General features: G+C 58.0%; 106 protein-coding genes, 1 tRNA gene and 3 pseudogenes (2 of these 110 cut by a window edge). 58 read left to right on the top strand and 52 right to left on the bottom strand.

The genetic code is table 11. The features are described from left to right. Positions 1-70: the 3' portion of a polysaccharide pyruvyl transferase family protein gene (locus PH605_RS06700; protein ID WP_125144884.1), read on the top strand. Its footprint begins 878 nt before the window's first position; 70 of the gene's 948 nt are visible here — the last part of the coding sequence; the start codon falls outside the window, past its left edge; its stop codon occupies positions 68-70. 66 nt (positions 71-136) lie between these two features. Here the strand turns inward: PH605_RS06700 and PH605_RS06695 are convergent, their stop codons facing one another. The 3 genes from PH605_RS06695 to PH605_RS06685 all read right to left on the bottom strand — a co-directional run bounded on the left by PH605_RS06695 (position 137) and on the right by PH605_RS06685 (position 2,180). Beyond that, positions 137-928, bottom strand: a complete 792-nt coding sequence (locus tag PH605_RS06695) for a metallophosphoesterase family protein (RefSeq protein WP_142844750.1) — start codon at positions 926-928, stop codon at positions 137-139. A 195-nt stretch (positions 929-1,123) separates the two neighbouring features. Beyond that, positions 1,124-1,729 carry a transglutaminase-like cysteine peptidase gene (locus PH605_RS06690; RefSeq protein ID WP_003520892.1) on the bottom strand — a complete coding sequence of 202 codons (606 nt, stop codon included), beginning with the start codon at positions 1,727-1,729 and terminating at the stop codon, positions 1,124-1,126. A 151-nt stretch (positions 1,730-1,880) separates the two neighbouring features. Further along, positions 1,881-2,180, bottom strand: a complete 300-nt coding sequence (locus tag PH605_RS06685; RefSeq protein WP_162856828.1) for a hypothetical protein — start codon at positions 2,178-2,180, stop codon at positions 1,881-1,883. Between the two features lie 347 nt (positions 2,181-2,527). On the opposite strand from PH605_RS06685, the gene PH605_RS06680 reads away from it, so the two are divergent. Next, complete coding sequence (locus PH605_RS06680; RefSeq protein ID WP_003585610.1) at positions 2,528-3,085, top strand: HNH endonuclease; 558 nt, start codon at positions 2,528-2,530, stop codon at positions 3,083-3,085. A 30-nt stretch (positions 3,086-3,115) separates the two neighbouring features. On the opposite strand, the gene PH605_RS06675 is transcribed toward PH605_RS06680, so the two are convergent. The 4 genes from PH605_RS06675 to PH605_RS06660 all read right to left on the bottom strand — a co-directional run bounded on the left by PH605_RS06675 (position 3,116) and on the right by PH605_RS06660 (position 6,811). Then, positions 3,116-3,631: a disulfide bond formation protein B gene (locus PH605_RS06675; RefSeq protein WP_035264342.1), complete on the bottom strand. Its 516-nt coding sequence runs from the start codon at positions 3,629-3,631 to the stop codon at positions 3,116-3,118. 372 nt (positions 3,632-4,003) lie between these two features. Next, positions 4,004-5,014: a hypothetical protein gene (locus PH605_RS06670; RefSeq protein WP_142844748.1), complete on the bottom strand. Its 1,011-nt coding sequence runs from the start codon at positions 5,012-5,014 to the stop codon at positions 4,004-4,006. A gap of 353 nt (positions 5,015-5,367) precedes the next feature. Continuing rightward, positions 5,368-6,003 carry an SLATT domain-containing protein gene (locus tag PH605_RS06665; protein ID WP_142844747.1) on the bottom strand — a complete coding sequence of 212 codons (636 nt, stop codon included), beginning with the start codon at positions 6,001-6,003 and terminating at the stop codon, positions 5,368-5,370. Continuing rightward, positions 5,930-6,811 (bottom strand): SMODS domain-containing nucleotidyltransferase, encoded by an 882-nt coding sequence (locus PH605_RS06660; protein ID WP_142844746.1) that lies wholly within the window; start codon positions 6,809-6,811, stop codon positions 5,930-5,932. Before PH605_RS06660 ends, PH605_RS06665 begins: the two co-directional genes overlap by 74 nt. Before the next feature lie 205 nt (positions 6,812-7,016). Between PH605_RS06660 and PH605_RS06655 the strand changes: the two genes are divergently transcribed. Next, on the top strand, positions 7,017-8,186 hold the full coding sequence (locus PH605_RS06655; RefSeq protein WP_142844745.1) for a hypothetical protein: 1,170 nt from the start codon (positions 7,017-7,019) through the stop codon (positions 8,184-8,186). A 209-nt stretch (positions 8,187-8,395) separates the two neighbouring features. Here the strand turns inward: PH605_RS06655 and PH605_RS06650 are convergent, their stop codons facing one another. From PH605_RS06650 to PH605_RS06620, 7 genes are all read right to left on the bottom strand, one after another. Then, positions 8,396-10,207 (bottom strand): TniQ family protein, encoded by a 1,812-nt coding sequence (locus tag PH605_RS06650; protein WP_142844744.1) that lies wholly within the window; start codon positions 10,205-10,207, stop codon positions 8,396-8,398. Positions 10,208-10,224: 17 nt separating this feature from the next. Further along, a complete protein-coding gene (locus tag PH605_RS06645; protein WP_142844743.1) occupies positions 10,225-11,178 on the bottom strand; it encodes an ATP-binding protein in 954 nt (317 codons plus the stop codon). Then, positions 11,178-13,490: a Mu transposase C-terminal domain-containing protein gene (locus PH605_RS06640; RefSeq protein WP_161987821.1), complete on the bottom strand. Its 2,313-nt coding sequence runs from the start codon at positions 13,488-13,490 to the stop codon at positions 11,178-11,180. The genes PH605_RS06645 and PH605_RS06640 overlap by 1 nt, the downstream gene beginning before the upstream one ends. Before the next feature lie 85 nt (positions 13,491-13,575). Next, positions 13,576-14,259 (bottom strand): hypothetical protein, encoded by a 684-nt coding sequence (locus PH605_RS06635; protein ID WP_142844741.1) that lies wholly within the window; start codon positions 14,257-14,259, stop codon positions 13,576-13,578. A 705-nt stretch (positions 14,260-14,964) separates the two neighbouring features. Next, entirely contained in the window at positions 14,965-15,996 is a 1,032-nt protein-coding gene (locus tag PH605_RS06630) for a hypothetical protein (protein ID WP_142844740.1), read from the bottom strand. A gap of 188 nt (positions 15,997-16,184) precedes the next feature. After that, positions 16,185-16,616 carry a hypothetical protein gene (locus PH605_RS06625; protein ID WP_142844739.1) on the bottom strand — a complete coding sequence of 144 codons (432 nt, stop codon included), beginning with the start codon at positions 16,614-16,616 and terminating at the stop codon, positions 16,185-16,187. 343 nt (positions 16,617-16,959) lie between these two features. Next, positions 16,960-17,097 carry a hypothetical protein gene (locus tag PH605_RS06620; RefSeq protein ID WP_161987820.1) on the bottom strand — a complete coding sequence of 46 codons (138 nt, stop codon included), beginning with the start codon at positions 17,095-17,097 and terminating at the stop codon, positions 16,960-16,962. Between PH605_RS06620 and PH605_RS06615 the strand changes: the two genes are divergently transcribed. The 6 genes from PH605_RS06615 (at position 17,090) to PH605_RS06595 (ending at position 23,515) form a co-directional block, all read left to right on the top strand. After that, the gene (locus PH605_RS06615) at positions 17,090-17,719 is read left to right on the top strand and encodes a hypothetical protein (RefSeq protein WP_142844738.1); all 630 of its coding nucleotides are present in this window, start codon (positions 17,090-17,092) and stop codon (positions 17,717-17,719) included. The genes PH605_RS06620 and PH605_RS06615 overlap by 8 nt on opposite strands. A gap of 288 nt (positions 17,720-18,007) precedes the next feature. Next, positions 18,008-18,712, top strand: coding sequence for an SH3 domain-containing protein (locus PH605_RS25360; RefSeq protein ID WP_142844737.1), 705 nt, complete (start codon positions 18,008-18,010; stop codon positions 18,710-18,712). A 187-nt stretch (positions 18,713-18,899) separates the two neighbouring features. Next, positions 18,900-20,327 carry a hypothetical protein gene (locus tag PH605_RS06610; RefSeq protein ID WP_142844736.1) on the top strand — a complete coding sequence of 476 codons (1,428 nt, stop codon included), beginning with the start codon at positions 18,900-18,902 and terminating at the stop codon, positions 20,325-20,327. 1 nt (position 20,328) lies between these two features. Further along, positions 20,329-21,150, top strand: coding sequence for a hypothetical protein (locus PH605_RS06605; RefSeq protein WP_142844735.1), 822 nt, complete (start codon positions 20,329-20,331; stop codon positions 21,148-21,150). Then, positions 21,147-22,514, top strand: coding sequence for a hypothetical protein (locus PH605_RS06600; RefSeq protein ID WP_193559572.1), 1,368 nt, complete (start codon positions 21,147-21,149; stop codon positions 22,512-22,514). The genes PH605_RS06605 and PH605_RS06600 overlap by 4 nt, the downstream gene beginning before the upstream one ends. Beyond that, the gene (locus tag PH605_RS06595; RefSeq protein WP_142844734.1) at positions 22,505-23,515 is read left to right on the top strand and encodes an OmpA family protein; all 1,011 of its coding nucleotides are present in this window, start codon (positions 22,505-22,507) and stop codon (positions 23,513-23,515) included. The genes PH605_RS06600 and PH605_RS06595 overlap by 10 nt, the downstream gene beginning before the upstream one ends. A 79-nt stretch (positions 23,516-23,594) precedes the next feature. Here PH605_RS06595 and PH605_RS06590 read toward each other — a convergent pair. Then, positions 23,595-23,807: pseudogene (locus PH605_RS06590) on the bottom strand (sunset domain-containing protein); the annotation flags it as partial. 612 nt (positions 23,808-24,419) lie between these two features. On the opposite strand from PH605_RS06590, the gene PH605_RS06585 reads away from it, so the two are divergent. From PH605_RS06585 to PH605_RS06545, 9 genes and pseudogenes are all read left to right on the top strand, one after another. Continuing rightward, positions 24,420-24,983 (top strand): hypothetical protein, encoded by a 564-nt coding sequence (locus PH605_RS06585; protein WP_142844733.1) that lies wholly within the window; start codon positions 24,420-24,422, stop codon positions 24,981-24,983. A gap of 441 nt (positions 24,984-25,424) precedes the next feature. Continuing rightward, positions 25,425-25,979 (top strand): ankyrin repeat domain-containing protein, encoded by a 555-nt coding sequence (locus PH605_RS06580; protein ID WP_142844732.1) that lies wholly within the window; start codon positions 25,425-25,427, stop codon positions 25,977-25,979. A 458-nt stretch (positions 25,980-26,437) separates the two neighbouring features. After that, complete coding sequence (locus PH605_RS06575; RefSeq protein WP_142844731.1) at positions 26,438-27,178, top strand: carbon-nitrogen hydrolase family protein; 741 nt, start codon at positions 26,438-26,440, stop codon at positions 27,176-27,178. A gap of 34 nt (positions 27,179-27,212) precedes the next feature. After that, positions 27,213-27,640, top strand: a pseudogene (locus PH605_RS06570) (carbon-nitrogen hydrolase family protein); the annotation flags it as partial. 245 nt (positions 27,641-27,885) lie between these two features. Beyond that, complete coding sequence (locus PH605_RS06565; RefSeq protein WP_142844730.1) at positions 27,886-29,361, top strand: DUF4041 domain-containing protein; 1,476 nt, start codon at positions 27,886-27,888, stop codon at positions 29,359-29,361. Positions 29,362-29,915: 554 nt separating this feature from the next. After that, entirely contained in the window at positions 29,916-30,242 is a 327-nt protein-coding gene (locus PH605_RS06560; protein ID WP_142844729.1) for a hypothetical protein, read from the top strand. A 59-nt stretch (positions 30,243-30,301) separates the two neighbouring features. Then, positions 30,302-30,622, top strand: coding sequence for a hypothetical protein (locus PH605_RS06555; protein WP_142844728.1), 321 nt, complete (start codon positions 30,302-30,304; stop codon positions 30,620-30,622). A 162-nt stretch (positions 30,623-30,784) separates the two neighbouring features. After that, entirely contained in the window at positions 30,785-31,381 is a 597-nt protein-coding gene (locus PH605_RS06550; RefSeq protein ID WP_142844727.1) for a hypothetical protein, read from the top strand. Between the two features lie 37 nt (positions 31,382-31,418). Continuing rightward, positions 31,419-33,353, top strand: coding sequence for an AAA family ATPase (locus PH605_RS06545; protein ID WP_142844726.1), 1,935 nt, complete (start codon positions 31,419-31,421; stop codon positions 33,351-33,353). A 14-nt stretch (positions 33,354-33,367) separates the two neighbouring features. Here PH605_RS06545 and PH605_RS06540 read toward each other — a convergent pair whose 3' ends face one another. After that, positions 33,368-33,886, bottom strand: coding sequence for a PIN domain-containing protein (locus PH605_RS06540; RefSeq protein ID WP_161987819.1), 519 nt, complete (start codon positions 33,884-33,886; stop codon positions 33,368-33,370). Between the two features lie 112 nt (positions 33,887-33,998). Here PH605_RS06540 and PH605_RS06535 point away from each other — a divergent pair, with 112 nt between their 5' ends. The 5 genes from PH605_RS06535 (at position 33,999) to PH605_RS06515 (ending at position 40,823) form a co-directional block, all read left to right on the top strand. Next, a complete protein-coding gene (locus tag PH605_RS06535) occupies positions 33,999-34,235 on the top strand; it encodes a hypothetical protein (protein WP_142844724.1) in 237 nt (78 codons plus the stop codon). A 433-nt stretch (positions 34,236-34,668) separates the two neighbouring features. Continuing rightward, complete coding sequence (locus PH605_RS06530; RefSeq protein WP_237680912.1) at positions 34,669-36,105, top strand: reverse transcriptase domain-containing protein; 1,437 nt, start codon at positions 34,669-34,671, stop codon at positions 36,103-36,105. Positions 36,106-36,253: 148 nt separating this feature from the next. Next, entirely contained in the window at positions 36,254-37,105 is an 852-nt protein-coding gene (locus PH605_RS06525) for a HamA C-terminal domain-containing protein (RefSeq protein ID WP_137004905.1), read from the top strand. After that, entirely contained in the window at positions 37,102-39,189 is a 2,088-nt protein-coding gene (locus PH605_RS06520) for a DEAD/DEAH box helicase (protein ID WP_142844722.1), read from the top strand. Before PH605_RS06525 ends, PH605_RS06520 begins: the two co-directional genes overlap by 4 nt. Positions 39,190-39,893: 704 nt before the next feature. Then, positions 39,894-40,823 carry a hypothetical protein gene (locus PH605_RS06515; RefSeq protein ID WP_142844721.1) on the top strand — a complete coding sequence of 310 codons (930 nt, stop codon included), beginning with the start codon at positions 39,894-39,896 and terminating at the stop codon, positions 40,821-40,823. A 142-nt stretch (positions 40,824-40,965) separates the two neighbouring features. On the opposite strand, the gene PH605_RS06510 is transcribed toward PH605_RS06515, so the two are convergent. Next, positions 40,966-41,050: transfer RNA gene (locus PH605_RS06510), tRNA-Leu, on the bottom strand. A 296-nt stretch (positions 41,051-41,346) separates the two neighbouring features. Between PH605_RS06510 and uppQ the strand changes: the two genes are divergently transcribed. Then, complete coding sequence (uppQ, locus tag PH605_RS06505; protein WP_142844720.1) at positions 41,347-41,982, top strand: polysaccharide biosynthesis GNAT family N-acetyltransferase UppQ; 636 nt, start codon at positions 41,347-41,349, stop codon at positions 41,980-41,982. Positions 41,983-42,037: 55 nt separating this feature from the next. On the opposite strand, the gene PH605_RS06500 is transcribed toward uppQ, so the two are convergent. The 5 genes from PH605_RS06500 to secA all read right to left on the bottom strand — a co-directional run bounded on the left by PH605_RS06500 (position 42,038) and on the right by secA (position 49,821). Then, positions 42,038-43,309 carry a GNAT family N-acetyltransferase gene (locus tag PH605_RS06500; protein ID WP_065657099.1) on the bottom strand — a complete coding sequence of 424 codons (1,272 nt, stop codon included), beginning with the start codon at positions 43,307-43,309 and terminating at the stop codon, positions 42,038-42,040. 8 nt (positions 43,310-43,317) lie between these two features. Then, complete coding sequence (gene uppV / locus PH605_RS06495; RefSeq protein WP_142844719.1) at positions 43,318-44,733, bottom strand: Wzx-type polysaccharide biosynthesis protein UppV; 1,416 nt, start codon at positions 44,731-44,733, stop codon at positions 43,318-43,320. Positions 44,734-44,790: 57 nt separating this feature from the next. Further along, positions 44,791-45,993 carry a glucans biosynthesis protein MdoC gene (gene mdoC / locus PH605_RS06490; RefSeq protein WP_142844718.1) on the bottom strand — a complete coding sequence of 401 codons (1,203 nt, stop codon included), beginning with the start codon at positions 45,991-45,993 and terminating at the stop codon, positions 44,791-44,793. Positions 45,994-46,074: 81 nt separating this feature from the next. Continuing rightward, the gene (locus tag PH605_RS06485; RefSeq protein WP_142844717.1) at positions 46,075-46,968 is read right to left on the bottom strand and encodes a DMT family transporter; all 894 of its coding nucleotides are present in this window, start codon (positions 46,966-46,968) and stop codon (positions 46,075-46,077) included. Between the two features lie 135 nt (positions 46,969-47,103). Beyond that, positions 47,104-49,821, bottom strand: a complete 2,718-nt coding sequence (gene secA, locus PH605_RS06480; protein WP_142844716.1) for a preprotein translocase subunit SecA — start codon at positions 49,819-49,821, stop codon at positions 47,104-47,106. Between the two features lie 242 nt (positions 49,822-50,063). Here secA and PH605_RS06475 point away from each other — a divergent pair, with 242 nt between their 5' ends. From PH605_RS06475 to PH605_RS06450, 6 genes are all read left to right on the top strand, one after another. Further along, positions 50,064-50,927, top strand: a complete 864-nt coding sequence (locus PH605_RS06475) for a peptidylprolyl isomerase (RefSeq protein WP_142844715.1) — start codon at positions 50,064-50,066, stop codon at positions 50,925-50,927. A gap of 85 nt (positions 50,928-51,012) precedes the next feature. After that, complete coding sequence (argJ, locus tag PH605_RS06470) at positions 51,013-52,254, top strand: bifunctional glutamate N-acetyltransferase/amino-acid acetyltransferase ArgJ (RefSeq protein ID WP_065657289.1); 1,242 nt, start codon at positions 51,013-51,015, stop codon at positions 52,252-52,254. A gap of 18 nt (positions 52,255-52,272) precedes the next feature. Beyond that, positions 52,273-53,049: a GNAT family N-acetyltransferase gene (locus PH605_RS06465; RefSeq protein WP_065657103.1), complete on the top strand. Its 777-nt coding sequence runs from the start codon at positions 52,273-52,275 to the stop codon at positions 53,047-53,049. Then, positions 53,046-53,459, top strand: coding sequence for an 8-oxo-dGTP diphosphatase MutT (gene mutT / locus PH605_RS06460; RefSeq protein ID WP_003522547.1), 414 nt, complete (start codon positions 53,046-53,048; stop codon positions 53,457-53,459). The genes PH605_RS06465 and mutT overlap by 4 nt, the downstream gene beginning before the upstream one ends. A 171-nt stretch (positions 53,460-53,630) precedes the next feature. Continuing rightward, a complete protein-coding gene (locus tag PH605_RS06455; RefSeq protein ID WP_065657104.1) occupies positions 53,631-53,945 on the top strand; it encodes a hypothetical protein in 315 nt (104 codons plus the stop codon). Between the two features lie 70 nt (positions 53,946-54,015). Then, positions 54,016-54,228: a Flp family type IVb pilin gene (locus PH605_RS06450; RefSeq protein ID WP_078053424.1), complete on the top strand. Its 213-nt coding sequence runs from the start codon at positions 54,016-54,018 to the stop codon at positions 54,226-54,228. A gap of 18 nt (positions 54,229-54,246) precedes the next feature. Here the strand turns inward: PH605_RS06450 and PH605_RS06445 are convergent, their stop codons facing one another. After that, the gene (locus tag PH605_RS06445) at positions 54,247-55,128 is read right to left on the bottom strand and encodes a methyltransferase domain-containing protein (RefSeq protein ID WP_142844714.1); all 882 of its coding nucleotides are present in this window, start codon (positions 55,126-55,128) and stop codon (positions 54,247-54,249) included. Between the two features lie 143 nt (positions 55,129-55,271). Between PH605_RS06445 and PH605_RS06440 the strand changes: the two genes are divergently transcribed. From PH605_RS06440 to PH605_RS06425, 4 genes are read left to right on the top strand one after another with little or no spacing between them, the layout of a single operon-like run. Beyond that, positions 55,272-56,063 carry a ComF family protein gene (locus PH605_RS06440; protein WP_142844713.1) on the top strand — a complete coding sequence of 264 codons (792 nt, stop codon included), beginning with the start codon at positions 55,272-55,274 and terminating at the stop codon, positions 56,061-56,063. A gap of 60 nt (positions 56,064-56,123) precedes the next feature. Continuing rightward, positions 56,124-56,378 carry a glutaredoxin 3 gene (gene grxC, locus PH605_RS06435; RefSeq protein WP_003522552.1) on the top strand — a complete coding sequence of 85 codons (255 nt, stop codon included), beginning with the start codon at positions 56,124-56,126 and terminating at the stop codon, positions 56,376-56,378. Between the two features lie 32 nt (positions 56,379-56,410). Continuing rightward, the gene (locus PH605_RS06430; RefSeq protein ID WP_142844712.1) at positions 56,411-57,271 is read left to right on the top strand and encodes a carbon-nitrogen hydrolase family protein; all 861 of its coding nucleotides are present in this window, start codon (positions 56,411-56,413) and stop codon (positions 57,269-57,271) included. Continuing rightward, positions 57,268-57,696 (top strand): DUF1178 family protein, encoded by a 429-nt coding sequence (locus tag PH605_RS06425; RefSeq protein WP_003522554.1) that lies wholly within the window; start codon positions 57,268-57,270, stop codon positions 57,694-57,696. The genes PH605_RS06430 and PH605_RS06425 overlap by 4 nt, the downstream gene beginning before the upstream one ends. Before the next feature lie 38 nt (positions 57,697-57,734). Here the strand turns inward: PH605_RS06425 and ubiG are convergent, their stop codons facing one another. Next, on the bottom strand, positions 57,735-58,487 hold the full coding sequence (gene ubiG / locus PH605_RS06420) for a bifunctional 2-polyprenyl-6-hydroxyphenol methylase/3-demethylubiquinol 3-O-methyltransferase UbiG (protein WP_065657110.1): 753 nt from the start codon (positions 58,485-58,487) through the stop codon (positions 57,735-57,737). A gap of 257 nt (positions 58,488-58,744) precedes the next feature. On the opposite strand from ubiG, the gene PH605_RS06415 reads away from it, so the two are divergent. Then, on the top strand, positions 58,745-59,542 hold the full coding sequence (locus tag PH605_RS06415; protein WP_142844711.1) for an SH3 domain-containing protein: 798 nt from the start codon (positions 58,745-58,747) through the stop codon (positions 59,540-59,542). A 66-nt stretch (positions 59,543-59,608) separates the two neighbouring features. On the opposite strand, the gene PH605_RS06410 is transcribed toward PH605_RS06415, so the two are convergent. Then, complete coding sequence (locus PH605_RS06410; RefSeq protein WP_080857395.1) at positions 59,609-59,866, bottom strand: DUF2934 domain-containing protein; 258 nt, start codon at positions 59,864-59,866, stop codon at positions 59,609-59,611. A 284-nt stretch (positions 59,867-60,150) separates the two neighbouring features. On the opposite strand from PH605_RS06410, the gene PH605_RS06405 reads away from it, so the two are divergent. From PH605_RS06405 to PH605_RS06385, 5 genes are all read left to right on the top strand, one after another. Next, positions 60,151-61,221, top strand: coding sequence for an enoyl-CoA hydratase/isomerase family protein (locus PH605_RS06405; protein WP_142844710.1), 1,071 nt, complete (start codon positions 60,151-60,153; stop codon positions 61,219-61,221). Between the two features lie 169 nt (positions 61,222-61,390). Continuing rightward, entirely contained in the window at positions 61,391-62,377 is a 987-nt protein-coding gene (gene cysP, locus PH605_RS06400) for a thiosulfate ABC transporter substrate-binding protein CysP (RefSeq protein WP_142844709.1), read from the top strand. A gap of 57 nt (positions 62,378-62,434) precedes the next feature. Further along, on the top strand, positions 62,435-63,274 hold the full coding sequence (cysT, locus tag PH605_RS06395; protein ID WP_078053429.1) for a sulfate ABC transporter permease subunit CysT: 840 nt from the start codon (positions 62,435-62,437) through the stop codon (positions 63,272-63,274). Between the two features lie 3 nt (positions 63,275-63,277). Then, positions 63,278-64,165: a sulfate ABC transporter permease subunit CysW gene (gene cysW, locus PH605_RS06390; protein ID WP_059753564.1), complete on the top strand. Its 888-nt coding sequence runs from the start codon at positions 63,278-63,280 to the stop codon at positions 64,163-64,165. A gap of 5 nt (positions 64,166-64,170) precedes the next feature. After that, positions 64,171-65,196, top strand: coding sequence for a sulfate/molybdate ABC transporter ATP-binding protein (locus PH605_RS06385; RefSeq protein WP_003522562.1), 1,026 nt, complete (start codon positions 64,171-64,173; stop codon positions 65,194-65,196). A gap of 7 nt (positions 65,197-65,203) precedes the next feature. Here PH605_RS06385 and PH605_RS06380 read toward each other — a convergent pair whose 3' ends face one another. Together PH605_RS06380 and PH605_RS06375 are read right to left on the bottom strand one after the other, a co-directional pair. Then, entirely contained in the window at positions 65,204-66,301 is a 1,098-nt protein-coding gene (locus PH605_RS06380) for a DNA alkylation repair protein (RefSeq protein ID WP_121490432.1), read from the bottom strand. Between the two features lie 273 nt (positions 66,302-66,574). Continuing rightward, positions 66,575-68,011, bottom strand: a complete 1,437-nt coding sequence (locus PH605_RS06375) for an NAD-dependent succinate-semialdehyde dehydrogenase (RefSeq protein ID WP_080857391.1) — start codon at positions 68,009-68,011, stop codon at positions 66,575-66,577. 617 nt (positions 68,012-68,628) lie between these two features. On the opposite strand from PH605_RS06375, the gene PH605_RS06370 reads away from it, so the two are divergent. The 4 genes from PH605_RS06370 to PH605_RS06355 all read left to right on the top strand — a co-directional run bounded on the left by PH605_RS06370 (position 68,629) and on the right by PH605_RS06355 (position 73,021). Continuing rightward, positions 68,629-69,135, top strand: a complete 507-nt coding sequence (locus PH605_RS06370; RefSeq protein WP_003522565.1) for a molybdopterin-dependent oxidoreductase — start codon at positions 68,629-68,631, stop codon at positions 69,133-69,135. Between the two features lie 21 nt (positions 69,136-69,156). Then, complete coding sequence (locus PH605_RS06365; protein WP_237680911.1) at positions 69,157-71,079, top strand: putative bifunctional diguanylate cyclase/phosphodiesterase; 1,923 nt, start codon at positions 69,157-69,159, stop codon at positions 71,077-71,079. Between the two features lie 162 nt (positions 71,080-71,241). Beyond that, a complete protein-coding gene (locus PH605_RS06360; RefSeq protein ID WP_003522567.1) occupies positions 71,242-71,937 on the top strand; it encodes an FkbM family methyltransferase in 696 nt (231 codons plus the stop codon). Between the two features lie 247 nt (positions 71,938-72,184). Beyond that, positions 72,185-73,021 carry an alpha/beta fold hydrolase gene (locus PH605_RS06355; RefSeq protein WP_003522568.1) on the top strand — a complete coding sequence of 279 codons (837 nt, stop codon included), beginning with the start codon at positions 72,185-72,187 and terminating at the stop codon, positions 73,019-73,021. A 55-nt stretch (positions 73,022-73,076) separates the two neighbouring features. Here the strand turns inward: PH605_RS06355 and PH605_RS06350 are convergent, their stop codons facing one another. The 7 genes from PH605_RS06350 to PH605_RS06320 all read right to left on the bottom strand — a co-directional run bounded on the left by PH605_RS06350 (position 73,077) and on the right by PH605_RS06320 (position 80,452). Then, positions 73,077-74,459 carry an FGGY-family carbohydrate kinase gene (locus PH605_RS06350; RefSeq protein ID WP_142844708.1) on the bottom strand — a complete coding sequence of 461 codons (1,383 nt, stop codon included), beginning with the start codon at positions 74,457-74,459 and terminating at the stop codon, positions 73,077-73,079. After that, on the bottom strand, positions 74,456-74,779 hold the full coding sequence (gene rhaM / locus PH605_RS06345) for an L-rhamnose mutarotase (protein WP_142844707.1): 324 nt from the start codon (positions 74,777-74,779) through the stop codon (positions 74,456-74,458). The genes PH605_RS06350 and rhaM overlap by 4 nt, the downstream gene beginning before the upstream one ends. Positions 74,780-74,782: 3 nt before the next feature. Continuing rightward, positions 74,783-75,793 carry an ABC transporter permease gene (locus PH605_RS06340; RefSeq protein WP_142844706.1) on the bottom strand — a complete coding sequence of 337 codons (1,011 nt, stop codon included), beginning with the start codon at positions 75,791-75,793 and terminating at the stop codon, positions 74,783-74,785. Further along, complete coding sequence (locus PH605_RS06335; protein ID WP_142844705.1) at positions 75,790-76,791, bottom strand: ABC transporter permease; 1,002 nt, start codon at positions 76,789-76,791, stop codon at positions 75,790-75,792. The genes PH605_RS06340 and PH605_RS06335 overlap by 4 nt, the downstream gene beginning before the upstream one ends. 13 nt (positions 76,792-76,804) lie before the next feature. After that, positions 76,805-78,340, bottom strand: coding sequence for a sugar ABC transporter ATP-binding protein (locus tag PH605_RS06330; RefSeq protein ID WP_161987817.1), 1,536 nt, complete (start codon positions 78,338-78,340; stop codon positions 76,805-76,807). Between the two features lie 223 nt (positions 78,341-78,563). Continuing rightward, on the bottom strand, positions 78,564-79,574 hold the full coding sequence (gene rhaS / locus PH605_RS06325; protein WP_035262533.1) for a rhamnose ABC transporter substrate-binding protein: 1,011 nt from the start codon (positions 79,572-79,574) through the stop codon (positions 78,564-78,566). Between the two features lie 47 nt (positions 79,575-79,621). Next, a complete protein-coding gene (locus PH605_RS06320) occupies positions 79,622-80,452 on the bottom strand; it encodes a DeoR/GlpR family DNA-binding transcription regulator (RefSeq protein ID WP_142844704.1) in 831 nt (276 codons plus the stop codon). Positions 80,453-80,652: 200 nt separating this feature from the next. Here PH605_RS06320 and PH605_RS06315 point away from each other — a divergent pair, with 200 nt between their 5' ends. Together PH605_RS06315 and rhaI are read left to right on the top strand one after the other, a co-directional pair. Further along, positions 80,653-82,749, top strand: coding sequence for a bifunctional rhamnulose-1-phosphate aldolase/short-chain dehydrogenase (locus tag PH605_RS06315; protein WP_142844703.1), 2,097 nt, complete (start codon positions 80,653-80,655; stop codon positions 82,747-82,749). Between the two features lie 233 nt (positions 82,750-82,982). Next, positions 82,983-84,275 (top strand): L-rhamnose catabolism isomerase, encoded by a 1,293-nt coding sequence (gene rhaI / locus PH605_RS06310; RefSeq protein ID WP_142844702.1) that lies wholly within the window; start codon positions 82,983-82,985, stop codon positions 84,273-84,275. A gap of 153 nt (positions 84,276-84,428) precedes the next feature. On the opposite strand, the gene panB is transcribed toward rhaI, so the two are convergent. From panB to PH605_RS06270, 8 genes are all read right to left on the bottom strand, one after another. Next, entirely contained in the window at positions 84,429-85,268 is an 840-nt protein-coding gene (gene panB, locus PH605_RS06305; RefSeq protein ID WP_125145840.1) for a 3-methyl-2-oxobutanoate hydroxymethyltransferase, read from the bottom strand. Further along, positions 85,265-86,143, bottom strand: a complete 879-nt coding sequence (gene panC / locus PH605_RS06300) for a pantoate--beta-alanine ligase (protein WP_142844701.1) — start codon at positions 86,141-86,143, stop codon at positions 85,265-85,267. The genes panB and panC overlap by 4 nt, the downstream gene beginning before the upstream one ends. A gap of 148 nt (positions 86,144-86,291) precedes the next feature. Continuing rightward, positions 86,292-87,062, bottom strand: a complete 771-nt coding sequence (locus PH605_RS06295; protein ID WP_142844700.1) for an enoyl-CoA hydratase-related protein — start codon at positions 87,060-87,062, stop codon at positions 86,292-86,294. Next, complete coding sequence (locus tag PH605_RS06290; protein WP_142844699.1) at positions 87,052-87,978, bottom strand: hydroxymethylglutaryl-CoA lyase; 927 nt, start codon at positions 87,976-87,978, stop codon at positions 87,052-87,054. The genes PH605_RS06295 and PH605_RS06290 overlap by 11 nt, the downstream gene beginning before the upstream one ends. 1 nt (position 87,979) lies before the next feature. Continuing rightward, positions 87,980-89,971, bottom strand: coding sequence for an acetyl/propionyl/methylcrotonyl-CoA carboxylase subunit alpha (locus tag PH605_RS06285; RefSeq protein WP_142844698.1), 1,992 nt, complete (start codon positions 89,969-89,971; stop codon positions 87,980-87,982). Positions 89,972-89,978: 7 nt separating this feature from the next. Then, positions 89,979-91,580, bottom strand: coding sequence for a carboxyl transferase domain-containing protein (locus PH605_RS06280; RefSeq protein ID WP_142844697.1), 1,602 nt, complete (start codon positions 91,578-91,580; stop codon positions 89,979-89,981). A 7-nt stretch (positions 91,581-91,587) separates the two neighbouring features. Continuing rightward, positions 91,588-92,760, bottom strand: coding sequence for an isovaleryl-CoA dehydrogenase (locus tag PH605_RS06275; RefSeq protein ID WP_142844696.1), 1,173 nt, complete (start codon positions 92,758-92,760; stop codon positions 91,588-91,590). An 80-nt stretch (positions 92,761-92,840) separates the two neighbouring features. Beyond that, on the bottom strand, positions 92,841-93,314 hold the full coding sequence (locus tag PH605_RS06270; RefSeq protein ID WP_035221263.1) for an Lrp/AsnC family transcriptional regulator: 474 nt from the start codon (positions 93,312-93,314) through the stop codon (positions 92,841-92,843). Positions 93,315-93,545: 231 nt separating this feature from the next. Here PH605_RS06270 and PH605_RS06265 point away from each other — a divergent pair, with 231 nt between their 5' ends. The 6 genes from PH605_RS06265 to gpmI all read left to right on the top strand — a co-directional run bounded on the left by PH605_RS06265 (position 93,546) and on the right by gpmI (position 101,240). Beyond that, a complete protein-coding gene (locus PH605_RS06265; RefSeq protein ID WP_236781177.1) occupies positions 93,546-94,661 on the top strand; it encodes an acetyl-CoA C-acyltransferase in 1,116 nt (371 codons plus the stop codon). A gap of 12 nt (positions 94,662-94,673) precedes the next feature. Beyond that, a complete protein-coding gene (locus PH605_RS06260) occupies positions 94,674-95,801 on the top strand; it encodes an acyl-CoA dehydrogenase family protein (RefSeq protein WP_142844694.1) in 1,128 nt (375 codons plus the stop codon). 44 nt (positions 95,802-95,845) lie between these two features. Beyond that, positions 95,846-97,084, top strand: coding sequence for a 3-methyl-2-oxobutanoate dehydrogenase (2-methylpropanoyl-transferring) subunit alpha (locus tag PH605_RS06255; RefSeq protein WP_142844693.1), 1,239 nt, complete (start codon positions 95,846-95,848; stop codon positions 97,082-97,084). A 3-nt stretch (positions 97,085-97,087) separates the two neighbouring features. Next, a complete protein-coding gene (locus PH605_RS06250; RefSeq protein WP_142844692.1) occupies positions 97,088-98,101 on the top strand; it encodes an alpha-ketoacid dehydrogenase subunit beta in 1,014 nt (337 codons plus the stop codon). A 2-nt stretch (positions 98,102-98,103) separates the two neighbouring features. Beyond that, positions 98,104-99,375: a dihydrolipoamide acetyltransferase family protein gene (locus tag PH605_RS06245; RefSeq protein WP_142844691.1), complete on the top strand. Its 1,272-nt coding sequence runs from the start codon at positions 98,104-98,106 to the stop codon at positions 99,373-99,375. Between the two features lie 347 nt (positions 99,376-99,722). Then, a complete protein-coding gene (gpmI, locus tag PH605_RS06240) occupies positions 99,723-101,240 on the top strand; it encodes a 2,3-bisphosphoglycerate-independent phosphoglycerate mutase (protein WP_080857374.1) in 1,518 nt (505 codons plus the stop codon). 74 nt (positions 101,241-101,314) lie between these two features. On the opposite strand, the gene PH605_RS06235 is transcribed toward gpmI, so the two are convergent. The 7 genes from PH605_RS06235 to PH605_RS06205 form a co-directional block, all read right to left on the bottom strand. Then, the gene (locus tag PH605_RS06235) at positions 101,315-101,752 is read right to left on the bottom strand and encodes a YeeE/YedE family protein (protein WP_078053452.1); all 438 of its coding nucleotides are present in this window, start codon (positions 101,750-101,752) and stop codon (positions 101,315-101,317) included. Continuing rightward, the gene (locus tag PH605_RS06230; RefSeq protein ID WP_142844690.1) at positions 101,749-102,156 is read right to left on the bottom strand and encodes a YeeE/YedE family protein; all 408 of its coding nucleotides are present in this window, start codon (positions 102,154-102,156) and stop codon (positions 101,749-101,751) included. Before PH605_RS06230 ends, PH605_RS06235 begins: the two co-directional genes overlap by 4 nt. Then, a complete protein-coding gene (bigR, locus tag PH605_RS06225; protein WP_078053453.1) occupies positions 102,153-102,509 on the bottom strand; it encodes a sulfite-sensing transcriptional repressor BigR in 357 nt (118 codons plus the stop codon). The genes PH605_RS06230 and bigR overlap by 4 nt, the downstream gene beginning before the upstream one ends. Beyond that, a complete protein-coding gene (gene blh, locus PH605_RS06220) occupies positions 102,503-103,798 on the bottom strand; it encodes a bifunctional sulfur transferase/dioxygenase Blh (RefSeq protein WP_142844689.1) in 1,296 nt (431 codons plus the stop codon). The genes bigR and blh overlap by 7 nt, the downstream gene beginning before the upstream one ends. A 265-nt stretch (positions 103,799-104,063) precedes the next feature. After that, positions 104,064-104,549: a hypothetical protein gene (locus PH605_RS06215; RefSeq protein ID WP_003524730.1), complete on the bottom strand. Its 486-nt coding sequence runs from the start codon at positions 104,547-104,549 to the stop codon at positions 104,064-104,066. Between the two features lie 13 nt (positions 104,550-104,562). Then, a complete protein-coding gene (locus PH605_RS06210) occupies positions 104,563-105,354 on the bottom strand; it encodes an SDR family NAD(P)-dependent oxidoreductase (RefSeq protein ID WP_142844688.1) in 792 nt (263 codons plus the stop codon). A 26-nt stretch (positions 105,355-105,380) separates the two neighbouring features. Next, on the bottom strand, positions 105,381-106,208 hold the full coding sequence (locus tag PH605_RS06205; RefSeq protein ID WP_065657145.1) for an alpha/beta fold hydrolase: 828 nt from the start codon (positions 106,206-106,208) through the stop codon (positions 105,381-105,383). A 130-nt stretch (positions 106,209-106,338) separates the two neighbouring features. On the opposite strand from PH605_RS06205, the gene PH605_RS06200 reads away from it, so the two are divergent. Continuing rightward, positions 106,339-107,325 (top strand): GlxA family transcriptional regulator, encoded by a 987-nt coding sequence (locus PH605_RS06200; protein WP_142844788.1) that lies wholly within the window; start codon positions 106,339-106,341, stop codon positions 107,323-107,325. Between the two features lie 96 nt (positions 107,326-107,421). Beyond that, positions 107,422-108,153: a FadR/GntR family transcriptional regulator gene (locus tag PH605_RS06195; protein ID WP_035261197.1), complete on the top strand. Its 732-nt coding sequence runs from the start codon at positions 107,422-107,424 to the stop codon at positions 108,151-108,153. Positions 108,154-108,203: 50 nt separating this feature from the next. Here the strand turns inward: PH605_RS06195 and PH605_RS06190 are convergent. Continuing rightward, positions 108,204-108,388, bottom strand: a pseudogene (locus PH605_RS06190) (LysE family translocator); the annotation flags it as partial. A 309-nt stretch (positions 108,389-108,697) separates the two neighbouring features. On the opposite strand from PH605_RS06190, the gene PH605_RS06185 reads away from it, so the two are divergent. Genes PH605_RS06185 through PH605_RS06170 form a run of 4 tightly spaced genes read left to right on the top strand, consistent with a single transcriptional unit; the run spans position 108,698 to position 112,206 of the window. Continuing rightward, positions 108,698-109,720, top strand: a complete 1,023-nt coding sequence (locus tag PH605_RS06185) for an ABC transporter permease (RefSeq protein ID WP_142844687.1) — start codon at positions 108,698-108,700, stop codon at positions 109,718-109,720. Next, a complete protein-coding gene (locus tag PH605_RS06180) occupies positions 109,720-110,607 on the top strand; it encodes an ABC transporter permease (protein ID WP_142844686.1) in 888 nt (295 codons plus the stop codon). The genes PH605_RS06185 and PH605_RS06180 overlap by 1 nt, the downstream gene beginning before the upstream one ends. A 4-nt stretch (positions 110,608-110,611) precedes the next feature. Then, a complete protein-coding gene (locus PH605_RS06175) occupies positions 110,612-111,448 on the top strand; it encodes an ABC transporter ATP-binding protein (protein WP_065657147.1) in 837 nt (278 codons plus the stop codon). Further along, complete coding sequence (locus tag PH605_RS06170; protein ID WP_065657148.1) at positions 111,448-112,206, top strand: ABC transporter ATP-binding protein; 759 nt, start codon at positions 111,448-111,450, stop codon at positions 112,204-112,206. The genes PH605_RS06175 and PH605_RS06170 overlap by 1 nt, the downstream gene beginning before the upstream one ends. A 386-nt stretch (positions 112,207-112,592) precedes the next feature. Here PH605_RS06170 and PH605_RS06165 read toward each other — a convergent pair whose 3' ends face one another. Then, the gene (locus PH605_RS06165; RefSeq protein ID WP_142844685.1) at positions 112,593-114,191 is read right to left on the bottom strand and encodes an ABC transporter substrate-binding protein; all 1,599 of its coding nucleotides are present in this window, start codon (positions 114,189-114,191) and stop codon (positions 112,593-112,595) included. A gap of 81 nt (positions 114,192-114,272) precedes the next feature. Next, positions 114,273-114,799: the 3' portion of an SGNH/GDSL hydrolase family protein gene (locus tag PH605_RS06160; RefSeq protein ID WP_142844684.1), read on the bottom strand. 103 nt of this gene lie beyond the right edge of the window; only the last 527 of its 630 coding nucleotides appear in the window; its start codon lies off the right edge, out of view; the stop codon is at positions 114,273-114,275.

Genomic DNA, 114,799 nt, shown 5'->3' with positions numbered 1-114,799 from the left:
CGGGGTGCCGCCGATAAAGTTGCCGGTGGAGGCAATCGAAAGCTGGAAACAGCAGTTCAGGAGAGCGTGAAAACTCCGCAATCCGTCGCGCGCGCGCATCAGGGTCGTCTTTCTGGAAATGAGCCGATTGTTCATCTCAACCGATCAGGTGCAAGCCCGCATCCGAAAGCCTGAGAACGGTAAGCCTGCCCGTGGTGAATGCACCCGTGTCGATGCCGATCCGTTGCGGGCCGGTTTCCGGTTCGGTTACCGGCGTGTGGCCGTGGATGACGACGAGGTCCAGCCCGGCCCCCTGCGACAGGAAAGGTTCCCGGATCCAGAGCATGTCCTCATCCGTCTGCGCCTCCAGCGGCAATCCCGGTCTTAAGCCGGCATGCACGAAAATATAGGGTCCTATCCGGGCGTAGATCGGCAGGCTGGATAAAAGCTGGCGGTGGGGTTGCGGAATTGCGCCGAGCAGGGCGTCCCTGAATGGCTGCAGTCTCAGGCGGCCCTTTTGCAGGAAATAGTCGATATCGACGCCGTAGGATAAAAGCGTCTGGCGGCCACCGAAGTGCAGCCAGTGCATATTCTGCTGCGGATTTTCGAGAAAGTCATGGAAGAGCTGCTCATGGTTGCCGCAAAGCGCAATGCGGCGCAGCGGCGCGGGTGGCGGCTGCAATAAATGTTCGAGAACGCCACGGGAATCGCGCCCGCGATCGACATAGTCACCGAGGAGAACGACCAGCGCGGGAGAAGGGTCGGGCCCCAGATCGGCAAGGATTTTCCGCTCCGCCTGCAATAGCAGGTCGAGGCTGCCATGCACGTCGCCAATGGCATAGATCGGGAAGGAGGCCGGCTTATCGCCAAGGTCAATTCTGCGCCGCCTCCGGTCGTCGCGGGAGGCTGGTTGTTTACGACCGCGAATCCAGTTGAGCACCTTGGGCATAGCTGCCGATACTGTCTCTCCCGCACAAGGTCAAGAGCGTTGAAGGCGGCTGTCGCATCGCCCGCCAAAGCTGCGTTGACGCGCCGATTCTGTGGGGAAAGAATACCCGCTTTGATGGTCGAAAGATACGTTGCCTTAAACCGTCAACCGAAATGCCTGCCGTCCGAAAGGGCGGCTTCGGCCTGAAACCGTGTTCTAGAGTTTCAGCCAGACACGCGGGTCCTCGTGCGACTGGATCTTGATCCATTTCAGATCCACCGCTTTCCATGGCTTGACGACATTGGTGCGGTTATCCAGCACCAGATCGCCCTGGCTGGTGCTGACGACCAGAACGGCATGTCCTATGCCATCCGTCGTGCGGGCTGTTGCGATGCGCAGGGCGCCTGAAGGCCAGCCGGCGCGCAGGAGGCGTTGCCGCTTGGTCACCGCGAAATCTTCGCAGTCGCCGCTTGCCGGGTTCAGTTTCCAGTCGTCTTCGCCGTCCTGTTCGCTGGCATAGATTATCGAGGTGTTGATCTCGGCGTTGATGCGCTGGAGTTCCGTGCGCTTCTGCTTGCTCAGTTCCACTGTATCGCGGTCGCCAATCCGGAGGCACTGGTCGGCGGCGCTTTCACAGAATTTCGCAAAGGCAATGGGTGCGATGGTCGGACGGCTCGTGGTCATGAACTGGCCGGGCCGCGAGGCGCCGGGCTTCTGGGCAAGGCCACCGAGCTGGACGGCGGACGCCGTTGTCGCAACACTTGCCGCCACGCCGGCAGCGACGGCAAAAATCTTTGCCAGACGGATTGTTCTCTTCGCCATGTCCTTGCCCCTGCACAATTGTTTTGTCTTGTCTTGTGCCTGGCACCATAGCGACCCATTCTTGCGGGCCGTTTAAGTCGATAGATTGCATTTTAACGAAATCTAATTTTGTTACAGCGCGCTGAAAACAGCCGGAAAGCCGGGTTCGCGCTCACCTGCAGCGGGTCCTGCCCTCGGTGTCGACAATACAGGTCTGCTGCGGGACAGCCCGCCTGAGTTCACGCCGGGTCTCGGGGGAGGCGCGGCTTGCCGGCGGCCGGTCGTAATTTCGGTAAACTTCGAAATTGCGCCCGCCGATCGTTCCCTGCGCTCCGCCGCGGCCATCCGGCGTCACTTCGAAATTCTGATATTGCTGGGCATGGGCGCCCACGGAGAGGAAGATCATGGCGGTCAGGACGCCGGCCGCCAGACCGCCCCGCAATGCTGCTGCTTGCTGCCTGCCCAACCTCATGACCGTTCCTCCATCGAAGAAATGATGAATGCCGCCGCCGCACATTTGCCATGCCCGGCGCGCATTGATTTTCCAGTCGTCCGTTGGGGGTAATCATATCACCGATAGTGCATCCGGTGTGAGAAGGATTTGTGTCTGGCAAAGGCCCGAATCGCCCTCCTGCCGCATCGGCCAGCGGTGTCACAACGCCAGGAGGTGTCCCGTGCCGTTCGATCGTCAGGAATGCGAAAAAGGCCATTCTGCGGCTCAAAAATTAAGCTCTTCGCCGCTGCATTTATAGGCTTCACAATCCTGTAACAACGGACCTAATATACAAGTGCAGATGCCGAATCGCTCAGGAGAAGCCCTTGACGATTGCAGTTTCACCACAGGCCCTGCCGGCGCTCGTTCTGAACGCAGACTACAGGCCACTGAGTTATTATCCCTTGTCGTTATGGTCCTGGCAGGACGCGATCAAGGCCGTCTTTCTAGACCGTGTGAACATCATTGCAGAATATGATCACGCGGTGTCGTCCCCCAGCTTTTCCATGCGGCTGCCGAGCGTCGTCAGCCTCAAGACCTATGTGCAGCCCACCCGCAACCCCGCCTTCACCCGCTTCAACGTTTTCCTTCGGGACAAGTTCGAATGCCAGTATTGCGGCACGCGGGACGAATTGACCTTCGACCATGTGATTCCCCGCGCGCATGGCGGTGAAACCACCTGGCACAATGTCGTTGCGGCGTGCTCTCCCTGCAACCTTAAAAAAGGCAGCAAGCTTCCCAAGCAGGCGGGCATGTTCCCGGCGCAGAAGCCCTTCCAGCCGACGGTTCAGGATCTGCACAATAACGGGCGGCTGTTCCCGCCCAATTATCTGCACGAAAGCTGGATGGACTATCTTTACTGGGATACCGAGCTGCAGCCCTGATCTTTCGAGGACTGCAACGCGGTTTTCCGCTTACCGGCTTTTACGGCTCGCGCCAAAAAAGGCGACTGCCGCAAGTGCAACGCTTGCGATGACATTCCAGCCCGCGAAGGAAAGGCCGAGCACCCGCAAGGCCGCGTCGTTGCAGGAGGGGGCCTTGATGGCGTTCAGATTGCCCAAGAGATCGCCGGCATTGGTGGTGATGGAAGGCGCCCCGGTGGCGCAGGTGATCGGCCCTTCCCAGAACCCCCACTCCACACCGGCGTGATAAACGCCGAGCCCGGCGCCGATCAGCATCGCCACGCCGATAAGGGCAAGCAGCAGCCGGGTGATCTGGACCGGCAATTTGAAGATGCTGGTCGCAATGGCCAATATGCCCAGCGGAATCGCGTAATAATAGGGATCGCGCTGCAGCAGGCACAGCGCGCAGGGCGTATAACCGCCAATATGCTGGAAACCGAGGGCGGAGCCGACGGTGAAGATCATTCCCGCCGTGACGCCGAGAGCGGCGAGCGTGCGGCTATTGTCGGCGGTGGTCGCATTGGCCATGTTGTTTTCCTCAAACTTCGCGAAGAAGCAGATATCCCGGACGGGCTTTCAAAAAGGCGGGCGTGATGGCGAAATTAAGTCGCCGGTCTTCACGGGGTGTAACGGGATTCGTCTAATCGAGTCCGCCGCATCTGGCAAATGAAAGCCCGGTAATACTCGGAGGCGCGGAAGCAAAGTTTCGTGAGCTTTTCGGCGGCGTGAGACCGTCGAAGAGTTCACTGACGCATGCTGGTGGTGCGGCCCTTAACGATTTTCCCTAGCGTAGCCGCTTTGTTGAAATCACTAGCTTATTCGAAATTGATGCTCCAAGTGATATCGAGCCGAAATCGTTAACAGCTGTTCCGACGTTCTCATTCCTCTCTTCAGCGGCAATCACTCAAAATAGGAGGAGTAGTCGTATAGCAACTCAAGGCAGCCTCCATCGTATGGTTCGATATAAACATCAGCAGCAGGATGGAGGTACGAGGTGAGACGGTTTTGAATATTTACCTGATTAGGAGAGCTGATACCCATCATTCCCGCAATAGCCATCTTGCGTGGTCCTGGCGTGGAATTCTGCAAAAATTCCCAGTTCGATGAACCGAACGAAAAGCCAGAGAAAACCACAATTTCTGCTTCTGCGAGTTTGGCCTCAATTCGTAGCTGGGTATCGTCCTCTTCGACTCGTTCAGTAAATGTCCGGATTCCCTGACTAACCACGAGCAGTTGTTCGGGAGCGGGCTTTTTCCCAAAAGGGATGTCTGGCTCTGGCCCCGATTGCCATGGCAACTTCCCGACCTTTCCATAAACGTGGATAATATTCAGGGAGCTGACAATGTCTTGGGCAGCTCTCTCGCTGATGCCTAGGTAGGATTCAATATGCCCTACGATATATTGCTCGATGCATCGGTCATAATTAAACGTAACAATCGTCACGTTGTTGAACGCCGTGTGGGCATCGCTAGCGACGAGCCCTGTAAATGCCATTGTGCAAAACCGTGATAACCAATTTTCGGTTTCGCTCCTGAACGAGAAAATATAGGCATCAGTTTCCCTCGGCACGACAGGCATCATGTTACTGTAGCGCTCAGCATCAAGAATGCAGGCAGCGATGGCTACCTTGCCGACGGTCACCAAAGTTGGGTTTTCTGAGTGCGTGTGTAGGAAATTGTCAATGGACTCCGCTTTGTCCATGTTGGAAGCAATGAGCTGCTTTATTTCCCGATACGAATGAGCGTTTTCGTGGCTCGCAAGGCCCAAAGGGTTTACGAGGGTGGGCCACAGCTCGTCTGGGTCCGCTTTGAGCTTAGATGCGATTGAGTCTTTGAGACCTTTACCGAGCGGCATATTGTAATCATGTCCCGCGCCAGCGCCTAAGAAAAAAACTGTCTTCTTTGAGAACATGATACCTCCTCGATCATCAATAAGGTATAGTTTATTCACACCGCAAATACGCCGAAATTGCTCTATTTGACAACCTGAACAGCCTCACCACGAGTGCTAGGTTAGTCCGAGTTGCTCAAGATGGAATTATTCCTTCACGCTCAAGGAAATCTCCGACTAGCTCGAAGACGCAGATAGCCCACCGGGAGATTCAGAAAAGTGTATCGGCGTCGGATGGCGCGCACTTTACACGTATTGTTTTGGCAGAGGGGTATTTCGCTGTCCTAGCAGCGTGTTGTTATCATTCAATTTCTTGTGTTCTAATGTCTAAGGGATCGTGCGAAGGGTACACGATAACTTTCCTCCCAAACTCGCTACGTACCGGTCTTTTTAAGATTAGGTGGCAGAAATTTATCGATTTCGCCGTCATTGAATGTGTAATCTTCAAGCTTCTGAAGTGCTTCCTGTGCTTTTAGGTAACCCTTGGGAGTCGTATGCGGGGCAGACTTGTAAATTGCTGCAAGAGCCGATTGCAGTTGATCGCGCCTCTCTGTCGCCTGGGTCAAAGGGGTTGCACCTGAAGCCATGTCAGTAAGCAAGGAGAGATAACTTTCGCGTATGATCCAAAGGTCTGCTGCGGTGTCGCGGTGTTTTTGAGCCGCCGCACCTGGGTCAAATCCCTTCATATATCCTGTTATGAAGAGTCCTAATAAAGAGACGAGGGCGGTGCCCAGTTTAATCCAAAGTTCGTCCGCCAGAAGGACCGCCAAAGTACCTGACGCGGTGATCGACGACACGATAATCTGAAGCAGTTTAAGCCTGCGAAGTGTATGTGCACAAAGATCGCCGTCCTTTTCATGTGTCTTGTGCGCATAAACTACGCGGCCAAAGCACTCCCGTATCTGACTTTCCAACGCTCCCGGATTATCCGCGATGCTAGCCTGGATAGGTGCTGCCGAAGATTGATTGCCAAGCTTGGGTTCTTGCCCAGAACTGATTGTCGGTTTCATTCTGAATAGCCTTAAGTGCGTTCTGGTATGCTGTGAAGGCGTGCTTTTGGAAATTACCGTTGCGATAGACGCGAGAGCCACTACCGGGAGCAGACCAGTATTCCTGATTTACATCGCGTGTCGACATATAATGCAAGAAGTCTCTCGCAAGAAAATCATGATAAAGGTATGATTTGTCTCGATATTGCCAAGAGCCAATGAAGTTGTAGGCGAGCGTGTCGATCAGCATGCCGCTTATGGGGACAGCATTATGACGTTTCCAGATTCGCATCATTCTGCCAACAGCTTTCAGATTACCATTTGTTTCCCGATTGCGCGCGAGAAATACCTGCATCTCTGAACGTGGGTCACAAGCCCGCCAGCTTCCCCCACCGTTAGAATCCGCAAAAGTAAAGGTATTTGAGGTGTTAACGAATACAGGAAGGATTTCGAACGTGATGCCGTCATCAAATTTGATAACGCAAACCTGCCCGTCACCACCCACATCCGTCGAGCGGTAAGTTTTCATGATGGATTGGCGCACCGCCTGTAGAAGCGCAGACTGCCCGTTACCCTTGTAACCGTTGTATGAATGATACATGTGGTTCGGCAGGGTAAATGAGACGTCGAGGTCACTAACGCCCTTCGCGGCGGTATCTCTTCCATAAGAGCCGACATATAAGCTGTGTGCTGCTTCGGATTCCGTGTCCCAGAAATCCTTGTTCAACTGCCTCGTAATACGTTTGTATCGATAAGAAATCGAGCTGACGGTATCTTTTGGAATTAGGTATTTATCTCGGAATGCGCGAAAGTTCTCGGCGACACCCATGCTGAAGCTTGCTCCCTACCATGTCTGCGTCACCAAACTGAAATAAAACGGTCTATAAGAAAAGCTTGTTCATGGTTCGATCCACAGGCAAAAGTAGAAATTCAAAAGCAATTGCGGGGAATTTGTTGTAGCAGTTGCATCGAAATTTTAATCGGCCGAATTACCCCTATTAATGTGCCGAATCTTCAAGTGAGCGAAAGCGTTGATGCCCGTGATAAAACCCTCTTTTATTTCACTTGATACATCTCACTTAACCCATTGGATCAGAGAAGCGCTATCGACAAAAGAAAGCGAGCGGAACAGAGCCAAAAAATTTTCAGACTGGCTTATGCACAGCGGCACGTTGATTCTGATATCGATGCATCACATCGAGGAACTCTGTGTCCACAATGACGAGAATACGGTTTTATGGCGGCTCCGATTTCTCCACTCACTGCCTTTTGTGGCGTGGATATCCGATGGAACGGTGACACCGGGCCCATCGAGCATAACTTCTATCATGCGTGCCGAGGCCTTGGCCGCCTTTTCCGAGCCCAAGGCGAGCATCGGTAGGGTTCGCGATCTGGCTTCGCGTACTCTCGTTCGGGTGGGGACTGGTGAGGAACTTCTTGGTCCTTCTCCAGATGATTGGCTGCTACTCAGAGAAGAATTTATCAGACGATCCGAGCACTCTCGGAACCTGGTGGCTGTCGCCCACAGTAATGTCGTTGATCTTTCCTCAAAACCACTTAGTGAACTCCTGAACGGCAGAGTGCGTAGCCAGGAAGACCTCGAACGTCAGCTTAAAGTGATAGAAGGCAGCTTTGCGTTCGATATCGCGAAGCATGGCGATAAACGCATCAGAAATCCTGGAGCCGTTGCCAGAGATTTCGTTGGGAAGATCATTGAAACTAGGCAAAGACTACCCGACAATGCCGCCGATTTGGTTATGCAAAGCTTGGCCGCGATGGGCGTTGAAAAAAGTGACATCGCGACGGATATGACAGTAGGCCAAGCTCTTGATCTAGGTCTTTTTTTACAGCAAATGAAGATCGTAACCGCCACTGCGGATGTCTCGTTTACCGACCTAAAGCGTTTGGTGTCCCAAGAGAGAGTTCCCTCGTGGGTGATCTCATCGTCGCTCAGACAATACGCCCCGCCACTGCCTGAGCGAAAAGGTAGCGATTTGATTGACATACATCTTGCCTGTCTTTCCGCGTATGCCGACGTAACCCTTGTAGACAAACGAACATTGGAAGCTTTCCGGCGAGCGCAACGCGCCAATCCTGTTCTCAGCAGCGTTTGTAAAGCAATCAAGCGTGCTGCCCGTTATAGCGATATTCCGGATTTGGTGGGGACATTGTCGGACAGAGAAAGCATCTCCGACACGTGTTGAGACGATTGAGTTTTCGTGCACAGCAATAGCTGCCATTTTTGGCGCTACCAGAACTCTTAACGCCCTACATTTTAGGAATTGGAAGTTAGACTCAATTTGCATGAGGGCCTCTCCGAACAGGTGACCCGTTGCGAAATGCTTACTGCGATCTCGGGCGCTCCCGGTAAGGAGTGCCCCGGAGGGTGATAACATGCAGCGGAAGCGGCGTTTCAAAGTCCTGCACGCTCGATGTCACTTCGACGGTAGATTTTACTTGCCTTTGGACTTCCTTCATACGCGGGATAAATGCCCAATTTCTCAAGTTTCTTCCGCAAAGAGACCGCCGCTTCACCGCGTGCTCGCGCAAGCACATCGAGCAAAACGTGCTCTCGCGAGAAAACCTCCAAGTCGTCGGAACGCACCACAACAATGTGGCTCCTGATCTTTCTGTGCGGAACCGCAGTCGTTGGTACAATGCCCAAATCGAAGAGATCATTGATGGTTTCGCGACGGGTTCCCAACGCAGCTGCGGCGCTTGCGCGATCAAGGAATTCTGCTCCGCACCGTGAAGCGGCAAGCTCGTCAATCTCAACCGGGTCGACCATGATCTTATCGAGTCGAAAAACTGGTCCCGACATTCTAACACAGGACAGCTTGCCATCCAGAATGAGCGCGACGATTTCAACGAACGTTCGATGGCAAATTTTGGTAGTGACCAGTATGGGGACGAGATCGCCTTCTGTTGGGGTGGGCGAAATACGAGCCTCGATGCAGTCACGAAATCTCTGAATCTCGTCAACCGATACCCATCGGTATACTCGCCCCGTTCCCTCGCCATTCGTTGAGAATTGTAAATGTCCCCCGTGCAATAACGCTTCCATTTGCGTCATCGCGCATCCCAAACGTTCGGCGGCTTGCGTTGTTGTCAGCTGTGAAGCGGCAGCAATCAGCAACGAGTGGGTCTCGTCTTTGCGGAAAACGACGCTCCGGCTTCCGAACGTCGCGATGACAGCTTTTTCACCGCCCTGGTTGATAACGACATCACGAACCCGATCTTCAGGTAATCCGTATTCCTTTGCTGCAGAATACACGGTGTGAACCCGTCTGCGGCTGGTCACGGTCAAGAACGTCTCGCCCTTATCAAGTGGAAGATGTTTCTCGGCGTGATCCTGAAACAGTTCCCTGATCGGGCCGTAATCACCGTCGGGAGCTTCGTCTCGCAGCCATCGCAATGGCAGCGAATAGACCATCGAATATTTCGAAGCTTTACCAACCATCTTCACGACGTACGACGTCAGGAAATCCCAGACGGCCTCTCGCCCGTCAGCAGCGATTGCATATCCAGACGCCAGACACTCGGGGTTCGCCATGCCTCCCGGCACGCGATCAGAAATCTTTCCTTCGGCCGCGAAGTGATGAAGCCCTCCGAGAACCGCGCAAAGTTCAGCGGCAACGTAGAGTGGCAGCGTGTCGAGATAAGAAGTGGCAGGTGGTTCTAACAGTCGCTCTGAAAAGTACCGATCATGCGGCGATGCGCCAGATGCCACTGCATCCTTCACGTTGATATCTGTAAGGGCTTTCAGATCAAGAGTGTCAAAATCTTCGGGAAGATCGACAAGCGGAACTCCGTGTCGCGAGCACCTAGAGATCACGCTTAAACGCCAAGTTGCCCGCATGTAAATGCGGGTTCTAGGATGACCTGTCCCGTTTCGAATGTCGTCCGAAAAGCAGTGCGGACAGTACCTGCGGTGGGTTGCCCTCAACTGTGTACGCTTCACTTGCGCAGAACCAAAAGCAACGATGCCATCTCGCCTGATGGCAAACGCCTGCAGGCGTGCTTCCGACACGCCGCTCCACCGAGTTATCGCAGCGAGTTCATCGCGATCCATTGCAATGATTCCGGCCTGGCGGGTACCGGTAAAGTCGCAAAACTCTCCCAGAGAATGAAAGCCATTCGCCCACACCAACCGCGCTACAAAGCTCTCCGCCGTCTCGTCGTCAAAGGGCAACACGACATATGGAAGTCGACCAGAATTGCTCATTTTTAGTCTCCTTCCGCCTAATCCATATCAGACAGGGAGTGCGAAGGATTGATGCTCCTCCAATCGCTAGTCGTGAATGGGTTGTCAGCTGCGAGGTTCCCGCGACGGGATTTGTAGGCGGCGGCAAAGTCCCCAACGGTCACGTTTGTCCCGGCGCTATCCAGGACGCGAAAACACGCTTTCTGGGTAATCTTGATCATGGTCCCAAATGCACCCTTAGACGCCACGATCAGCCGGGCAATCAGCTCGTCTTCCTCAGTCCACCCAATCTGTAGCCCTGCGTCGTCTTCCACGATTTGGCGCACGACCTTGCCGATAGCTTCCGCGTTTTTCTTTGTGGATTTCACGAGATGGAAGCGTTGGACCTTCGCTCGATTGGCAACCTCATCGCTCTCCATAAAGCGTTTCATCTTGGGCGTACCGGAAAGGATCAAGTGAAGCGGCCAATCGTCGATCTCCGTTAAGCCCTTCACAAAATCTTGCACCTGCAGTATCGCGCCTTCAGTCCCACCTGTATTCACGTGTTGCATTTCATCGAAGTGCAGATACCTGATCCCTCTAAACTGCAGTTGCCGGGCAATCATAGCCCACCGCGAAACCGCATTCTGGTTGGCTTTAGCGTACAGATTCCATTTGTTCAAAACGGTGTCGGCCAAGCTTTTGGGTGAGCAGTCGGGCGGACACCTTATACTCAGCAACGGAACCACGCGCTTTCCGAACTCATCCTCGTATGGCTGAAACGCTTCCATTCGTTTGAACAGGCGTGCGAGGGCGGTACTTTTGCCAGTGTCAGAGTGCCCGATTACGAAGAGAATACGATCTTTCGATCCGCCTCCCCTCTCGCAGCGCTTCGCGTTATTGACGAGATCGGTTACCATGTCCTCAAGCTCCCTGTCTTTGAGCTGAAGATAGTATTGCAGCTCCATATGGAGCTTGCGGTCCTCAATGGACATGTCGCTGAAATTGCTCATTACTTGTAATCTCCGAGCTGGGAATCTTCGTCGTCCTCATCAATGTCGGCAACAGCCTCATCTACCTCAGGGATGATGGGGACCTCGGGCTCGACAGCCTTCTTTTTCGGGGTCTTCGTGGCCAGGATTTCAGCAGGAAGCTCTTCAACACGCCCCTGAAGCAAAGGAGTCGCCTGAGGAGCAGGCGTTGCCAGAAGTGCCAGTTCACCAGCTTCTGCCTTCGTGATGGCGCGGCCTTCGAAGAGCCTCGCAGTGGCGCGAGACATGTCTTCGGGACTGCGCATATGGGGGGAAATACCGCTACGTACAGCAGCAGCATCTACGACGCTGTGTACCCAGTTGATGCCGTCATACATGGTGGGCGCGGAGCGCGCTGATCGCTCTTCATTTAGCCGCTCAAGTTCCTTTTTGGCCAAGTACCATTCTTCAAGGCAAATATAGAGAGGTACTCCAATGCAATTTCCGACGGTCAACCATCCGTCCTCAGTGTGGACGGAAATCGATTCCAGGTCGCGAGGATGGTAGCGGACTGGGAAGAGCTTCTTCGAACCGTGCTTACGGCGGTACGACTGGAGTTCATCGGAGTTGTATGGAATGCCGTGAAGGACGATGCCTCCGCTGCCGATGGTCTTGTCCATCTTCACTCCGAAGATGTGACGTTTTTCGTGTCGACCAGGAACTGGTCGCATCGGATAGGTGCGCTTCTTCAATTCCCACGCCTCATAGGGCGTCAATCCGTTCAGGCGGGCGCTGGGCGTGTTTACGAACACATCGCAAAGCCAGCGATAAACGATCACCATGAACTCGTCGACGATGAGGGTTGCATTGGCGACGGAATCGTAGTCGCGTCGTTCGACAACGTTGGAAAACGTGCGACCATCGAAATACGACATCAAGTCTTTCGCAAATGTCTTGAACAGCGATTCGATGAATGGTCGTTTCCATGCTTGCCCCGCTGGTGGTCGGGTCAGACATACGCTGCTCATGAGGAAGGCATCGCGTGTGATGTCAGCGATGTAAGGCGTCCCGTTGTCGGTGAATACGTTCTCCGGTCGCACTTTTGCGGCCCAAGGCGTCTTTGCACCCACCAGGTTCGAAATGTGCGTCTTGTCCGACATCACCATTTCGAGGGCCTCAACTACGGCGGAAGCACAAGGCTTTCGGGTTGCCTTCAGCGCCAAAGGCATGCCGGTCGCGGCGTCAATTGCGCCCACGAACCAAATGCGCTGGGGTTTGTCTGCTGCGGCTTTTTCCAGGACGGTCTGAAATTTGGCAGGAAGACGCAACCAGACGCCGGTTTCCTTCATCAGGGTAATGCAATCGACATTCCAGTCGTCGAATTCGACCCGCTCACCAGGGCGCACTACGTCATAAGAATCCACTTTCGGCTTGTAGACTGCATGAGCGTAAGGCTCGCCTTCGTGAGCAGCGAGAATGTCGAAGGCCCTCAGCTGTTTAATCATATTCTCAAAGCGCTTACGCTCGACAAAGATCAGTTTGGATTGGTCTTCAGTTCGCGCCTTGTTGGCTTCGTGGATGCGGGCGTTCGCGATTTTCCGCGCCTTGGACATAGGTACTTTGCGTTTCGAAGCAAATTCGGCAGCAGCCTGCCGCCAGATCGCATAGCTTTCGGCGCATTCGACCTGCAGGTGACGGCGTTTCGGCCCCTTCTGCTGGGGAATGAGTGCACGCACATCGTCTCCACAGCTTTCATATTTGCTAACGTAAGAGTTGAAGCTGCGAACTGTTGGCACTTCAAAGCCGTTGGTCTTCTTACCGGCACGTTTCTTTCGTACTTTCCCGGTCTCTTCGTTTTCTTCCTTCTGAAGCAGCTGATATTCGACGGTCCACTTCAGCAACAGCTCTTCCAATGAACGCCCGCCAGGCATTTCCGCTGCTGGTTTCAGACTGCGGGGCACATACTCCCCTACCTCGGCGCACCAGGCACGGTGCTCCAAGATGAGGAATTCGTGGTAGCGAGCAATAGCGACAGCGTCAGGTTTGAAGTCATCGACGCTTTTGTTCCCGAAACGCTCGTAAGCCTTCGAACCCACCTTGGTATGAAACCCAGGGTAAAACTGCGCACGACCCTCATCGATTGCGAGTTCGATTTCGGTATGTTTGATGCGCCTGTACGTCATCGGATCGTTCTCGTGAAAGAACAATGTATCCGTCGCGCGGTACGAAATCGCAATGAGGGATGTGCCCTCATAAACGAAACGGTCGCTCGGCGTCATGAGGGGGATTGAAGGTGTGCTTTCCGGAACGGGACGCAGTTCAAGCTTGCCGTTGGCGTCAGAGTTGTCAGTCATGTTGTCCTCCTTGGACATAGCTTCGCCGTGCTCCGAAAGCGGCTCGAAGTGGCTGGGATGGAATGGGTTGTTGGCTAAGGGGCGATTAGATTTCGACCGTGAACCAGGTCAGCTCGTTGATGAGACCCGGGTCGGGCTTTAGGTACCCGAGATCGATCAGCCGCCATATCGCTGCGGTGCGAGACGGGCGGTCCATGCCAGGCGTGTACATCTGGTAGAAGCACACCTTGGTCTTGGCTCGCTGCTGAAGCTCATCCAGCAGGGTTTGAACGTGATGGTCGTCGTGCAACTCTCGATAAAACAGGATGCTATCGGCGTTGCGCACGACCCACCAAGGAACATCCTGCTCGGTCATGATCGTCAGTTTATGAAAACGATCACGATACTCGGGCAGCATACCCTTGAAGACGGCCTCGACTTCTGCCCTCTTCTTCTCCTGTTTGACGGCAACGGCCTCCCAACGGCCGCTTGTATCACGGACGCAATAGTCGATGGTGTGTTTGTGAAGCACACCGTCTTGGTCGCGATACTCGACAGTCTTCCACTGCGAGCGCACCTCGACGACGCCAGGCCGTGCCTTAAGGACCGAAGCGACCTTTTTTTCGGTGCCGCTTTCGTGCTGCACCTCGCGATTATTGAAAACGCTCGAACCGTTGGTGTTCAACAGGTGCTTAGGAGTAACGTTACGCACACCCTCGTGGCGCAGCGGCTCAACCCACAGCATCGGTTCGCCGTCAATCAGAGTGGGGGAATGGGGATTGCTTACCATCGCGACGTACGCATCCCGACGATTGCCTGCTTATCCGCGTCCGATCCGGTGTCCTGGAACACCTCAAATCGGGAGCGAATGTCCTCTCCGGCACCGGAGCGCAATTCGTTCAGAATGGCACGACGCACCAACACATGGTGCAACACATTTTTTGATGGGCGCATAGATACCTCCTGGGCGCACATGGGTGGCAGCCCATCCGGAGGTAAAGGACGCGATGTCTTTACGTCAGATGGAGCTGAGGAAGGTCTTTCCTAGAATGACGATGCGTATCATCGTGGGGCTCCGTGTTTGAAACTGGGACAGAAGATAGCCAGGGGTGGTACCGCGAGTCTAGCGGGGGAAGTTTGCGCGTTGGAAATATGGTTAATAAAAACTGTCTGATCAGTTCGAGCCTAACGCCGCTGACATGAGTCAAACCTTCGTTGCGTGCTTGTTTCATTCTCATCAGACGCGCGGACAGACAAACAACTTGACCAAAATTCCGCTCAACGACATTGCAAGTGTTCACCAAATGTCCCGGTCATGAAAAACACCGCTTGCACCATATAAATGACGATGATCCAAACCTCGGATTTACTCCAAATTTGGTAGAGTCCGTCGTCTCAATGAGACGACGGAACGAAATGTGAAAGATTAGCGGGCCAGCACCTCATCGGAGTGCCGAAGCAGCAGGAGCGCGCAACAAGACTCACCTACAGCGTCCTATCGCTCACTGTCGAAAAGCTCTTTGTGAGCAGCCAAAAAGCGACGCGCGCATTCACGATTGGTCTCGTTGATATCGATTTCGATATATCGCTCATGCAGTAATTGCACGAACTGCCGTAGATGCTGGAAAAGCTCGTTTCGCGCGGTCTTGATCGCCCCGTACGCCTCGGTCTCCTCCTCACTATCCCGGAAATCATGCGGCCGCCTGCCAAACGCTTGTCGCCGCCAGCTCGCTGTTTCCCTGTAGAATTGATCAAAAGCGAGAGTCCGGGAGAGGCTCTCTTGGATTCCACGCATCGCAAGTTCGATATCCGCGTCGTAAAGCCTGAAATCCGAGCTTCTCGTGATTGGTGTTAGTCCGTCTGCCACCCAGATGGCCTCAGCATCCAATATGTCAGGCATATTCTCTATATGGGAGTCAAGGTATGCTGAGTTCATGTTGTTCAGGAACCAGCGGATATTCTCCAAATCCCGCGCCCGCTTCGTTTCCCCTTCCGACATCCCTTCGAGTTCTCGCGGGGTCTTAGGGTCGCTATCGATGATGAGCGTGATGGCATCGACCAGTAGCCCGCGAAGGTCGGCAATATCTGCGCTCTTGTTTGCATCGGATCGAACGAGAAATGGAGATATACGGTGCCTGTCAAAGTCGAAAGGCAGCTCTTTCAAATCAGACAACGCAGTGTTGAGCAGCATGACTACGCGGCCCCAGCCTAGCAGGCTAGCGGCGGTGCCAAGCTCGAACGTCACGTTTGGGTTCGGGCATTTTTTCCCACTGTCCATCACGCTGACGGGCGTGATGTCGCCGATAAAGATGTCGGCCGATTTGATTTTGTCTGTGATCTCGTAGGGAATATAAGGCGAGCCTGGGGAATTGCTCGTCGCCTCTACGACTTCTATTGTCAGGTCCCGGCTTTCTTCGATCACTGACGCTGCGTCGCGCAATGCGCGGCGAATTGCCTTGGTGGTGATTGTTTGATCCAAGTCTTTCTGCCACGAAAAGAAGATTCTCGCGGTGATGTTATCAGTCATCGGTTCGCCTTCACATGAATTGATACTTTGGGTCGCGCTCGCTGCTGTTTGAGCAACTCATAGCTGTATTTCGCTTCCGCTTATGGGCACACTCAGGTGCCCGATAGCGACACCTAGTGAACGAGCCATACATCTACAATGGCTACGGTTGATCCTTCAGGACAAAAAACAAATACCGCACTCCGGTGTCAGGAAACTAAAGTGGCGGCGCGAACCCAAAGTGCATTAGCATCTTCTACAAAGAAGTTTACATCAAACAATCCACCACCGGCACCGTGAGAGAATTCCCATCTCGTGATATTAGGCGACATGCCGAATACTGCGCCCGCGTCAACTTCAGGATGCACCTCACTGTCAGGACCTTCTATCCCATAGCGATGTGATAATGCGGGATGAGACTGTGCATCTTCGATCCCAGTTATCGGCAGTACCGAAACGAGCAACGTGTGCGACCCGTTGCATTCCGAGTGGCGGCACGGAAAAGTCACTCGGAAATCCGGTGACCAGTTGAAGACTGGGACATGGTTAACTTTCCAATCCCAGCCCGCGAGATCGAAGAACGCAGCCCAGCGAGCTTCGAGGGGTGTCTTAAACTGGATTCCATCATAAACAGCGGGCATCGTCGTTTTCCTGTTGCCTCTCTCTTAGCCATACTAGGCGTGGCTGGGTGCTCCAAGTCTGAAATCTCATAATTCACATTGACATGCCGGAGCCACTAACGTTGCCTCTTGTATCGGCGACTTTCTCTGCAATCTTGGAATCTTCTTCTGCTGTTTTGGACAATGAAGCCGCAATTTGTGATCCCATAATTCACCGGTATGTCCGGCTTGACCTAAATTCCCAGAGTCGCGCATCACTCATCCTCTAACGTCAATTATTCCCTTTTGGTTGAGACCCGCGACATTGACACCATAGCGGGTGCCTATTCACAATTTCAGGTTAAGTGATAGTGTTCCACAAATCTTACGACAGGAGAGAAGTTTGGCAGATCGGGATCAGGAACGCCGTGAGCAGCAGGAGCGGGAACAACGGCAGAGGGAAGAACGTCGCGAGCGTGAAGAACGGCAGCGGCAGATAAATGAGGAAAACGGTCGTGTCCAAAAGACGACCAACTGGGATAAGCCGCCTCGCCCGAAGAAGGACTGACGCACTGGATACCTGGCAGGACGGTGAATACTACGACGTCGACTTTCAAATTCATAAGTCGGGTCGGTATCACGAAAAATTCAGGGCATTTTATGATTGGATGCACAACACGGCAGTCCTCGCCACGGCAGTGTCTGCAACGAGCGCATTTTTTCTGTTGCTTGCTTCTCAGCCTTTCATCGCCACATTTTTGACCGCACTTGTCGGCGTAGCAAGCATTCTCGACCTTCTATTCAGCTTCGAGAAAAAGGCCAGAGAGCACAATGACTTGCGTAAACGATACACGAATCTTGCTGCCGAGGTCGTACTACGTGATGCCAACAATGCGAATTTGCGATGGGCGCGCTCAGAACTTCTGAAAATCGAAGGCGACGAGCCCGGCATCCGGCGGCTAGTAGACCTACAAGCCCGCAACGAGGAGGCGAGAGCCCGGGGATGCAGTGAAGAAGATTTGGTACCGCTTACGCGGCCCCAACGATATCTCGGCTATTTCGCAACATTCGACATTAAACGGATCGAGCACTGGAAAGCCACTCGCGAAATTTCACAACAGTGTGACGTGCTAGATATCCGTTGACGGGGTTTCAACACCAGCTCGAATGCTACCGCATGGTCAGCAGAGCGGCACCACCTACAAGCACCAGTACCAGAGCAATAAACCGTAGGGTCTGAATCCTCGTCGGACCGACGCTGGCATAATCGTTGTCCGGTCCTGGTGACTTGTCCCATCCACTTACCATTGTGGCTCCTTCTGTAGACTGGAGGCAATCGACCCAATTCGACATGAACGTGATGTGTCTTCTATTTGCACGTTAAGCTTGTCGGAAATTATCTTCTACGTCAAAGTCTTTTCGGGGGCTGAGATATGCGGAAGCGGTATTGGATCATAGGGGCGTTTGTTCTGTTTGCCTTGGGCCGAATGCTGGGTAACGACCCGGGTGGGAACGAAGGCGGCGGGGCAAATGTGTCGCCTATCGCTGAGCAGCGAAAACAGTCCCAGACGATCAGTACCGAAACTTCAAACTTGGCTCCTACGACGACAGCGTCCGAACCCAACCCTGCGGATGGACAGAAAATCGAGAAACTGGAGCCAGCTCAAAACTATCCGGCACGATTTGTTGCGGCTAACCGTGTCGCGTTTCGCTCGGGTCCTTCCACCGGCGACGCAATCATTGATCGATTCGACAATGGGCGACAGGTTCTATTGATCAAAGAGTCCGGCGAATGGTCCCACATCAAAGACCAACTCACCCAACGGGACGGTTGGATAGCTTCTCGGTTTCTCGCTAACAGACCAAAGCCGGGTGATGAAAAACCCTCGAAAAAGGAAGCGCAGGAAACGGCGCGAGAGAAGCCAGTACCCTCTGTGCCCGATTCCACAATCATCCAGCGCATCATCGCTGAATCTCTTGCGAACTATCCCAGCTCGTGCGCCTGCCCGTATAATACTGACCGTGGGGGGCGACGATGTGGGAAAAGGAGTGCCTATTCCAAGCCGGGTGGGTACGCACCAATATGCTATCCACAGGACGTGTCCAAGGCAATGATCGATGCGTTTCGCCGACAATAGAAGTTATCTGGATACCTAGGCAGTTCCAGGCGCGTCACCCGAGGAAGCCCCGAGGTTTCTCGGGTGAGTAACTCGCCTTGGAATAATCGTGCCGATTACATACGTTTAAGCGCATTTTTATCTGGTGGCTGATCCCAGCGTCCATTACTAGTTGCAAATTGTAATTCTGGGGGCGTAGGGCATTGCAATGGCAGCACGTTTTGAGGCGTTGAATCGGCTGTGGGGATCGGTTCGAGCGTCGAACCATGATTTTCGGGCTTCGACGAATATATTCCCCGTTTTCGATATTCGGAAGGTGAGCGATAGCCTTGACCTTGCCGGGAACGGCCAGGCGAACGGGGCTCAAAACCGGCCCGCAAAATCGGCTCGTGCGCTCGATGAGATCGAGCAGCGGATCGTCGCGAAAGTGGAAGAAGAGAAGAAGGCATCTTATCAGGTGCTGGAAGATCAATTCCACACCTTTGCGGACCGTCTGCGCAACTTGGATTTTGAGGGGCAGTTCGGCCTAATTCGGCAGGCGAACATCACAAGCCTTTCCGATTTCAAGGCGGAAGTCACGATGGGGGAGGATGAACTCCATGGACTTCGCCGCGATTTGAAGACGGCAGAAGATGAGTTGGCCCACTTTAAAGAGGTACACGGCCTCAAGCGCGCGGCCAAGGAGACCGCGTCATCTTACATGTTCCTCAAAGTGAGCTTTCTGATCTTCATCCTCCTGTTCGAAACCATCGTGAATGGGGTTTTCCTCGCGAAGGGCAGCCAACAGGGACTGGTGGGAGGCATTGTGGAAGCTTTTGCCTTCGCTTTCCTGAACGTTGGCATCGCAGTATTGCTTGCGATTTTTGTGGTTCGGAACATAGTCAAGCGGTCGTGGCCTCCCAAACTTGCAGGGCTTGTTGGCGTAGGTGTCTATGTCGTGGGAGCTGTCGCCATCAATCTGGCTTTGGCTCATTACCGAGAGTTGTCGGAAGTTGCATTTTCGGATGTCGGTCGAGAGGTCATAACCCGCCTTAAAACCCAGCCGTTCGGTCTCGAAGACGTGAAATCCTGGACGCTGTTCGGCGTGGGACTACTGTTTTCGGTCGGAGCATTGGCGGACGGTTACTATATGACAGACCCCTATCCCGGTTTTTCGTCAACGCAGAAGAGGGTTCGCCTAGCCCGCCAGCACTATATCGAGCGGAAGCAAGAGTTGATCGACGGCCTGAAGGATGTGCGGGATGAATACAATGAGAAGGTCGATCTGATAATTCGTGATCTCAGTCAGCGCCGGGCAGAACATCAGGCGATCATCGCGCATCGGGCTCGCAATGCAGACTTGTTTCGTGAGCATCAAAACCAGCTTGAGCGTTCAGCAAACACCCTTCTGACGATCTATCGAGACGCCAACCGGGCCACGCGATCAGAACCGGAGCCGAAATATTTTTCAACGTCTTACAAAATGGACCGGTTGAAGCCAACCGAGGTTGTGGCGGAGTGGAACGACAAGGACCTAGCAGAGCGCATTGCGCAGGCTCAAGAAGAACTTACCAAGCAGATGGAGAAGATTGGCGAGGAGTTCTCTACTGCTGCAAATCGTTATCGTCAGCTCGATAGCCTTTTCCCGGAGGCGTGACATGGCTCGACGCAAACGACGCAAGACTAACGGGTCTATCGGTGCCATCCTGCTTGGCACCCTGCTATTGCTGCTGACGGCAGCAATAGCAGGTGGTTTCGGATTTCTTTATTTCAAAGCCAGCAACCAAGTCGCGCTCGATGAAACGACACTTTGCCCGATAACGAGCCCAACGTCGATCACAGCCGTGCTCATTGATGTTAGCGACCCCATTTCGCCGGTCACTGAGAAAGACCTGCGAAATCGGTTTGGAGAGTTGAAGGACAGCATACCTGTCGGCGGGCAGATCGTCATTTATGAGCTTACGGATGAGGCCGGAAAACTGAACCAGGTATTTATCCGATGCAATCCGGGCAGCGGGGACGAGGCCGACGAATTGATAAGCAATCCCCGTTTCGTCCAGAAACGGTGGGAAGATGGCTTTGACGCTCCTCTAAAAAAGATTTCTGAAGGCATCGGTACCGGGAACTCTAGCGATCAGTCTCCGATCCTTGCGGGAATCCAGACTATTAACCTGGAAGCCTTCGGAAATCATGACTATGCCAAGCTGCCAAAACGCCTGATCGTTGCGTCCGATATAATCGAGCATACGTCGATCTTCTCGATGTATCGAACTGGCATCGCGTATGACAAGTTCGAAGCCACGTCTGCGCCTCAAACGTTCCGGACACCACTCGACAACGTCGCTGTGGAAGTCTGGGAGTTCGTCCGGCCTGGGGTCTCGTTCTCAGCAACCGATCTCTCCGAATTCTGGGCAAAGTGGCTGAAAGCCAATGGCGCAAGTTCTACACGCTTCATACAGCTGCAAGGGGTCGAACAATGAAGAAGGCAGAAAAGACTTCAGTGTGGCTGGCGCAGCATGGCCCAATGGCTTTGTTCAGCGTGCTGACTATCACGGGCATCTTATTCATATGGTCTGCAAAGCTGCTGGATTGGAATGTCTATGTGGTTACTGCGGTGCCAATGACCATAATGGTGATCTACCTAGCAATCTCGCTGGTATTCAACGGCATGCGGCTTCACAACGAGCAAGCCGGTGACAATCTCTATTATATGGGATTCCTATTCACACTCTCCAGCTTGGGAGTGTCCCTATTCCGTTTCTCAGGTACTTCTTCTATCGATGAAATCGTACGTAACTTCGGCATCGCCGTCTCGTCTACGATCTGTGGCATTGCTTTCCGTATCCTGTTCAACCAGATGCGCCGCGACCCTGTCGATATCGAGCGATCCGTTCGGCATGAACTGGCCGAAATGACCCGTCGGGTTCGTTCAGAACTCGATTCATCTGCCCGTGAATTTTCCAGCTATCGTCGCACAAGCAGCCAGATGCTGCTTGAGGGTTTCGAAGAGATTGCGACCCAGGCGGAAAAGACCGGTGCCGCGATCCAATCAGCCATCGAGACCCTATCACGGGATTCGGTGAAACCAATTGAAGAAGCATCGGCTAAACTGGCGGAGATCAGCCAGCAGAACCTGAAGGTATTTGAAGACCGATCTGCGGCACTTAACGCCTCAGCCGACAGAGCGGCTAACGATCTGTTGGAAACATCGAAGCGCATCGCGGGCCTGGTCGATGGTTTCGAATCATCTATCAAGGCCATGGCCGAAAACATGAGCAAGATCACGCCTCCGGACGAAGTGTTGAAGGTGGAGCTGAAGCCTGCTGTAGAGGCTTTGCAGGAAATGGGTGCGCAACAAAAACAAGCTTACGAAGCCAGTGCCACTCGTGGTGATGAGCAAGCCAAGCAGATCGCTGACGTCGTGAAGGCTCTCGAAGGTCTCCCCCAACTCTTCACAACAGCCCTTGAGCCTGTGAAGCGGCTTCCTGAACAACTTTCGCAGAGCCTGACGCCGATCCAGGAGGCAGCAAGGGACATCAAGGGATCGATTGAGGCCCTAAACAAGAAAATCGCGGACCTCGCCAAACCACCTGCAACGCAGCCGGAGCGGCAGCTTCCGGCCTATTCGCAACCTGCAAATCCGCAGCTTTCGCTTGGCCTCAATGCGGAGCCAGCTGCTGCCATATACAACGGCAGCGCTGCTTTGGTCGATGTCGAGGCGCACACGGCGTCTGGCGACGGTGCAGCACCATTCCCGTCCTCAACCGCGACCACGGCATCCGTTTCAGATAAAGCGTCTACAGATGAGCCCTCCGGGATCAGGCGACTCCTACGATGGCAGTGATGAACGAACCCGCCGCCAAGTCGGAACAAAAAGGATATAATCGGGGTCTCATTCTGGGGCTGACCATGGCCGAGTCCATGTTGCTCCTAGTATTTTGCCTTCTCTTGGTCACCGCAGCCATCATCTCCGCTGAACGCCAAAAGACAGCCGATGCGCTTCGAAAACTGGAAATCATCCAAGCTGAACTGAAAACTGTGAAAGACGACCTATCGTCTGAGCGCCTAGAAAAGTCCGATCTCGAAAAGAAGGTCGAAGCGATGCTGGCTCGGATTGCCGCACTGACCGGCTCTGCTTCACAAGCGGCCGAGATTGAGCAGGAGTGGCGTGAACTGGTAGATGCCCGCGATGCCCTCGGACGATATAAGGAACAGGGACTGAGCCCTAATCAGATCGCAGATTTAAAGCGGATCATCGAGGTCTTGGAGAATGCTGACTTGCCCTCGAAAGACGCTCCCGCGCTCCAGCAGCGGCTTGATGAGCTTCTGGCTGCTGAAGGGTTTCAGGAGACCTCCAAACCTCATGAATGGCCCCCGATTATTAATCTGAGCGAAGCCGGTGGTTATTTCTTTCGCTCTGGCAGCGCTGAGCTTGCCCCTGAGTTCGAGGCGAAGTTAAGTGGTTCAATTGCTGATCAGATTGCCGAAAGTCTGGAGCGGTATCAGGTCAACATCATCGAGGTTATAGGACACACCGATGAGCAACCGATTTCACGAACCGGTTCCAACTTCGACCAGTCCGTCATCGACGTTGTCGATGGCAGGAAGCCGGTTACAGCGATTGTACCGGCTGACAATGCAGGCCTCGGCATGGCACGTGCCATCGCTGTCGCGAATGTTTTAAAGCGCGATCCAAAACTCGCTGGGGCTTCCGTCCTTCCAATGTCTGGTGCTCAACTTGTATTGCCTGGCGATACCATGACAACCGGCCAGGCTGGTGACGTGGAAAGCAGACGAAGGATCGAAATCCGTATCCGTCGAAAGGAGGTCCCTGCAACACCGTAGCAGTTAATCGTTGTCCCGAGACCCTCATCGGTCGCGGAAAGCTATCGTACGAGTTCGGAATTTAGATAGGCTGCCGGAACTACTTTCCCCAATAAGGTGCTCGCCATCCAGCTTCGATGGCTTCTGCCTCGGTACAAAACCACCGCTCACCCTTTTTCACATTGACCTTGGTGCGATTGTACCAGGGTGACCATGGAGTATGGTAGATGTGTCCATTGTCCGAGATATTGCCCTTGATGGGGCACCCTTTTGTTGGGGAAACCTGCTCGGCAACGTTCCATCGTTCCGCACGCTCGCTTCAACATCCGCCGGGCGTCAAATCGAGAGAATGTTTGCTAACGCTTCCTCTTCGTTCTGATTAAGAACTTCCAATTTGCCTACCGCCTGTGGGTAATTGTGTAAAATTGATATTGAAGCCGACGGCGACGCGACTCATCATAACGCATTATTAATACGCTAAAGGCGCTAGTGAACCAAATGTGCTTGATTGTTGACGTCTCGAACGAACCATTGCTCGTCCGACATATCCACGTCTCGATTTCCAGAATATTTTTAGCTGCCACAGGCGGCACATTGAGCGACGCTGATGAGTCCGCAAAGTCATTGTTTGCATCGCTGCCCCAAAAGTTGGTTGCCGATCAGGAGGAATGGCGAAATTTCTTGGAATGCCTGCCTGCTCAACCAAGCAAAAATTTTGCTTTGATGTCATCTGTTCTAGGGAGGCTGGAGTTCAGTCTCGTCGACTTATTTCTGTGCATGGGACCTCCATTAGCTGCCGACACAAGTATTTGGTTAGCAGTGAACCGAGTCATTCATACTAACTTTATTCTGTTGGCGCTTCGGTTCCCCGAGGTGTTAAAAAGTTAATATATATCTGAAATGGCTAGGGGGAAGGAGAACCCCTATGCCGAATGATGTAAGTGAAGACGAAAAGTGGGAGCGCGCACGCGTTAGATATCAGGAATTCAGGGAAAACCGTGACGGAGGGTATTTACTGCAAATCGTTCTCTCGCAATTCGAAAGAGAGCGTAGGGTTACTCAGCTGTTTGGAAAACTTGCAAACATCATCATGGCTAAGCAAAATGAAGGACAGGATATTTCTGGCCTAGTCGGGCTCAAAGACTTCATTGACGAGCCCTATGATGCCGAACCCCACGATTTTTATGAAGCTGCGTTGATGTATTGGGATTTTGAATGCCTTGCCCATGATTATCAGAAGGACATGAGGTTACCGATCTATCCGGATGCGATCTTGATTCAGAACCCAGAGCATGAGGAATACGTCCACACACCCAATGGCATTGTAAGCTACAGAAACGATCATGCCGACGATCCGCTCGGTGCAGTTTTGAAGTTTCTCGCGCAAAAATTTCGAAACCACCCTCATATGGTCGAACTGTTCACGCAGTTTCGAAAGGATGGCAGAATAGGCTTCAGCGTCAACGACGATCCGGAGCTTTATGCCTGAGGGCTGATGAACGCCTGGATTTGCTATCGGTCAGTTCCTGCGGAAGTAATACGTACTATATTCCTAAGGCAGAAAACCTGTGTCTAATCATCTTTCCGAGTTGCAAATAAAGTTGAGGTCGTTCCTAATATTGAGTTCTCCCTCGGAGAGCTGTACCCCACTCGACCGCTAATTAATTATGCAATTGATGATCATAGATTCTTCGATTGGGAAATGCCGACGCTGACAGGTGTGACCGCCGAAAAGTTTAGGTTCGTTGCCGATAAATTGCCGTGTGAATAGCTGGTGGCCATAAAAATCTGGCTTGCTTCCATCTCCGGCCCTCGCCGAATGGATACGTGACGACTACGGTCTCGGGCGTTCCACCTGAGAACTGGCGGTTCGGATTCCCCGGAGGTCAAATTCCCGCGTGCAATTAAGAGAATATCCAAGGAGGTAACTGTGTTTCGCTGGGCTCATCGACTTCTGACATTTCTGGGAGTTGGCATCGGTTCAGCTATCGCGGCGGATGGCGACGCGGTGCGAGTTTTCCACGATGCCGTTCATATGGGCAAAGTGGAAACGGTTCGAACGATGCTCACGGCCAATCCTGGACTTGCCGTTTCCAGGGACCAATATGGTTTCCAGCCCGTACACCTCCTCGACATGTATCTGGATAAGGAAGTGCTCGATCTCCTGTTTGCAAATGGAGCAAACATCAATGCTGTGAACGATGAGGGCGTCACCATTCTGCACATTGTCACCGATCCGGATGCCGTTCCGCTCCTTGTGGGACGAGGCGCAAATGTCGAAGCTCGCGACAAAAGAGGATGGACCCCTCTGATCATGCAGGCAAACAACCAGCAGAATGGTCCGGATGTCGTCGCCGCTCTTCTTGCGCACGGCGCTGACCCGAATGCAGAAGGGCACGATGGCGAAACCGCTCTTTCCTTCGCAAAGGAAACGGGTGATGGATCGTTTATCGAGGTCCTCACCGCTAACGGTGCAACGAAGTGACGACCGCAAGCCTCAGAATTCGTCATAGCGCGCAGCGCTCATAGAAGACATGAATCCAAATCTTTAACGAAGGTCGCTTTCGATGCCTTCGTTGATGGTCCGCTCAGATCGTCAATTTCCGAAAGCATGCTGTCCGAAGCCTTCCTTCGGGTCAGGCCAGGCACATCTGTCGTATTTCGAACCTCCGTTCTCCAGCAGAGAAGGGGTCGTAGGAGTTGGGCCTCAGGATGGGGATTCGCTTCTGGAGCATGTTCAGGCTTCCGGTCGATACGCAGGACACAGGCGGACCTTCCGTCGCAAGGGACGGAAGCAGAAGGTCAGCGCTCTATTCGTATCGATCTAAACATGCTGGACCATTACCAGGAGAGCGTGAAGGAGTCGACTCTGATACTGGTTGAACATCGCTCTTTTTGAGCTGATCATCAGTGGTGCTAGAGTTAAGATCAGAAAGCATTGACATGAGAGCCGTCCGGATCGCAGCCGCTCAGACTGCCGAGTACAGAGACGATGTTGAGGGCGCTCTGTCCTCTGCCGTCGAGCTTTCACAACAGGCGAAAGCCGAAGGTGCAAGTCTACTTTGTTTTCCAGAGGGATACCTCCAAGGGTATCTGACCGACGAAGCTTCCGCACGACGAGTTGCGCTGGATGTCTCCTCCAGCCACTTCAACGACCTGATGAAACGCTTCTCCAAAGTCGGACCTACGATTGTCATGGGCTTCATCGAGGTGTCGATGGGCAAGTTGTTCAACAGCGCTGTGGTCATAGAAGGTGCGACCACGGTCGGTTGCTACCGAAAACGGCATCTTCTGCCGGGCGAAAGCGCCTTCTCCGCAGGTGCGGACACACCAGTCTTCAACGCAGGCGGTCTGAAGTTCGGAATAAACATCTGTTATGACACCAACTTCCCTGCAGCGGCGCAGCGTGTTGCTGATTGTGGCGCAACGCTTATCGTCTGTCCCGCAAACAACATGATGCGAAGAGATAGGGCAGAAATCTTCAGAGATGCCCACAACTCTGTACGTGGTGACCGATGTCGAGAGACTGGCCTTTGGCTTGTATCGGCAGATGTCTCTGGCGAACGCGACGGTCGCGTATCACTGGGACCGACCGCTGTTCTAAATCCAGAAGGAGACGTCGTAAAGCAGCTACCGCTTGGGAAACCGGGGCTGCTGTTGGTGGATATCCCAGTCAGGGCTTAACAAGAGGTCAAAATGCAAACCATAAGCACTATAGTTGACCTTTGACGTTGACGGCGTCCGCTTCGGCTGCGCGCTCGGAATGGAAACGCATTATCCGGAGATATTCACCGAGTATGAGCGGCTTGAAGTAGATTGCGTCCTGTTCTCAACCACTGGCGACACGCCTTCCGCTGCACCAGGTTTTGCCGCCGAGGTGTTGGGGCATTCGGCCAGCAACGCGTACTGGATCGGCTATGCTGCCCATGCGCCGCAGAGCATCGTGCCCCTTCAGGAATCGCTGCACCGAACGGTCAATGGAAAGCACTGTGCAAGGCAGACGGTGCAGTCGCGATCACCGTTGCGGATATTGCAATTGACCCGGATAATCCGGCCCGACCGTGGCGACGAAAAGCGCGTGCTGAGCTTTACCGCCCTTATCAGGTGATAGCCGACCCGAGGAGCGACACTCGCAACCTGTTCTAAGCCTATTACGGTCAGCGGCATAGACGACCGCTGACCGTACCGCAGTTTGAATCGCCGCCCGGTCGGCGCGCGCGTCAGCGACTCGCAGTCTCCTTTGGTATCTCTTTAATATTACCGTTTGGTCGTTTCAGCTCCAATTTAGCTGAGCCAGATATCGGGGCACTTTTATCCACCGTCTGATTGTACTCTCTAGAATTTTTCAACGAGAACGGTAATCTGCAGTCTTTAAGGGCTGGGGAGCATCAATGAGTCCGGAATATGCAGTCGCAATAGGCGTTACTTTCGTCCTGGTCATTCCGGTGGCAATGTTGGTTTTCTTGGTGCTGTGGTGGAAGCAGCGTCGAAAAGCGAGGAAGGCCACAACTGAAGCCACCCAACTCAGCGGTGAACTGACCGACACGAACGCGAAACTCTTGAAAGCCATGGAACTGGGACGTAAAACTCACGAGGAAAAGGTCGTTTTAGCCGAGCGCGTGACGGGGTTGGAAGATCGGTTTAAGAGCATCCTCGATGTCGATGCAGAGGTGTCCAAGCTTCAGGCACAGGTGAAGGTTGAGACGGCGAAGATAGATGATCTACGCAACTCCTATATAGAGAAGCGGGCCACCTATGATCGCCTGATAAAGGAAGTTGCCGTCTTCGACGAGAAGCTGGCGTTTGCGGAGATGGGCGTTTACGAGCCGCATTTCGAATTTAACGATAGCGAAGAGTATAAGCGCAATATTGAAATCGTGAGGGCTTCGCAGAAGGCGATGGTGACGGCCAAAACAGCTGCCGTGTGCCCCACCGCGTGGACGGTCGAAGGAAGTACCTCAAAAGGCCAAACGATGACCAATCGGAACATCAAGTTGACGCTCCGAGCCTTCAATAACGAGTGCGAGGCCGCAATAGCGAATTGTCGATGGAGCAACGTCAACGCGATGGAAAAACGCATCGCGACTGCCTTCACCCAGATCAACAAGTTGAACGAGTCCAACCATGTTTCGATTACCGAACTGTATTTGAAACTAAAGTTCCAGGAGTTGTTCCTGACACACGAGTACCGGGAGAAACTCAAGGCCGAACGAGAAGAACGGGCGGAATTGGCTAGGGCAGCCAAGGAAGAGCAGAAACTCATCCGCGACATGGAGCGTGCCGAAGAGGAGGAGGCTCGTTATCAGCGTCTTCTCAACAAGGCTAAGGCCGAAGCCGAGAGCGCGGTCGGTCCGAAACTTGAAGCATTCAATACCCAGATTGAGATGCTGGAACGCGACTTAGCGGAGGCGCATGCAAAGTTTGAACGTGCACAGGCGATGGCTGAGAAGACCCGTTCGGGGTATGTTTATATCATTTCAAACGTCGGTTCGTTCGGCAGTGACGTCGTGAAGATCGGTCTGACGCGCCGTCTCGATCCGGCAGACCGCATCCGCGAGCTTGGGGACGCCAGCGTTCCATTTGTTTTCGATACTCATGCCATCATCTACAGCGACAACGCTCCGGGACTGGAGCGTGCTCTGCATGCCGAATTTGAGCCCGTGCGAGTGAATGCCCAGAATTACCGGAAGGAATTCTTCAAGGCGACGCTGGACGAGGTCGAGACGGCCGTTAAGCGCTTGGCTCCAGATGCCCCGTTCTTTAAGGACGTCGAGGCGCAGGACTATCGCGAGACACTCGCAAAGCGGCGGTCTACTCTTCTTGCTCAGGAAATGGCAACCGAAGCATTGCTACCCGAGGCGATCTGAGAAAGGATGGGCCCCATGCCGCCCGACAGGAAACCAGCCTTTACTTCATTCGCAACCGGATAAGTTTTCTTGTAGGACGAGATGGGTCGGCCGTGCCGATCCCTGAGGGCGCGCGGTATGGCTCGGCTTCCGTGCGACAGGAGGACCAGCGGCAATAGTTCGTTTGAGCGAACTATAGGTGCATCGACGGCGACGGGCTCTCTCCGAAACCACGACTTTTCCCGGGGATATGAGCAGTTGATCCTTCATGTGCAGGGTACCATGCCGTCCAGACTAAAGGACGAGGAGCAGTTCCATCCCAGTTTCGTCGGAGAGGATCGACTGAAGAACCCGTTTTGAAGCCAATATGCATATTGCCTCCCGAGACCGGTATCGTTGCACTGATATCTTTATAGGGAGACCCGCTCCGGACAACCGCATTAGGCCAAAATCAGACTTCGCTCCATTAGCGTGTCATTAAACATCATAGACGATCTCAAACCGAGGACGCTATCGCAGGCCACGATATTAGTATTGGGTAGACCAGCTTAAACAGCACTGCGCAAGGGGTGTTAATGAACATGAGAACATCTGCTCTTGGAGTAATTATCGGTATCGCCTGGAGCGCCGCAGCTATAGCGCAGACGGCAGATTTACCAACTCCGCAAGAAGCAGCGCGAGCATACGTCAAAGCGACGAATTCGATGGGAATGGTCTGGGAAAAGAAAAAGGAGGGGGACTATATCGTAAACCTTGGTGAGTGCGCAAAAAGCTCTTCTGGACCAGGCGTGATTTGCATAGCCTCCATCAAGACGAATGTTCCAAACTCCAAGCCATTTCATAATAAGCTCGGTTTTTCCAGATCGCCATCTGGGGAGTGGGTAGCGACATTTGAGCGTTGATTTAACCCTTAGGACACACCTGAGCAAAAGCGTTTTTTCCTATCGTGGAAGGGGAAAGAATGGGTATTTTGCTGAAGCCTCAACAGGCATTTCGCGGGGGCCATCAATGGCCATTTAGTAGGAAGCTGCAAGCTGCGCATTCCGGACAAACACAAATGATCGATCCAATCGTGAGGGCAATTCAGGGGGCGATAGTTAATATCTGTTTTTCCGACCCAGCGACCGGTGCCAGGCTAGAACGGCTGGCGCTGCAGCCAAGCGGCGACATCAGGACCGCGTTGAAAGTGGATGGTGACGTGCTCTACTACAGCAGAGAGCACGTGAAAAGTCTGACCACGGCTGAACTGAAGGACGCTCTAGTGAAGGCGGTCGGGGTATAATTTACGGTGCGCATGCCTTCTCAAAAAAAACATTGACGCGGCGGTTTTTGTTCTCTATTCGTTCTAATCATGAAAAACGCACCTCTGCACATCATACGAATATCCCGTTAATCCGCTGCCTCGTCAGAGGCTTCGATTAATCGCGAGTATTCGAGTGTGTAGATGAGTATCCAGCCGTTGCCTTCTGGCAGGACGTCACGTAAGTCGTCAGCCATCTTCTCCCAGCCCAAATTCAGCCGATGCGTAGGACGCTTCATCGCCAGAGATCAACTGGCGCGTGATGTCGCGTGCCTTTTGGAATTCGAAGACGCAGTTTCGAGCTGGAACTGCCGGTCCCTGGAGTTTCGACAGGGCGTGGACACGTATCGCCCTGATTTCGTTGCCGAACGATCTCAGGATATCTTGGTAATCGATGCTATCGGGCAACATCGTCCTCCGCCTTGGATTTCTGAAGCCGTCCGCGCAGAGAACTATACTTATCAAACCTTGTCACGCGGCGACATTGATCCGATCCGCTTGAAAAATTGCAAAGACCTGCTTCGTTACGCCGGGACCGAGGTCCGTCTCGGTGACCGCATCCGGTTGCTTTCCGCGCTTGAAGATGAGGGTTCCCTCACGTTTTCAGAGTGCTTGCAGATGATGAGGGAGAGCCAGCCGATATGCGCGCTGGCGAATATGATTTTAGCCCGGTTTATCGAGATCGATCTCGATACCGCGCTTCTAGGGCCTGACACCAGCGTCCGCAAGTTCTCCCGATAAATCACGTATTCTAATATTAGATCGCCAAGGGATCACCATGTCACGCAGCAAAAAGCATAGCCGTGCGCCTCAATCGATGCGCCAATACGTATTCGACAGCATCATCACCCGCGCTATCAGGGAGCATCCCCTGTTTGCAGCAGGGGGGCCTGGCTTTTTGGTCCTTGTGACACCTGAAGGATATCCCCCGTCTGAATATAGAGCGTCTGTTTTCGAACACCTTACCCAAGAGGACCGGTTCTACAGAAGCGATGATGTAGGCTGCATTCTCATCAATCTGAAAGATAAATCATCGAAGTTCGAAGACGACTACTACCAGTGCTATAAAAGGGAACGCGTCATCGCTGTGATCGAGAAAGGTGTTGAGTTGCCTTCGGTAATCCGGCTCTCCGCAGACATGGTGATCGACATTCCCCCCATCACGCCCGACGATCTAAAAGCTGCATCGAGGGCTGTGTTGCGTCTCCCTATGACGGACGAGCAAGCCATCATTGCACTCAGCTATCCACGTGAGCACCTCTGGGCAGCTTTTCGTCCGAGACGTTCGATCAGCGAATCAATGCGACGCTTGAGGGAAACTCCGTTTGCCGCGCCAAGCAATGAGGTGAACGAAAATAAGATGCGGCCAGCCTCTGAAACGCCGATGCTTGCGGATATGTACGGCTATGGTTCGGCAAAAGAATGGGGCATGCAGCTTGCGACTGATCTAGCCGATTGGCAGGCTGGAAAGATCGACTGGGGCGATGTGGATAAAGGCATCGTGCTTAGCGGTCCTCCTGGCGTTGGCAAAAGCATTTTCGCCAACGCGCTTGCAAAACAATGCGATGTTCTCTTGGTCGCATCATCACTTGGACGGTGGCAAAGCAGGGGGCATCTGGGCGACCTACTTAAGGCGATGCGAGCGGACTTCGACCGCGCCCGTAGCAATGCGCCGTCTATTATGTTCATCGATGAAATTGATTCCTTCGGGTCACGGGACAGTTTCGACCACGACAATGCTAATTACAGCATTCAAGTTGTGAACGCGCTGCTTGAATGCTTGGATGGATTGGATGGAAGAGAAGGTGTTGTCGTGGTGGGTGCGACGAACAATATTGATCGCATTGACCCGGCAATCATTCGCGCAGGTCGACTTGACCGACATGTTCAGATTCCACTGCCATCAGTTCCAGACAGGATTGCGATCCTTTCCCAATTGACGGACCACTGCATCCCGATTTCTGAACTAGCATCTCTAGGACCGCTCACCAAAGGTATGACAGGTGCCGATTTGGCAAAAGCTGTTCGCGATGGGCGGAGGCTGGCAAGGCGGGATAAGCGGCAGCTCACGCTGGAAGACCTGAAGGCAGGACTTCCGGAAACGGTCAAAATTTCTGGTGACCACCGTTGGGCTATCGCAGTTCATGAAGCCGGGCACACAGTTGTTGGTACTCAACTGAAATACGGCACCTACCTGGGTACTGATATTTCGGATTTCGTGCGCCCTGACCTGAAGCATCAGATGGGCGGCGCTGCTCATTTCGATATTCCCCCCGTGGCTCGTCGCAACCAACAATTCTATCTAAATTGTGTTGCAGTGATGCTGGCGGGCCTGGCGGCAGAACAACTATGCCTGGGAGACCTAAGCGACGGGGCGGGCGGAGGAGAAAACTGCGACCTCGCCGTCGCCACGCGCATTGCAACCTATGCTGAAGCCAAGCTTGGGATGGGGGCAACGTTCCTTCACAGCAAGGCTGAGAGCGATGAGGAACTCGAAAGGATCAGGCTGCACGATGCCGGTCTGCGAGTCCGAGTGGAAAAGACCCTGGCGGACCAATTTGAGAGAGCGAAGGACATCCTGAAAAGAAAGCGAGCCCTGCTTGAGATGCTGGCGACGGAACTAGACGCGAACGGCTTTCTCTCCCCTGAACGCGTTATCGACCTGGAGAAAAACATCGCCGTTTCAATTCCTTCGGAATCTCAAATAGTTTGAATCCAGCGGTACCGTTAGTTGGTCCCAATTTTTTCGAGGGAAGCTTCATGTGGGTTGGTGGTATGCCACGTGTCGGTCTGGGGATTATAGATTCCCGGGAGTGGGTAGCAGCTGTGGATAAGAAGGAAGTCTCGCGTATTGAAAGTTGCAATAGGTGTTCTATGTACCAGAGCTGCTGCGGCAACATGAAGGTCCTGCCCATGTCTGAGACGTTTTGCACCGGGATGAGAAACGATGAGATTGCGTAGCTTCGGATCGGCAGCTAATGTTCCCCAAGCTTCGGCCACCTCTTTCCCTGTTTCCAGGATAGGCATGCCCAACGTCATTAGATTCTGGTACCACCGCGTCAATTGCACCGCTTTCACCGGATCGCGGGAACAAAGCTGCGTAATGCCCTGTTGGAACTCCATGATTGCGGCAGCTGGAATAAACAAATTTGAGGCCGTTTCAATGAAACGGACGACACCTGGGTGAGGTCTGGCCCTGCTTGTTTCGCTTAGGACGCATGTGTCGAGAATGTATCCTGCAGCCATGGAAATACGCTCACGTGAAAATATGAGCACGCTCCACATTTATAGTTAAAGCGGAGTTAACCTCGCTTTATCGGAAATCGCCCGGCCATATTCGTTCATTTAGGAGGCCGTAATGACTGAAGACGAGCATCCCTCACCATCGGAAGGCTCCAGCGGAAACATAACCGGGGAAGAGATTATTATTCCAGCAGAAGGTGATCTGAGGCGCTTTTTCGAAATCCTCCGCAGTGGAGGAAAAGTAACTGTGACGGATGGAAAGGACCGTTTCTCAGTCCATATTTCTCCGTCTCAGGTTTCCGATAAAGCGCGAGCGTTTTTGACCCGGGGAGGCCCTGTTCCCACGGATTAAACTTGCCATATATGCTCATCCTGGATGGCGCGGCCTCTCTTGGTTAGTTTTTGCGGAGTTCAGCGCACATGTCTCACCGAAGTTTTACTTGTGTATAAATAAGATATCTCGATTCTTGTTCTTGAAATCGGCGAATGCGTTTGCAATATTCGATCTATCCGGTCACGAGGGGTAACCTTGGGGGGCGGAGAGTTACTTGAAGCTGTCAAGCCCGAAGGCCGCCAGCAGGTATGCCATGATGTCCATCCGGACCTCCAGGTATAGCTGGACGCTCAAGGTACATGACGAGCAATCGTACATGCAGCTAATATAGTCCATTATCTCGACTACTTGTGCCGAAAGGGTATTCAATACCCGCTCTAAACAGTCGGGGGCGAGAGGATAACCGAAAGCACATCGGTTCTTTTGCCCCCTCTCGCCTTTGAGGGCCATCGTGAAGGCATGGACTGCTTCCGTCAGACGCTATCCGCACTTCGACCCGGTCATAGATGCTGCAGAAGCTGAGGCGATTGCTACGGACCCGGCCCGGGTCGTGACCCACACGTTCTACCCATTCTTAAAGTACGATGAGGGTTGGACGCAATTCGCCGAGAAGGGCAAGCACGGGAAGCGGAAAGATCGTCCTATAAGGTTTGCGGCCCGGCTCGATAGCTGCATATTTTCCTATTACCGATACCTTCTATCTGCGCCTTATGAAGCAATACTTCAGGCCGAAAGATTGTCGAGTTCCGTCATTGCATATCGTCGGATACCAAAGTCCAGCGGCAGTGGCGGGCAGAGCAATATCGATTTTGCGCTTTCCGCTGTCCAGGCAATCCAGACCCAAGGCAATTGCTGCACCATAGCGCTCGATATCAGCAGCTTTTTCGAAACCCTCGACCACAATCGTCTTCAGAGCGTATGGGCTGACTTGCTGGAAGTGTCGAAACTTCCAGCTGATCACTTCACGGTATATCGAGCGATAACGCGTTATGCTTTCGTGGACGTCGTTAAAGCTTACACACGCCTCGGATACTATGGCGATAAATCGGATCGCAACGGCAAAGTTAAACCGGGCTATCTGAAAGCTCGTAAGGATATCCCTGTTCAATTATGTGACGGGAGGACCTTTCGGGAAAAGATCGCTCGGTCCGCTACCCAAACATCGATCATAGAGGTCAACAAGCTCGGGATGGGGGTCCCGCAGGGCGCACCGTTGTCCGATCTTCTGGCAAATGCCTACCTTCTGGAATTCGATAAATACCTTCGAGACACTTGTGACGAGCTTGGCGGCTGCTTCTTCCGCTATTCCGACGACATTCTGGTCATTGCGCCGATTTCCGAAACTGACGCAGTTCAGCTAGAGAAGGAAATTCGAGGGGCCATAGCCACCTATGGCAAAGGGCTCCTGATCAAGGAGGAAAAATCGGCGATCCATCGGTTCGATGTTCAGGGCGACGGCCAGGCAGTTCGCACGATTAAGGCCACCGACAAAGACGGCAAGCAGATGCAGAACAAACCCTTTGAATATCTTGGCTTCCGATATGATGGGAGGTGTGCGTATATCCGCGACAAAACGATGAGCAATCTCCATCGCAAAATCGCGTCGGTGTGCAGAGCAACGGCAATTCGACAGGTGAAGCGATATCGAGGCAAGCCAATCAACGACATTATGGCTTTGACCAATGTTGAAAAGGTGATCCAGGCCTTCGGATCGGTCGAAGACTTCCACCTCAAAGCCGCCGATTATCGCTCCTGGACCTTTACTACATACGCCAAGCGCGCGTCGAAGACGATGGGAGCACTGGGAATGCCAATCGCACGCCAAATTGGCAAACTGCGGGCTGCAATCCGCCGTAGGCTGGAATCCGAGCTAATACGAGCACTGTAGTGTTCCCGCCTTCGCTGATCTCTTGCGGCTCATAACCGCATGACGAGATGTACGATTCCGATAATCTTCTAATTAAGCGATATTAGTATAAGGTTGAGTCGTGATCCTTCGACTCGCGCTATAGTCGCCAAAAGTGTGTTGCAATTTGATGACTGTCTATGCAGATAAACCGGAACGCCTCCTCACTCAGATCAGTACAGATTCGGCGATTATGTCGAAGAGCAGCTATTGCGCGGGTTTTGAGCTAAAAGCGTGGCGATGCAACGCACTTGCGGATCACTTGATCGATTGGATCGCGGACTACGCGTTAAAGGAGGAAGAGCTTTCTGGGTCGCACGGCAATATGTATGTACGGCTCAAGCAAGCCGCCGCAAGAATATACTCAACCGAGAATTACGGAAAGCGAGGAGAAATCGGGGAGATACTCTTACATGCGGTATGTCGTGATTTTTTCTCTACAATTCCGCTTGCTCCCCGAGTTTTCTATCTTACTTCTTCTAACGAAGTCGTGAAGTCTTTCGATTTGGTCCACGTCCGTCCCCTCGACACGTCGAGCTTCGAGATATGGCTCGGCGAGGCGAAGTTTTATAAGGATTCCGATGATGCGATACGTGCCGCTATTTCCTCGGTAGAAGCTCATATCGATCAAGGATTTCTCAACAACGAAAAGCTGATTTTAGGTCCGCAAGTTTCAAAAGATGTTCCGTATTGGGCGGAAATTCGGAAGCTACTATCCTCAAGAACATCGCTGGACGAGTTATTCAAGTCGGCGGTGTTTCCGATTTGTATCGCCTGCGACAGCTACGCTGTCGGTGGTCACGAGACGCATTGTGAGTCGTATTCGGCAGCGGTCGTCAAGGAGATAGACATCCTTGCATCCAAAGTTGTCGACTCCGGCCTGAACCAAAAAATCACCATCCAGCTTATCTATGTTCCCTTGGCATCAAAGGACTCGCTAGCCGAGGCGTTCGATAAACGCTTGAAGGGGCTGTCCCCATGACTCTGCCGCGACCTGATTGGCAAATGCTAAGCTCTCTCGGCGGGACGGAACTTCAAAGGAAAGTGTTCGACCTCCTTCAAAGCGCGTCGCTGGCAATTCAGATTTCGGAAGTGGACGAGCCAACACTTCTAGAATTCGTGCCGCGTTTGGCTGATGTCATTAACGACCGCCCAGAATTGGAAACTTTTAAGGAACCCTTTAGCTCCTTGGCTCGCAGCACCGGTCTTTGGAACTACATTGACCGAGATAAGGCCGATACGTCAGACGCGCTGCTGGCGGAAAGTGTCACTGTTCCCGAGTTGGGCGACATAACCTTGCACCGAGAACAGGTTGGCATCCTGAATGACGTTCTTGCCGGAAAAAACGTTATCCTGAGTGCTCCGACGAGCTTCGGGAAAAGCCTCTTGATCGACGCTTTGCTGGCGACCGGTCGATATCGTCGCGTGGCGATTATTCTGCCGACAATCGCTTTGCTTGACGAATTCCGACGGCGTTTGCGGCGGCGGTTTCAAGACAGATTTTCAATAATCATGCATCCCGGCGATGTTGTTCCAAAAGATCAACCCGCGATCTTTCTTGGGACCCAAGAACGCCTTATCAGCCGCACAGACCTCGGCTCGCTTGATTTGACCGTCGTTGATGAGTTCTACAAGCTCGATCCCGCGCGACAGGATGACCGGAGTGTTACATTGAATGCGGCCGTCTATCGACTGCTCAGCAAGTCTAAACAGTTCTTCTTTCTAGGGCCAAACATCGACAATGTAAGGGTCAGTAACGACAGCAAATGGAAGTTTGAGTTTATAAGAACCAGATTTTCCACGGTTGCAGTCGATACCTTTGATCTAACGCGGATTGATAACAAACAGGAACGCCTGTTTGAGGAGATCGGCGAAGACCGAAATTGGCCCGCACTCGTCTTCGTGTCAGCTCCGGATAAAGCGAACCGGATCGCAAAGGAGGCCAGCGATGAAATTGCGGTTTCAGATGATAGTTCGGATTTTGCGGACTGGCTCAACGACAACGTCGGGTCTAATTGGTCGCTGGTGAAAACCGTGCGTTTTGGATTCGGCGTTCATCACGGGCGAATTCCGCGAGCTATTGCATCGCAAATGGTTCGGATGTTCAACGAGGGCAGTCTCCCAGTCTTGTTCTGCACATCTACCCTGATTGAGGGCGTGAACACTGCCGCGAAAACAGTCCTGATTTACGATAAAAAGATCAACAGGACGAGCTATGACTTCTTTACATTCTCCAATATCCGTGGTCGAGCCGGGCGACTGGGCCAACATCATGTCGGGCAAGTTTTCTTGTTCAACTCGCCTCCTGTTCGGGAGGAGATGGAAGTATCACCGACCCTTTTTGGAGAGGATGACGAAGCTCCGGATAGCTATGTCGTATACTTGGACGAAGATGATACGAACGAGGAGGTGGAAGAACGAGTAGCAAATCTGCGCGACGACCTTGGCCTCGACAGTGAAGGCTTGAGGTTGGCAGCGAGCGTTGGTCTGGATGTAGCGCATGCCCTCCGACGGGAGATCGCATCCGAGTTTCGAAGAAGATCGACCCGTCTGGCGTGGTCTGGTTATCCTGATTATAAGTCAATACTCGCACTTGTCGAGATTGCCTGCACCACAAAGCGACCTCGTGAATTTGGCGCGGTATCGGCTTCACAGCTTACGCTTTTCATCAGCCGCCTGCGTCAGCACCGCGAGTTGAAAGACTTCCTACTTTGGTTCAACGATAACTTCAGAGGAGAAGACACCGAATTCGATAACGTCTTCAAGTTTTTACGAGCGTGTGAGTATGGGCTCCCGCAGGTTTTTGCCCTTGTTGAGCTTTTCGCCAAAGCCTACTCGCCGCAAACCGACTACAGTCTCTTTCTTCGAGAACTTAGCCGCTGGTTTAGAGCGGAAGAACTCAAAAACCTGGACGAGGAAGGAATACCGATCCAGATTTCGGAGCGCTTTTATTCGGTTGGTGATGATCGTGCTTCTTTGTTGAGGAAACTCCAAGATGCAGTGGACAAGGGTTCAGATAAGCTTTCAGTATTTGAGCATCGTTGGCTCGCAGCATCGCTGACCTAATGAGGCCCGTCACCAATTGTATGGCGACATCTCATTCGCCCGCCCCCAAGAAACAGGGGGTGTAGTTATGGCATCGCACTCGCAGCTTTCGGCGGTGACCTATCTGCACACTGAACTCGTGCTTTGATAAGAACATTTCAGCTAGCTTGCACCTCACGAGAATCGAACCTGGCAATGCAAGCACATATCAACGAAATAAACGCGTCCCACGAAATCGGCCACTATGTTCTTGTCGGGCGCAACAATTTCCCTCTTCAATCCATCAGTATCATGCACTGGGGCGGGTTTCAGCGATCATGAATTTTCTGAGGCATCGGGATCGACCATAGAACTCTCGCTTGTAGGGTGTGCCGGTGGGCTTACCGCAACGCGCATTAAGGAATTGGTGTTTTCCATCGCAAGCATTCTCAAGCTGATGTCGTATAGCTGTGGAAGCCGTTGAAGGTACTGGTTCTTCTCAGCGGGAAGAATGACATTCCCGCCCTTTTGCATGAAGGCGTCGCACCATCACTCCTAGTAGCTCCCGTTGGACACTGCTCCGAGACGGCGTCTGATGGAAAAGTTAACGACCAACAACTACTCTCTGAGAAGGCGCTTGAGGTTGTCGTTAACGACGAACCCTTGACTCGTGTGGTCGAGGCTGCGGCTTCGTTGTTCCTTGCATTCGCAAATACAAAATTGGGCTTCCCTAAAGGAGCGCCCAAATGGACTACCTTCCTCACCCGGCTCGCACTTTGTTTATCGAAGCGACCCAATACGAACGCTCAGCTCAAGCGAAAGCAGCCATCGAGATGAACATCGCCGTTACCGATCCCAGTTTGGACTGCCAACGCCGAGTTATAGCAAGGTGGGTCGACGCTTCGGAACAGTCGGGCGCAACTGATGAGCAAGTCGCGGACATGGAGGCTCGCGCCAAAATTTTTGAGAAGATTGCGGAATCTGTGCTCAAAAGCGACGAGTGCTCGATCTTCGACGTCTCCGCTTTGATCCCGAAGTTGCCCAAGAACGACGTCTCGGCCTTTAACCTCCGGAACTTGGTGCTGCCTGGTGATGAAACCGTCTACATCCATCTTGGCCGCCAAGAGGCGCTCGTCGTCGATCAGACCCAGGACCTCTATTTTGAAGGCGCTTATGTCACACAAGTTGACGATGAGAACGGTGACGACGAAGGCAGCACCTTCCAGATAGCGCTCGTATTCAGCGATCCCGAATTCGGTGCGCTGGCCTTTGACCGTGCAATCGGTCGGACGCTAAAGCGGAATTCGGACTTTGTCCGGTTCGAGATCAAGCATACCGACAGCGTCCAACAGAGCTTTGCCAGCATGGCGCAAAACGGGCTGGTGGAAGAGAGCCAGATTTTAACCGCCCCGTTGAACGTCTATCGCGTGGCCTATGATCTTGTCGTCAGATCGATGATCTACCTCGGCCTTGAAGGGCGTGACCTGGAATTGGGCTTCTTCACCGGCGCTCCGGACAAGCAGGTGCGGAGGGCGTTGAAGGGCGATGAAAACGCTGAACGGTATCTGTTGGAAAACGGCTTTCCTGCCGTGCAGTTTGTCGGCAGAAACATCGGACCGATTCAGGACCTGTCGGAACCCGAATGGGGTTCTGAACCAGTTGGCTTTCGGATTTAGAGGATTTTGCGGTTTCAAGCCACGAATACGGCCGGGGAAAGTTGTTACGGGGCATCCGCCCCCTAAGACCCGCTCCAGGGAAATTCGTTAGGGGCCGCACCAGCTGGTCAAAGCTTAGAGAAATCAATGCGCTTTTAGGAAATGGTACCCCAAGCCGGGATCGAACCAGCACTCCTTTCGGAACCGCATTTTGAGTGCGGCGCGTCTACCAATTCCGCCATTGGGGCAACGGTGGTAATGCCACGGCGTCTATCATGCTCAAGGCCATGCGTGCAACCCCAAAGCTGACTTATCCTTTTTGAATTGCGCGTGTTTGCGCGTGCGGTTTTCCGTCTTTGCCGGGCCGCCGATCAAAATATTGCGAAGGGTGGCTGTGCCGGATCGCGACACCTGCAGTTGCGGCATTAGGGTAATATTAGGTACCTCTAATAAATTAGAATATACGCAATTACTAATTGAATTATGATGTCAGGGTGGAGTTTCCACGCGGGGCGGGAATGGCCAAACTCATAGGGAGGAAATTATGAGGGCTTTTTCTCGCAATTTATTACTGTCCGCCTGCCTGATCCTGCCGATCAACGCCCATGCGCTGGATATCGGGATCGGTGGCGAGAATGGGGTTAACGCCAGTGTTGGCGATAATGGCAGCGGCGGGCTTGGGGTCGATGCCTCCGTTGGCGGCAGCAGTGGCGTTAACGCCAGTGCGGATGTCGGCGGCAGGAGCGGCGGCGGGCTGGGTGCGGATGTCAACGCATCGGTCGGCGGCAGCAGTGGGGTCAATGCGGATGTCAATGCATCCGTCGGCGGTTCCAGTGGCGTCAATGCCGGTGTGAACGCTTCCGTTGGCGGCTCGGACGGCATCAATGCCAATGTCGGCGCCAATGTGGGCGGCTCGAGCGGTGTCGGTCTCGGCGTCGGCGTCGGTATTGGCGGCTCCGGTTCGACCGGCACGCCCGGAAATCCCGGCGGCAGCACCACCAGTCCCGGCGGCTCGGGCACAGTGTCTCCGGGCGCGATGCGCAATGCCCTGCAAGCCTATAACGATATGTCGCGGACCGAGCAGATCAAGCTCGCCCGCCGTTGTGTCGATATTCTGGGCGGCGGATACGATGCGGCGCTGACGAAACTGTGCAAGATGATCCGGACGGCCTCGCGCTGAAGCAGGCTTTGCCCGTGTCAGAAAACTTCGAAGGGCGCCACTGGCGCCCTTCGGATCAATTGCCCTTGCGTCCAAAGGACAGGATTTTCTGCCGCAGGCTGCGGGCGAGGTTGCGGGTGTTGCGGTACATGTCCACCTGCGTGGAAACCTGACGCACATCCCGGTCGCTGTTCTGGGCAAGCCCGACGACCAGCGTGCCCATTTCCTGACGCTCCTGCCAGAAGCGGCTCATGATCGGATGATCGGGCACGGCGCAGCTGTCGCTGCGCAGAATATTGGCATCGTCCAGATGCCAGTCGGTCAGTTTCTGCACCAGCAGCTTGCCGGGAGAAAATTGCGCATAGCTCTCGTCGAAAGCGGTCTTCCACGTATAGGCCTCGCCCGCCGTGATGAACACCACCATGGAGGCGATGGCGCTGCCATTGAGATCGATGGTGTGGATACGCACCGCATCCGCTTCGGCCAGATTGGTGATCGCCTCGCGGGCGAAGGCGGCGCGATAACGGTCGTTGACCAGCGCGGTGCGTTTACGGCCTTTCCAGCCGCTCGCCTCCAGCGCCAGAAACTCCTCCATACGGTAACGCACGTCCGCTGGCTGCCGGGTAACGGTATAGGAGAGGGCCCCAAGTTTTTCGAGTTGCCGCCACTGCCTGTTCATTTCGCGCAAATGGTGCGGCGCAAGGGCGTTTCGCAGATAGGCTCTGCCATCGAGAAGGCTCTCCAGCATCGGCCGGTAATAATTGCCCGTCGTCGTCACCGGCAGGTTGCGGCTGAGCGCGATGGCTTTGAACATGCGGGCAAACGGCCCTTCCAGCCGAATGTCCGGCAGAACCAGAACATTCGGCAGACGCATGTTGCTGTCGGAAAGCGCATCGAAAAGATTGTCGAGGGTTTCGGCGGCGCCTTCGGTGTCGACCAGCGGCGTGCCGAGCGGCCCGAATGGATTGGCCCAGACGCGAATGATGGAGGGACCAATGGAAAAGCCCGGCTTTTCCACGGTAAAGGGCATCAGGAAGCGCATGCGGCTTCTGGCGCCGTTCTCATCGCGAATGAGGGCGAAGCGCACGGACTTGTCCTCGATGCGCGGCATGGCGGGCGCGAGAAGCCTTCCGGTGAAGAAGACATTCGCCTCCATGACGCGGTTGGACAGAAAGTCGAGTTCTTCCTGCATGTCATAACCGAGCTGACCCGGATAGATGCAGAATTCCCGGCCATCGCGGCCCACGCGTCGGCTGCTGTCGGCCACGGGGCGGTCACGCTCCGCGGACGCCATCAGTGCCGCGATGCGCGGGTCCTGAAAATCCGGATTCTTTGGATCGCTGGACATGCTTATCGTTACACCGCCTTCCCAGTGTTTTGACCCGCCCGGGGATCGTTGAAGGCAAAAAGGACGATCCCGAGTGTGCGGCGAATGGCAATATGCAATAGCACAGCTTCTATGCACATGGCTATCGCCACCGCTGCCGCTGCCCCTGCCAGACCATAGACCGGAATGAGCGCCATGTTGAGTGCAATGTTGCAACCGAAGATGATAATATAAAGCACGACGCACAATTTTTGTTTGCCGGCCATGTTCAGCAATGTTTCCCCCGGGCCGATCAGCGCCTTGGCGAGGAAACCGGCGAAAAGGAAGAACATCAGCTCATAACCCTGAACGAAGCCGGGACCGAACAGCGACAGCAGGAACGGGCCGGCCAGAAGCACCACGCTGCCGACGCCGAGCGATGGCCAGAAGGCCCAGCGCGCGGCCTGGCTGGCGAAACCGGCGAGCCCCTGCCGGTCATCGGCCGACATGAGGGCGGCCAGGCGCGGGGCGGCGGCCGCCTGCACCGAGAAAAACACGAATTGCATCAGCACGATGGTCTTTGCAGCGGCAAAATAGATGCCAACCTGATCCGGCGGCAGATAAAGCCCGACGATCACCACATCGGAATTGGTCATCAAAAAACCAATGCCGTCGATCAGGAACATCGGGAAGGCGAACCTTATCCAGTGGCGGAAATGCACCCTGCGGACCGTGCTGCGGAAATGCCGGTTGAGCCTGCGGTTCATGAAGGCGAAATGGAAAAGCGTGGTGACATAGGTGGCAAGAAGGGCCGTCAGCATGGCCGTCGTTGCAGTTTTTTCCGCGCCGAGACCGATTGCCACCAGCATGAACAGCAGGATCAGCACCGGGCGAACGATATAGGTAGGGCTGAGTGCGGAGACCGCCCAGCCATTGGCGCGCGCGGTGCCGTTCAGCACATCGCCCAGCGCCACCATCGGCAGGGTGAAAAGCGCCAGCGACACGGGAATGAGATAATAGGAGGCGATGCGCTCGCCGAAGAAATACAGGAAAACGAAACCGAAAATCGCAAGCGCGCTGGCCGAAAGCATGGCGAAGACCCGCGCCGTCGAGGTCAGCCCCATGATCTTGTCATGGGCATCCTCCAGACGATAGCCGGGTAAAAAGCGGATGACCGTGGTGTGAAAACCGAGACAGGAAAGATTGCCGAACAGGATCACCAGAACCCAGACGAAGGCGAACAGGCCATATTCGAATTCGCCCATCAGGCGGGCAAGAATGATCTGGGAAATGAAGGCTATACCGGCGCTGACGATACGCACCGCAAACGCAACCAGCGCCATGCGCTGCGCGCGGGAGACCTCATCCCCGCCGGAAAGAACAACGGTGACTTTCGCTACCAGCGGCGAAAGCTTCGCGCGCAGGCCTGCGGGTAAGGCTTTTTCCGCCGTGTTGAGGATAGCCATGATCCACACGCCATCATTTCCAGTTGAATAGGCAGGCCGATCATACGCGCTTCATCCTTAACGAAGGGTTTGGGACGCGCCGGCCTGTGTGCCAATATCGTCCGCCACGCGTGGCTTGCGGATGCCGTTGAACAGGAAAAGGGCGAGCGGGCTGAGGCGTATCGCCTGATGCAGCATATAGGCCGCCGTCGTGGTGGCCGCGACGATGATGGTGAATTCCAGGATGGGCGGCAGCGCAATGAGGATGAACAGCGTCCCGAACGCGTAGATCAGCGGATGGTGGAACAGGTAGATGGTGAAGGACGCATCCGTCATGCGTCTGGCAAGGCGGTTCGGCCTGTCGAAATAACGGCAGGCGAGGTCTATCAACAGACGGCTCGCCGCCACCGCCGCAATTGCCGACACCAGCACCAGCAGGGCCGAATTCGAAAAGGGATATTGCAGGCGCAGGGTCACCGCCGTCGCGATGGTGCCCGCCGCGATGACGCCGGTGAGAAGGCCCGTCTGGCGAAAGCGGTGAAAGAGGGCGCGGTCACGGTGCAGCAGCGCGCCGATGAGGAAGAATGGCAGGTAACGCGCATAGGGATCGGAAGCACGTTCATAGAAAAAAAAGAGGCCGCTTCCGCTTTTTGCTGCAAGCTGGCCGGATCCGTAGATCGTCAATTCCCACACAACAGGTACGAGGCAGAGGATTGCGAAAAACAGGGAGGTATGCCCCTGCCGCAGGCTGCCGAACCAATCTCTCACATAGGCTACTGGCGGACGTTCCAAGAGAAACAGCAGGCCGGCAAGCAGGATCGAATAGAAGATAAGGGCCGGCAGGAACCATAGATGCATGATCCACTGTTCGCTCGGGCGCAGCAGGCCGGGCAGGCTCTCAAGCAGCCGGTCGGCCGGGATATCGCCTTTGGCGACGCGGGCCAGTTGCAGCAGGAAAAGCTGTGATGGCCCGAGCAGAAGGACCGCGATGATAAAGGGCACGCCGAGGCGCAGGAAACGCTGTCTCAGCCAGCGCATCTTGCCCTTCCTGCCGATGACCATGGTGGAAAAATAGCCGGCCACCAGAAAGAATGCCGGCATGCGGAAGGTGACGAGTGCGGAGCCCAGCGCGCTCAGAAGCGGGCTGGTGTCGGAATCCTTGATGTCCCATGGCAGGGCATAGCTGTAGAGGAGGGAGGCGTGATAGGGAATGCCAAGCAGCATGAGGAGCGCCCTTAGCGGGTCCCAGTAGTGCTCGTAGTCTGATTTGCCCGGTTGCATTTTTCCCTCGCGCCGCAGGCGCGATCCCGTGTGATCAGCAATGACCAGCACGACTATTGGTGGAAAACGCTAATAAACCCTTCACGCCCCGGAGGGTGTGGGCGGAGCCTTTTTCCTTGGCATGAGATCGAGGACCAGCGCACAGCCCAGAATGATGATGCCGGCGCCGAAAAGCTGGGGAAGCGAAAGCGGCTCATCCAGCACCAGCGCGCCGACGAGGACCGCAACGACGGTCACGGCGAATTCCACGCTGATCGCCCTGGTTGCGCCGATCGAGGAGACAAGCTTGAAATAGGTGATGTAGGTGAGGCCGCTCATGACCACCGCCTGTACGAGAAGATAACCGTAATCGATGAGGCGCGGTGCTCCGGGCAGGGGCACGGCCAGAAGAAGCGGCAATGTCATCAGCCCGCCCGTGAGAAAGGAGCCGATGGTGATTTCCCACGAACCCACGCCCTTGAGATAGCGGCTGGCATAGTTGCTGCCATAGGCGGCGCAGATGCAGGCGGCGAGGGCGGCGGCACAGCCGATGATGAAGCCGGTCGTGACGGGCACGGCGGGGAAGCCGACAAGCAGCAAGATGCCGCTAAAGCCGATGATGAGTCCGGCAAAGCCCTGTTTCGTCAGGCGTTCAAGTCCCCAGACCTGTGAGATGAGCATGGAAAAAAGCGGGATGGTGGCCACCAGAATGGCCGCCATGGCGGTGCCGACCAGCGGCGTCGCATAGGAGAGGCCGATCAACTGTCCCGCGACCGTTGTTGCGCCGACGACGGCGAAGGCGCGCCAGCTCGCGGAAAATGCGAGCTTTCGACGCGCCGCAATCGCGATCAGAAACAGGGTGACGGCGGTGACCAGCGAACGGAGCGTGACCGCGCCGATCCAGCCGAAGGCCTCGACGACATGCAAAAGCAGCAGGAAGGACATTCCCCACGCGAGTGCGAGAAAAACATAAGCGGCAAAGTCGCGACGGGCCATGAAAGCTTTTTCCGGAAGACGATCAGGCTCCCATATTGGAAATTGCCGATATCCGTCAACAGCGATCGAGGGGTGCAACGAAAATCGCCCGCAACCGAAGGTGCGGGCGATTTCATTTGTCTGTCAGCAACTGCCTCAGGCTTGTTCGTAAACGCCGTGGCAGTGCTTGTATTTCTTGCCGGAGCCGCAGGGGCACATTTCGTTGCGGCCGATGCGACCCCAGGTGGCCGGGTTTTCCGGATCGCGATCCTCGGCCGGCACGAAGGCGGCGGGCGCGGCCTGTTGGCCCAGCGCCATTTCGTCTTCGCCCGTATTGGGGTCGAGATGATGCGCCGTCATTTCCGGCAGTTCCGGCTGCTGCGGTTCCTGCTGCACCAGTTCCACGCGCATCAGCTGGGCGGTCACGGCCTCGCGCAGATTGGCGAGCAGCGCCTGGAACAGTTCGAAGGCTTCCGCCTTGTATTCCTGCAGCGGGTCGCGCTGGGCATAACCGCGGAAACCGACGACCGAGCGGAGATGGTCGAGGTTGACGATATGTTCGCGCCACAGATGGTCGATCGTCTGGAGAATGACCGAGCGTTCCACATAGGTCATGATCTCGGGGCCGAAACGTTCCGCGCGCTCGGCGGCGTATTTGTCGGCGGCCTCGGTAACACGCTGGAGAATATCGTCCTCGGCGATGCCTTCTTCCTTAGCCCATTCCTCCACCGGCAGGTCGAGGTTGAGGAACTGGGCGATGCCGGCCTTCAGGCCTGCAATATCCCACTGTTCCGCATAGGCATTTTCCGGAATATGCTTGGTGACGAGCGTTTCGATCACTTCATGGCGCATATCGGCTGCGGTTTCGCCGATATTGTCGGCTTCCATCAGCTCGAGGCGCTGTTCGAAGATGACCTTGCGCTGGTCGTTCAGCACGTCGTCATATTTCAGAAGGTTCTTGCGGGTCTCGAAGTTGCGGGCTTCGACCTTCTTCTGGGCGCGTTCCAGCGCCTTGTTGATCCACGGATGGACGATTGCCTCGCCTTCCTTCAGGCCGAGCTTCTGAAGCATCGAGTCCATTCGCTCGGAACCGAAGATGCGCATCAGGTCATCCTGAAGCGACAGGTAGAATTTTGAACGGCCCGGGTCGCCCTGACGGCCGGAACGGCCGCGCAGCTGGTTGTCGATGCGTCGGCTTTCGTGGCGTTCGGTGGCGATGACGTAAAGACCGCCGGCGGCGAGCGCCTTTTCCTTCAGAACTTTGATCTCGGCGCGGATCGCCTGTTCCTTGGCGTCGTGTTCCGGACCCGGCTCCATGCCTTCGAGCTCGCGCTCAAGCCGCATGTCGACGTTACCGCCGAGCTGGATGTCGGTGCCGCGGCCGGCCATGTTGGTGGCGATGGTGACCGCACCCGGAACGCCGGCCTGCGAAACGATATAGGCTTCCTGCTCGTGGTAACGGGCGTTCAGGACCTGGAAATTGGAGAAGCCAGACTGACGCAGGAGATGCGCCAGAAGCTCGGATTTTTCGATGGAGGTCGTGCCCACCAGAACCGGCTGGCCGCGTTCATGCGCCGCCTTGATCTCGGTGATGATCGCCTGGAACTTCTCCTCGCCAGTGCGGTAAACCTCGTCGTCCTCGTCGATACGCTGGATCGGCAGGTTGGTCGGCACTTCGATGACGTCGAGGCCGTAAATGTTGCCGAATTCTTCCGCTTCCGTCGCGGCCGTGCCGGTCATGCCGGCCAGCTTTTCGTACATGCGGAAATAATTCTGGAAGGTGACGGAGGAAAGCGTCTGGTTTTCCGGCTGGATCTGCACCTTTTCCTTGGCTTCGAGAGCCTGATGCTGACCTTCGGAATAACGGCGGCCCGGCATCATGCGGCCGGTGAACTCGTCGATGATGACGATTTCGTCGTTGCGGACGATATAGTCCTTGTCGCGGGTAAAGAGCTTGTGGGCCTTCAGCGCATTGTTGATGTGGTGAACGATGGCGACGTTTTCGACGTCGTAAAGCGATTCGCCCTTCAGCAGTCCCGCCTGCCGCAGCAGGTTCTCGAGCTTCTCGGTGCCGTCTTCGGAGAAGTTGGCCGAGCGCTGCTTTTCATCGATTTCGTAATCTTCCGGCGTCAGCAGCGGAATGAAGGCGTCGATGGTGTTGTAAAGGTCGGAACGGTCGTCCAGCGGGCCGGAAATGATCAGCGGCGTGCGCGCCTCGTCGACCAGGATCGAGTCGACTTCGTCGACGATCGCGTAGTTGTGGCCGCGCTGAACCATCTGGGCGCGGTCATATTTCATGTTGTCGCGAAGATAGTCGAAGCCGAGTTCGTTGTTCGTCGCGTAGGTGATGTCGCACGCATAGGCCTCGCGGCGCTGGTCGTCGTCCAGCCCGTGGACGATCACGCCGGTCGTCAGGCCGAGGAAGCCGTAGAGCCTGCTCATCGTGGCCGCGTCACGCTTGGCGAGATAGTCGTTGACGGTGACGACATGCACGCCCTTGCCGGCAAGGGCGTTGAGGTAGACCGCAAGGGTCGCCACCAGCGTCTTACCTTCACCGGTCTTCATTTCGGCGATGGCGCCTCCATGCAGAATCATGCCGCCGGTCAGCTGCACGTCGAAGGGCCGCATATGCAGAACGCGGCGCGACGCTTCGCGGGCGACGGCGAAAGCCGGGATCAGCAGGTCGTCCAGCGTCTTGCCGTCGGCAAGCTGCTGGCGGAACTCAGCGGTCTTGGCCGCCAGCGCTTCGTCGGAGAGCGCCTTGGTGGCCTCTTCCAGCGCATTGATGGCTGCGATCTTGCTTTTATAGGAGCGGACGCGGCGGTCATTTGCCGAACCGAACAACTTGCGGGCTATTCCGCCGAGACTGACCATCTTACTGGCCCTTTCTGAAATTCCGTTTTGCCGGGCGCTTTTCTCCGTCACGCCGATTTCAGCATAAATGACGGACTTCGCCCTTCAACGTATCTGGACGCGAGGTTGCGTGACAGATAAGAGGGGGGGCAAATGATGTCAACGGTTCTGCCCGTTACAGAATGGCCACAATCCGGTGTTTGGAAGTTTTTTCAGAGCCGGAAACCATGTCTGGAGCCGGCATTGTCCCCGAAAGGTTCAAAATGTTGCGCTATAATAAAATTGCGGCTGCGGTGATTGTGGCCACGCTCGGCCTCCAGCTTCCGGCTTTCGCACAGGAAGACAAGGTTGTCGCCAAGGTCGGCGATCTGGAAATCCACCAGTCCGAACTCGACCTCGCCATGAGCAACCTCGACCCGCAGCTCGCGCAGCTTCCCGATGAGCAGAAGAAGGTTGCAGCCCTTTCCGGCGCGATCGACGTCAAGCTTCTGGTGAAGAACGCCAGCGCCGAAGGTCTGGAAAAGACTGAAGATTTCAAGAAGCGCATGGAATTCATCCAGGACCGTGAGCTGCACAACGCCTATTTCCGCAAGCACGTGGTCGATGCCGTTACCGCTGACGAAGTAAAGGCTCGCTACGACAAGGAAGTCGCAGCTCTGCCGCAGGAGGAGGAAATCAAGGCCGCGCACATTCTCGTCGCCAGCGAGGACGAAGCCAAGGACATCATTAAGCAGCTTGATTCGGGCAAGGATTTCGCCGCGCTCGCCAAGGAAAAGTCGACCGATTCCAACAAGGATGACGGCGGCGATCTCGGCTGGTTCGGCAAGGGCCGCATGGTGCCGGAATTCGAAGAAGCCGCTTTCGGTCTCGAAAAGGGCGCCTTCACCAAGGCTCCGGTGAAGACCCAGTTCGGCTTCCACGTCATCAAGCTGGAAGACAAGCGCATCGCACCGCCGCCGGCTTTCGAGCAGGTCGAGCCGCAGGTTCGTCAGCTTGTCATGCGTGACAAGTACGTTGCCCTCATCGAGAAGGCAAAGGCCGACCAGAAGATCGAAATCATGGATGAGACGCTGAAGAAGGGCTACGACGAAGCCACGAAGGAACAGCAGGCTCAGCCGCAGCAGTAAAAACAAATGTTACGGGGCGGCTATGGGCCGCCCCGTTTCATCTCAGGCATTCCAGACCCCTTTTCCAGAATTTCAGGCGCTTCCCATGTCCGTTGCCGTTTCTCCGCTCGCTCCGAAATCCTATCCCGACATGCCTGCGCTGCGCGGCGTTCGCATGGCGACGGCCGCCGCCGGCATCAAGTACAAGAACCGCACCGACGTTCTGCTGATGGTGTTCGACAAACCGGCAAGCGTCGCCGGCGTCTTCACCAAATCAAAATGCCCTTCCGCCCCGGTCGATTTCTGCCGCGCCAATCTCGGCGGCGGCGTGGCGCGCGCCGTGGTGGTCAATTCCGGCAATGCCAATGCCTTTACCGGCGTCAAGGGCAAGGCCGCGACCGAATTGACGGCGAAATCCGCCGCCGCTGCCGTTGGTTGCTCCGAGGGCGAGGTCTTCCTGGCATCGACGGGCGTGATCGGTGAGCCGCTGGATGCTTCGAAATTTGCCGGCGTTCTCGGCGACATGAATGTCAGGGCGGAAGCCGATTTCTGGCAGGAAGCCGCCAAGGCGATCATGACGACCGACACCTATCCCAAGGTTTCGACCCGCACCGCCGAGATCGGCGGCGTGATCGTGACGATCAACGGCATTTCCAAGGGTGCTGGCATGATTGCGCCGGATATGGCGACGATGCTCTCTTTCGTGGTGACGGATGCCGATATCGAGCCCGCCGCCCTGCAGTCGCTGCTGTCTGCCGGTGTTGGCCCGACATTCAATTCCGTGACGGTCGATAGCGACACTTCCACCTCCGATACGTTGATGCTGTTTGCGACAGGTGCTGCCGCTGAAGACGGCCAGGTGAAGGTAACGAGCGCCGACGACGAGCGCCTTGCCGGCTTCCGCGCCGCGCTGAACGATCTTCTGAAGGACCTTGCCTTGCAGGTGGTTCGCGATGGTGAAGGCGCGCGCAAGATGGTGGAAGTCACCGTAACGGGTGCGGAAAACGATGCCGCCGCCAAGAAGATTGCCCTTTCCATCGCCAATTCGCCGCTGGTGAAGACCGCGGTTGCCGGCGAAGACGCCAATTGGGGCCGCGTCGTCATGGCCGTCGGCAAGTCCGGCGAAATGGCCGACCGTGACCGCCTCGCCATCTGGTTCGGCGGCGTGCGCGTGGCTGTCAACGGCGAGCGCGACCCGGATTATTCGGAGGCGGAAACCAGCGCGGTGATGCGTCTCGAAGACATTCCGGTGAAGGTGGATATAGGTCTCGGTCAGGGCACTGCCACCGTCTGGACCTGTGACCTGACGAAAGAATATGTTGCGATCAACGGCGACTATCGGAGCTGACCGTTGGAGCCGAAGAGAATGCAGGACAATAAGGCCGTCAATCTGCCGCTGGTTCGCCGTCTGGAAGCCGTCAGCTTCCGGGCATGGCCTGCCTCGTCGGTGATTTATGACGGTAGCTGGCAAATCCGCCTGACGGGCTCGCACCCCTCCAAGCGCATCAACTGCGTGGTGCCGCTCGACCCGTCCGATTACGGAAACAGCGCGGTGCGGCTGGAAAAGGCGCGCAAGCGTTTTGAAGATTTCGGCCGACCGCTGGTGGTGCGCGAAACGACACTGATGCCGCCGCAGCTGAGAGAATTTCTCTCGAATGACGGCTGGTCCGTGTTCGAAGAGGTCACGGTCATGACGGCCGATCTCTCCGGCATGGAGCTGCCCGAAACGCTGGTCAGCCTGCCGAGCCACGATATCGGCCGTTTTGTCGAGGCGAGCATCAAGGTCAGCGATAGCGATCCGGCGCTCCGTCCGGCGATTGCGGAAATCGTCAGCTCCATCAAGCCGGCGCTCGGCCTCTTTATCAATGAGGAAGTGGAAGGCAATCCGCTCGCGACCGTGATCTGCGTGCAGGATAATGACCTTGCCGGCATCATCTCCCTCGATGTCGAAAAGTCGCAGCGTAAAAAGGGCCTCGGCACGCAGGTTTTGTCGTCGGCACTGCGCTGGGCAAGAATCAGCGGCGCAAAAACCGCCTGGCTGCAGGTGGTTTCCACCAATGCGCCGGCGATCGCCCTTTATCAAAAATTCGGGTTCTCCGAGGCCTATCGTTATCGTTACTGGCGCAAGGGAGCCGGCGAATGAGCGAGGCAGGCAAAAAAATCCTGCTGGTCGCCGCCTGCGCCCTTCTCGATCAGGATGGCCGCATTCTTCTGGCGCAGCGTCCGGAAGGCAAGTCGCTTGCGGGCCTGTGGGAATTTCCGGGCGGCAAGGTGGAGCATGGCGAGACGCCGGAGGAAACCCTTGTTCGTGAACTGGACGAGGAGCTGGGTATCAAAACCAAGGTCGCTTGCCTCGCACCGCTGACATTTGCCAGCCACACCTATGAGACCTTTCACCTCCTGATGCCGCTTTATGTGTGCCGCCGTTATGAGGGCATTGCACACGGCCGGGAAGGGCAGGCGATTAAATGGGTGAAGCCGCAGGCACTGCGCGATTACCCCATGCCGCCGGCCGATGAGCCGCTCATCCCCTTCCTGCAGGATTTGCTATAAAATCGGGAAGCCCCCGAGGTCCTCGCGTATTATCCCGTCACAGCTTCGTGAAAATGCCCCGTTTGCAGCGCTTTGCCGTGCCAAAACGGGGCTGTGTTAAGAGATCGTTCAGCACCCTCTGGCAGATTGTTAAGCTAAAGAAGCGGTAAACTGCGCGAGACGAGGTTGCTCATGAACGAGGATTTCTGGAAGACGGTGGAAGGTCGTCACTTGTATTCCCACAAATCCCGTCGCACCGGCGTACTCAATGTGGCGCTGCTTTTCGGCACGGCGGTTATCGCGCTCTCACTCATCGTCACTCCCATGCTTGCCGGAAAATCCTCCACGCGGGTGGCGCAGTTTCCCGATAATTACGACATGATCAGCACGGGCTCCATCAAGAAGACCGATGTGGGCAAGACCTATTCCATCCGTCGCAGCATCACCCAGCCAATGCCGGAAATGCCCTGCGTGGTCAGGGGTTATAGCAACGAGAGCGGTTGCTGATCGTTTACCATCAAAGGTAACGGATTCCTCACATCGCCGACCTACGATAGAGTTGATTTCAACAGGGCAGATGCCGGTTGTCGCAACGCACCGGATGGCGGATGGGGAATATCCTGTGCTGCATTTTTTTATCAATTTTTGCAAAAGCGAAGACGGTGCGACAGCGGTTGAATACGGCTTGATCGCCGGGCTGATTTCCGCCGCCCTCATCGCTGGCGCAGGCAGCATAAGCAGCAATATCAATGCCGTGTTTCAGTTCATCGTAGACACATTGGCGAGTTGAAGCCTTTCGGCTGACCGCTCAGGACAGCTTCACCTCGGTTGTCTTTAAGGCATCGGCGAGCCGCACCTTGGCGGAGCCGGGTTTCAGCGGTTTGTGCTGGCTTTCGTGCGGCGCCCAGCCCGATACATAGATGATGGAAAATGTCGCCCTTATCCGCCCGTCAGGATCGGAATATCGTTCGGCGTAAAGCTCCGCCGCGCGCAGGAAAAAGGCGCGGTTGAGCGGCTTTCTGCTGCGGCTTGCCAGCGGATTGGCCATGCCCATGGCGCGCAGATCGCGCATCAGCGGGAAAATCGAATCGTAACGCACGGTGTAGCTTTCCGCATCGGTCACGGGGAGCGCAAAGCCGGCGCGCTGCAAAAGCGCGCCGACATCGCGGACATCGGCGAAGGGAATGACGCGCGGGCTGGCGCCTCCGGTCAGTTCCGCCTCGGCGGTCAGCAGCACGTCGCGCAGTTCCTGCAGGGTGCCGCTGCCGGGAATGGCGCCGAGGAACAGGCCGTCCGGTTTCAATGCCCGCCGGATCTGGATCAGCGCGCCGGGCGTATCGTTGGTCAGATGCAGGGCAAGCGGTGAAACGATGAGGTTGGCGGAGGCCTCCTCGAGCGGCAGATGCTCCATGGAAGCGGCGTCGGGAATATTCGCATCTGTCGCAAAACAGCTCTCGGTTTCGATACGGCGAATGGTATCCACCTTGCCGGTCTCCGCCAGCCGCCGGGCGGTGACGCCGGTGCCGCCGTGAAGTTCGATTGCGGTCTCGAACTGGCGCTCGACGATGGCAAGCCTGTCGGCCAGCTCTTCGGCCGCCATATCGAGAAGAAACAGGGCCTTGTCGTCGCGCCGGTTCCACGCCCGGCGACGGTTTTGTTCGATCAGGGCCTGGTCAAAGAGAATATCCATCGTCTTGCCTGCTCGGCCTCAAACGCCTTCGGGATTGGCGGGCCGTATCGTTGGTCTCATGCCGCCTGCGGCATCGTTTTCCCGGTGTCGGGAAGGAACTATCGCTCTCGCAAAGGCACCCGTTCGGCGGTAAAGTCAACCTCATGGGTGCTGGTGAAAGTCTGTTTTCGGGTTTGCTGTCGAAGTCTGCGGCCGTGCCGGCGGCGGCGGGAGACATGTGGCGCGCGGTCTTTCGTATGGTCTACCCGCCAACCTGCGCGGGCTGCACCCGCATGACCGGCGGCGAGGGCGCCTTATGTGCGGATTGCTGGCGGGATGTGGCCTTTATCGATCGCCCGTTTTGCGAGGTTCTGGGCATTCCCTTCGCGCGGGATCACGGAGATGGTTTCGTGAGCGCACAGGCGATTGCCGAACCGCCGCCTTTTGACCGGCTGCGCGCCGTTGCAAGCCATGAGGGAACCGCCCGCAAGCTGGTGCACCGGCTGAAATATCAGGACCGGACCGATCTCGCCCGCCTGATGGCGCTGTGGATGCTGAGGGCAAGTAACGGAACGGTGGATGCCTGTGATTGCATCGTGCCCGTTCCATTGCATCGCAACCGTTTCCTGCGCCGCCGCTTCAATCAATCCGCCGAGCTGGCGCGGCATCTGGCCAGGGCCTCCGGCAAGCCCTTGCTTGCCGGCACGCTGCTGCGCGTGAAGCCGACAGAGCGGCAGGTGGGGCTTTCCGCACTCGCCCGGCGGGATAATGTGCGCGGCGCTTTCGCGCTCGCACCCGGCCGGGAAACAGATGTTCATGGCAGGCGCGTGGTGCTGGTGGACGACGTCTATACCACTGGTGCGACGGTGGGTGCGGCAAGCCGCGCCCTGCGCAGGGCCGGTGCCGCGGATGTGACGGTTTTGACCTTTGCAATGGCCATTTCCGGGCCTATATGAAACCTGAATGACATGACTTTATCGTGCGTTTGACCGCACGTTTGCGAGGGCTTTGAAAACATGGCACCGGTGACGATCTATACGCGGGATTTTTGTGGTTATTGCGCGCGCGCCAAGGCGCTGCTGGACAGCAAGGGCGTGGATTATGCCGAATATAACGCCACGACGACGCCGGAATACCGGCAGGAAATGATCGAGAAATCCGGCGGAACGACGTTCCCGCAAATCTTCATCAACGGCCAGCACGTGGGCGGTTGCGACGATCTGCACGCGCTGGAGCGCGCCGGTAAACTGGACGCGCTGCTGGCCGCCTGATCGGCCGCGACCTTGCGGGTATGGAGGATGTGATGGTTTTCAAGGCTGCCGCCATTCAGATGCGCTCCGGCGTCGATCCGGCAAGAAACGCCGCCGATATGGAACGGCTGGTGCGTGCGGCTGCGGCCGAGGGCGCCGTTTATGTGCAGACCCCGGAAATGACGGGCGCAATCCAGAAGGACCGGCAGGCGCTGCGTGCGCAACTGCGTGATGACGATGGCGATATCATCGTTGCGACGGCGGCCCGTCTAGCCCGCGAACTCGGCATTCATGTCCATGTCGGCTCCACGGCCATTGCCCGCCCGGATGGCAAGATCGCCAATCGCGGTTTTCTCTTCGCGCCGGATGGTTCGCGCATCTGCAGCTATGACAAGATCCATATGTTCGATGTCGATCTCGACAATGGTGAAAGCTGGCGTGAAAGCGCTGCCTATCAACCCGGCGAAGTGGCGCGTATCGCCGAACTTCCGCTGGGGAAATTCGGCTTCGCAATCTGCTATGACGTCCGTTTCCCGCAGCTGTTCCGCGCGGAAGCGCTGGCAGGTGCGGAGGTTCTGACTGTTCCGGCGGCTTTCACCCGACAGACGGGGGAGGCGCATTGGGAAATCCTGCTGCGTGCCCGCGCCATCGAAAACGGCGCTTTCGTCATCGCCGCCGCGCAGGCCGGCGTGCATGAGGACGGGCGGGAGACCTTCGGCCATTCCATCATCATCGACCCATGGGGCAAGGTTCTGGCCGTTGCCGGCGGCGCTGGCGAAGAGATCATCTTCGCCGAGATCGATACGTCGCTGGTGGCTGCCGCGCGCGGGAAAATTCCCAATCTCCGCAATGCCCGCGAGTTCGGTCTGGATACGGTTATTCCCCTGAAACCTGCCGGAGGTGAAGCGGCGTGATCCGTTATGCGCTGGCCTGTGAAAAGGGCCATGAGTTCGAAGGCTGGTTTGCCGGCAGCGACGATTTCGACGATCAGTTGCAGCGCGGTTTCCTGTCCTGTCCGGTCTGCAATTCCGTGCAGGTCTCCAAGCTTTTGATGGCGCCTTCGGTTTCCACCGCCCGCAAGAAAGACGAACGCCAGACGCTGGCGATGGATACCGCCCGAAAAGAGGCGCTTGCGAAAATCCGCGAGGCCGTTGCCAATATCCGCGCCAATGCGGAAGATGTCGGCGATAAATTTCCGGAAGAAGCCCGCAAGATCCACTATGGCGAAGCGGATGAGCGCGGCATCATCGGCAATGCCTCGGCGCAGGACGCCAAGGCCCTGCTGGACGAGGGTATCGAGATCGCGCCGCTGCCGGTGCTGCCCGACGACGTCAACTGAATTTCTTTAGGACGACCTCACGCAAATAGCGTCCGGGTTTACCCCTGCGCCGGCCGCTTCGCCAGCATCATGTAGTTGACATCCATATCCGGCGAAAGATTCCAGCGATCCTGCAGCACGTTGTAGAAGACGCCGGTGCGGTGGACGATATCCATGCCGCTCGCCACCAGCGGCCGCTCGAGCTCTTCCGGGCGAACGAGCTTTTCATACTGGTGGGTGCCGCGCGGCAGCCAGCGCAGCACATTTTCGGCGGCAAAGATCGCCAGTGCCCGGGCTTTGAGCGTGCGGTTGATGGTGGCGGCGAACATCAGGCCGCCGGGGCGCACCATTTTCGCGCAGGTGGTGACGAAGAGATCGACATTGGCCACATGCTCGACCACCTCCATGTTGAGGATGACGTCGAAGGTTTCGCCGGCTTCCTGCAACTGTTCGGCAGTCACGGCGCGGTAATCGACGCTGACCCCGCTTTCGCGGGCATGGGTGGAGGCGATGCCGATATTCTTTTCCGAGGGATCGGCGCCCACCACATCTGCGCCCATGCGTGCAACGGGTTCGGAGAGAAGGCCACCGCCGCAGCCGATATCCAGTATGCGCAGCCCTTCCAGCGGGCGGTGCGCCTTTGGGTCGCGGCCGAAATTATCGCAGATGCGGTTGCGGATATATTCGAGCCGCACCGGATTGAACTTGTGCAGCGGGCGGAACTTGCCGGTCGGGCTCCACCACTCCGCAGCCATCGCGGAGAAGCGATCCACTTCGCTCTGGTCGACGGTCGTCTGTGCGGTTTCGCTCATGGTTCTGCTCCATATTGCTGTTGCATTGAAGTCGGATGATTGCCCCCCGAAGTCAAGACCGGCGGTCCACTCCGGCGGCGATTTATCGGGCGCTGATTGCCGCAGGTGGAACTGATTGGATCCCTCATTTGTTTCATGCTGCGTTCATGCAGAACCGCGTATTTTCCGGTCGTGGCAGTATGTGGAACGCATACTGGTCCATCGAACAGGGTGGATGCCGACAAGGGCAAAGCGGTCCTTTGCTTGAGGAGAAAGAAGTGAAGAAAAAACTATTTGGCGCAATTGCGCTGGTGGCCATGCTCGCCGCGCCGGCACTTGCCGAAGCTGCGACGCGGGGTTTCGCCACCGCGAATGTGAATATGCGCTCCGGCCCGAGCACGGCTTATCCGGCCGTCGTGGTTATCCCGAATGGTGCGCCGCTCACCGTGCACGGCTGCCTTTCCGATACGCCGTGGTGCGATGTTTCTTTCGTGGGCGGTCGGGGCTGGGTAGCCGGGCGTTATATCGCCACGACCTACCGGCAGAACCGGGTCTATGTGGAACCGCGTTATTACCGCGATCTCGGCGTGCCGGTGATCACCTTCGAAGTCGGCCGTTATTGGGACCGCTATTATCGTGACCGCGACTTCTACCGCGAGCGCGACCGCTGGCGCCGTCCGCCGCCGTCCGGCGGGTACTGGAACGCCCCGCCTCCGAGCGCCGGATGGGATCGTCCGCGTCCGCGTGACGAGTGGCGTGACGGACGCCGGGACGACTGGCGTGATGGTCGCCGCGACGAGTGGCGTGATCCCCGTCAGGGCGGCCCGAATGACGGACGCTGGGAACGTCGCTACGGCGACTGGAACCAGGGTGATAGAAATCAGGACAGGCCGCGTCGCGACGACGACCGCCGCCGCTGGGAAGATGAAAACCGCGACCGCAATGGCCAGCAGAACCAGGATGAAGGCCAGCGTCGCCCAGAGCGTCGCCAGTGGGATGACACGCGCCGTGCGCCTGCCGGGGAAAATTTCCGCAATGGCTGCCGGATCGGCGATCCGGGTTGTGACCCGCTCTAAACAGACAAAGCCCGGCATGATCGTCGGGCTTTTTCTTTTATGGCTTCAGTTGAGCTTTACGAGCCGTTATTTCGCGGCGGCAGCCTTGCGGGCACGGGCCTTGGGTTTTGCCGGGGCTTGCGCATCCGGTGCGGCTTCCACAGCGGCGGCCTTGGGAGCGGCCTTCTTGCGCGTTGCGGGTTTCGTCGCTTCCGATGTCTTCAGCAGCGAAAATTCGTGCTTGGCCTGTTCCCAATGGTGCGCGTCGCGCCCATGGGGGTGGCCTTCCTTTTCCCAGAGTGTATATGCCCGTTTACTGATCCATTCGTGTTCCGAAACCTGCATGCTCGTCTCCCGTTGCTGTTTACAGCGCCTATGAGAAGGCGACATTCCGCTTTGGTCCGGCACACGCTCGACAGGAATCAATGCCGGCATTTCCAGAACCCATTACATGCCATGATTTTCCGGGCGTCAAGCAAACATGCTGCATTGCGAAAACGGATTTCCGGCATTTTCTGCCCGTTAAAGCGGTTTGAGCGAAAGACGTTCCCGCAGAACAAGATCAACGTTGCGTGATCGCGCCCGGCCCGCCAAGATGGCCGGGTGAATGGGCAGCGGAGGAGGCAGTCTTGGAACAGAGAACGAAAGCGGATGCGCAGGTCATCGTCGAAAAACGGGGAGCGGCAGGCATCATTCGCCTCAACCGCCCGAAGGCCATCAACAGCCTGACCTTGCCCATGGTGCGCGACCTGTTTCAGGCGCTTCAGCGTTTCGAAGAGGATGCCGATATTTCCTGTGTGGTCCTTACAGGGGAAGGCGACAGGGGGCTTTGCGCCGGGGGCGATGTCCGCATCATTCACGATCTCGGCAAGGCGGGCGATCCGCAGGTGCTTGATTTCTGGCGGGAAGAATTTCCGCTCAATTATCGCATCGCCCGCTTCGGCAAACCCTATATCGCGCTGATGGACGGCATCGTCATGGGCGGCGGTGTCGGCATTTCAGCCCATGGCAGCCACCGCATCGTCACGGAACGCACAAAACTCGCCATGCCGGAAACCGGTATCGGTTACTTCCCGGATGTCGGCGGCTCCTGGCTTTTGCCACGGGCGCCGGGCGAATGCGGCACCTGGCTGGGGTTGACGGGCAATGCCGTGACCGCTGCCGATGCCATCTATGCCGGTTTTGCCGATTATCTTGTTCCTTCGGACCGTCTCGACGGGTTGGTCCAAGATCTGTCGCAAGCGGCGGATACGGACAGCATCGAGACGGCAATTGCGGCGCACGCAGTCGAGGCTGGTGAAGGCGTTTTATCCATAAATCGGGAGATCATCGACGCGACATTCCGTTTCGACACGGTCGAGGAGATTGTCGCCGCACTTTCGGCGCGCCAGGATGCGTTTTCGCGCGAGACCCTTGAGGTCCTGCAAAAACGCTCCCCCACCAGTCTGAAACTGACCCTGAAGCTGCTGCGTCTCGGCCGGGAAAGCGCGAGCCTCATCGAATGCCTGGAGCGGGAATTTGCCGCCGGCATGGAAATATTGCGCCAGCATGATTTTTACGAAGGTGTGCGTGCTGCGCTGGTCGACAAGGACCGCAATCCCCGCTGGCAACCGGCACGGCTGGAGGAGGTGAGGGAGGAGGACATTGCGCCTTATTTTGCCGCGCACTCCGGCAATCTGTTTCCCGATCATCGTCTTTAGGTCGGCGCAAAAGAAATCCGGCTTCTTGCCGTATATGAAATCATCGCCTTTGGAGTCGATATTCTTTGGGTGAAATTTCCAATCCGCGCGCCCGGAAAGCATCACTGTTTCTCGCGGGCGTTGCCGCCGCCCGCTATGTTGAGCACCATTCGAATTGCCGGGGGTATTCATGAAACGTCTTCTCATTATCGGTACTGCCATTGCCGCTCTTTTTGCAGGTGCGGCGCAGGCGCAGTCTCCGACCACCATTCTCAACGCATCCTACGATGTCGCCCGCGAAGTTTTCGCGGCCGAGAACGAGGCGTTCATCAAGCTGCATCCGGGCATCGCCGTCGACCAGTCGCATGCCGGCACCTCCAAGCAGGCGCGCGCCATCGTCGAGGGTCTGGAAGCCGATGTCGTCACCTTCAATCAGGTCACCGATGTCGATTTTCTGGTGAAGCAGGGCTTCGTTTCCGCCGACTGGAAGAAGGATTTTGCGAACGACGCATCGCCCTTCTATTCCTTCCCGTCATTCCTCGTGCGCGCCGGCAATCCCAAGGGTATCAAAGACTGGGACGATCTTGCCCGCGACGATGTGAAGATTGTTTTCCCCAATCCGAAGACCTCGGGTAACGCCCGTTACACCTATCTCGCCGCCACGGCTTACGCCAAGGAGAAATTCAACGGCGACGACGCGAAGGTTCAGGCATTCGTCAAGAAAATCTTCGACAATACGCCGGTGTTCGACACGGGAGGCCGCGCCGCCACCACCACCTTCGTTGAGCGTGAAATCGGCGACGTGCTGATCACCTTCGAAGCCGAGACGCGCGGCATCGCCAAGCAATATGGCGCAGACAAGGTGGAAGGCGTCGTGCCCTCCGTCAGCCTGCTGGCCGAATTCCCGGTCGCCGTGGTGGACAAGGTCGTCGACAAGCGTGGCTCGCGCGATCTGGCGAAGAGCTATCTCGACTTCCTCTATACCGAGGAAGGCCAGCGCATCGCCGCCGAATTCGGCCACCGCGTCCACAATGAAAAGGTCGTCGGCGAATTCAAGGACAAGTTCCCGGCCATTCGCCTCGTCAACGTCGAGGAGGTCTTCGGCGGCTGGGATAAAATCCAGAAAGAGCATTTTGCATCCGGCGCGACGCTTGATACGCTTTACGGCAGCCGTTAATCACAGCGATACGCAACAGGTAAAAGACCCGGCGGGAAACCGCCGGGTCGCTTTTTGATGAATGGGGGGCGGGGTTTGAAGCGGAATGTTCTGCCGGGGCTGAAATTGTCCCTTGGCGTTACCCTGACTTACGTTGCCATCATCGTGCTTCTGCCGCTCTCGGCGCTGGTGTTCAAGGCGGCAAGCCTTGGCCCTGCCGAATATTGGTCGATCATCTCCTCGCCGCGCGCTGTGGCCAGTTATCGTGTTACCGTGCTCTGCGCGCTGGCTGCCACGCTGTTCAACGTCATCTTCGGGCTGGCGCTCGCCTGGGTGCTGACGCGTTACCGCTTTCCCGGCTGGCGCATCGTCGACGCCATCGTCGATCTGCCTTTTGCGCTTCCGACCGCCGTTGCCGGCATTGCGCTGACGACACTGTTCGCAGGCAATGGCTGGTTCGGCTCGGTGCTTTCGCAATTCGGCATCAAGGTGGCCTATACGCCGCTCGGCATCATGGTGGCGATGGCCTTTACCAGCCTGCCCTTCATTGTGCGTACCGTGCAACCGGTGCTGGAAGACCTCGATCCGGCGCTTGAGGAAGCGGCGCAGTCGCTCGGCGGTTCCGATCTCGAAATTTTCCGCAAGATCATCCTGCCGCTGTTGACGCCAGCGTTGCTCGCCGGTCTGTCGCTGTCCTTCGCCCGCAGCCTCGGCGAATTCGGGGCGATCATCTTCATCGCCGGCAATCAGCCGTTTTCGACGGAAATCACGGCGCTGCTGATCTTCATCCGGCTGGAGGAATATGATTATCAGGCCGCCGCCGCCATCGCCTCCGTGCTGCTCATCACCGCCTTCGTGATGCTGGCGGTGACCAATTATCTGCAGGCGCGTGCGCTTCGTTATACGGTGAGGGGCTGAGAGATGAGCGCCGTTTCTTCACATCGCAAACCGCCGCGCGTCGGCGACTCGCCTCTCGTTCGCCGCAGCCTGATTTCTTTTGTGCTGGTCATAGGCGCCCTGTTGGTCCTGGCGCCGCTTATCATCATCGGCGTCGAGGCGTTTTCGCAGGGCTGGAAGGCCTATACGGCCACCATCACCCATCCCGATACCCGCCACGCCATCATGCTGACGGTGCTGACGGCGCTGATCGCCGTGCCGGTCAATACGGCCTTCGGTGTTGCGGCCGCATGGGCGATCACCAAGTTCGATTTCCCCGGTCGACGCTTCCTGCTGGTGCTGATCGAGATACCCTTTTCCATCTCGCCGATCGTCGCCGGTGTCGCCTATCTCTTCGTTTACGGGCTGCAGGGGCTTTTCGGCCCGTTCCTCGATGCACATGACATCAAGATACTTTTTGCGCTGCCCGGCATCGTCATCGCCTCGATGTTCGTCACCGCACCTTTCGTGGCGCGGGAACTTATCCCGCTGATGCAGGCGCAGGGCCGCGATCTGGAAGAGGCGGCGACCTCGCTTGGCGCCTCCGGCTGGCGCACCTTCTTTTCTGTCACCTTGCCGAATATCAAATGGGCGCTGCTTTATGGCGTCGTGCTGTGCAACGCCCGCGTGATGGGTGAATTCGGCGCGGTATCGGTCGTATCGGGCAATATTCGCGGCCAGACCAATACGCTGCCGCTGCATATCGAGCTGCTTTACCACGACTACCAGACGGCCGGCGCTTTTGCCTCGGCCTCGATCCTCGCCACCCTCGCCGTCGTCACCATCATCGCCAAGGTGGCGCTGGAACGACGCGGCGCCGGGCGCGGGGCCAAGAAGACCAACGGCGATGCCGCCATCGCCACGGAGACCTGATTCCCATGAAAATCCGCCTCGAAAATGTGGTGAAGACCTTCGATACCTTCCGCGCCGTGCGCGATGTTTCGCTGGATATCGAAAGCGGCGAGCTTCTGGCGCTGCTCGGTCCCTCAGGTTCCGGCAAGACCACAATTTTGCGCATGGTCGCCGGCCTCGAATATAGCGATGGCGGCCGGATCTTTTTCGGCGACGAGGACGCCACCAATATTCCGGTGCGGGATCGTGGCGTCGGTTTCGTATTCCAGCACTACGCGCTCTTTCCGCATATGACCCTGCATCAAAACATCGCTTTCGGCATGAAGGTCTCGAAGGTGAAGCGGGACAAGGCGGCAATCGATGCCCGCGTCGAAGAGCTTCTGCGGCTGGTGAAGCTCGATGGCCTGGGCGACCGTTTCCCGGCGCAGATTTCCGGCGGCCAGCGGCAGCGCGTGGCGCTGGCGCGTGCGCTTTCGGTCGATCCTAAGGTGCTTCTGCTCGATGAGCCCTTTGGGGCGCTGGACGCCAATGTGCGCCGCGACCTGCGCCGCTGGCTGCGCGAGATTCACGATTCGCTCGGCATCACCACGATTTTCGTGACGCATGACCAGGAAGAGGCGCTCGATCTTGCTGACCGTGTGGTTATTCTCAATCAGGGCGAGATCGTACAGCAGGGCACGCCGAAGGAGGTCTGCCGCCAGCCGAACAGCGCCTTCGTCATGCGCTTTCTGGGCGATGCCAACCGGGTGTCCGGCGTGGCGCGCGGCGGCAAGGTCTATGTCGGCGATAACGAGCTGCCTTTTTCCTATGCTCAAGGCGATGGCGCGGTGGACATCTATGCCCGCCCCGGCGATCTGGAGTGGGAAGATCTGCATGAGGGCATTCCGGCTTCTGTGGCGCGGGTTCTCGACCGTGCGGGCGAGCGCCGGGTGATTGCCAGCACCGATGGCGGCGACCTTCTGGAATTCGACGTGCCGCCGGAAAACGATGTCGCCGCCGGAGACCGCGGTTCCGTCATCATCCGCCGGGCGAAGATTTTCCCGGCGGCGTGAGGCGCTATCAGCCCAGAAGCTCGAAGGCGCTTTCAGCCACAAGCTTGCCGTTGATCGTCAGGTCGACCCTGTGAAGGCCGGGATAGTGTTTGCGGGTGGTGAAATCACGTATGGCGCGGCTGATCGACAGCGCGCATGTCTCGCCGGGCTGAAGTTCGATCTCTTTCCACTTGAAGACTTTCGCAGAGGCGTCGCCGCTCTTCTTCACGTAGTGCACGGCGTAGTCGATCACCAGTTTCTGCGGCCGTTTCGCCGTCGAGGTGAAAGAGGTTGCAATCCGCACCGGATTGCCGAGCGCAACCTTGTCCGGCGTAACCTGAAATGCCGTAAGGGAAATTTCCGCTTCCTCATGTGCGCCGAGATGGGCAAGCGCCGCCGCATCGCCCTTCTTGATCAATGTGCGCAGGGCCTGCCGCGTGATCCAGCGTGTATGCGGATTGTCCTTTGGCCATGTATCGATCAGCGCCAGCACGAAAGCTGGATTGTCCTTGGTGATGTCGTTCAGATGATTGGCGACGGATTTGCGCACATAAAGCGCCTCGTCGGCTTTCATGGCGTCGAGGATTGCGGTGACCGGCGAGGGATCGTCGATCAGGGGTTTGAGCTGGAACGACCATGGCAGACGCGGCCGGCAGCCTTCGCTCGCCAGCCGCCGCACATGTTCATTCGCGTGCCGCGACCACGTTTCCATCACGCCGAGGGTGGCGCCTAAGTCCTTTTGCAGAAAATGACGGATGGCAAATTCAGAGGAGCCGAAGCGGGTGAAATAATGCAGCGCTTCCATGGAAAGATCGAAATCGTCGAAGCCGTAGAGCGCCACATATTCCGGCAGCGAAATGGAGGCGAAACCGTTGCCGATGCCCGGCGCTGCGGCGGTCAGGATTTCGATATTGCGGGCATAGTCGCCGGGAAGTGTCGCATGCAGGCTCGTCGCCACCTGTCGCATGCGCTGCATGATGCCCAGCACTTCAAGGTTTTCGGTGGCGAGCGCCATGAAGGCGGAAACGTCAAATGGCGGATGAACGGCCTTCGTCTCATCGGCGATATGCCGCAGTTTCTCGCGGTTGAAGATTTCCTTCAGTGCCGGTGCCGCCGCGTCGCTCATATCGCCCCTCAAGGTTCACTTTTTGTTCTTTTAGGGGATGATGCAGACGAAAGCAAGCAGGACCGGAGCAGCGAAAAAACGCTGTGGCTGATTTTGCCTGTTCTCAGATCAATAAGGCCTCTCTTCCGTCATGCCGGACTAGATCCGGCATCCAGCCGACGCGCGTCTGCGCGGCGAATAGAGTCTTTTCAGCCCAGGGACTTGTGCTGGCTGGACCCCGGCTCGAGGCCGGGGTGACGAAGGTGCGGATGCTCCGGGTTCGCCAAAAAAGCGTCAGCTCATCTGGCTGACGAATTTGGTCTCCAGATAGGCCTGAACCGCTTCCGAGCCGCCTTCCGTGCCATAACCGGAATCCTTGATGCCGCCGAAGGGGACTTCCGGAAGCGCAAGGCCGTTGTGGTTGATGGTCAGCATGCCGGCCTCGACCTGCTGGCCGAGTGCATGCGCGGTCTTGACCGAGCCGGTGAAGGCATAGGATGCAAGGCCGAAGGGCAGGCGGTTCGCCTCGGTGATGGCGTCATCGAAGCTCGAGAAGCGATTGATGATGGCGACCGGGCCGAAGGGTTCGTCATTCATGATTTTGGCGGTGGTCGGCACATTGGCGAGAACCGTCGGCTCGAAGAAATTGCCCTTGTTGCCGATGCGGCGTCCGCCGGTTTTCAGGTCTGCACCATGGGAAACAGCGTCGTTGATGAGGCCTTCCAGTGCGGGAATGCGGCGCTCATTGGCAAGGGGACCCATTACGACATCGTCTTCCAGGCCATTGCCGACCTTGATGGCCTTGGTCGCTTCCACGAAACCTTCAAGGAAGCGATCCGCCACGCCGTCCTGCACCAGGAAGCGGGTGGGGGCGACGCAGACCTGGCCTGCATTGCGGAACTTGGCAAGCGAGGTCACCTGGATGGCCTTTTCGATATCGGCATCGTCAAAGATCATGACAGGCGCGTGGCCGCCCAATTCCATCGTGGCGCGCTTCATGTGCTTGCCGGCCAAGGCCGCCAGATGTTTGCCAATCGGCGTGGAGCCGGTGAAGGAAATCTTGCGGATGACCGGATGCGGGATCAGATATTCCGAAATCTCGGATGGAACGCCGTAAACGAGGCCGATGACGCCCGCCGGTACGCCGGCATCCACGAAAGCGCGGATCAGTTCAGCCGGTGACGCCGGTGTTTCTTCCGGGGCCTTGACGATGATGGAGCAGCCGGTGGCAAGCGCTGCGGAAAGCTTGCGGACGATCTGGTTGATCGGGAAGTTCCACGGCGTAAACGCCGCGACGGGACCGACCGGCAGCTTGATGGCAAGCTGCGAAACGCCGGTTGCGCGCGCCGGAATGACCTGCCCATAGGTGCGGCGGGCTTCTTCGGCGAACCAGTCGATGGTATCGGCAGCGCCCATGATTTCAGTACCGGATTGCGCCAGCGGCTTGCCCTGTTCGCGGGTCATGATGTAGGCGATCTTGTCCTTGCGCTCGCGCAGGAGATCGGCCGCCCTGCGCATGATCTTCGAGCGCTCGAAAGGCGAGGTGTCGCGCCACACCCTGAAACCGCGCTCGGCGGCGGCAAGCGCCAGATCGAGGTCTTCCTTCTCGGCATGCGCAATCGCGCCGATGATCTCGTCGGTTGCCGGATCGGACACGGCGATCGTCTTGCCGGAAACGGCGTCTCGCCATTCGCCATCAATGAGAAGTTTGATGTCGGGATAGGTGTGCATAGGGGCTACCTTCATGATGCGGCCAATTCGGCGAAATGCCGTCCGGCCCTGAGACGTGAACAGAATTTTCCTGGCCGGACGATATCCGGCATCGCGGCTTTCGCTGCGCGGAACATGTGTCTGGATATTTCCGACGGGGGCTTCTGGAATTGTCGGAAACGGAAACGACAGCCTTTATATTAAGGTCCGGGCGGTACGTTTCAACCGTGTGCTCCGGCAATCGCCATGATTTTTCCGTGACGTGGAATTTGCCATTCGTCATTTCAATCCGGCACGCGGACGGGGCGTCGCTTATCCGGCTGCCGCAGGCGAATCAGATGCAGCTGCGCGACGACGGAAAGGCTCTCGCCACAATTCGGCCTTTGTCGCACCTGACGAATTATCGGGAGGGGTCTCCGCAGCTTGCCGCTTGTGTCATAATGGGACGCGTGGCCTGAAAAAATACAATGAGACGGAAAACTTATCCAAAGGGTTTACTCAAAACCTAGAGAAAATACGGATAAAATCTCACTAAGGATATAACATCCATTCCTGATATATATTGCTAGCGTCGGTTCCCTTGACCTTCAAAGGTTGGTGAAAACCCTCGACCTGAACGTTATCGATGGAGAAAAAGTATGAGTTTCGCCCGGGTACTTCTCAGTGCGTTCTTGTCGCTCGCGTGGCTTTCCTGTGCCGAAGCCGGCGAAATTGCCAAACCGCAAGGAAAACCGATATTAACCATATCCGGAAACATCGCCAATACGAATGGCGAGGGTGCCGCGGTATTTGACCGTGACATGCTGGAAGCGCTCGGCATGGTGACGGTGGAGACGACGACGCCCTGGCATGATGGCCGCGTCCGTTTCGATGGTGTTTCACTGGCAAAATTGATGGATGTCGTCGGCGCAAAGGGCACCAGCGTCACGGCAGTCGCTCTCAACGATTATGTCAGCACGATACCGATTGAAGATTTTAAGAAATTTAACGTTATCCTGGCGATCAAGCTGGATGGCAATTACATGACAGTTCGCGAAAAGGGCCCGTTGTTCGTCATCTATCCCTATGACAGCGATCCGGAGCTGCAGAAGCAGACGTATTATTCGCGGTCCGCATGGCAAGTTGCCAAACTGATAGTGGAATAAAGGTGCCGTTTGCGAAAACTTGTGGCGGTGATCATCTGTTGCTTCGTCCTGGCAACGGGCTATATCGCTTTCGTCATTGCCGAGCGGCAGACCGCTCTGCAGAAATTCGCCCGCTACAATGATTCCTGGGCCGTCAGCCAGACCGTAGCCGAATATCTGCGCCTCCAGAACAAGTTGGCCGTGTTCGCGCTCAATCCCGGCAGGATCGACAGGGATGAGCTGCAACTGCGCCTGGACATCATGCTGAGCCGCCTTGAGCTTTTGAAGCAGGGCAATCTCGGGGCCTTCATCAATGAAAAACAGCAGTGGCGGGATCTCGTAACCCGCCTCGATGCCGTTCTGGCCCGTCTCGAGCAGCGGGTGAACACCCTCGATCCGGCCGAGGTTCCGGATCTGCTGGCGACGATGAGCGCGCTCGACGCGCCGATGACGACGCTTGCCTCGTCTTCCGTCGCTTATGACGTCAATCTGATCGATACGGCCCATGAGGATGTGCGCAAGCTGCATATCGTCTATACCGCGCTGGCGGGCGGCCTGATCCTGTGCGGTATCGCGCTTGTCATATTGCTGCTTCGCCAGAATGATCTCCTGAACCGCGCGCAGAAAAGCATGCGCGGCCTGACGGACGATCTGCGCGCCGCGACGCTGGAATTGCAGGCTAAAAATGTTCGGCTCGAACACGACGCCTATCACGACGCGCTGACGGGACTGCCGAACCGCGCACTGTTCCGGCAGGAACTGATCGAAAGGTTGCGCCGATCCTTCGGCGGGACGGGAACGACAGCCATCCTCCTGCTTGATCTCGACGGGTTCAAGGACGTCAACGACACGCTCGGCCACGATGCCGGCGATGCGCTGCTTCAGGCCGTGGCGCAGCGTCTCTCGGGCATCGGCGGCGATTATGACATGGTCTGCCGTCTGGGCGGCGACGAATTTGCCGTCGTCTCCGACGATCTGAACGAGGATGCCGCCCGCCGTCTTGCCACCAAGCTCATCGACCAGATCAGCCGCACCTACCAGCTGGGCGAGCAGGAGGTCAAAATCGGCACCTGCATCGGCATCGCCATATCGCACGGCGCCGTCGACGCGGATGAATTGTTCAAGCGCGCGGATCTGGCGCTTTATGAGGCGAAAGCCATCGGCCCCGGCCGGGCGAGCGTTTTCAAGGTCCGCATGCAAAAGCAGCTGACCGAGAAAAAGTCCTTCGAGGCCGATCTGCAGACCGCGTTGCAGAACGACGAGATGGAAGTCTATTACCAGCCGCAGGTGGCGACCCAGACACGCAAGCTTTGCGGCTTCGAGGCGTTGCTGCGCTGGAAACATCCCGTACGGGGCGATGTGCCGCCCAGCGTGTTTATTCCCGTTGCGGAAAGAACCGGTCTCATCCATTCGCTCGGAAAATGGGTGATGGAGACCGCCTGCCGCGAGGCGATGGGTTGGGACGAGGACATGAAGGTGGCGGTCAATCTGTCGCCGGTTCAGTTCCACAGTACCAACCTCATCCAGAACGTCATGGGCGCGCTTGAGAAAAGCGGGCTGGAACCGAGCCGGCTCGAGCTTGAAATCACCGAATCGATCCTGCTCAACAAGAGCGACCAGACGATCAACACGCTGTCGCGCCTGAAGGCCGTCGGCATTCAGATCGCCATGGATGATTTCGGGACAGGTTACTCATCGCTCGCCAATTTGCGCGGCGTGCCCTTCGACAAGATCAAGATCGACCGCTCGTTCCTGCGCGATATCACCAGCGACCGCGACGCGCTGGCGATCGTGGAATTCGTGGTTGGTGTCGGCCGCAGTCTGCGGATGACGACGATTGCGGAAGGTATCGAGACGGAAGAGCAATATGAATGCGTCAGGCGTCTGGGCTGCGATCAGGTTCAGGGATATCTGATCAGCAGACCGTTGCCGGCCAAGGAGCTTGTGGCCTGGAGTTCCGTCTGAGACGCGCCTGTTTTGGCGCCGACCGTATCTTGAATTTTTTACCACGTCATAGCGTTGCTTGCGAAAACCGATACCGGTTGCCGCAACGATGCTGTAGAGCATTCCCGGTCGATATGGGATCATTGCGACAAAGCGGCCGGGTTTTGCGAAAAGGCTTGAGACATGGAAATACTGGACGTGCATGGAGTTGCCCTTCCCCTCTCTTCCGATGAGGTGTCGCCGGTCATCTGGCAGGCGCTGACCGACGGCAGCTATGAGGCGAAAGAGGCCCGCAGCGTCCTGAAAGCCATCAAGCCCGGCGATCGCGTACTGGAGCTGGGCTCCGGTATCGGGATCATCACCTCGATCATCGCCGGCATCGAGGATGTTTCCGTCTGGGCTTTCGAGGCCAACCCCTCCACCGCGGCGCTGGCAGAGCGGGTGATCAAGGCCAATTGCCGCGGCAATGTCGTGTTTTCGCAGGGGCTTCTCACCGCCGATGAGCCGAGCTCCTATCCTTTTTACGTCCGCAGGGATCTCTGGATGTCGTCCATGGACGAAAATCAGGGCCCCTATGAAAAACGCATCGAAATTTCTTCCGCCAATATCGATGAATTTATCGCCAGCCGGGGCATCACCGCGCTCGTGATGGATATCGAGGGTGCGGAACGCGATCTGCTCGGCAGGGCCGATCTGACCGGGGTGGAGCGGATATTCGTGGAGCTGCATGACCATCTTTACGGTCTCGCCGGGGTTCGCGATATCATGCAGGCGCTGACCGCCAAGGGATATGCCTATGATCCTCGCGGTTCACGCGGGCCCTGTGTCCTGTTCTCGAAGGACGAGAGCCCGAGGGAATACGATCCCGAGGTAGACTGAGGCCGCGTCGAATTCACGGAACCCTCCGCCGGTGATCCCCGTTCTCACACTTGTATGAGGGCGCGGAGCGGGTCAACACGTGTGCCGGAATGGTATGCGGGTCGAGAAGATAATTTCATAAACAGCAATTCATTGCCAATTATTGTTGCAATTGTTGCAACCGTTATCCTGCGTCATCATCCCTCCATCAAACCGGCGCACAACAGGCTGTGCTGGAGATGCCAACGCAACCGAAGGAGTAACGATCATGGGCTTTGTTAAGACGACAGACGGAACCGAAATCTTCTACAAGGACTGGGGCCCGAAGGATGCCCAGCCGATCATGTTCCACCATGGCTGGCCGCTCTCGTCCGATGACTGGGATGCGCAGATGCTGTTCTTCGTTTCCAAGGGTTTTCGCGTCGTCGCCCATGACCGCCGTGGCCACGGCCGTTCCGCCCAGGTCGCCGACGGTCATGACATGGATCACTACGCCGCCGACGCCTTTGCCGTCGTTGAGGCCCTCGATCTGAAGAACGCCGTCCATATCGGCCACTCCACCGGTGGCGGCGAAGTCGCCCGTTATGTCGCAAAACATGGCGAACCCGCCGGCCGTGTCGCCAAGGCGGTTCTCGTTTCCGCCGTGCCGCCGCTGATGCTCAAGACCGAGGCCAATCCGGAAGGCCTGCCGATGGAGGTTTTTGACGGCTTCCGCTCGTCGCTCGCCGCAAACCGCGCACAGTTCTTCCGCGATGTGCCGGCCGGCCCGTTCTATGGCTTCAACCGCGATGGCGCGACCGTTCATGAAGGCGTTATCCAGAACTGGTGGCGTCAGGGCATGATGGGCGGCGCAAAGGCCCATTATGACGGTATCAAGGCCTTCTCGGAAACCGACCAGACCGAAGACCTGAAGAATATCAGCGTTCCGACGCTGGTGCTGCATGGCGAAGACGACCAGATCGTGCCGATTGCCGACTCTGCGCTGAAATCGGTGAAGCTGTTGAAAAACGGCACGCTGAAGACCTATCCCGGCTTCTCGCACGGTATGCTCACCGTCAATGCCGATGTGCTGAACGCCGATCTTCTGGCCTTCATAAAGGGCTGATTCTTCTGCAAAATCGCAATGCGGCCGAGCGTTCGGCCGCATTTTGCGTTTCGCATCAGGCCATGTGGCCTCGCCAGGCATTGCGATAAGAGGCGAGGCCGGGAATATCGTGCGGCGTGAAATGGCGCTCGCGACCGGCAAGCGGCTTGATGCCGGTGAGCAGGGCCGCACCGGCGCTGGTGCCCGTCGACCCTTCGACCGCGGTTACTTCGGTCTCTGCAAAGCCGGCCAGCGCCTTCAGATAAAGGGTGTTGCTGGCGAAGGGGCCTTCCACAAGGATCGGACCTTTCCGCCCGATGAGCGAGAGGCTGCATTCCGTCATCAGGGCGAGATAAAGCGACGCCGCTGCGTGCCGTTCCGCGGCCGTAGCATTTTCATCGCCAATCCAGCGCGCTGCCCTGTCGGGAAAGGGGCCGGAGCCGCTGACGACGCTCGGCAGCAGCATCATGCCCCTGGCAACCACGCCGCCGAGAGCCGCGTCTATCGCTTCGTCTTTCACGGCCCCGAATTGCTGCGCCAGCATTTCATATTCCCTGCCGCCCATGAAGCGTGACGAGGGAACGGGACGGCCGAAAGCATCGACATTCAGGAGTGTATCACGGGTGGGATCGAGCGAACCCGCCGCGCCGCCGATGGCGAAATTCACCACCCAGGTGCCGGTGGAGACGACCGAAAAATCTCCGTCCCGGCGAAGAAGATGCGGCAGGAGGGATGCGTTGGAATCGTGGATGCCACAATAGACCGGCATATGCGGCGAAAGACCGGTTTCCAGCGCAATCGACGGGCGGATTGTTCCCAGCACATCGAAAGCGGAGCGGATCGGCGCCATCAAATGTTCGATACCGAGACGCGCGACGAGCGAGGAGAAACTCTTCCGCCGCGGGTTCCAGAGATCCGTATGGCAGCCAAGCGAGGTCGTTTCCGTGGCCTGAATGCCCGTCAGCCGTCCCGCCCAATATTGCGCATAGGTGACGATGCTGCGCACTCTGGAGAAATCGTCCGGAAAGGCCGTTTTCTGGAAATGGATTTGCGCGCCGAGGTTCAACCCGACGGGAAGCTGCGGTGAGCCGGTCTCGGCAAAATCGGGCCTGATGCCGCGATAGGCTTCTTCGATGGCGGCGGGATAGCCGTGTTCATAATCGAGCACCGGCATGGCGAGATCGCCGTTCGCATCTAGAAGCGCTGCAGAAGCGCCATGGGTGGTGATCGAAATCGCATCGAAACCGGGCTTCTGGCCGAAACGCTGAAGCGCGGAGAGAACGAAGCGCCAAAGCATCTCCACATCGTAATGCGGATAAATTCCATCGCGAAGGACGGGGTTCGCCTGTTTCTCCGCGGCAATCTCCTCGCCGCTGCCGGTATCGATGACGACGACCTTGGCATTGGTCTTGCCGATATCGATGACCGCGACGCGGCCCGGTCTGATGCTCTCGCTCATGGCAGATGGAACACCGTCACCAGATCTTTTGCGACCGGCGAATGATCGGGATTGCTCTCCATGATATCGGCCATATGCGCCCACCACTTCTTCATCACGGGATGTTCGGGCAAGGCCGCCATGCCGTGGTTCTTCGGGCGCGTCAGCACGCCGAACAGGATGTTGGTTTCCGGGTCGAGATGAATGGAGTAATCGCTCACACCCGCCTCGCGTAGCAGCGTCACCAGTTCCGGCCATATCTCGTCATGGCGCTTTTTATATTCGGCCTCTTTTCCGGCAAAGAGTTTCATCTTGAAGGCGTGTTTTTCAAGTTCCGGCATGGCTTAACTTCTCATGGCCCGAAGGCGACGGACAACGATGGGGATGGCGATGGTTACGATGAGCAGCAGACCGACAAAGATCGACATGACGATGCCCGGCACATTCACAAGACCGAGCCCGAAGGTGACGAGGCCCATGACGAAAGCGGCAATGACGACGCCTGCGATGGTGCCGGAGCCGCCGAGAATGGAGACGCCGCCCAGCACCACCATGGTCACCACCTCAAGCTCCCACCCTTGAGCGATGGACGGGCGGGTGGAGCCGAGCCGCGATGTGAGGCAGACGGCGGCGATGCCGCTCATCAGGCCGGTGAGCAGGAACAGGATGAACTTCACCCGCTCGACGGGTATGCCGGAGAAACGGGCGGCGAAGGGGTTGTTGCCGATCACATAGACCTGCCGGCCGAAATTGGTGGCATGCAGCAAAATGGCGAAGAGGATGGCCATGGCGATGAACAGCACGAATTCGAAAGAAATCACCCAGAAAACGTAACCCTGACCGAAATAGGCAAAATCGGCGGGATATTTGCCATAGGCCTGATCGCCCAGCACCATATAGGAAATGCCGCGAAACAGGCTCATCGTGCCGATGGTGACGACGATGGACGGCAGTTTCAGCCCTGCGACCAGAAAACCGTTGAAGGCCCCGCACAAAAGCCCGGTGCCGATGCCGATGGCGACGAGGCCGGGCGTGCCGATCCCCATTTGCACTGCCGCACCCATGGCGGTGGAGGCGAGCGCGATGATGGCGGCGACGGAAAGATCGATTTCACCGGCGATGATCAGCAGCGCCATGGCGAAGGCGATGATCGCCTTTTCCGTGAAGTTGAAGGTCGCGTCCGACAGGTTCCAGGCATTGAGGAAATAGGGTGAGGCCAGCGAATTGGCGATGAAGATGAGGATCGCAACACCAAGCAGCAGCACTTCCCAACTGGCCATGATGCGGCGTATCGGCGTGCCGAGCTTGTCTGGAATGATGCGCGGATTCTGCGCTGGTTGAGGCATGGTGCTCATGCTGCGGCCTCCCTGGCCTGATCGCTTGCTGCGCGGTCACGCAGGATGATACGGCCTTTTCGCGCTTCGGCGCGGGCGTTGAAGACGACGGCGAGCACGATGACAACGCCGGAAATCGCCATCTGCGCGAAGGGCGAAATGCCGATGACGGGCAGGGCGTTCTTGATGACGCCGAGGAACAGCGCGCCGAGCACCGCACCCGCCACCGATCCGATGCCGCCGGCAATCGAGATGCCGCCGATCACATTTGCCGCCACGCTGTCCAGTTCGAAGCCGGCGGCGATGTCGACATAGGCAACCGCATAACGCGACACCCAGAGATAGCTGGCGAGACCGGCGAGCGCGCCCGAGAGCACGAAGGCGAAGAAGCGCGTCCGGCCGACATCGATGCCCGCATAGACGGCGGCACTCGGATTACCGCCCGACGCATAGGCGGAACGGCCGAAGGAGGTGCGGCTGAGCACCAGCCAGGCGCCGGCGATGATGAGGATCGCCACCCATGAAAGCACCGGCATGCCGAGGATCATGGTGCGCGGCACATTGAGGAAGGTCGGCGAAAGCTGGTGCGCATTCACCCAACCGCCGCCGGACAGAACGAAGGCCATGCCGCGATAAATGGTAAGCGTGCCGAGCGTGACGACGATGGGCGGAATGCCTAGCCACCAGACCAGCACGCCGTTGAGCGAGCCGAGAAATGCGCCGATGCCGACCGCCATGGCGATGAGAAGCGGCAGGGGAATTCCCGGAAAGGCGGCATTGGTCATCGCCACCGCCATGCCGGTGAAGGCGAGATTGGCGGCAACCGAAAGATCGATGGATTTGGTGAGAATGACCGCCATCTGGCCAAGCGCCAGAATGATGAGGATGGAGGTATCGTTGAAGATATTGACGAGATTGCCGGGCCGGCTGAAACCGGGCGCGCGCAGCGCAAAACCGGCGATCATGATGACGATGATGCCCGCCAGCAGCCATTCGCGATTTTTAAGTAGACGTTGCATGGTTTTGCCCCTCTCAGGCATTGCCGGTGGCGGCGCGCACCAGCTTTTCCGGAGAAAAATCGGCGCGTTCGAACTGGCCCGCCATCAGGCCTTCGCGCATGACGATGGCGCGGTCGGACATGCCGAGGATTTCGGGAAGTTCGGATGAAATCATGATGATGGAAAGCCCTTCCGCCGCAAGCTCGCTGATGAAACCGTGCACGGCGGCCTTGGAGCCGATATCGATACCCTTGGTGGGTTCATCGAGAATGATGACCTTCGGCTGGGTGGCGAGCCACTTGCCGATCACCACCTTCTGCTGGTTGCCGCCTGAAAGCGTGCCGACCGGCACCGAAAGGGCGGCCGCGCGCAGATCGAGCCGTGAGGCATATTTGCGCGCCAGCGCGAATTCATTGGCGGCGGCCAGAAAGCCCTTGCGCGACGTGCGCGTGAGCGATGGCAGCGACATGTTCTGGTAGATCGGCATATCCAGCGCCAGCCCGTGGCGGCCGCGCTCCTCCGGCACATAAACGATGCCGGCGCGGATCGCGTCTTCCGGCGAGCGGATGGAAAGCGGCTGGCCTTCCAGCGATACCTGCCCTGAAGCCGGCCGGGTAATGCCGAACAACGACTGGCAAAGCTCGGAGCGGCCGGCGCCGATCAGCCCGTAGAGGCCGAGAATCTCGCCCTTGCGCAGTTCGAGCGAAATATCGCGGAATTCCGTCTGATGCGAATAATCGCGCACCGAAAGAACCGTCGGCCCAAGGGTGACGGCCTGCTTGGGAAAGGCGTTCGTCACGTCACGGCCGACCATCAGCCGCACGATCTCGTCCTGCGGCGTGGCGGCGAGATTGCCCGCTCCAACCATCCTGCCATCCCGGAACACGGCATAATTCTCGGCGATCTCATAGACCTCGTCGAACTTGTGGCTGATGAAGAGGATCGCCTTGCCCTGCCGCTTGAGGTTTTCGACGATGCGAAAGAGATCATCGATTTCCTTGCGAGAAAGGGCGGCCGTCGGTTCGTCCATGATGACGATGCGCGCCTCGACCGAAAGCGCGCGGGCGATGGCGACGAGATGGCGCTGGGCGATGGACAGGTCCTTCAGCCGGATCGTCGGATCGATGGTGCTTTCGAGCTGTTCCAGCAGGGTTCTGGCGCGCGTGTTGATGGTCTTCCAGTCGATCAGACCGAAACGACCTTTCGGCGCATGGCCGAGGAAGATGTTTTCGCCGACGGAAAGCTCGTCGAACAGCACGGTTTCCTGATGAATGGCGGTGACGCCGGCATCGATGGCTTCCTGTGCGCTGTAAAAATGGACGGGCTGACCATCGAGAAGGATTTCGCCTTCGTTGGGGCGATAGATGCCCGTGAGGATTTTGACGAGCGTGGATTTACCAGCACCGTTCTCGCCGATCAGCGCGGTGACCTTGCCGGGATAAAGCGCGATATCGACGCCATCCAGCGCTTTGACGCCGGGGAATATCTGGCTGATGCCGCGCATTTCCAGAATGGGCGTTGAATTTGAAGCCTCGACGACATCTAAAATTTTCGTTTCGATACGCATCATCCGTCTTACCGGTCAGTTTGATTGAAGCGGTGAAGGGCACCCCCCTCTGCCCTGCCGGGCATCTCCCCCTCAAGGGGGGAGATCGATATGCGGCACCGTTGAGGCCATCACTAAAGTTGAGAGTGAGCGAGTGTTATAATCTGGCTGATCTCCCCCCTTGAGGGGGAGATGCCCGGCAGGGCAGAGGGGGGTGCCCTCCGCACACTGCCGTCACTTCTCTAGATCAGAAAATTTTCGAGAACTGGTCGATATTCTTCGCGTCATAGATGAACGGATCAGCCATCGCCGCTTCGCTGTTTTCGCCAACCTTGATCTTACCCATACGACCGGCTTCGATTTCCGAACCCGGCTTGCCATCGGTTTCGCCCTTCACCAGGCGATAGGCGATCTGGGTGGCGGAGTAACCGAGGTCGATCGGGTTCCAGATGGCGAATTCCTTGGTGGCGCCCGACTTGATGGCGCCGGCCATTTCAGACGGCAGGCCAAGGCCGGTCACATAGACCTGACCGATCTTGCCCGCATCCTTCACCGCCTGCGAGGCGGCGAGAACGCCAACCGTTGTCGGCGCGACGATAACCTTCACATTCGGCTGCGAGGAAAGCAGGCCCTGCGCTTCGCGGTAGCTCTTGTCGGCCAGATCGTCACCGTAAACCGTGGTGACAAGGTTGAGGCCGGGGAAATCCTTCAGCTGCTTTTTCATCTCGTCGATCCAGATATTCTGGTTCGTGGAGGTGGTGGTGGCCGAAAGAATGGCGAAATCGCCCTTGCCGCCTTCCAGATGCGATGCGGCGAGCTGCAGGCACATCTTGCCGATCAGCGCGTTGGACGAAGGGTTGAGCTGGAGTATGCGGCCTTCCGGCGCAACACCGGAATCCCAGGAGATGACCTTGATGCCGCGCTGGGCCGCCTTTTTCAGCGCCGGAACCACGGCATCCGGGTCATTGGCGGAAATGGCGATGGCATCGACGCCCTGCGCGATCAGCGAATTGATGACTTCGATCTGGCCTTCGGCCGTGGTGCTGGTCGGGCCGGTATAGATGATCTCGACGCCGCCGAGGTCCTTTGCGGCCTCCTGCGCGCCCTTGTTGGCGGCTTCGAAAAAGCCGTTGCCGAGCGATTTGACCACCAGTGCGATCTTCACATCGGCGGCCTGGGCAACGCTGCCCAGCCCTGCGACGGAGAGCGCCGCGCCAAGCGCAAGAGCGCTCGTCAATGTTCTGCGTGTAAGTTTCATGTCCCTTTTCCTCCCGTTTTGAACCTTTTTCCTCCCTCCGGTGCTCCTCAGGCGACCGAAGAAGAATCCTCTTCATCCGGTGGGGTGGCTGTCTTGCCATCCCTCACCGCGCCGACGATCAACAATTCGACGCCGGCATCTTCCACCATCCTCGCCGCCTCGTCGGAAATCCCGTCATCGGTAATGATGGTCGAGACATTTTCGAGCGGGCATAAAATGAGGCTGGAACGTTTTCTAAATTTCGAAGAATCGACCATCACGATAAGCTCTTCCGCCTGTCGCATCAGCTTCTGCTCGCTCTGGATAACCAGCGCATCGGATTCCATGATGCCAAGCGCTCCCACGCCCTGCGCACCGAGAAAAATCCGCCGCGCATAAAAATTGCGGATCGCATCATTCTCGAAAGGCGACAGGATAAGGCTCTGGTCGCGATAGATCGCGCCGCCCGGCACGCTGACACTGCATTTGGAATGTTTGACCAGATGCTCCGCGATGGCGAAAGAATTGGTCATGACTTGCAGGCGGCGCGCCGCCATGTAGTGCACCATCTGGAATGTCGTCGTGCCGCCATTTAGGATGATCGCATCGCCATCGTGGCACAGATCGACGGCCTTGCGCGCAATTGCGCGTTTCTTGTCGATGTTGACCGATTCGGACACCCGGAACGGCCGCGCGGCCAGATTGCCGAGCTGCGGCGGATGCACGGCTTCCGCCCCGCCGCGCACGCGGCGCAACTTGCCCTGAACATGCAGCGAGGCGATATCCCGGCGGATCGTCGCTTCCGACGCATCCGTCAGTTCGGCAATATCCTGCACCGTCACGACAGCTTTTTCCTGTGTGGCGCTCAAGATGATGCGATGGCGTTCGCGTTCGTGCATGGGGTCCTCCTGATCGTGATTATTCGCAATCTCTTTACGTTGTCAATCAAGAACGATCAAATTAATCAATATCGCGCTGCAACATGAAAATTTATGATCGTTTTTGATTGACATTATGCTTTTCGATGCGCGATATCTGCCATCAAAGGAGGCGGGCCGGTATCGGCTCCGCGAATGCAGACAGATATTGGGAGGAAGACATGACGGGAAAATCCCGCCTTCTCGAAAGCCGTTGGGACGATGCCTATGCCAAAACGCTCGATGAGCCGGGCAAGCTGCTTTATCGCTCCAATCTGCTCGGTGCCGACAAGCGCATCACCAATTATGGCGGTGGCAACACATCCGCAAAGGTGCTTGAGACCGATCCGCTGACGGGCGAGAAGGTCCGCGTCATGTGGGTGAAGGGCTCCGGCGGCGATGTCGGCACCATCAAGCTCGATGGTTTTGCGACGCTTTATCTCGACAAGCTGGAAGCGCTGAAGGGCATTTACAAGGGTGTCGAGGATGAGGACCGCATGGTCGGCTTCCTGCCGCATTGCACCTTCAACCTCAATCCGCGCGCGGCTTCCATCGATACGCCGCTGCACGGTTTCGTGCCTTACGATCATGTCGACCATATGCATCCGGACGCGATCATTGCCATCGCCGCCTCGAAGAATTCGAAAGAATTGACGCAGCAGATTTTCGGTGACGATATCGGCTGGCTGCCCTGGCGTCGCCCGGGTTTCCAGCTCGGTCTCGATCTCGAAGCTTTCGTCAAGGCCAACCCGAAGGCCAAGGGTGTCGTGCTGGAAAGCCATGGTCTCTTCACATGGGATAATGACGCCAAGGCGTGTTACGAACTGACGCTTGCCATCATCAACAAGGCGATCGAATGGTTTGCGGCCAAGACCGAAGGCAAGACGATTTTTGGCGGCGCGGTGGCGAAGAGCCTGCCCGTTGCCGAACGCCGCGCCATCGCCGCCCGGCTGATGCCGGAAATCCGTGGCCGCATCGGCCGTGAGGAACGCAAGCTCGGCCATTTCGACGATCAGGAGGCGGTTCTCGAATTCGTCAACTCGAAGGACCTGAAGCCGCTCGGCGCACTCGGCACATCCTGCCCGGATCACTTCCTGCGCACCAAAATCCGCCCACTGATCCTCGATCTCGATACGGCGAAGCCGGATGTGGACGCGCTGACGGCGGGTCTCGACAAGGCGCTTGAAGCTTACCGCGCCGATTATACCCGCTACTACGAGGCCTGCCGCCACGACAATTCGCCGAAGATGCGCGATCCGAATCCGGTGATTTTCCTGATCCCCGGCGTTGGCATGTTGTCCTTCGCCAAGGACAAGGCCACTGCCCGCATCGCCGGCGAATTTTACGTCAACGCCATCAACGTCATGCGTGGTGCTTCCACCGTGTCCGAATATCAGGGCCTGCCGGAGCAGGAGGCTTTCGATATCGAATATTGGCTGCTGGAAGAGGCAAAACTTCAGCGCATGCCGAAGCCGAAGAGCCTTGCCGGCCGGGTGGCCTTCGTCACCGGCGGTGCTGGCGGTATCGGCCGGGCGACGGCGGAAAGGCTGGCGGGGGAGGGCGCCTGCGTGGTTCTGGCGGATATTGACGAAGCGGCGCTGGAAGCCGCCAAGGCCGATTTCGTCAAGCGCTACAGCACTGACTCGGTGCGTACCGTCAAGCTTGATGTGACGAAAGAGGATGCCGTCATCGCAGCCTTCGCGGAAGCGAGCGTGGAATTCGGCGGCGTGGATATTCTCGTCTCCAATGCTGGCATAGCTTCCTCCGCGCCGGTGGAAGACACGACGCTTGCCATGTGGAACAAGAATATCGACATTCTCGCCACCGGCTATTTCCTCGTTTCGCGGGAAGCGTTCCGGCTGCTGCGGCGTCAGAATCTCGGCGGCAACGTGGTGTTCGTCGCCTCGAAAAACGGTCTCGCTTCCTCGCCCAATGCCTCCGCCTATTGCACGGCCAAGGCTGCGGAAATTCATCTGGCCCGTTGCCTCGCCCTCGAAGGAGCGGAAGCCGGCATTCGCGTTAACACCGTCAATCCCGATGCCGTGCTGCGCGGTTCTAAAATCTGGAGCGGCGAGTGGCGCGAGCAGCGCGCGGCTTCCTCGAAGATCGAAGTGACCGATCTGGAGGAACATTACCGCAAGCGTTCCATGCTGAAGCTCAATGTCTTCCCGGAAGATATCGCCGAGGCGATCTACTTCCTGGCGTCCGACGCCTCCGCCAAGTCCACCGGCAACATCATCAATGTCGATGCCGGTAATGCGCAGAGTTTTACGCGGTAGGGTGTCGGTGGATATCGACATATAAAAAGACACGATGCTTTGAGAAGTGGCGAAAGTCCCACCTTCGTCATTCCGGCCTTGAGCCGGAATCCAGCAGCCGCGCGTCTGCGCGGCGAGAGAGTCTTCTCAGCCCAAAGACTTGGGCTGGCTGGATTCCGGCTCAAGGCCGGAATGACGGGGTGGTGGCGTCGCGGGCCGAAGCACCTGTTGTGTTCATTGCCTGGGAGGAAGAGATGACCGAGACGAAAATCGCTGCCGATGTGATCGCGGCGGAAAACGACAAGCGTGCTCACGCGCTGAAGGACGATTATCAGGCGCTGGGCAACCAGCTTGCGCGCCGCAATATCGATATCGAGGCCGTTACGGCCAAGGTCGCGGAATTTTTTGTGGCCGTGCCCTCCTGGGGCGTGGGCACCGGCGGCACCCGTTTTGCCCGTTTTCCCGGCACGGGCGAGCCGCGCGGCATTTTCGACAAGCTGGATGATTGCGCCGTCATCAACCAGCTGACACGGGCGACGCCCAACGTTTCCCTGCATATTCCGTGGGACAAGGAAGACCCGAAGCGATTGAAAGCCCATGCCGATGCGCTGGGTCTCGGCTTCGACGCCATGAATTCCAACACGTTTTCGGATGCGCCCGGCCAGAGCCATTCCTACAAATACGGTTCGCTCAGCCACACGGATGCCGCCACGCGCCGGCAGGCCGTCGAGCACAACATCGAATGTATCGAAATCGGCAATGCCATCGGCTCGAAGGCGCTGACGGTGTGGGTGGGTGATGGTTCGAACTTTCCCGGCCAGAGCAATTTCACCAGAAGTTTCGAGCGTTATCTCGCCGCCATGGCCGATATCTACAAGGCGCTGCCGGATGACTGGCGCATCTTTTCCGAACACAAGATGTACGAGCCGGCCTTCTATTCGACCGTCGTGCAGGACTGGGGCACCAATTACCTCATCGCCAATACGCTCGGCGAAAAGGCCTTCTGCCTCGTCGACCTCGGCCATCATGCGCCGAACACCAATATCGAAATGATCGTCGCCCGGCTCATCCAGTTCGGCAAGCTCGGGGGTTTCCATTTCAACGACAGCAAATATGGCGATGATGATCTGGATGCCGGCTCGATCGAGCCATACCGCCTGTTCCTCGTTTTCAACGAGCTGGTGGATGCGGAATATCGCGGCGTGAAAGGTTTCCATCCGGCCCATATGATCGACCAGTCGCATAATGTGACGGACCCGATTGAAAGCCTGATCTCCAGCGCCAATGAAATCCGCCGCGCCTATGCGCAGGCATTGCTGGTGGATCGCGCGGCTCTCGACGGTTACCAGCAGGACAATGATGCGCTGATGGCTTCCGATATGCTGAAGCGGGCCTATCGCACCGATGTGGAACCGATTCTTGCGCAGGCCCGGCAATTGGCGGGCGGCGCTATCGATCCGATTGCGGCCTATCGGGCAAGCGGCTATCGCAAGCGGGTGGCGGCGCAACGGCCTGCTTCGGTCGGCGGCAGCGGCGGTATTGTATAGGGGCGTTGTTTTTTGGGGGACGTCCCTCACACCCGTCACCCCGGACTTGATCCGGGGTCTAGTGTGCGATCAAGTTGATCGCGCAAGAGTCTTTCACGGCGCAGACGCGCCGTGGCTGGATGCCGGATCGAGCCCGGCATGACGGAAATAGTCTCACTTCCCCGAAGGCGATTGCCGTCGCACCTGAAACGTATGCTCCGGCCCGGGAAACGCCCCCGAGCGAACCTCATCGGCATAAGCGGCCGCTGCTTCCGAAACCGCCGGGCCCAGATCGGCGAAACGCTTGACGAATTTCGGTTTGAAATCGGTGAAAAGGCCAAGCATGTCGTCGGAAACGAGCACCTGCCCGTCGCAGGCCGGCGATGCGCCGATGCCAACCGTGGGAGCTGCGAGTTTTTCGGTCAATTCGCGGGCAAGCGGTTCGACGGTGCCTTCCACGACGATGGCGAAGGCGCCGGCCTGATCGACCGCAATCGCATCGCGCCAGATTTTTTGCGTTTCCGCATCCGAATGCCCGAGCGAGCGGAAGCCGCCGGCGGTGTGCACCAGCTGCGGCATAAGCCCGACATGGCCGAATACCGGAATGCCGCGCGCCACCAGAAAGGCGATGGTCTCCGCCATTTCCTCGCCGCCTTCCAGCTTCACGCCGTCGCAGCCGGTTTCCTGCATCAGCCGCACGGCATTGCGGAACGCCTGTTCCTTGGATTCCTGATAGGTACCGAAGGGAAGATCGACGATGACGCAGGCATGTTCGACGCCGCGCATGACGGCGCGGCCATGGGCGATCATCATATCCAGCGTGACGCCGACCGTCGTGTCCATGCCGTAAAGCACCATGCCGAGGGAATCGCCGACCAGGAGCAGATCGCAATGCGGATCGAGAAGGCGGGCAATCGGCGTGGTGTAGGCGGTCAGGCAGACGATGCGCGCCTCGCCCTTCATCTGCCGGATGGAGGCCGTCGTCAGCCGCTTGTGTTTTCCATGGGCGCTCATTCGGCCGCCTCCCGTTGATTGATCCTGTCGCGCCCGATGACGCGGTTGTCGAGGAGCCTCGTGCTGCCGAGCCTGACGAACAGCGCCACCAGCACCGGCCCCGCCTGCAATGAAGCGACGGGGGCAAGCGTATCGGGATCGCGCACTGCGACGACTTCCGGCAAGGCCAGCGGCTCGGTGGCGATGAATTTTTCTATCGCGGCTTCGAATGCGGCGGGGTCGTCGAAGCCTTCACCATAAAGCCGTTCCGCCTCATCGAGTGCGCGCGGCACGATCACGGCGGCGGCGCGTTCCGCGGGGTTTAGATAGACATTGCGTGACGAACAGGCCAGCCCATCGGCTTCGCGCACCGTAGCGACTGGCACGACCCGCACCGGCTGGGCAAGGTCCTCGACCATGCGGCGGATCAGCGTTACCTGCTGATAATCCTTCTCGCCGAAATAGGCGGCGTCCGGCTGGACGAGGTTAAAAAGCTTGGTCACGACGGTCGCAACACCGGCGAAATGCCCCGGCCGCACCGCGCCTTCCAGCTGGCTTCCCAGTTCGGGCACATCCACGACCGTCTGCATCGGGCGCGGATACATCTCGGAGACGTCTGGTGCGAAAAGAATGTCGATGCCCGCCTCTTCCAGCAATGCGCTGTCCCGGGCGAGATCGCGGGGGTAACGGGCCAGATCCTCATTCGCACCGAATTGCAGCGGGTTGACGAAGATCGAAACCACCGTCACGTCGTTTTCCGCCTTGGATTGGGCAACGAGCGTCAGATGGCCGATATGGAGAAAGCCCATGGTCGGCACGAAGCCGATGGTTTTGCCCGCACGGCGAAAGGCGGCGGTGGCATCCCGCAACTCGGCGACGGTTTTTACAAGCTGCATGGGTCTCCTCCGGCTTCCCCAATCGCCGCCCGGCGAAAGGTGCTGGATAGAACTCGATTTGCCGAACGGGGTCAACGGACGCATCGGGATTATCGATTAACCCTATGACGACTTTTAAGAAAACCGGTGCTCGGCCAGATGGCGGCGATCACTCCACCCAGAGCGGTTTCCTTTTTTCGGCAAAGGCCAATCGCCCCTCCCGCGCCTCGTTGCTGCCGCTGATCGTGGCGATGACGTTTTCGGCAAAGGCGAGCCGCTCGCTGGAGGGCATATCGCGCATCTTCAGCAACGCCGCCTTTCCGGCCGCGATGGCGCCTGGCGCATTCTGCCGCAACCGGGCGAGAACATCCTCGACCACGCCATCGAGTTCGGCCGACGGGACGACCCGATTGACGAGGCCAAGGCGCTCCGCATCAGCGGCGTTTATCGCGGCTCCAAGATAGGCCATTTCCTGAAGCTGGCTCAGAGGTATCTTCGCCAGAAGCTTCGCCGCCACCATGGCCGGGAAAAGCCCGACGCGGACTTCCGGCAGGCCGAATTCGGCATGGTCGGCGGCATAGGCGAGATCGCAGGCGGCGATGAGGCCAAGCCCGCCGGCCAGAACCCGGCCGTTGATGCGGGCGATGACGGGCCTGTCGCAGCCCCCGATGGCACGCATCACATCGGCAATAGGGTTGGTTCCATCCCGCGAGAGGAACATGCCGCCGGCGCTTTCTTTCAGATCGGCCCCGGAGCAGAAGCTGCGGTCTCCCGCAGCCGTTATCACCACGGCGCGCAGGCCGCCATCACCGGATGCCGTGCGGATGGCCGTCGTCAGGGCGTCCGTCATCGCGGCATTTAAGGCATTGTGCACCTCCGGCCGGTTGAGCGTCAGCCAGAGAACGTCCTTGCGCCTTTCGCTCAGCAACTCATCCGCCATGCGCGTCACCCTCCTTTCTTGCTGCAAGCAGCGCCTTGCCGGCGCGCGCCGCATTCGGTCTGCCGAGATGCCGGCTGATCCAGTCTCCGGTTCTCGCCACCGCCATCAGGTCGACATCGGTTTTAATGCCAAGCCCCTGCAGCAGATAAACGACATCTTCAGTGGCGACGTTGCCGCTGGCGCCCGGCGCAAAGGGGCAGCCGCCCAACCCGGCCACCGAACTGTCGAAGACAGAGATACCTTCATCCAGCGAGGCCAGAACATTGGCGACGCCCTGCCCATAGGTATCGTGGAAATGCATGGCGAGTTTTTCACGCGGGATGCGGGCAGACACCCGTTTGATGAGATTGCGAATCTGGTCCGCCGTGCCGACGCCGATCGTATCGCCGAGCGAAATTTCGTAACAGCCGAGCGCGATGAGCGCTTCGGCCATCGCCGCCACCTCATCTTGTGCAACTGTACCGTCATAGGGGCAGCCGGCTATGCAGGAAACATAACCGCGCATGAGGATATTCCGGCCAGCCGCGGCTGATGCGACATCGCGCAGGCGCTCGAGGCTTTCGGCGCGCGAGCAGCCGATATTGTGCTGGCTGAACCCTTCGGATGCGGAGACGAAAACGGCGATTTCCGTCACGCCGGCATCAAGGGCGGCCTCGAAACCTTTCATATTGGGAACGAGTGCCGGATAGGCGGTGCCGGGTCGCCTTTCGAGGCCCTGAAAAACCTCCTTCGAACCCGCCATTTGCGGCACTTTTTTGGGTGAGACGAAAGCACCCGCTTCCACCGCCGCCAATCCGGCTGCGGCCAGCCGTTCGATCAGCTCGATCTTGATGGCGGCTGGAACCTCGGCGCTTTCGTTCTGTAAGCCGTCACGCGCGCCCACTTCGACGATTTTGACGGTTTGAGGCCAGCTCATCTCAGCCGCCCTCCGGCTGGAAATCCACCAGCACCGCACCGGCGGCGACCATATCGCCCTCGTTGCAATTGATGGCCGTGACGGTGCCTTTCGCCGGCGCGCGGATCGTGTGCTCCATTTTCATCGCCTCCATCACTACAAGGGCCTCGCCCGCTTCAACCGCGGCACCGTTGCTGCTGAGCAAGGCGCGGACGACGCCGGGCATGGGTGCTTCCAGACCGCCGGTATGGGGAGTGGAATCCGCGATATCGACAGGATCCGGCTGGCTGATGCGATAATGCTCGCCATCCAGAAAAAGCGCGTAACGGCCATCCTCTGCAAAGAAATGGCCCCGCCTTTTCCTGCCTTCCACCGTCGCACGGAATTTACCGTCATCCGAGAGGCCGCCATAGGCGCTGATTGCCCGTCCGTCGATCTCCAGCGAAAAACCATCCGCCGCATGCGTGACGCCGACACTCAGCGGCTGGTTGTCAAACACGAAATACAGCGTTTCCCTTGCCGGCGCGTTGAGGCGGAAGGCGGCCGTCGTGTTCCATGGGCTATGGGGATCGGCCTGTGAACCCCGCTTTCCGTTTTTCTGCCGCGCAAGCAGCAGGCCAAGCGCGGCCATGGCTATCTCGTCCCCGTCCGTTGCTGTCGGAGCAAACAGCGCCGCTTCGTTACGGGCGATGAAACCGGTATCGAGATCGGCGTTCGCGAAGGCCGCCAGTCCCGCAAGCCGCGTCAGAAAGGCGGCATTGCTGGTGACACCGCAGATCGCCAGATTTTCGAGCGCCAACCGCAGACGCCGCACCGCCGAGGGACGATCTCGGTCCCAGACGATCAGCTTGGCGATCATCGGATCGTAATGCACGGTGATGGCGTCGCCAGCGCGGATGCCGCTGTCGATCCGGACGTGAGGGCCCTGATCGGGAAAAACCAGATGGCTGACCGTGCCGATCGACGGCAGGAAATCATGCGCCGGGTCTTCGGCATAAATCCGTGCCTCGATGGCATGGCCGTTTATGCTCAGATTCGCCCAGTCTTCCGGCAGGGCCTCTCCGTTGGCGACGCGGATCTGCCATTCGACCAGGTCGAGACCGGTAATATATTCCGTGACCGGATGTTCGACCTGGAGCCTCGTATTCATTTCCATGAAATAGAAGTCGCCGGAAGGGTCGAGCAGGAATTCCACCGTTCCCGCGCCGCGATAATCGATGGCGCGGGCGGCGGCGACCGCCGCTTCATACATGCGCTGCCGAAGTGCGTCGGGCAGGCCGGGGGCAGGGGCTTCCTCTATGACCTTCTGGTGCCGGCGCTGAATCGAGCAATCGCGCTCGAAAAGCGGAACGCAATTGCCGTGGCCATCGGCAAAAACCTGCACTTCCACATGACGCGGCCGCTCGAGGTATTTTTCGATCAGCATGCGGTCATTGCCGAAGGCGGCCAGCGCTTCGCGTTTTGCGCCCGCAAGCTCCGCTGCGAAGTCGCGCTTTTGCCGGACGATACGCATACCCTTGCCGCCGCCGCCGGCCGAGGCCTTGAGCAGCACCGGATAACCGATCTTGTCGGCCTCGCTTGCCAGCCGTTTCTCCGCCTGTTCATCGCCGTGATAACCCGGCACGACGGGAACGCCAGCCTTCGCCATCAACGCCTTCGCCTCGCTCTTCCCGCCCATGGCGTGGATTGCTTGCGGCGGCGGGCCGATGAAAACGAGCCCTGCGGCGGCACAGGCCTCGGCGAAACCGGCGTTTTCCGAAAGGAAACCATAACCCGGATGAATGGCTTGCGCGCCGCAGGCTTTTGCGGCGGCGATGATTTGTTCGCCGTCGAGATAGGAGGCCCGCGCGGGTGCTGCGCCAATGGCGATGGCCTCGTCGGCAAGCGCCACATGCATGGCGTCACGGTCGGCATCCGAATAAACGGCGACGGTGCGGATACCCATCTTGGCGGCGGTGCGGATGATGCGGCAGGCGATTTCGCCCCTGTTGGCGATCAGTATTTTCGAGAACATGGTCGCCTCACATCCTGAATATGCCGAAACGGGTGGGCTCAATCGGCGCGTTGAGCGCGGCGGAAAGCCCGAGGCCGAGTACCAGACGGGTATCCTTCGGGTCGATGATGCCATCGTCCCAAAGTCGCGCGCTGGCATAATAGGGATGGCCCTCCCGCTCGTATTTTTCCCGGATCGGCTGTTTGAACGCCTCTTCGCCTTCCTTCGACCAGTGGCGGCCATCGGCCTCGATGCCGTCGCGGCGGATTTGCGCCAGAACGGAGGCTGCCTGTTCGCCGCCCATCACGGAAATGCGGGCATTCGGCCACATCCACAAAAAGCGCGGTGAATAGGCCCGCCCGCACATGCCGTAATTACCGGCCCCGAACGAGCCGCCGATGATGACGGTGAATTTCGGCACTTTGGCTGAAGCGACCGCAGTCACGAGCTTTGCGCCATCCTTGGCGATGCCGCCCGCCTCATAGGCCTTGCCGACCATGAAGCCGGTGATGTTTTGCAGGAAAACCAGCGGGATGCCGCGCTGGCAGCAGAGTTCGATGAAATGCGCGCCCTTCAGCGCCGATTCCGAAAACAGGATGCCGTTATTGGCGATGATGCCGACGGGATAACCGTGGAGATGGGCGAAACCGCAGACCAGCGTCGTTCCGTAAAGCGCCTTGAACTCATCGAATTCGGAACCGTCCACCAGACGCGCGATGATCTCGCGCACCTCGAAGGGTTTTCGCGTATCGGCGGGAACGATGCCATAAAGTTCTTCAGCCGGATAAAGCGGCTCCGCCGGCTCGCGAATATCCAGCTCCACCTGCTTGCGGCGGTTGAGGGTGGAGACGATCCGCCGGGTCAGCGCCAGTGCGTGGCGGTCGTCATGGGCATAATGATCGGTGACGCCGGATTGTCGCGAATGCACATCTGCGCCGCCCAGCTCTTCCGCGCTCACCACCTCGCCGGTCGCGGCCTTCACCAGCGGCGGGCCGCCGAGGAAGATCGTGCCCTGATTTTTGACGATGACGGACTGGTCGCTCATGGCAGGCACATAGGCCCCGCCTGCCGTGCAACTGCCCATCACCACGGCGATCTGGGCGATACCTTGCGCCGACATGTTGGCCTGATTGTAGAAGATGCGGCCGAAATGATCCCGGTCGGGAAACACCTCGTCCTGATTGGGCAGGTTCGCACCGCCGGAATCCACCAGATAGATGCAGGGCAGGCGGTTCTCCGTGGCGATCTCCTGCGCGCGCAGATGTTTCTTCACCGTCAGCGGATAATAGGTGCCGCCCTTTACCGTCGCATCATTGGCGACGATCACACATTCGCGGCCGGAGACCCGGCCGATGCCGGTGACGATGCCCGCGGCGGGAACGGGTTCGTCATAGACCTCGTATGCCGCGAATTGCGAGAATTCGAGAAACGGGCTGCCGGGATCGAGAAGGGCTTCGATCCGGTCGCGCGCCAGCAATTTGCCGCGGGAAAGATGCCGTTCACGGGCCTTGTCGCCGCCGCCTTTCGAGATTTTTTCGACGTGTTGGCGCAGGTCATCCACCAGCCCCGACATGAAATCGACATTGGCAGCGAAGGTCGGGTCGCGGTTCAGACTTGAAGTAAGCTTCATCGTGTCCTCACCCGTTGCCCTTGACCAGTTCGCGGCCGATCAGCATCCGGCGAATTTCGCTGGTGCCTGCGCCGATCTCATAAAGCTTGGCGTCGCGCAGCAGCCTTCCGGCAGGGCTTTCATTGACATAACCGGAACCGCCGAGAAGCTGGATGGCATCCAGCGCCACCTGCGTCGCCCGCTCGGCGGCAAAGAGGATCGCGCCCGCCGCATCCTGCCGTGTGATGCGGCCATTGTCGCAGGCCCGCGCCACGGCATAGACATAGGCGCGCGACGCATTCATGGCCGAATAGATATCGGCAAGCTTGCCCTGCACCAGCTGGAATTCGCCGATGGGTTTGCCGAACTGCTTACGCTCACGCGCATAGGGCAGCACCAGGTCGATGGCCGCCTGCATGATGCCGACCGGGCCGGCGGCCAGCACGGCGCGCTCATAATCCAGCCCGCTCATCAGCACCGTCACGCCGTCATTGAGGCGGCCGAGGATGTTCTCTTCCGGCACCTCGCAATCTTCGAACACCAGTTCCGAAGTGGGTGAGCCGCGCATGCCGAGCTTGTCGAGTTTCTGGGCTGGGCGAAACCCCTTGAAGCTCTTTTCGATCAGGAAGGCCGTGATACCGCGAGGGCCGGCCGACATATCCGTCTTGGCGTAAACCACCAGCGTATCGGCCTCGTGGCCGTTGGTGATCCACATTTTCGAGCCGTTCAGCACATAGCGGTCACCCTTACGTTCGGCCTTCAGCCGCATCGACACGACATCCGAACCGGCTTCCGTCTCGCTCATGGCGAGCGAGCCGACATGTTCGCCGGAGACGAGCTTCGGCAGATATCTGTGCTTCTGCTCTTGCGTTCCCCAGCGGTGGATCTGGTTGATGCAGAGGTTGGAATGGGCGCCATAGGAAAGACCGATGGAAGCGGAAGCCCGGCTTATCTCTTCCATCGCGACGCAATGGGCGAGATAGTCCATGTCGGCACCGCCGAATTCTTCCGAAACCGTGATGCCGTGCAGACCGAGCTCACCCATTTCCGGCCAGAGCTTGCGTGGAAAACGGTCGTCGCGGTCGATCTCCGCCGCCAAAGGGGCAATTTTATCGTCTGCGAATGCACTTGCGCTGTCGCGCAATGCTGCGATTTCCGGGCCGAGATCGGCATCGAAAATGGCGGCGAGGTTCAAACTCATCGCGTCTCCTCCTCCGGACGACCCTTGCCGCCGTCCCTTTTATCAGCGGCCGGCGCCTCCTCCGCGCCGGCAACCCTCGATTACGGCGCGTCACCCCCGGTGAAGGCGGCGGAACGGCGCACGAATGTCTTGATGGCGAAATTGGACTGGATGCGCGACACGCCGGGAACCGTGGTCAGGAAATCCAGAAGCTCCTGATAATGCGGCAGATCCCGCACCATGGCGTGGATCAGATAATCCGAACTGCCGCTGGTCTGATAACCGCCCACCACTTCCGGAATGGAGGCGACATGGTGTTCGAAGGTCGTCAGCGCTTCCTTGATCTGCCGTTCCAGCGTGACGGAGATGAAGACACCCATATTGCCAAGCAGCCGGTTCTCATCGAACACGGCGGTATAGCCACGAATGATGCCTTCCTCTTCCAGCTTGCGCACGCGCCGCAGCGTCGGCGTGAAGGAAAGACCTATCCGCGCCGCCAGATCGCGCCAGCTCACCCGCCCGTCATCGCCGAGCACATGCAGAATCTTGCGGTCGAAACTGTCGAGCTCAATCATGGATCATTTGCTCTATGATATGACTAATTGTTGGATCAAAGATATCGCCAATCAAAAAACTGTCAATCAAAATAGCTTTGAAATGAATTCGAGATAGTGATAGCGTTCACCTCAGTCGCGGTCTGGAGGAGATTGTGATGACGGTCGTTCTCTCAAGCGGGAGAATGGCCAAGGGAGGTGAATTTGGCTGTGCATGACCCTGTCGTGATCGTTGGGGCCGCCCGTACTGCTATGGGTGGGTTCCAGGGCGAATTCAAATCGGTGGCCGCGCCCGATCTCGGTGCGGCGGCGATCCGCGCGGCCGTCGAACGGGCTGCGGTTCCACCCACTGATATTGACGATGTGCTGATGGGCTGCGTGCTTACGGCCGGGCAGGGGCAGGCTCCGGCCAGACAGGCGGCCATTGCCGCCGGAATCCCCAATACGATTGGCGCGACGACCATCAACAAGATGTGCGGCTCTGGCATGAAGGCGATCATGCTGGCGCATGACCAGATTTCGGCGGGAAGCTCTTCAATCGTGCTTGCGGGCGGCATGGAAAGCATGAGCAATGCGCCCTATCTCTTGGACCGCGCCCGCAACGGCTATCGTCTCGGCCACGGCAAACTCACCGATCATATGTTTCTGGATGGCCTCGAAGACGCCTATGACAAGGGTCGGCTGATGGGCACTTTCGCGGAAGATTGTGCTGAAGCCTACCAGTTCACCCGTGCCATGCAGGATGACTATGCGCTGACCTCGCTGGAGCGCGCCCGGCGTGCCATTGCTGAGGGGGCTTTCGAAGCGGAAATAGCACCCGTCGGGGAGATCTCGGTGGACGAGCAGCCGGGCAAGGCGAAGCCGGAAAAAATCCCGCAACTGAAGCCCGCCTTCCGCGATGGCGGAACGGTGACGGCGGCCAATTCCAGTTCGATTTCCGATGGCGCTGCCGCTCTCGTTCTCATGCGTCGCTCCGAAGCGGAAAGGCGGGGCCTGTCACCGCTGGCGACCATTATCGGCCAAACCTCTTATGCGGATGCACCCGCCGGATATCCAACGGCTCCCATCGGCGCGATGAAAAAGCTGTTCGATAAAACCGGCTGGGCGGCGAAGGATATCGATCTGTTCGAAATCAACGAGGCCTTTGCCGTGGTGGCGATGGCGGCAATGCGCGATCTCGATCTGCCGCATGAGAAGGTGAATGTGCACGGCGGGGCGTGTGCGCTCGGCCATCCCATCGGCGCTTCCGGCGCGAGGATCGTCGTCACATTGCTGGCCGCTTTGCAGCGCCAAGGGCTGAAGCGCGGCGTGGCCGCCGTCTGCATCGGCGGCGGCGAAGCAACCGCGCTCGGCATAGAGCGATATTAAGGGGAGGCGGCGATGATCCTGAACGAAGCCCAGCAGCAGATCAGGGGCATGGCCCGCGATTTCGCCCGCGAGCGGCTCGCCCCTGGGGCTGCTTCGCGTGACCGGGAAAGCCGGTTCCCGAAAGACGAACTGAAGGAGATGGGAGACCTCGGCTTCCTCGGAATGCTGGTCTCCGAGGACTATGGCGGCTCGGAAACCGGTGCCGTCGCTTATGCTCTGGCGCTGGAGGAAATCGCTGCCGGTGACGGGGCTTGTTCCACCATCATGAGCGTTCACAATTCGGTGGGTTGCGTGCCGATCCTGAAATTCGGCACCGAAGACCAGAAGCAGCGTTTCCTGCCTAAGCTGGCTTCCGGCGAATGGATCGGTGGTTTTGCGCTGACCGAACCGCAGGCCGGTTCCGATGCCTCCAACCTCAAGACCCGCGCCCGGCGCGATGGCGACCGATATATTCTCGACGGGGCGAAGCAGTTCATCACCTCGGGCAAAAATGGCGATGTCGTCATCGTCTTTGCCGTTACCGATGCGGCGGCGGGTAAGAAGGGCATCAGCGCCTTCATCGTGCCGACCGATACGCCGGGTTACGAGGTCATAAGGGTCGAAGAAAAGCTCGGCCTGCATTCATCCGATACCTGCCAGATCGCCTTTACCGAGATGGCGGTCCCAGTCGAATTGCGGCTGGGCGAAGAGGGGCAGGGGTATCGCATCGCGCTTGCCAATCTGGAAGGTGGGCGCATCGGCATCGCCGCGCAGGCGGTCGGCATGGCGCAGGCCGCCTTCGAGGCGGCGCGGGATTATGCGCGCGAGCGCAAGGCCTTCGGGCAGGCAATCGTGGAGCACCAGGCGGTGGCGTTTCGCCTTGCGGATATGGCGACGCGCATTGAGGCGGCGCGGCAACTGGTGTTGCATGCGGCGGCGCTGAAGGAGGCGGGAGAGCCCTGTCTTTCGGAGGCCTCGATGGCCAAGCTCTTCGCCTCCGAAATGGCCGAGCGCGTCTGCTCGGACGCCATCCAGATTCACGGCGGTTACGGCTACATGGCGGATTATCCGGTGGAGCGGATCTATCGCGATGTGCGCATCTGCCAGATTTACGAGGGGACCAGCGATGTCCAGCGGATGGTGATCGCGCGGAACCTTTGAGAGTTGTTTCGCGGTCTGGAGGAGATCGCGACGGGAGGAGTAGAATGGATATAACCGAAACGCCACGTCTCAGCCTGCATGTTCCCGAACCTGCGGTGCGGCCCGGCGGGGAGCCGGATTTCTCCAATGTGAAAATACCCAAGGCCGGTTCCGTGCCGCGCCCGGAGGTTGACGCCGCGCCGGAAAGCATGCGCGATCTTGCCTATTCCATCATTCGCGTCCTCAATCACCAGGGCGAGGCCGTCGGACCCTGGGCAGGGCTGCTTTCGGATGAAGACTTGCTGGTGGGCCTCAAAAACATGATGCGGCTTCGGGCTTTCGATGCGCGCATGCTGATGGCGCAGCGGCAGGGCAAGACCTCCTTCTACATGCAGCATCTGGGTGAAGAGGCGGTGAGCTGCGCCTTCCGAAAGGCGCTTTCCAAGGGCGACATGAATTTCCCGACCTATCGGCAGGCAGGGTTGCTGATCGCCGATGACTATCCACTCGTCGCCATGATGAACCAGATCTATTCCAACGAACTGGATCCACTGCATGGTCGTCAGTTGCCGGTGCTTTATTCCTCGAAGGAGCATGGTTTTTTCACCGTCTCCGGCAATCTCGCCACGCAATATGTGCAGGCGGTCGGCTGGGCGATGGCGTCGGCCATCAAGGGCGATACGAAGATCGCCGCAGCATGGATCGGCGACGGCTCGACGGCGGAGTCGGATTTTCACTCGGCGATGGTCTTTGCCTCCACCTACAAGGCTCCGGTCGTTCTCAACATCGTCAATAACCAATGGGCGATTTCCACCTTTCAGGGCATCGCGCGCGGCGGCTCCGGCACCTTTGCGGCGCGCGGGCTGGGCTTCGGCATTCCCGCACTGCGGGTCGACGGCAACGATTATCTCGCCGTTTATGCCGTGGCGCGCTGGGCGGTGGAACGGGCGCGCCGCAATCTCGGCCCGACGCTGATCGAATATGTGACCTATCGTGTCGGCGCCCATTCCACGTCGGACGATCCGAGCGCCTATCGTCCCAAGACGGAATCCGAGGCATGGCCGCTGGGCGACCCGGTTCTGAGGCTCAAAAAACACCTCATCCTGCGCGGCGTCTGGTCGGAGGAAAGGCACCGGCAGACGGAGGCGGAAATTGCCGATGAGGTGCTTGATGCGCAGCGCGAGGCGGAAAGCCACGGCACGCTGCATGAGGGCGGCAAACCGCCGAAAAAGGATATTTTCGAAGGCGTTTACGAGGAGATGCCGCCGCATCTCGCCCGCCAGCGCCAGAAGGCAGGATGGTAAGACATGGCAAGAATGACGATGATTGAAGCCGTCCGCAGCGCCATGGATGTGTCCATGGAGCGCAGCGACGAGGTCGTGGTGTTCGGCGAGGATGTGGGCTATTTCGGCGGCGTGTTCCGCGCCACGCAGGGGCTACAGGGAAAATACGGCAAGACCCGCTGTTTCGATGCACCGATCAGCGAGTCCGGCATTGTCGGCACGGCCATCGGCATGGCGGCTTATGGCCTGCGCCCCTGCGTCGAAATCCAGTTCGCCGATTACATGTATCCCGCCTATGACCAGATCACCCAGGAGGCGGCGCGTATCCGCTATCGCTCCAATGGCGATTTCACCTGCCCCATCGTTCTCAGAATGCCGACCGGCGGGGGCATTTTTGGGGGGCAGACGCACAGCCAGAGCCCGGAAGCGCTTTTTACCCATGTCTGCGGGTTGAAGGTGGTGGTTCCTTCAAATCCTTATGACGCCAAGGGGCTGCTGATCGCATCCATCGAAGACCCCGACCCGGTGATGTTTCTGGAGCCGAAGCGGCTTTATAACGGTCCCTTCGACGGGCATCACGACCGGCCGGTAACGCCCTGGTCCAAACACGAGATGGGGGAGGTGCCGGAAGGGCACTACACCATTCCCATCGGCAAGGCCGAGATACGCCGTCCCGGAAACGCTGTCACCGTCATCGCTTATGGCACCATGGTGCATGTGGCGCTGGCGGCGGCGGAAGAGACGGGTGTGGATGCCGAGATCATCGATCTGCGCAGCCTGCTGCCGCTCGATCTCGATACCATCGTGAAGTCCGTCTCCAAGACCGGCCGCTGCGTCGTGGTGCATGAGGCGACGTTGACCTCCGGCTTCGGGGCCGAAGTCGTGTCGCTGGTGCAGGAACATTGTTTTTATCACCTCGAGGCTCCCGTCGTCCGCGTTGCGGGCTGGGATACGCCTTACCCGCATGCGCAGGAGTGGGACTATTTTCCGGGACCTGCCCGTGTCGGGCGCGCCCTTGTCGAAGTCATGGAGGCCTGATTATGGCGGAATTTGTTCTCACGATGCCTGATGTCGGTGAAGGTGTGGCGGAAGCCGAACTGGTGGAATGGAACGTCAAACCGGGCGATCTCGTCCATGAGGACATGGTGCTGGCCGCGGTGATGACCGACAAGGCGACGGTGGAAATCCCGTCCCCGGTGGCGGGGGTCGTCACCTGGCTCGCCGTGACGGTCGGAAATACCGTGCCTGTGAAGGCGCCGCTCCTGCGCATCGAAACCGATGTCGCGGCCGCCGCTCCCAATGGCAGCGTGCCGGAAGCGGAAGCGCCCACCCAGATGACGGAAGCGCCTGCCGACATGACGGACACGCCACCACCTGTTGAAGCCCAGCCGACGGCGCGAGAGCCCGAGGAGGCGCCGCCGGCGCCCGCCGCCGAACCGCATCATAAACCGTTGGCGTCTCCCGCCGTTCGCCAGCGCGCCGACGATCTCGATATTGATCTCACCAAGGTCAAGGGCACGGGGCCGGACGGGCATATCACCCATGCCGATCTCGATGGGTTTTTAACGGTACGGGGTCGTCCGGACCGCCCTGAACCTGTAGCGCCGCACGATAGCGCCGTCGAGGAAGTGAAGATAACTGGACTGCGGCGCAAAATTGCCGAGAAGATGGTGCTTTCCGCCTCCCGCATTCCCCACATCACCTATGTCGAGGAAGTCGACGTGACCGATCTGGAGGATTTGCGCGCGACCATGAACGGCAATCGCCGTTCCGGGCAACCGAAGCTGACGATCCTGCCGTTTTTGATGCGCGCGCTGGTGAAAGCCGTTGCCGATCATCCCGGCATGAATGCCACCTTTGACGACGACAAAGGGGTCGTCAGCCACTATGAAGCGGTTCATATCGGCATCGCCACGCAGACGCCGTCGGGTCTCACCGTTCCGGTCGTGCGCCACACGGAAACGCTCGGTCTTTGGGAATGCGCGGACGAAGTCGCACGCGTCGCCGAAGCCGCCCGCACCGGCACGGCGCATCGGGAAGAGCTGATGGGCTCCACCATCACCATCAGTTCGCTGGGAGCCTTGGGCGGTGTGGTCTCGACACCCATCATCAATCACCCCGAAGTGGCGATCATCGGCGTCAACAAGATCATGACGCGTCCGGTGTGGGACGGGACGCGGTTTGTGCCGCGCAAGATGATGAACCTCTCATCGAGCTTCGATCACCGGGTTGTCGATGGGTGGGATGCGGCAGTCTTCATCCAGGCCGTCAAGGCATTGCTGGAGAAGCCCGCGCTTATTTTCATCGAGTGAAGGCGATCCGTGCTCCCTCATCCCTGTGCTCGTCACAGGGATCCAGCCAGCCCAAGTCTTTGGGCTGAAAGGACTCTCTCCACCGCGCAGACGCGCGTCGGCTGGATTCCTGGGACAAGCACAGGAATGAGGGCGTATTCGTGTCATGACAGCATTTCTTAGCCCGCGTTTTCGACCTTCACGGAACTGTTTCGCTGTCGGTATAGGCTTGCGTTCGTCATCTTCGGGTATAGAAGAGAAGAACGAGAAGCATGTTTTCTCATCATGATCATAGTGGCGGAAGAGGGCGCTCCGGTGCCCGGCGGTCCGCCCTCCGCCGGCAACCGAATGAAGAAGAAGGTCCTCCCATGAGCACTCCCAAACCCGTTGTCCTGACTATTCTCGATGGCTGGGGGCTGAACGAGGACACCTCCAGCAATGCGCCGGTGCTGGCGAATACGCCCACCATGGACCGGCTTTTCGCCACCTGCCCGAATGCGAGGCTCACCACCTTCGGCCCGAATGTCGGCCTGCCCACCGGGCAGATGGGCAATTCCGAAGTTGGCCACACCAATATCGGCGCCGGCCGCATCGTCGCCATGGATCTCGGCCAGATCGATCTGGCTATCGAGGATGGCAGCTTTTTCCGCAATGCGGCGATGCTTGATTTCGCCGCCACGGTGAAGGCCGCGGGTGGTGTGGCGCATCTGATGTGCGTCGTTTCCGATGGCGGCGTGCATGGCCATATCCTCCACGGCCAGGCGGCGGTGAAGCTGATGATCAGCCACGGCCTGAAGGTGGTGGTACATGCCATCACCGACGGCCGCGATGTCGCGCCGCAATCTGCTGAAGATTTTGTGGCGGCGCTGGTGGCAAGCCTGCCGCAGGGGGCAAGCATCGGCACGGTGATCGGCCGCTATTATGCGATGGATCGCGACAATCGCTGGGAGCGCGTCGAGAAAGCCTATGACGCCATGGTTCTGGCGAAAGGCGAACACGCGCGGGATGCGGTGAGCGCCGTTGCCCAGAGCTACAAAAACAACGTCACCGACGAATTCATCCTGCCGACGGTGATCGACGGCTATGAGGGCTTCAAGGCCGGCGACGGCCTGTTCTGCCTGAATTTCCGCGCCGACCGTGCCCGTGAAATCCTGCTTGCCATAGGGGCGGACGATTTCGATGGTTTTTCGCGCGAAAAGCCAGTCCTTTCGGCGCTGCTCGGCATGGTGGAATATTCCACCCGGCACAATGATTTCATGACCACGGCCTATCCCAAGCGCGATATCGTCAATACGCTGGGCGCATGGGTGGCGAAGCAGGGGCTTACGCAGTTCCGCCTTGCCGAGACGGAAAAATATCCGCATGTCACCTTCTTCCTGAATGGCGGCAAGGAAGAGCCGGAGGTCGGCGAAGACCGCTTCATGCCGAAATCCCCGAAGGTTGCGACCTACGATCTGCAGCCGGAGATGAGCGCGCCGGAAGTGACGGAAAAATTCGTTGAGGCAATCGGCAAGGGTTACGATCTGATCGTCACCAATTACGCCAACCCCGATATGGTCGGCCATACCGGCGATCTGCAGGCCGCAATCAAGGCCTGTGAAGCCGTGGATCGTGGGCTTGGTGCGGTCGTTGCCGCCCTCGAAAAAGTGGGTGGCGCTATGCTTGTCATTGCCGACCACGGCAATTGCGAAACCATGGTCGACCCGGTGACCGGTGGCCCGCATACGGCGCACACCACCAATCCGGTGCCGGTGATCCTTTTCGGTGGCCCGGAAGGTGCGAAGCTGCATGACGGCATTCTCGCCGATGTCGCCCCCACCCTGCTGCAACTGATGAATGTGCCGCTGCCGCCCGAAATGACAGGCAAAAGCCTCATCGACCTCTAATCACACGCAGTCGCGCGGGAGCGTTCCAGCCCCGCGCGACGGCCCGTTCCCCGCGCGCCGAACCAGCGTTTGCATTATGGCTGCTTTGCGTAGAGGCGGTCGTGGACCAGCATGCCGGCAATCATGGCGCTGACGAAAAGAACGACCGGCACAAGCCCGAGGGCGAGAGCCGATAGTGCCGGGCCGGGGCAGAAACCGGCAAGCCCCCAACCGACGCCGAAAATGGCCGAGCCTGTTATGAGCGGCCGGTCGATGCGGGTTTTTACTGGAAGGCTGAAATCCTCTGCGAGGACCGGTTTGGCGAGACGTCGGCTGAGCAGCACACCCGGCACGGCGACCATCACGGCACCGCCGAGAACGAACATCAGGCTCGGGTCCCAATGGCCGCTCGCCACGTCGAGAAAACCGGAAACACGGGCCGGATCGACCATGCCGGAGAGCGAGAGGCCGAAGCCGAACAGCGCTCCGGCGGCCAATGCCAGGACAACACGCGCCACGGCCGGATTTTTCATGACAGGGCTCCCACTATCGTCGCGACGCAAATGCCGGTGATCAGGAAGGTGGCGGTCGCGGCGATGGAGCGCCGGGAAAATCGCGCCAGCCCCATGATGCCATGGCCGGACGTGCAGCCGGAGCCCATGCGTGTGCCAAAACCCACCAGCAGGCCGGCAATGAGGATGAGCGGCCATGGTGAAACTATGGTGACGGCAGGCAGCCGGCCGAATGCGGCGGCGTGGATATAAGGCCCGGCCAGCAAGCCGGCGACGAAGGCGAGATCGGCAAGACGCCGCTCCCTGCCGAGCATTTTTCCCATTATCCCGCTGATGCCGGCAATGCGGCCGTTGAAAAGAAACAGCAGAATGCTGGCAAGACCGAGCAGCATGCCGCCGAAAAGAGAGGGCCAATAGGGGCTCACGGGGTCTCCTCCTCCGGCGCGCAGAATATGGTGTAAAGGGCCTCTATCAGTTGCGCCGCTTTCGCTTCGCTCAGTTGGTAGAAGATTTGCTTGGCGTCGCGCCGGGTTTCGACCACACCGGCTTCCCGCAGGACGCCCAGCTGCTGGGAAAGCGTCGGCTGGCGAATATCCAGCTTGACCTCCAGCTCGCCGACGGAAAATTCCCCCTGCGCCAGCGTGCAGGCGAGCATCAGCCGCGCAGGATGGGCAAGCGTCTTCAGAAGCAGCGCGACCTCGACAGCCCGCTCTTCCATGGCGGGGAGAGGGATTTCTGCAATATGCCGGGGCTTTTCCAGCGCGTTTTCCTTTACCATATGCTGCCCTCCAGCACGTCGAGCGGGAATTTCAGGTAACGTTTGCCATTCGCTTCCGGCTCCGGCAGGCGGCCGCCGCGAATATTGACCTGCAGGGCGTGGAGAATGAGCTTCGGCATCGGCAATGTGCGATCCCGCGCTTCCCTGAGGCGGATGAAGCCCTCCTCCGTCATGCCGGCAAGATGCGGATTGCTGCGTTTCTGTTCGCCGACCGTGGTTTCCCATTTAGGCGCGCGGCCGCCGGGCTGATAATCGTGGCCGGTGAAAAGCCGTGTTTCGTCGGGAAGGGCGAGAATGTCCTGGATCGACGCCCAGAGTTCCCTGGCGCTACCGCCGGGGAAATCGGCGCGCGCGGTGCCGGAATCGGGCATGAAAAGCGTATCGTGCACAAAGGCGGCATCACCCACCACATAGGTCACGGAAGCGAGCGTGTGGCCGGGCGAAAACAGCACGCGCGCTTCAAGGGAGCCGATATTGAACCTGTCGCCCGCCTCGAACAGCCGGTCCCATTGCGAGCCGTCGGTTTTGAAATCCGGCCAGTTATATTTCTCCTGCCAGAGCTTCTGTACGCCGGTGACTTTCGCGCCGATCGCCGTCTGCGCGCCGGTCTTCTGCTTCAGATAATGGGCGGCGGAAAAATGGTCGGCATGCGGATGGGTATCGAGAATCCATTCCACCGACAGACCCTGGCTCTCTACATAGTCCAGAATGGCGTCGGCATTCATCGTTCCGGTCGCGCCGGATTTCTCATCGAAATCACAGACCGGGTCGATAATGGCGCAGCGCCCGGTGGAGGGATCGGACACGACATATTGCACGCTCCATGTGCGCGGATCGAAGAATGCCTTGACGTGCGGAACCGCCGCAGCGCGCCTGTCCAGCCAGCGGGTGGCGCCGGAAAGGTCAAAGCCATGCGCCTTGCCGAAAACCTCGATATCGTCTCTTTCGATGCGCCCATCCAGCGCTTCCCCGAGAACATGAAGCGTGAGCGCGCGGGCGCCGCCCTTGCAATGGGCAAAAACAGGGCCTTCCGCTTCCGCCATTTTCTGCTGGAAGGCGCGGATATCGGCTTCGGTAATAGTAGGGCCGCTTACCGGGATGAAACCATAATCCATGCCCGCCGCGCTGGCGGCGCTTTTTTCCTGCGCATTGCCCGGCTGGCCGGGCTCTTCAGCATCAGGCCGGGCGTTGATGATGCTTTTATAACCCTGGGCGGAGAGCGATGGGAAATCGGCGATCATCGGCTGGCCCGCAACTGTCAGACGCTCGTTGATCTTCACGGCATTCATCGGCACCTCCTGTTGTAATAATTTAATATATATTATTATATAATGTATATTGTATGTTTGCAAGGGCGCGGACTGCCCTCGTTTCCGAATGTCTCCTGCCGTATTTTCAGGAAAGGTTCGGAAGGAAATCCTAGACACGGGATTTCTTCGTTTTGTGACGGGTGGGCGGAGATTGCCTGTATCGGACATGCAAAAACATGCCTTGCGCCCGAAATATTGGGGCACAAGGCATGTTCGCGAAAACCGGTTCGAATTCAGGCTCGCTTCAGACGGCGAGCCTGCGGCGTGTCGCCTTCCAGCCAAGACAGATGGCTGCAACAAGCAGAACCGTCTGGGCGACCACGAAGGGTGGCTCATTGCCGTTCGGCGCCAGGTTGTTGAGTGTTTCGACCTTGAGAAAAGCCTGAACGATCAACACGAACATATTGAGATAAAGGCTGATCGTGGCGGTGATCGTATAAATGATGCGCGCCCTGCCATTCAGACCGTATCCATAAAGCGCAACCAGTGCGATAGCCAGAACGAGGGTAGAAATGATGCCGACGCCGAGTGCCGGTGTGAAATTTCCGATTGGAAACAGGAAGCCGGTAAGTGTGGTGGCGAGCGTGGTGACGAGGAAAATCGCCATCATGCGGGGCATCCACCGCCCCGCCGCATAAGCGGGCAGGGCGATCAGTCCGGTGGCAATGCCGATGAAGCTTAAGCCCACATGCAATGCCGTGAATTGGGGAATTGTCAGTCCGAGGATCATGATACGTCTCCCTCTATTCGGTTTTGGCTGCACGATACCGGATGGCGGCAAGTGCATGCGACAGATTGGGCCTTAACGCCGCGCGCGCCGCAAGGAAATTTTCAAGATCGGCCGTATCCGGCAGGGAAGGAATGGTCAGCGCTTCGCCGAGGTCTAGACCGGCAAGGGCCGCATCCACCATGTCGTAAACATCCATCACCATGGCGGCCGGAATGGCATCGAGCCGTTCCTCTTCCCAGATCGCCGTGCGGGTGATGCCCGGCAGGACGGCCTGAACCCGCACGCCGGAGGGTGAAAGCTGCGCCTGCAGCGCCTCGGTGAAGGCAAGCACGAAGGCCTTGGTGGCCGGGTAGACGGCGGTGAACGCCGCCGGCATCAAAGCTGTGACCGGGGTGATGTTGATGATCGTGCCCCTGCCATCGGCGGCAAGGCGCGGTGCGATGGCTGCCGCGAGCCGGGTGACGGCAAGAATGTTGAGGTTGATCATCGTCGTCACATAGGCCGGGTCCAGCGCCGTGATTGCGCCCTCGCCGGCAATGCCGGCATTGTTGACGAGGCCGGTAATCCGCCGGTCCTCACGCAACCGCGCCTCCACCTTTTCGAGGTCTTCCGCCCTGGAAAGATCGGCGGAGAGAACCTCGACTGCGATATGATGATCCTTTTCCAGCTGTGCGGCGAGCGCCTTCAGCTTTTCGGCGCGCCGCGCCACGAGAATGAGATCATGGCCGCGTTTTGCCAGACGTTCGGCATAGACCGCGCCGATGCCGTCGGATGCGCCGGTGATGAGAAATGTATTCCGTGTCATGTCCGTGTCTCCTTTGTGCGGCGGTTTCAGGCGTTGATGAAGGCGAGAAGGTCGGCGTTGAACCGGTCCTGATGGGTCTGCGTCAGGCCATGGTCGGCGCCTTCATAGATTTTGAGGACCGCGTGTTTGACGATTTTGACCGTGGAAAGCGCGGATGCGCCGACCGGCACGATCTGGTCGTCATCGCCGTGCAGAACCAGCGTCGGTTTGTCGAAGGCCTTCAGGTCCTGATGGAAATCGCTTTCCGAAAAGGCGCGAATACTGTCGAGCTGACCTTTCAGGCCGCCCATCATGCCCTGCCGCCAGAATTCCTCGCGGATGCCTTCGGATATCACGGCGCCTTCGCGGTTGTAGCCGTAAAAGGGAATGGTCAGATCCTTGAAGAACTGGCTGCGATTGTCATAGGTGCCCTTGCGGATACCGTCAAAAACATCGATCGGCAGGCCGATGGCATTGCTTTCCGTCTTCAGCATCAGCGGCGGCACCGCGCCGATGAGGGCGATTTTCGCGACGCGGGCCGTGCCATGGCGGCCGATATAACGCGTCACCTCGCCGCCGCCGGTGGAATGGCCGACCAGAATGATGTCGTGAAGATCGAGCTGTTCGATCAGCTCGGCCAGATCGTCGGCATATTGATCCATGGTATTGTTATGCCAGACCTGATCGGAGCGGCCGTGGCTGCGCCGGTCATGGGCGATGGTGCGGAAACCGTTGTTAGCGAAGAACACCATCTGCGCATCCCATGTATCGGCGCTGAGCGGCCAGCCATGGGAGAAGATGATGGGCTGGCCGTCTTTGCGGCCCCAGTCCTTGTAGAAAATATGCGTTCCGTCTCTGGTGGTGATCGTTGTCATGGCTCTCTCTCCTGTTGCAGGGAGCTTGCTTGCGTCCCGTGGGAATAGAGATACTCTGGAGGCCGCCGGGGCTGGATTGGCGCTTCTGACAGAAAACGAGCCGAAACTGACAAAACGGGGTGTGGGGCGCATGGCAGGTGTAACGGGAAGCGCGCTGGAAGTGGGGTTGGTCCTCTATCGGGACTGTCAGATCGCCATGGTGCATGGCATCACCGATCTTTTCGCCATCGCGTCGGTATTTTCACAGGATCGCGGCGGGCCTAAATTGCGGGTCAGCCACTGGAGCATGGGCGAAGGCGGTGAATTTTCCCGCTGTCATGACACCGAGCCCGGCGGGCCGGGGCATCCCGATATCTTCGTTGTGCCGGGCCGGTTGACCGGGCCGGCCGAAATCGCGGAAGCCGAGCCTTACGCCCGCTGGCTGCTGGATCGCCATGCGCAGGGGGCGACGCTCGCCGCCAGTTGCGGCGGTTCCTTCATTGTCGCCGCGACGGGTCTTTTGTCCGGTCGCCCGGCCACTACCCACTGGTTGTTTGCCGAGCGGTTCCGCGAACGTTTTCCCGATATCCGGCTGGAGATCGACAAGATCGTCATCGAGGATGGCGATATCATCACGGCTGGCGGGTTGATGGCGTGGACCGATCTTGGCCTGCGCATCGTCGACCGACTGCTCGGACCTTCGGTGATGATCGAGACCGGAAAGTTCCTGCTGATCGATCCTTCGGGGCGCGAACAGCGTCATTATAGCAGCTTTGCTCCAAGGCTGACGCATGGCGATGAGCCGATCCTGAAGGTGCAGCACTGGCTGCAGGCCCGCGCCGGGCGGGCGACGAGCGTTACCGACATGGCCGGCCATGCCGGGCTGGAGGAGCGGACCTTCCTGCGCCGCTTCAAGGCGGCCACCGGCATGAAGCCCATCGAATATGTTCAGCATCTGCGGGTCGGCAAGGCGCGGGAATTGCTGGAATTCACCCGCCGTTCGGTCGATCAGATCGCCTGGTCGGTGGGCTATGAGGATTCAGCCGCCTTTCGCCGGGTGTTTCACCGTATTCTTGGCCTCTCACCGGGTGAATATAGGAGCCGCTTTTCCAGCAGTTCGGCCATGGCTGCAGCGTGAGGGCGGCCATTCGTCCCGGTGGTGCGCAGGCCCGGCCCTTGCAATGTAGCGGACGTTTGCTAACATGCCAGACAAGTTTAAAACAGGTGGGCCGGAATGGACGTTGAGAGCAGCACGAAGCAGGGGGTATCGCTCGCGGCGAAAATCAGTTCGGCATTACGGCGGGATCTGTCGGAGGGTGTGTTCCGCCCCGGCGACCGTCTTCCAAGCGAAAGCGAACTGACGCGTGAATATTCCGTCAGCCGAACCGTGGTGCGCGAGGCCATCGCCATTCTGCGCGCCGATGGCCTTGTTGAAGCGCGCAAGGGCGCGGGTGTTTTTGCTGTCGAAGTAAAACCGGCCAAGGAGCTGCCCTTTAACGATCTGGCCGTCGGGCGAATTTCCTCGGTGATCGAATTACTGGAATTGCGCACCGTTTTCGAGGTCGAATCCGCCGGGCTTGCGGCATCGCGCCGTTCCGCCGTGCAGGTGGAGGCGATTGTGGATGCGCATCGGCGCGTTGGTGATTGTCTCGCCGCCGGCCTGCCGACGCGGGACGCCGATTTCGAGTTCCATCTGGCCATTGCACAGGCGACGCAGAACAGGCGGTTTCCAGAGTTTCTTCAGCTCATTCGCTCCGGCATCATTCCCCGCGGCGAATTGCAGGGTGCGGCGCCCGGGTCGCGTCCGAAGGACTACAACCTGCATCTCCAGGAGGAGCATGCGAAGATCGTTGACGCCATCATCGAAGGCGATGCCGATGCCGCCCGCCAATATATGGCGGCGCATCTGCGCGGCAGCCTTGAGCGCTACAAGGTGCTTCTGCGCTCCCGCACAGCGGTGGAGTGATCCCGACCATATATCAATGGTTTACGCAGTTGCCCGCCGATAGAAGGCCAGCCCAATCCCAATGCAACCGCGCCGACCAGGATGAAACCCGAGAGAGCAGCGCCGGCCATGCCGATCATGGCGCGGCGTATTCCGAATCTCCAGCCATTGGCAAGCGCCAGCAAAGGGTGGGGCCGGGTGTTGCAATTCCGATAATGGCGGCCACGGCAAATGCCAGAAGCGTCATGTCAGCCATATTTTCCTCCCCCTGAAGTACGCACCTTATTGGTATCATAGCCAGGGACAGGTATCGGCGCATTCCGCAAGGCCGAGAATACAGGCTTTTGCGGTTGCGGCAACGCAGGCCCTTTTCCCCAAAAAAACGAAAGCGGGGTGAGTCCCGTCCGAAATTCCACCCCGGACACATATTTCGGAACCTCGTCCAATACGGATTTCGCTGGCATGCGCTTGACAGTCTCCAACACCTGTGACAACTTGCCGATAGTTGTCAGACAGGATTGCGCCCTGGTCACTTGCGCGGTCGATCTCTGGCAAGGGAGGAATCATGTCAAAAAGACGCCTTTCGCTATATGGCCTGTCCGGCCACATCGGAAGTATTGCGGTTACGCTGCTTGGATTGCTGCTGCTGACCTTTTTTATCGGCCGCCTGATGCCCGCCGATCCCGTGCGGGCGATCGTAGGCGAGGATGCGACGCGCGAAACCTATGAACAGGTCTATCACGCGCTCGGTTTCGACCGTCCGCTGTGGCAACAGTTCTTCTATTATCTGGGAGACGTGTTCACCGGCGATTTCGGAACCTCGATCCGCACCGGGCGTCCGGTCATCGAAGACATCATCAGGGTCATGCCGGCGACGATGGAGCTGGCGACCTTCGCGATCCTGATCGGCGCCGGCCTCGGCATTCCCATGGGCGTTTATGCCGCCGTCAATAAAGACCGCTGGCAGGATCATCTGGTGCGGGTGCTCAGCCTGTTCGGCCATTCCATGCCGATCTTCTGGACTGGCATGATCGCGCTGATCGTTTTTTACGCCCATCTCGGCCTTGTCGGCGGCGGTGGACGCATGGACCAGTTCTATATCGGTCTGGTCGAGGAGCGGACGGGCTTTCTGCTCATCGACAGCCTGCTTGCGGGCGATATGGAGGTCTTCTGGTCGGCCATCAACCACCTCATCCTTCCCGCCGCTTTGCTCGGTTATTCCTCCTCGGCCTATATCACCCGCATGACGCGCAGCTTCATGCTGGACCAGCTGGGCCAGGAATATGTGACGACCGCTCGCGTTAAAGGCCTGTCGCAGCGGCAGACGGTGTGGCTGCATGCTTTCGGTAATATCCGCGTGCAGCTCGTCACCATCATTGCGCTTGCTTACGGCTCGCTGCTGGAAGGGGCGGTTCTCATCGAGACCGTCTTCGCCTGGCCGGGTTTCGGGCAATATCTCACCAGCAATCTTATTATCGGCGACATGAATGCCGTGATGACCTGCGTGCTTATCGTTGGCGTCATCTTTATCGGGCTCAATCTCCTGTCCGACATTCTCTACCGCTTTTTCGATCCGAGGACCCGCTGATGACGGCCCGTACAGAAACCTCCTTCCGCCTTCCGGTGCCCTTGAATGCGCTGAAGAACATCGTGGTTTTCCTCCTGAAAAGCCCGACATCGGCCTTCGGTTTGGCTGTGCTGCTGCTTCTGGTCATCGCTGCGATTTTCGCGCCCTGGCTTGCGACGCATGACCCCTACGCGCAGGATCTCGCCAATACGCTGAAGGCTCCGGGTAATGGCCACGTCTTCGGCACGGACGAGTTGGGGCGCGATATCTACAGCCGCCTTCTCTGGGGCGCACGCATCACACTCACCATCATCTCGCTGGTCTCGATCATCGTCGGTCCCGTTGGCCTTCTGGTCGGCACGGCCTCCGGTTATCTCGGCGGCAAGTTCGATACGGTGATGATGCGCATCACGGATATCTTCCTGTCCTTCCCGAGCCTCATCCTGTCGCTCGCCTTCGTCGCAGCGCTCGGCCCGAGCCTCAACAATGCGATCATCGCCATTGCACTCACCTCCTGGCCGCCGATTGCGCGCCTTGCCCGCGCCGAAGCCATGACTTTTCGCAAGGCGGATTATATTGCCGCCGCGCGGCTTCAGGGCGCATCGACGCTGCGCATCATCGTCAAGTCGATCATGCCCATGTGCCTGCCCTCGGTCCTCATCCGCCTGACGCTAAACATGGCGACCGTCATCCTCACCGCCGCCGGCCTCGGCTTCCTCGGCCTCGGCGCGCAACCGCCGCTGCCGGAATGGGGGGCGATGATCGCCACCGGCCGGCGTTACATGCTGGATAGCTGGTGGCTCGTCACCTTCCCCGGCATTGCGATCCTCTCCGTCAGCCTCGCCTTCAATCTCCTCGGCGACGGCCTGCGGGATGCGCTCGATCCGAAGCAGATGAACCGGAGATAGGGCCATGGAAAAACCAATCCTCGACGTCGAAAATCTCCGTATCCGTTATGGCGGCTCGCCGACTGAGGCGGTGCGCGGCATCTCCTTCACCCTTGGCCGGGAACGGCTCGGCATCGTCGGTGAAAGCGGCTCGGGCAAATCCACCGTCGGTCGCGCCCTGCTGCGCCTCCTGCCGTCGGCGACGATCACCGCCGACAGGCTGGATTTCGATGGTCTCGATCTTCTCTCGCTTGATGAGAAGGAGATGTTGAAGGTTCGCGGCCGGCGCATGTCGATGATCCTTCAGGATCCGAAATTCTCCCTCAACCCCATCCGCCGGGTCGGCGACCAGGTGACGGAGACTTATCTGCGCCACTTCAAGGCTTCGAAAGCCGAGGCCCGGGAAAAGGCGCTGGCCATGCTCGATGCGGTGAAAATCCGCGATGCCGCCCGTGTTTACGAACAATATCCGCATGAGATTTCCGGCGGCATGGGCCAGCGTGTCATGATCGCCATGATGCTGCTTGCCGATCCCGATCTCGTCATCGCCGATGAGCCGACCTCGGCGCTCGATGTGACGGTGCGGCTGCAGGTGCTGAATATTCTCGACGGTCTCGTGCGTGATCGCGGCATCGGCCTCATCATGATCAGCCACGACCTTAATCTCGTGCGGAATTTCTGCGACCGTGTGCTCATCATGTATTCCGGCCGGGTGGTGGAAACGCTCGCCGCACGCGATCTCGATCAGGCGCAGCACCCCTATACGCGCGGCCTGCTGGCGGCGCAGCCGCGTATCGGCGGCTCGCGTGCGCCGCTTGCGGTGCTCGATCGCCGCCCCGAATGGCTGGAGGAGAACGTATAATGGCCGTTTCCGTTGAAACTCGCGATCTCTCCATCACCTTCGGCAGCGGCCATACGGCGCTGAAAGTGCTGCCTTCCGTATCCTTCCGCGTCGAGCCGGGCGAGTGCTTCGGGCTGGTCGGCGAAAGCGGATCGGGCAAATCCACCGTGCTTCGCTGCGTCTCCATGCTCAACGATTTCTGGACCGGCGATATCCTCATCGACGGCAGGTCGGTGCGCGATATGCCGCTGATCGAGCGGTGCCGCATGCTGCAAATGGTGTTTCAGGACCCCTACGGATCGCTGCATCCGCGCCAGTCCGTGCGCACCGTGCTTTCGGAATCGCTTGCGATCCATAAGCTCGGCGACCGGGAAGAGCGGATGCGCAAGGTCATCACGGATGTCGGACTGCCCATCTCTTTCCTCGACCGCTTCCCGCATCAGCTTTCCGGTGGCCAGCGGCAGCGCGTGGCGATTGCCCGGGCGCTGATCCTCGAACCGTCGCTGCTGCTGCTAGACGAGCCGACGTCTGCGCTCGATGTCTCGGTGCAGGCGGAAATCCTCAATCTCCTCCAGCGCCTGCGGGAAGAGCGTGGCTTCACCTATATCATGGTGACTCACGATCTCGCCGTCGTCGATCACATGTGCGACCGCTTCGCGGTGATGCTGCGTGGTGAAATCACCGAAATTCTGCCGCGCGAGGCTATCGCCGGCAATGGCGCGACGCATCCCTATGCGCGCGAACTGATCGGCGCCTCGCTGGAATATGAAGGCGCGTGACGGCTCCAAGACCGTGACCGTCCTCCTCCGGGACGTCACGGATAATAACATCCTCCTTCCTTGCCCGGCCTCCCTGCCGGGCATTTTTTTGGAATGGCTACGGCGGGGATGGCGGGCCGCCAATTACGCATAGGCTACTGACATAGTGCGAGACCCGCCTTCCGTCATGCCGGACTAGATCCGGCATCCAGCCACGGCGCGTCTGCGCCGTGAGAGGAGTCTTACGCGATCAAGGACTTGATCGCACTAGACCCCGGATCTAGTCCGGGGTGACGGAGTGAGGAGGCTTCGCTTGCGCCTGACACATTGGCTAAGTGGGGCTTTGTTACAGCAAAAAGGCGCGGTGTTAGCCGCGCCTTTTCCTGAGTAACCGCTGTGTCGGCGAATTACCGCTCCTTGCTCACCTCTTCAAACCGCGAAAGCCAGGGGCTGACGATCATGCCCTTGACGTCACTGCGGAAGGCGGCGGTGTCGATGACTTCGGAGAAGGGCTGAATGGACATGACGATCTCGTCCATATAGCCCTGCAGCTCCTCATAAAGCTTCGTCTGTTTCGCCGCGTCGCGCTCGACAAGCGCTGCCTCGATCATCTTGTTCAGCTTCTCATCGAAGAAGCTGGTGCGCCAGCTCTGGTAATTGGTGAGCTTGGCATCATCGGCATTGTTGGGATTATAGGCGATGGAGCGCAGGTTGTTGTCCGGGTGCGGCTGCTGGCCGCCGCCGCCGCGGCCGAGCAGCAGTTCGAAATTCCGCTCGCGCATGGCGCCATAGATCTGGTCGCCGGAGCCGCTGATCAGCTCGGCTTGAATGCCGGCCTGCGCCAGCGTGTTCTGGATCGCCGTTGCCGCCTTCATGAAGGGGTCTTCCGAAAGCACGCGCAGCGTGGTCTTGAAACCGTTAGGATAACCGGCCTCGGCCAGAAGCGCCTTGGCTTTTTCGATGTCGAGCTTGTAGCCCTGATCCGGCAGCGTGCCCATGACGCCAGTGCTGAGGTAGCGCTGATGCAGCTTGCCGTAATAGGGCATGACCGCCTTGTCGAGACCGTCGTAGTCGATCAGGTAGCGCAGGGCCTCGCGCACCTTCTTGTTGGCGAAGCGCTCATCCTTCATCGAAACGCTGAGGTAATAAAAACCGGAGCCGGGTGTGGATTCGATGGTGACGGCCTTGTCGGCCTCAAGCGATTTGAGGTCCGGGGCCTGAAGGGAATAGGCAACGTCGATATCGCCTTTTTCCAGCATCAGCCGCTGCGATTGCGATTCCGGCAGATGGCGCATCAGGATGCGCTTCATTTTTGCCTTCTCACCCCAATAATCGTCGTTGCGGGTGAGGATGATATATTCGTTGGATTTCCACTGCGTCAGCTTGAAGGGGCCGGAGCCGGCGGAATTCAGCGTCAGCCATGCGCCGCCCAGATCGCCGTCCTTCTCGTTCTCAAGCGCCGTCTTGCTGTCGATGATCGAGCCGGGGCCGTTCTGCGCAAGGATCATCAGCAGAAGGTTGGGATCGTCGGGCTTCGGGATATTCAGCACGAAGGTCTGGTCGTTTTCGGCAACGAAGAGCTTGTCGGCCTCTTCCAGCTTGAAGCCGCGGGTTTTCAGGAAGGAGGATTGCGCCAGGTTGCGGGCAAGCAGCCGCTTTAGGCTCCACGCCACGTCCTTTGCCGTCACGGCATTGCCGGAAGCGAATTTGGCATCGGCGCGCAGATGGAAACGAATGGATTTCCGGTCTTCGGCAATCTCCCAGCGTTCGGCAATGCGAGGCTGAACGCTGCGATCTTTCGGGGAAAGCACGACCAGCGTGTCATAGACATTGTTCAGCACCTGCACGGTCTCGCGGCCGGTAATGGCGGCGGGATCGAGGGTGAGGATATTGCTCATGGTCGTGGCGACGATGAGCTGGTCCTTCGGCGTTTCGGCAAAGGCGCTGAGCGGCATGGCGCCGATCAGCAGGGCGCCAAGTGCTGCGGTTGCAAGAAAATGTTTCATCTTTCCTCCCAATACGGCCGGTTCATACGGCCTTTCCACGTTTTGATCCACACGCCCGGTTCCTCCTCGGGCGTCGCAGGATCAGCCAAGAATCTCTCTGACCGGAGCTGCTAGCGCCCGGCCGATTGCCGCCGTTGCCGGCGCGTCCAGATGCACGCCATCCACCGGTGAGGCGCTGGCAACCGACCCGGCATCGAAAAAGGCATGTCCAAGTTCGGCGGCGAGTTTGCGGTAAAGCGGCGCAAGCCTGAGCGATTGCCCGATGTCCCGCCCACCCGCGGGCTCTCCGCCGGGGCCCGCGACGCAGGGCGGCGGGGAGACGATCAGCAGTTTTGGAACGGCCTCACGCGGTTTGTAAATGAAGGTCTCGACAATCTGCGCCAGCCGCCGCATGCCGGAAACAGCGGCTTCCGCACGCCCGCCATGCACCGGTTTGATATCGTTGGTGCCGAGCATGACGATGACGAGATCGAGTGGCATGTGGCAGGACAACGCGACTTCAAGCGCCCGCGCGCCATTGCGGCAGGCCGGGCCGGCATGGTCATCGTAGCAGGTGGTGCGCCCGCCAAGCCCTTCCGGATGAACCTTCGCCTTTCCGGAAAGCTCCG

Origin of the sequence: Agrobacterium sp. CFBP 3001, from assembly GCF_027871605.1 — a bacterium.
Taxonomy (GTDB): domain Bacteria; phylum Pseudomonadota; class Alphaproteobacteria; order Rhizobiales; family Rhizobiaceae; genus Agrobacterium; species Agrobacterium leguminum.
This window is presented reverse-complemented; position numbering and strand designations above follow the sequence as displayed.

Excerpts from the sequence above, each read along its gene's own strand:
- PH605_RS06195 (WP_035261197.1), top strand. The coding sequence starts at position 107,422 with ATGGACGTTGAGAGCAGCACGAAGCAGGGGGTATCGCTCGCGGCGAAA.
- mdoC (WP_142844718.1), bottom strand. The coding sequence starts at position 45,993 with ATGCAACCGGGCAAATCAGACTACGAGCACTACTGGGACCCGCTAAGG.
- PH605_RS06655 (WP_142844745.1), top strand. The coding sequence starts at position 7,017 with ATGCCCGTGATAAAACCCTCTTTTATTTCACTTGATACATCTCACTTA.
- PH605_RS06690 (WP_003520892.1), bottom strand. The coding sequence starts at position 1,729 with ATGGCGAAGAGAACAATCCGTCTGGCAAAGATTTTTGCCGTCGCTGCC.
- PH605_RS06265 (WP_236781177.1), top strand. The coding sequence starts at position 93,546 with ATGGGTGGGTTCCAGGGCGAATTCAAATCGGTGGCCGCGCCCGATCTC.
- mutT (WP_003522547.1), top strand. The coding sequence starts at position 53,046 with ATGAGCGAGGCAGGCAAAAAAATCCTGCTGGTCGCCGCCTGCGCCCTT.
- panB (WP_125145840.1), bottom strand. The coding sequence starts at position 85,268 with ATGAGCGCCCATGGAAAACACAAGCGGCTGACGACGGCCTCCATCCGG.
- PH605_RS06385 (WP_003522562.1), top strand. The coding sequence starts at position 64,171 with ATGAAAATCCGCCTCGAAAATGTGGTGAAGACCTTCGATACCTTCCGC.
- PH605_RS06260 (WP_142844694.1), top strand. The coding sequence starts at position 94,674 with ATGATCCTGAACGAAGCCCAGCAGCAGATCAGGGGCATGGCCCGCGAT.
- PH605_RS06555 (WP_142844728.1), top strand. The coding sequence starts at position 30,302 with ATGGGTATTTTGCTGAAGCCTCAACAGGCATTTCGCGGGGGCCATCAA.
- rhaM (WP_142844707.1), bottom strand. The coding sequence starts at position 74,779 with ATGCCGGAACTTGAAAAACACGCCTTCAAGATGAAACTCTTTGCCGGA.
- cysP (WP_142844709.1), top strand. The coding sequence starts at position 61,391 with ATGAAACGTCTTCTCATTATCGGTACTGCCATTGCCGCTCTTTTTGCA.
- PH605_RS06675 (WP_035264342.1), bottom strand. The coding sequence starts at position 3,631 with ATGGCCAATGCGACCACCGCCGACAATAGCCGCACGCTCGCCGCTCTC.
- PH605_RS06545 (WP_142844726.1), top strand. The coding sequence starts at position 31,419 with ATGTCACGCAGCAAAAAGCATAGCCGTGCGCCTCAATCGATGCGCCAA.
- PH605_RS06215 (WP_003524730.1), bottom strand. The coding sequence starts at position 104,549 with ATGATCCTCGGACTGACAATTCCCCAATTCACGGCATTGCATGTGGGC.
- PH605_RS06665 (WP_142844747.1), bottom strand. The coding sequence starts at position 6,003 with ATGAAACCGACAATCAGTTCTGGGCAAGAACCCAAGCTTGGCAATCAA.
- PH605_RS06650 (WP_142844744.1), bottom strand. The coding sequence starts at position 10,207 with ATGAGCAATTCTGGTCGACTTCCATATGTCGTGTTGCCCTTTGACGAC.
- PH605_RS06295 (WP_142844700.1), bottom strand. The coding sequence starts at position 87,062 with ATGGCGGATGAGTTGCTGAGCGAAAGGCGCAAGGACGTTCTCTGGCTG.
- PH605_RS06250 (WP_142844692.1), top strand. The coding sequence starts at position 97,088 with ATGGCAAGAATGACGATGATTGAAGCCGTCCGCAGCGCCATGGATGTG.
- PH605_RS06180 (WP_142844686.1), top strand. The coding sequence starts at position 109,720 with ATGACGGCCCGTACAGAAACCTCCTTCCGCCTTCCGGTGCCCTTGAAT.
- PH605_RS06695 (WP_142844750.1), bottom strand. The coding sequence starts at position 928 with ATGCCCAAGGTGCTCAACTGGATTCGCGGTCGTAAACAACCAGCCTCC.
- PH605_RS06475 (WP_142844715.1), top strand. The coding sequence starts at position 50,064 with ATGTTGCGCTATAATAAAATTGCGGCTGCGGTGATTGTGGCCACGCTC.
- PH605_RS06350 (WP_142844708.1), bottom strand. The coding sequence starts at position 74,459 with ATGAGCGAGAGCATCAGACCGGGCCGCGTCGCGGTCATCGATATCGGC.
- PH605_RS06255 (WP_142844693.1), top strand. The coding sequence starts at position 95,846 with ATGGATATAACCGAAACGCCACGTCTCAGCCTGCATGTTCCCGAACCT.
- PH605_RS06640 (WP_161987821.1), bottom strand. The coding sequence starts at position 13,490 with ATGACTGACAACTCTGACGCCAACGGCAAGCTTGAACTGCGTCCCGTT.
- PH605_RS06375 (WP_080857391.1), bottom strand. The coding sequence starts at position 68,011 with ATGCACACCTATCCCGACATCAAACTTCTCATTGATGGCGAATGGCGA.
- PH605_RS06205 (WP_065657145.1), bottom strand. The coding sequence starts at position 106,208 with ATGACAACGATCACCACCAGAGACGGAACGCATATTTTCTACAAGGAC.
- PH605_RS06500 (WP_065657099.1), bottom strand. The coding sequence starts at position 43,309 with ATGTCCAGCGATCCAAAGAATCCGGATTTTCAGGACCCGCGCATCGCG.
- PH605_RS06245 (WP_142844691.1), top strand. The coding sequence starts at position 98,104 with ATGGCGGAATTTGTTCTCACGATGCCTGATGTCGGTGAAGGTGTGGCG.
- PH605_RS06355 (WP_003522568.1), top strand. The coding sequence starts at position 72,185 with ATGGGCTTTGTTAAGACGACAGACGGAACCGAAATCTTCTACAAGGAC.
- cysW (WP_059753564.1), top strand. The coding sequence starts at position 63,278 with ATGAGCGCCGTTTCTTCACATCGCAAACCGCCGCGCGTCGGCGACTCG.
- PH605_RS06560 (WP_142844729.1), top strand. The coding sequence starts at position 29,916 with ATGAACATGAGAACATCTGCTCTTGGAGTAATTATCGGTATCGCCTGG.
- PH605_RS06485 (WP_142844717.1), bottom strand. The coding sequence starts at position 46,968 with ATGGCCCGTCGCGACTTTGCCGCTTATGTTTTTCTCGCACTCGCGTGG.
- PH605_RS06165 (WP_142844685.1), bottom strand. The coding sequence starts at position 114,191 with ATGAAACATTTTCTTGCAACCGCAGCACTTGGCGCCCTGCTGATCGGC.
- PH605_RS06630 (WP_142844740.1), bottom strand. The coding sequence starts at position 15,996 with ATGACTGATAACATCACCGCGAGAATCTTCTTTTCGTGGCAGAAAGAC.
- ubiG (WP_065657110.1), bottom strand. The coding sequence starts at position 58,487 with ATGAGCGAAACCGCACAGACGACCGTCGACCAGAGCGAAGTGGATCGC.
- PH605_RS06200 (WP_142844788.1), top strand. The coding sequence starts at position 106,339 with ATGGCAGGTGTAACGGGAAGCGCGCTGGAAGTGGGGTTGGTCCTCTAT.
- PH605_RS06340 (WP_142844706.1), bottom strand. The coding sequence starts at position 75,793 with ATGAGCACCATGCCTCAACCAGCGCAGAATCCGCGCATCATTCCAGAC.
- PH605_RS06610 (WP_142844736.1), top strand. The coding sequence starts at position 18,900 with ATGGCAGCACGTTTTGAGGCGTTGAATCGGCTGTGGGGATCGGTTCGA.
- PH605_RS06455 (WP_065657104.1), top strand. The coding sequence starts at position 53,631 with ATGAACGAGGATTTCTGGAAGACGGTGGAAGGTCGTCACTTGTATTCC.
- uppV (WP_142844719.1), bottom strand. The coding sequence starts at position 44,733 with ATGGCTATCCTCAACACGGCGGAAAAAGCCTTACCCGCAGGCCTGCGC.
- rhaI (WP_142844702.1), top strand. The coding sequence starts at position 82,983 with ATGACCGAGACGAAAATCGCTGCCGATGTGATCGCGGCGGAAAACGAC.
- PH605_RS06210 (WP_142844688.1), bottom strand. The coding sequence starts at position 105,354 with ATGACACGGAATACATTTCTCATCACCGGCGCATCCGACGGCATCGGC.
- cysT (WP_078053429.1), top strand. The coding sequence starts at position 62,435 with ATGAATGGGGGGCGGGGTTTGAAGCGGAATGTTCTGCCGGGGCTGAAA.
- PH605_RS06270 (WP_035221263.1), bottom strand. The coding sequence starts at position 93,314 with ATGATTGAGCTCGACAGTTTCGACCGCAAGATTCTGCATGTGCTCGGC.
- PH605_RS06185 (WP_142844687.1), top strand. The coding sequence starts at position 108,698 with ATGTCAAAAAGACGCCTTTCGCTATATGGCCTGTCCGGCCACATCGGA.
- PH605_RS06660 (WP_142844746.1), bottom strand. The coding sequence starts at position 6,811 with ATGGGTGTCGCCGAGAACTTTCGCGCATTCCGAGATAAATACCTAATT.
- PH605_RS06235 (WP_078053452.1), bottom strand. The coding sequence starts at position 101,752 with ATGAAAAATCCGGCCGTGGCGCGTGTTGTCCTGGCATTGGCCGCCGGA.
- gpmI (WP_080857374.1), top strand. The coding sequence starts at position 99,723 with ATGAGCACTCCCAAACCCGTTGTCCTGACTATTCTCGATGGCTGGGGG.
- PH605_RS06685 (WP_162856828.1), bottom strand. The coding sequence starts at position 2,180 with ATGAGGTTGGGCAGGCAGCAAGCAGCAGCATTGCGGGGCGGTCTGGCG.
- PH605_RS06360 (WP_003522567.1), top strand. The coding sequence starts at position 71,242 with ATGGAAATACTGGACGTGCATGGAGTTGCCCTTCCCCTCTCTTCCGAT.
- PH605_RS06525 (WP_137004905.1), top strand. The coding sequence starts at position 36,254 with ATGACTGTCTATGCAGATAAACCGGAACGCCTCCTCACTCAGATCAGT.
- argJ (WP_065657289.1), top strand. The coding sequence starts at position 51,013 with ATGTCCGTTGCCGTTTCTCCGCTCGCTCCGAAATCCTATCCCGACATG.
- PH605_RS06635 (WP_142844741.1), bottom strand. The coding sequence starts at position 14,259 with ATGGTAAGCAATCCCCATTCCCCCACTCTGATTGACGGCGAACCGATG.
- blh (WP_142844689.1), bottom strand. The coding sequence starts at position 103,798 with ATGAATGCCGTGAAGATCAACGAGCGTCTGACAGTTGCGGGCCAGCCG.
- PH605_RS06575 (WP_142844731.1), top strand. The coding sequence starts at position 26,438 with ATGAGAGCCGTCCGGATCGCAGCCGCTCAGACTGCCGAGTACAGAGAC.
- PH605_RS06280 (WP_142844697.1), bottom strand. The coding sequence starts at position 91,580 with ATGAAGCTTACTTCAAGTCTGAACCGCGACCCGACCTTCGCTGCCAAT.
- PH605_RS06625 (WP_142844739.1), bottom strand. The coding sequence starts at position 16,616 with ATGCCCGCTGTTTATGATGGAATCCAGTTTAAGACACCCCTCGAAGCT.
- PH605_RS06535 (WP_142844724.1), top strand. The coding sequence starts at position 33,999 with ATGACTGAAGACGAGCATCCCTCACCATCGGAAGGCTCCAGCGGAAAC.
- PH605_RS06410 (WP_080857395.1), bottom strand. The coding sequence starts at position 59,866 with ATGCAGGTTTCGGAACACGAATGGATCAGTAAACGGGCATATACACTC.
- PH605_RS06515 (WP_142844721.1), top strand. The coding sequence starts at position 39,894 with ATGGACTACCTTCCTCACCCGGCTCGCACTTTGTTTATCGAAGCGACC.
- PH605_RS06465 (WP_065657103.1), top strand. The coding sequence starts at position 52,273 with ATGCAGGACAATAAGGCCGTCAATCTGCCGCTGGTTCGCCGTCTGGAA.
- PH605_RS06520 (WP_142844722.1), top strand. The coding sequence starts at position 37,102 with ATGACTCTGCCGCGACCTGATTGGCAAATGCTAAGCTCTCTCGGCGGG.
- PH605_RS06565 (WP_142844730.1), top strand. The coding sequence starts at position 27,886 with ATGAGTCCGGAATATGCAGTCGCAATAGGCGTTACTTTCGTCCTGGTC.
- PH605_RS06595 (WP_142844734.1), top strand. The coding sequence starts at position 22,505 with ATGGCAGTGATGAACGAACCCGCCGCCAAGTCGGAACAAAAAGGATAT.
- PH605_RS06175 (WP_065657147.1), top strand. The coding sequence starts at position 110,612 with ATGGAAAAACCAATCCTCGACGTCGAAAATCTCCGTATCCGTTATGGC.
- PH605_RS06290 (WP_142844699.1), bottom strand. The coding sequence starts at position 87,978 with ATGAGCTGGCCTCAAACCGTCAAAATCGTCGAAGTGGGCGCGCGTGAC.
- PH605_RS06450 (WP_078053424.1), top strand. The coding sequence starts at position 54,016 with ATGCCGGTTGTCGCAACGCACCGGATGGCGGATGGGGAATATCCTGTG.
- PH605_RS25360 (WP_142844737.1), top strand. The coding sequence starts at position 18,008 with ATGCGGAAGCGGTATTGGATCATAGGGGCGTTTGTTCTGTTTGCCTTG.
- PH605_RS06320 (WP_142844704.1), bottom strand. The coding sequence starts at position 80,452 with ATGCACGAACGCGAACGCCATCGCATCATCTTGAGCGCCACACAGGAA.
- PH605_RS06335 (WP_142844705.1), bottom strand. The coding sequence starts at position 76,791 with ATGCAACGTCTACTTAAAAATCGCGAATGGCTGCTGGCGGGCATCATC.
- PH605_RS06315 (WP_142844703.1), top strand. The coding sequence starts at position 80,653 with ATGACGGGAAAATCCCGCCTTCTCGAAAGCCGTTGGGACGATGCCTAT.
- bigR (WP_078053453.1), bottom strand. The coding sequence starts at position 102,509 with ATGGTAAAGGAAAACGCGCTGGAAAAGCCCCGGCATATTGCAGAAATC.
- grxC (WP_003522552.1), top strand. The coding sequence starts at position 56,124 with ATGGCACCGGTGACGATCTATACGCGGGATTTTTGTGGTTATTGCGCG.
- panC (WP_142844701.1), bottom strand. The coding sequence starts at position 86,143 with ATGCAGCTTGTAAAAACCGTCGCCGAGTTGCGGGATGCCACCGCCGCC.
- PH605_RS06370 (WP_003522565.1), top strand. The coding sequence starts at position 68,629 with ATGAGTTTCGCCCGGGTACTTCTCAGTGCGTTCTTGTCGCTCGCGTGG.
- rhaS (WP_035262533.1), bottom strand. The coding sequence starts at position 79,574 with ATGAAACTTACACGCAGAACATTGACGAGCGCTCTTGCGCTTGGCGCG.
- PH605_RS06430 (WP_142844712.1), top strand. The coding sequence starts at position 56,411 with ATGGTTTTCAAGGCTGCCGCCATTCAGATGCGCTCCGGCGTCGATCCG.
- PH605_RS06540 (WP_161987819.1), bottom strand. The coding sequence starts at position 33,886 with ATGGCTGCAGGATACATTCTCGACACATGCGTCCTAAGCGAAACAAGC.
- secA (WP_142844716.1), bottom strand. The coding sequence starts at position 49,821 with ATGGTCAGTCTCGGCGGAATAGCCCGCAAGTTGTTCGGTTCGGCAAAT.
- PH605_RS06275 (WP_142844696.1), bottom strand. The coding sequence starts at position 92,760 with ATGAGTTTGAACCTCGCCGCCATTTTCGATGCCGATCTCGGCCCGGAA.
- PH605_RS06445 (WP_142844714.1), bottom strand. The coding sequence starts at position 55,128 with ATGGATATTCTCTTTGACCAGGCCCTGATCGAACAAAACCGTCGCCGG.
- PH605_RS06645 (WP_142844743.1), bottom strand. The coding sequence starts at position 11,178 with ATGAGCAATTTCAGCGACATGTCCATTGAGGACCGCAAGCTCCATATG.
- PH605_RS06380 (WP_121490432.1), bottom strand. The coding sequence starts at position 66,301 with ATGAGCGACGCGGCGGCACCGGCACTGAAGGAAATCTTCAACCGCGAG.
- PH605_RS06605 (WP_142844735.1), top strand. The coding sequence starts at position 20,329 with ATGGCTCGACGCAAACGACGCAAGACTAACGGGTCTATCGGTGCCATC.
- PH605_RS06285 (WP_142844698.1), bottom strand. The coding sequence starts at position 89,971 with ATGTTCTCGAAAATACTGATCGCCAACAGGGGCGAAATCGCCTGCCGC.
- PH605_RS06170 (WP_065657148.1), top strand. The coding sequence starts at position 111,448 with ATGGCCGTTTCCGTTGAAACTCGCGATCTCTCCATCACCTTCGGCAGC.
- PH605_RS06440 (WP_142844713.1), top strand. The coding sequence starts at position 55,272 with ATGGGTGCTGGTGAAAGTCTGTTTTCGGGTTTGCTGTCGAAGTCTGCG.
- PH605_RS06330 (WP_161987817.1), bottom strand. The coding sequence starts at position 78,340 with ATGATGCGTATCGAAACGAAAATTTTAGATGTCGTCGAGGCTTCAAAT.
- PH605_RS06585 (WP_142844733.1), top strand. The coding sequence starts at position 24,420 with ATGCCGAATGATGTAAGTGAAGACGAAAAGTGGGAGCGCGCACGCGTT.
- uppQ (WP_142844720.1), top strand. The coding sequence starts at position 41,347 with ATGAGGGCTTTTTCTCGCAATTTATTACTGTCCGCCTGCCTGATCCTG.
- PH605_RS06550 (WP_142844727.1), top strand. The coding sequence starts at position 30,785 with ATGAGTATCCAGCCGTTGCCTTCTGGCAGGACGTCACGTAAGTCGTCA.
- PH605_RS06600 (WP_193559572.1), top strand. The coding sequence starts at position 21,147 with ATGAAGAAGGCAGAAAAGACTTCAGTGTGGCTGGCGCAGCATGGCCCA.
- PH605_RS06670 (WP_142844748.1), bottom strand. The coding sequence starts at position 5,014 with ATGTTCTCAAAGAAGACAGTTTTTTTCTTAGGCGCTGGCGCGGGACAT.